Annotated in this window: 125 protein-coding genes, 1 tRNA gene and 2 pseudogenes (1 of these 128 running past the window's edge); 64 read left to right on the top strand and 64 right to left on the bottom strand. The window is 69.4% G+C overall.

Features of this window, described 5'->3' with window-relative positions; all coding sequences use genetic code 11:
• The first annotated feature begins 3 nt into the window (after positions 1-3).
• Positions 4-651 carry a TetR/AcrR family transcriptional regulator gene (locus ASC61_RS01095; protein WP_082530371.1) on the top strand — a complete coding sequence of 216 codons (648 nt, stop codon included), beginning with the start codon at positions 4-6 and terminating at the stop codon, positions 649-651.
• On the opposite strand, the gene prmC is transcribed toward ASC61_RS01095, so the two are convergent.
• The 8 genes from prmC to ASC61_RS01135 all read right to left on the bottom strand — a co-directional run bounded on the left by prmC (position 641) and on the right by ASC61_RS01135 (position 8,915).
• A complete protein-coding gene (prmC, locus tag ASC61_RS01100) occupies positions 641-1,486 on the bottom strand; it encodes a peptide chain release factor N(5)-glutamine methyltransferase (RefSeq protein WP_056208143.1) in 846 nt (281 codons plus the stop codon). The genes ASC61_RS01095 and prmC overlap by 11 nt on opposite strands.
• Positions 1,483-2,562: a peptide chain release factor 1 gene (gene prfA, locus ASC61_RS01105; protein WP_056208146.1), complete on the bottom strand. Its 1,080-nt coding sequence runs from the start codon at positions 2,560-2,562 to the stop codon at positions 1,483-1,485. Before prfA ends, prmC begins: the two co-directional genes overlap by 4 nt.
• A 90-nt stretch (positions 2,563-2,652) precedes the next feature.
• Positions 2,653-2,874: a 50S ribosomal protein L31 gene (gene rpmE, locus ASC61_RS01110; protein ID WP_056208148.1), complete on the bottom strand. Its 222-nt coding sequence runs from the start codon at positions 2,872-2,874 to the stop codon at positions 2,653-2,655.
• 109 nt (positions 2,875-2,983) lie between these two features.
• Entirely contained in the window at positions 2,984-3,469 is a 486-nt protein-coding gene (locus ASC61_RS01115) for a glutathione peroxidase (protein ID WP_056208151.1), read from the bottom strand.
• Between the two features lie 95 nt (positions 3,470-3,564).
• Positions 3,565-5,460, bottom strand: a complete 1,896-nt coding sequence (gene rho, locus ASC61_RS01120) for a transcription termination factor Rho (RefSeq protein ID WP_056208153.1) — start codon at positions 5,458-5,460, stop codon at positions 3,565-3,567.
• 202 nt (positions 5,461-5,662) lie between these two features.
• Entirely contained in the window at positions 5,663-6,541 is an 879-nt protein-coding gene (thrB, locus tag ASC61_RS01125; protein WP_056208155.1) for a homoserine kinase, read from the bottom strand.
• A complete protein-coding gene (gene thrC / locus ASC61_RS01130) occupies positions 6,538-7,596 on the bottom strand; it encodes a threonine synthase (protein WP_056208158.1) in 1,059 nt (352 codons plus the stop codon). Before thrC ends, thrB begins: the two co-directional genes overlap by 4 nt.
• The gene (locus tag ASC61_RS01135; RefSeq protein WP_056208161.1) at positions 7,596-8,915 is read right to left on the bottom strand and encodes a homoserine dehydrogenase; all 1,320 of its coding nucleotides are present in this window, start codon (positions 8,913-8,915) and stop codon (positions 7,596-7,598) included. Before ASC61_RS01135 ends, thrC begins: the two co-directional genes overlap by 1 nt.
• A gap of 158 nt (positions 8,916-9,073) precedes the next feature.
• On the opposite strand from ASC61_RS01135, the gene ASC61_RS01140 reads away from it, so the two are divergent.
• Entirely contained in the window at positions 9,074-9,637 is a 564-nt protein-coding gene (locus tag ASC61_RS01140) for an MmpS family transport accessory protein (protein WP_056208164.1), read from the top strand.
• Here the strand turns inward: ASC61_RS01140 and ASC61_RS01145 are convergent.
• On the bottom strand, positions 9,618-10,985 hold the full coding sequence (locus ASC61_RS01145) for an MFS transporter (RefSeq protein WP_056208167.1): 1,368 nt from the start codon (positions 10,983-10,985) through the stop codon (positions 9,618-9,620). The genes ASC61_RS01140 and ASC61_RS01145 overlap by 20 nt on opposite strands.
• Before the next feature lie 213 nt (positions 10,986-11,198).
• Here ASC61_RS01145 and soxR point away from each other — a divergent pair, with 213 nt between their 5' ends.
• Positions 11,199-11,648 carry a redox-sensitive transcriptional activator SoxR gene (soxR, locus tag ASC61_RS01150; protein ID WP_056215118.1) on the top strand — a complete coding sequence of 150 codons (450 nt, stop codon included), beginning with the start codon at positions 11,199-11,201 and terminating at the stop codon, positions 11,646-11,648.
• Here the strand turns inward: soxR and ASC61_RS01155 are convergent.
• The 4 genes from ASC61_RS01155 to ASC61_RS01170 form a co-directional block, all read right to left on the bottom strand.
• The gene (locus ASC61_RS01155) at positions 11,645-12,277 is read right to left on the bottom strand and encodes a DUF1345 domain-containing protein (RefSeq protein WP_056208170.1); all 633 of its coding nucleotides are present in this window, start codon (positions 12,275-12,277) and stop codon (positions 11,645-11,647) included. The two genes, soxR and ASC61_RS01155, sit on opposite strands and share 4 nt — an antisense overlap.
• Positions 12,278-12,282: 5 nt before the next feature.
• A complete protein-coding gene (gene lysA / locus ASC61_RS01160; RefSeq protein WP_442854206.1) occupies positions 12,283-13,680 on the bottom strand; it encodes a diaminopimelate decarboxylase in 1,398 nt (465 codons plus the stop codon).
• Complete coding sequence (gene argS, locus ASC61_RS01165) at positions 13,677-15,341, bottom strand: arginine--tRNA ligase (protein ID WP_056208176.1); 1,665 nt, start codon at positions 15,339-15,341, stop codon at positions 13,677-13,679. The genes lysA and argS overlap by 4 nt, the downstream gene beginning before the upstream one ends.
• Before the next feature lie 268 nt (positions 15,342-15,609).
• A complete protein-coding gene (locus ASC61_RS01170; RefSeq protein WP_082530373.1) occupies positions 15,610-16,002 on the bottom strand; it encodes a response regulator in 393 nt (130 codons plus the stop codon).
• Between the two features lie 53 nt (positions 16,003-16,055).
• Between ASC61_RS01170 and ASC61_RS01175 the strand changes: the two genes are divergently transcribed.
• A tRNA-Arg gene (locus tag ASC61_RS01175) sits at positions 16,056-16,130 on the top strand.
• Between the two features lie 177 nt (positions 16,131-16,307).
• On the opposite strand, the gene ASC61_RS01180 is transcribed toward ASC61_RS01175, so the two are convergent.
• Entirely contained in the window at positions 16,308-17,264 is a 957-nt protein-coding gene (locus tag ASC61_RS01180; RefSeq protein ID WP_056208181.1) for a helix-turn-helix transcriptional regulator, read from the bottom strand.
• A 62-nt stretch (positions 17,265-17,326) separates the two neighbouring features.
• On the opposite strand from ASC61_RS01180, the gene ASC61_RS01185 reads away from it, so the two are divergent.
• The gene (locus tag ASC61_RS01185) at positions 17,327-18,475 is read left to right on the top strand and encodes an epoxide hydrolase family protein (RefSeq protein WP_056208185.1); all 1,149 of its coding nucleotides are present in this window, start codon (positions 17,327-17,329) and stop codon (positions 18,473-18,475) included.
• A gap of 48 nt (positions 18,476-18,523) precedes the next feature.
• Here ASC61_RS01185 and ASC61_RS20180 read toward each other — a convergent pair whose 3' ends face one another.
• From ASC61_RS20180 to ASC61_RS01195, 3 genes are read right to left on the bottom strand one after another with little or no spacing between them, the layout of a single operon-like run.
• Positions 18,524-18,733: a hypothetical protein gene (locus ASC61_RS20180; protein ID WP_235503444.1), complete on the bottom strand. Its 210-nt coding sequence runs from the start codon at positions 18,731-18,733 to the stop codon at positions 18,524-18,526.
• A gap of 45 nt (positions 18,734-18,778) precedes the next feature.
• On the bottom strand, positions 18,779-18,901 hold the full coding sequence (locus ASC61_RS20345) for a hypothetical protein (RefSeq protein ID WP_268750597.1): 123 nt from the start codon (positions 18,899-18,901) through the stop codon (positions 18,779-18,781).
• Positions 18,902-18,935: 34 nt separating this feature from the next.
• The gene (locus tag ASC61_RS01195; protein ID WP_162243625.1) at positions 18,936-20,387 is read right to left on the bottom strand and encodes an MDR family MFS transporter; all 1,452 of its coding nucleotides are present in this window, start codon (positions 20,385-20,387) and stop codon (positions 18,936-18,938) included.
• An 82-nt stretch (positions 20,388-20,469) separates the two neighbouring features.
• Here ASC61_RS01195 and ASC61_RS01200 point away from each other — a divergent pair, with 82 nt between their 5' ends.
• The 3 genes from ASC61_RS01200 to ASC61_RS01210 all read left to right on the top strand — a co-directional run bounded on the left by ASC61_RS01200 (position 20,470) and on the right by ASC61_RS01210 (position 23,241).
• Positions 20,470-21,099 carry a TetR/AcrR family transcriptional regulator gene (locus ASC61_RS01200; protein ID WP_056208191.1) on the top strand — a complete coding sequence of 210 codons (630 nt, stop codon included), beginning with the start codon at positions 20,470-20,472 and terminating at the stop codon, positions 21,097-21,099.
• A gap of 78 nt (positions 21,100-21,177) precedes the next feature.
• Complete coding sequence (locus ASC61_RS01205) at positions 21,178-22,314, top strand: N(5)-(carboxyethyl)ornithine synthase (protein ID WP_056208193.1); 1,137 nt, start codon at positions 21,178-21,180, stop codon at positions 22,312-22,314.
• Positions 22,315-22,332: 18 nt separating this feature from the next.
• Entirely contained in the window at positions 22,333-23,241 is a 909-nt protein-coding gene (locus ASC61_RS01210; protein ID WP_056215120.1) for an SDR family NAD(P)-dependent oxidoreductase, read from the top strand.
• A gap of 4 nt (positions 23,242-23,245) precedes the next feature.
• Here ASC61_RS01210 and ASC61_RS01215 read toward each other — a convergent pair whose 3' ends face one another.
• The 3 genes from ASC61_RS01215 to ASC61_RS01225 form a co-directional block, all read right to left on the bottom strand.
• Positions 23,246-23,785 carry a dihydrofolate reductase family protein gene (locus ASC61_RS01215; protein WP_056208196.1) on the bottom strand — a complete coding sequence of 180 codons (540 nt, stop codon included), beginning with the start codon at positions 23,783-23,785 and terminating at the stop codon, positions 23,246-23,248.
• A 98-nt stretch (positions 23,786-23,883) separates the two neighbouring features.
• Positions 23,884-24,390 (bottom strand): hypothetical protein, encoded by a 507-nt coding sequence (locus ASC61_RS01220; protein ID WP_056208199.1) that lies wholly within the window; start codon positions 24,388-24,390, stop codon positions 23,884-23,886.
• A complete protein-coding gene (locus ASC61_RS01225; protein WP_056208202.1) occupies positions 24,387-24,944 on the bottom strand; it encodes an RNA polymerase sigma factor in 558 nt (185 codons plus the stop codon). The genes ASC61_RS01220 and ASC61_RS01225 overlap by 4 nt, the downstream gene beginning before the upstream one ends.
• A gap of 169 nt (positions 24,945-25,113) precedes the next feature.
• On the opposite strand from ASC61_RS01225, the gene ASC61_RS01230 reads away from it, so the two are divergent.
• Positions 25,114-25,557 carry an OsmC family peroxiredoxin gene (locus tag ASC61_RS01230; RefSeq protein WP_056208204.1) on the top strand — a complete coding sequence of 148 codons (444 nt, stop codon included), beginning with the start codon at positions 25,114-25,116 and terminating at the stop codon, positions 25,555-25,557.
• A gap of 10 nt (positions 25,558-25,567) precedes the next feature.
• Here ASC61_RS01230 and ASC61_RS01235 read toward each other — a convergent pair whose 3' ends face one another.
• Complete coding sequence (locus tag ASC61_RS01235; protein WP_056208207.1) at positions 25,568-26,167, bottom strand: hypothetical protein; 600 nt, start codon at positions 26,165-26,167, stop codon at positions 25,568-25,570.
• A gap of 112 nt (positions 26,168-26,279) precedes the next feature.
• Between ASC61_RS01235 and ASC61_RS01240 the strand changes: the two genes are divergently transcribed.
• The 4 genes from ASC61_RS01240 to ASC61_RS01250 all read left to right on the top strand — a co-directional run bounded on the left by ASC61_RS01240 (position 26,280) and on the right by ASC61_RS01250 (position 32,268).
• A complete protein-coding gene (locus ASC61_RS01240; RefSeq protein WP_056208210.1) occupies positions 26,280-27,326 on the top strand; it encodes a winged helix DNA-binding domain-containing protein in 1,047 nt (348 codons plus the stop codon).
• Positions 27,327-27,566: 240 nt separating this feature from the next.
• Entirely contained in the window at positions 27,567-31,322 is a 3,756-nt protein-coding gene (locus ASC61_RS01245) for a multifunctional oxoglutarate decarboxylase/oxoglutarate dehydrogenase thiamine pyrophosphate-binding subunit/dihydrolipoyllysine-residue succinyltransferase subunit (protein WP_235503445.1), read from the top strand.
• A 3-nt stretch (positions 31,323-31,325) separates the two neighbouring features.
• On the top strand, positions 31,326-31,502 hold the full coding sequence (locus tag ASC61_RS20000; RefSeq protein ID WP_200935367.1) for a DUF6104 family protein: 177 nt from the start codon (positions 31,326-31,328) through the stop codon (positions 31,500-31,502).
• Positions 31,503-31,533: 31 nt separating this feature from the next.
• Positions 31,534-32,268 (top strand): AAA family ATPase, encoded by a 735-nt coding sequence (locus ASC61_RS01250; RefSeq protein WP_056208221.1) that lies wholly within the window; start codon positions 31,534-31,536, stop codon positions 32,266-32,268.
• Positions 32,269-32,340: 72 nt separating this feature from the next.
• Here the strand turns inward: ASC61_RS01250 and ASC61_RS01255 are convergent, their stop codons facing one another.
• From ASC61_RS01255 to ASC61_RS01265, 3 genes are all read right to left on the bottom strand, one after another.
• Positions 32,341-33,309, bottom strand: coding sequence for a zinc-binding dehydrogenase (locus tag ASC61_RS01255; RefSeq protein ID WP_056208224.1), 969 nt, complete (start codon positions 33,307-33,309; stop codon positions 32,341-32,343).
• 21 nt (positions 33,310-33,330) lie between these two features.
• Positions 33,331-34,530 carry an NAD(P)-dependent malic enzyme gene (locus tag ASC61_RS01260; RefSeq protein ID WP_056208226.1) on the bottom strand — a complete coding sequence of 400 codons (1,200 nt, stop codon included), beginning with the start codon at positions 34,528-34,530 and terminating at the stop codon, positions 33,331-33,333.
• A gap of 128 nt (positions 34,531-34,658) precedes the next feature.
• Positions 34,659-35,054: a hypothetical protein gene (locus ASC61_RS01265; protein WP_056208229.1), complete on the bottom strand. Its 396-nt coding sequence runs from the start codon at positions 35,052-35,054 to the stop codon at positions 34,659-34,661.
• A gap of 156 nt (positions 35,055-35,210) precedes the next feature.
• Here ASC61_RS01265 and ASC61_RS19230 point away from each other — a divergent pair, with 156 nt between their 5' ends.
• Positions 35,211-35,462 carry a WhiB family transcriptional regulator gene (locus ASC61_RS19230; protein WP_082530375.1) on the top strand — a complete coding sequence of 84 codons (252 nt, stop codon included), beginning with the start codon at positions 35,211-35,213 and terminating at the stop codon, positions 35,460-35,462.
• 61 nt (positions 35,463-35,523) lie between these two features.
• Here ASC61_RS19230 and ASC61_RS01275 read toward each other — a convergent pair whose 3' ends face one another.
• Positions 35,524-36,978 carry a sensor histidine kinase gene (locus tag ASC61_RS01275; protein ID WP_157439335.1) on the bottom strand — a complete coding sequence of 485 codons (1,455 nt, stop codon included), beginning with the start codon at positions 36,976-36,978 and terminating at the stop codon, positions 35,524-35,526.
• A 39-nt stretch (positions 36,979-37,017) separates the two neighbouring features.
• Between ASC61_RS01275 and ASC61_RS01280 the strand changes: the two genes are divergently transcribed.
• Genes ASC61_RS01280 through ASC61_RS20430 form a run of 5 tightly spaced genes read left to right on the top strand, consistent with a single transcriptional unit; the run spans position 37,018 to position 40,647 of the window.
• Positions 37,018-37,935 (top strand): DUF2785 domain-containing protein, encoded by a 918-nt coding sequence (locus tag ASC61_RS01280; protein ID WP_235503446.1) that lies wholly within the window; start codon positions 37,018-37,020, stop codon positions 37,933-37,935.
• Positions 37,936-37,956: 21 nt separating this feature from the next.
• Positions 37,957-39,627 carry an acetolactate synthase gene (locus tag ASC61_RS01285; RefSeq protein WP_056208239.1) on the top strand — a complete coding sequence of 557 codons (1,671 nt, stop codon included), beginning with the start codon at positions 37,957-37,959 and terminating at the stop codon, positions 39,625-39,627.
• A 1-nt stretch (position 39,628) separates the two neighbouring features.
• On the top strand, positions 39,629-40,129 hold the full coding sequence (locus tag ASC61_RS01290; RefSeq protein ID WP_200935368.1) for a GNAT family N-acetyltransferase: 501 nt from the start codon (positions 39,629-39,631) through the stop codon (positions 40,127-40,129).
• A gap of 45 nt (positions 40,130-40,174) precedes the next feature.
• Positions 40,175-40,546, top strand: coding sequence for a thioesterase family protein (locus ASC61_RS01295; protein WP_056208244.1), 372 nt, complete (start codon positions 40,175-40,177; stop codon positions 40,544-40,546).
• Between the two features lie 26 nt (positions 40,547-40,572).
• Positions 40,573-40,647, top strand: a complete 75-nt coding sequence (locus ASC61_RS20430) for a 50S ribosomal protein bL37 (RefSeq protein WP_369797015.1) — start codon at positions 40,573-40,575, stop codon at positions 40,645-40,647.
• A 51-nt stretch (positions 40,648-40,698) separates the two neighbouring features.
• On the opposite strand, the gene rsrA is transcribed toward ASC61_RS20430, so the two are convergent.
• From rsrA to ASC61_RS01315, 4 genes are all read right to left on the bottom strand, one after another.
• Positions 40,699-40,974, bottom strand: coding sequence for a mycothiol system anti-sigma-R factor (rsrA, locus tag ASC61_RS01300; RefSeq protein WP_056208247.1), 276 nt, complete (start codon positions 40,972-40,974; stop codon positions 40,699-40,701).
• Positions 40,971-41,600, bottom strand: coding sequence for a sigma-70 family RNA polymerase sigma factor (locus tag ASC61_RS01305; RefSeq protein ID WP_056208249.1), 630 nt, complete (start codon positions 41,598-41,600; stop codon positions 40,971-40,973). The genes rsrA and ASC61_RS01305 overlap by 4 nt, the downstream gene beginning before the upstream one ends.
• Positions 41,601-41,722: 122 nt before the next feature.
• Positions 41,723-42,454, bottom strand: a complete 732-nt coding sequence (locus tag ASC61_RS01310) for an SOS response-associated peptidase (protein ID WP_056208253.1) — start codon at positions 42,452-42,454, stop codon at positions 41,723-41,725.
• Between the two features lie 35 nt (positions 42,455-42,489).
• Positions 42,490-43,143: a hypothetical protein gene (locus tag ASC61_RS01315; protein WP_056208254.1), complete on the bottom strand. Its 654-nt coding sequence runs from the start codon at positions 43,141-43,143 to the stop codon at positions 42,490-42,492.
• A gap of 123 nt (positions 43,144-43,266) precedes the next feature.
• Here ASC61_RS01315 and ASC61_RS01320 point away from each other — a divergent pair, with 123 nt between their 5' ends.
• The 10 genes from ASC61_RS01320 to ASC61_RS01365 all read left to right on the top strand — a co-directional run bounded on the left by ASC61_RS01320 (position 43,267) and on the right by ASC61_RS01365 (position 50,972).
• Positions 43,267-44,832 (top strand): sigma-70 family RNA polymerase sigma factor, encoded by a 1,566-nt coding sequence (locus ASC61_RS01320; RefSeq protein ID WP_056208257.1) that lies wholly within the window; start codon positions 43,267-43,269, stop codon positions 44,830-44,832.
• Positions 44,833-44,872: 40 nt separating this feature from the next.
• Complete coding sequence (locus ASC61_RS01325) at positions 44,873-45,358, top strand: DoxX family protein (protein ID WP_056208261.1); 486 nt, start codon at positions 44,873-44,875, stop codon at positions 45,356-45,358.
• A gap of 19 nt (positions 45,359-45,377) precedes the next feature.
• Complete coding sequence (gene aroA / locus ASC61_RS01330) at positions 45,378-46,655, top strand: 3-phosphoshikimate 1-carboxyvinyltransferase (RefSeq protein ID WP_056208264.1); 1,278 nt, start codon at positions 45,378-45,380, stop codon at positions 46,653-46,655.
• A 10-nt stretch (positions 46,656-46,665) separates the two neighbouring features.
• A complete protein-coding gene (gene rsgA, locus ASC61_RS01335; RefSeq protein ID WP_056208267.1) occupies positions 46,666-47,652 on the top strand; it encodes a ribosome small subunit-dependent GTPase A in 987 nt (328 codons plus the stop codon).
• Positions 47,653-47,701: 49 nt separating this feature from the next.
• A complete protein-coding gene (locus tag ASC61_RS01340) occupies positions 47,702-48,613 on the top strand; it encodes an inositol monophosphatase family protein (protein ID WP_056208269.1) in 912 nt (303 codons plus the stop codon).
• A gap of 76 nt (positions 48,614-48,689) precedes the next feature.
• Positions 48,690-49,121, top strand: a complete 432-nt coding sequence (locus ASC61_RS01345; RefSeq protein WP_056208271.1) for a CBS domain-containing protein — start codon at positions 48,690-48,692, stop codon at positions 49,119-49,121.
• A gap of 155 nt (positions 49,122-49,276) precedes the next feature.
• A complete protein-coding gene (locus ASC61_RS01350; protein WP_056208275.1) occupies positions 49,277-49,891 on the top strand; it encodes a PadR family transcriptional regulator in 615 nt (204 codons plus the stop codon).
• The gene (arfB, locus tag ASC61_RS01355; RefSeq protein WP_056208277.1) at positions 49,881-50,291 is read left to right on the top strand and encodes an alternative ribosome rescue aminoacyl-tRNA hydrolase ArfB; all 411 of its coding nucleotides are present in this window, start codon (positions 49,881-49,883) and stop codon (positions 50,289-50,291) included. The genes ASC61_RS01350 and arfB overlap by 11 nt, the downstream gene beginning before the upstream one ends.
• A gap of 59 nt (positions 50,292-50,350) precedes the next feature.
• Positions 50,351-50,473 (top strand): type B 50S ribosomal protein L36, encoded by a 123-nt coding sequence (gene ykgO, locus ASC61_RS01360; protein ID WP_056208280.1) that lies wholly within the window; start codon positions 50,351-50,353, stop codon positions 50,471-50,473.
• Positions 50,474-50,552: 79 nt separating this feature from the next.
• A complete protein-coding gene (locus tag ASC61_RS01365; RefSeq protein WP_056208283.1) occupies positions 50,553-50,972 on the top strand; it encodes a hypothetical protein in 420 nt (139 codons plus the stop codon).
• A gap of 2 nt (positions 50,973-50,974) precedes the next feature.
• Here ASC61_RS01365 and ASC61_RS01370 read toward each other — a convergent pair whose 3' ends face one another.
• Positions 50,975-51,301 (bottom strand): hypothetical protein, encoded by a 327-nt coding sequence (locus ASC61_RS01370; protein ID WP_056208284.1) that lies wholly within the window; start codon positions 51,299-51,301, stop codon positions 50,975-50,977.
• 94 nt (positions 51,302-51,395) lie between these two features.
• On the opposite strand from ASC61_RS01370, the gene ASC61_RS01375 reads away from it, so the two are divergent.
• Entirely contained in the window at positions 51,396-51,590 is a 195-nt protein-coding gene (locus ASC61_RS01375; protein WP_056208287.1) for a hypothetical protein, read from the top strand.
• Here the strand turns inward: ASC61_RS01375 and ASC61_RS01380 are convergent.
• Both ASC61_RS01380 and ASC61_RS01385 read right to left on the bottom strand, forming a co-directional pair.
• Complete coding sequence (locus ASC61_RS01380; RefSeq protein WP_056208289.1) at positions 51,587-51,925, bottom strand: UBP-type zinc finger domain-containing protein; 339 nt, start codon at positions 51,923-51,925, stop codon at positions 51,587-51,589. The genes ASC61_RS01375 and ASC61_RS01380 overlap by 4 nt on opposite strands.
• 19 nt (positions 51,926-51,944) lie before the next feature.
• Positions 51,945-52,886, bottom strand: coding sequence for an endonuclease/exonuclease/phosphatase family protein (locus ASC61_RS01385; protein ID WP_056208291.1), 942 nt, complete (start codon positions 52,884-52,886; stop codon positions 51,945-51,947).
• 52 nt (positions 52,887-52,938) lie between these two features.
• On the opposite strand from ASC61_RS01385, the gene ASC61_RS01390 reads away from it, so the two are divergent.
• Together ASC61_RS01390 and ASC61_RS01395 are read left to right on the top strand one after the other, a co-directional pair.
• Positions 52,939-53,628 carry a pyrimidine reductase family protein gene (locus tag ASC61_RS01390; RefSeq protein WP_056208300.1) on the top strand — a complete coding sequence of 230 codons (690 nt, stop codon included), beginning with the start codon at positions 52,939-52,941 and terminating at the stop codon, positions 53,626-53,628.
• Positions 53,629-53,658: 30 nt separating this feature from the next.
• Positions 53,659-54,165, top strand: coding sequence for a DoxX family protein (locus ASC61_RS01395; protein WP_056208310.1), 507 nt, complete (start codon positions 53,659-53,661; stop codon positions 54,163-54,165).
• On the opposite strand, the gene ASC61_RS01400 is transcribed toward ASC61_RS01395, so the two are convergent.
• The 3 genes from ASC61_RS01400 to ASC61_RS01410 are packed head-to-tail and all read right to left on the bottom strand — an operon-like array spanning position 54,166 to position 57,301.
• Positions 54,166-55,842, bottom strand: a complete 1,677-nt coding sequence (locus ASC61_RS01400) for an FAD-dependent oxidoreductase (protein ID WP_056208314.1) — start codon at positions 55,840-55,842, stop codon at positions 54,166-54,168.
• Positions 55,843-55,884: 42 nt separating this feature from the next.
• Entirely contained in the window at positions 55,885-56,865 is a 981-nt protein-coding gene (locus ASC61_RS01405; RefSeq protein WP_056208317.1) for a zinc-binding alcohol dehydrogenase family protein, read from the bottom strand.
• Positions 56,858-57,301 (bottom strand): MarR family winged helix-turn-helix transcriptional regulator, encoded by a 444-nt coding sequence (locus ASC61_RS01410; RefSeq protein WP_056208319.1) that lies wholly within the window; start codon positions 57,299-57,301, stop codon positions 56,858-56,860. Before ASC61_RS01410 ends, ASC61_RS01405 begins: the two co-directional genes overlap by 8 nt.
• 295 nt (positions 57,302-57,596) lie before the next feature.
• Here ASC61_RS01410 and ASC61_RS01415 point away from each other — a divergent pair, with 295 nt between their 5' ends.
• The gene (locus ASC61_RS01415) at positions 57,597-57,974 is read left to right on the top strand and encodes a hypothetical protein (protein WP_056208322.1); all 378 of its coding nucleotides are present in this window, start codon (positions 57,597-57,599) and stop codon (positions 57,972-57,974) included.
• A gap of 7 nt (positions 57,975-57,981) precedes the next feature.
• On the opposite strand, the gene ASC61_RS01420 is transcribed toward ASC61_RS01415, so the two are convergent.
• Together ASC61_RS01420 and ASC61_RS01425 are read right to left on the bottom strand one after the other, a co-directional pair.
• Complete coding sequence (locus ASC61_RS01420) at positions 57,982-58,278, bottom strand: hypothetical protein (protein ID WP_157439336.1); 297 nt, start codon at positions 58,276-58,278, stop codon at positions 57,982-57,984.
• Positions 58,275-58,715, bottom strand: coding sequence for a VOC family protein (locus ASC61_RS01425; RefSeq protein WP_056208328.1), 441 nt, complete (start codon positions 58,713-58,715; stop codon positions 58,275-58,277). Before ASC61_RS01425 ends, ASC61_RS01420 begins: the two co-directional genes overlap by 4 nt.
• Positions 58,716-58,841: 126 nt before the next feature.
• Here ASC61_RS01425 and ASC61_RS01430 point away from each other — a divergent pair, with 126 nt between their 5' ends.
• Entirely contained in the window at positions 58,842-59,402 is a 561-nt protein-coding gene (locus tag ASC61_RS01430; RefSeq protein WP_056208331.1) for a CGNR zinc finger domain-containing protein, read from the top strand.
• On the opposite strand, the gene ASC61_RS01435 is transcribed toward ASC61_RS01430, so the two are convergent.
• From ASC61_RS01435 to ASC61_RS01445, 3 genes are all read right to left on the bottom strand, one after another.
• Complete coding sequence (locus ASC61_RS01435) at positions 59,399-60,169, bottom strand: phosphatase PAP2 family protein (RefSeq protein ID WP_056208333.1); 771 nt, start codon at positions 60,167-60,169, stop codon at positions 59,399-59,401. The genes ASC61_RS01430 and ASC61_RS01435 overlap by 4 nt on opposite strands.
• 64 nt (positions 60,170-60,233) lie before the next feature.
• Positions 60,234-60,602, bottom strand: a complete 369-nt coding sequence (locus ASC61_RS01440; RefSeq protein ID WP_056208335.1) for a hypothetical protein — start codon at positions 60,600-60,602, stop codon at positions 60,234-60,236.
• Positions 60,599-60,970, bottom strand: coding sequence for a nuclear transport factor 2 family protein (locus tag ASC61_RS01445; protein ID WP_056208338.1), 372 nt, complete (start codon positions 60,968-60,970; stop codon positions 60,599-60,601). The genes ASC61_RS01440 and ASC61_RS01445 overlap by 4 nt, the downstream gene beginning before the upstream one ends.
• 76 nt (positions 60,971-61,046) lie before the next feature.
• On the opposite strand from ASC61_RS01445, the gene ASC61_RS01450 reads away from it, so the two are divergent.
• A complete protein-coding gene (locus tag ASC61_RS01450) occupies positions 61,047-62,072 on the top strand; it encodes an alcohol dehydrogenase catalytic domain-containing protein (RefSeq protein WP_235503447.1) in 1,026 nt (341 codons plus the stop codon).
• Here the strand turns inward: ASC61_RS01450 and ASC61_RS01455 are convergent.
• On the bottom strand, positions 62,069-62,827 hold the full coding sequence (locus ASC61_RS01455) for an SDR family NAD(P)-dependent oxidoreductase (protein ID WP_056215129.1): 759 nt from the start codon (positions 62,825-62,827) through the stop codon (positions 62,069-62,071). The genes ASC61_RS01450 and ASC61_RS01455 overlap by 4 nt on opposite strands.
• 19 nt (positions 62,828-62,846) lie before the next feature.
• On the bottom strand, positions 62,847-63,887 hold the full coding sequence (locus ASC61_RS01460) for an NADP-dependent oxidoreductase (RefSeq protein WP_056208342.1): 1,041 nt from the start codon (positions 63,885-63,887) through the stop codon (positions 62,847-62,849).
• A gap of 177 nt (positions 63,888-64,064) precedes the next feature.
• On the opposite strand from ASC61_RS01460, the gene ASC61_RS01465 reads away from it, so the two are divergent.
• The 15 genes and pseudogenes from ASC61_RS01465 to ASC61_RS01530 all read left to right on the top strand — a co-directional run bounded on the left by ASC61_RS01465 (position 64,065) and on the right by ASC61_RS01530 (position 76,616).
• Positions 64,065-64,712 (top strand): TetR/AcrR family transcriptional regulator, encoded by a 648-nt coding sequence (locus ASC61_RS01465; protein WP_056208345.1) that lies wholly within the window; start codon positions 64,065-64,067, stop codon positions 64,710-64,712.
• Positions 64,713-64,806: 94 nt separating this feature from the next.
• Complete coding sequence (locus ASC61_RS01470; protein WP_056208348.1) at positions 64,807-65,895, top strand: acyl-CoA dehydrogenase family protein; 1,089 nt, start codon at positions 64,807-64,809, stop codon at positions 65,893-65,895.
• A gap of 258 nt (positions 65,896-66,153) precedes the next feature.
• Positions 66,154-66,699 carry an enoyl-CoA hydratase/isomerase family protein gene (locus ASC61_RS01475; protein ID WP_268750620.1) on the top strand — a complete coding sequence of 182 codons (546 nt, stop codon included), beginning with the start codon at positions 66,154-66,156 and terminating at the stop codon, positions 66,697-66,699.
• A 41-nt stretch (positions 66,700-66,740) separates the two neighbouring features.
• Positions 66,741-67,100, top strand: coding sequence for a Zn-ribbon domain-containing OB-fold protein (locus ASC61_RS01480; RefSeq protein ID WP_056208353.1), 360 nt, complete (start codon positions 66,741-66,743; stop codon positions 67,098-67,100).
• Positions 67,097-68,245, top strand: coding sequence for a thiolase family protein (locus ASC61_RS01485; RefSeq protein WP_056208355.1), 1,149 nt, complete (start codon positions 67,097-67,099; stop codon positions 68,243-68,245). The genes ASC61_RS01480 and ASC61_RS01485 overlap by 4 nt, the downstream gene beginning before the upstream one ends.
• A pseudogene (locus tag ASC61_RS20185) lies at positions 68,242-68,505 on the top strand (hypothetical protein); the annotation flags it as partial. The gene ASC61_RS01485 and the pseudogene ASC61_RS20185, both read left to right, overlap by 4 nt.
• 2 nt (positions 68,506-68,507) lie before the next feature.
• Positions 68,508-69,426, top strand: a pseudogene (locus tag ASC61_RS01490) (acyl-CoA dehydrogenase family protein); the annotation flags it as partial.
• Complete coding sequence (locus tag ASC61_RS01495) at positions 69,423-70,376, top strand: phosphotransferase family protein (RefSeq protein WP_056208358.1); 954 nt, start codon at positions 69,423-69,425, stop codon at positions 70,374-70,376. The pseudogene ASC61_RS01490 and the gene ASC61_RS01495, both read left to right, overlap by 4 nt.
• 27 nt (positions 70,377-70,403) lie before the next feature.
• Positions 70,404-71,612: an acyl-CoA dehydrogenase family protein gene (locus ASC61_RS01500; RefSeq protein WP_056208361.1), complete on the top strand. Its 1,209-nt coding sequence runs from the start codon at positions 70,404-70,406 to the stop codon at positions 71,610-71,612.
• Positions 71,609-72,364 carry an SDR family NAD(P)-dependent oxidoreductase gene (locus ASC61_RS01505; RefSeq protein ID WP_056208364.1) on the top strand — a complete coding sequence of 252 codons (756 nt, stop codon included), beginning with the start codon at positions 71,609-71,611 and terminating at the stop codon, positions 72,362-72,364. The genes ASC61_RS01500 and ASC61_RS01505 overlap by 4 nt, the downstream gene beginning before the upstream one ends.
• A 12-nt stretch (positions 72,365-72,376) precedes the next feature.
• Positions 72,377-73,144, top strand: coding sequence for an SDR family NAD(P)-dependent oxidoreductase (locus ASC61_RS01510; RefSeq protein WP_082530380.1), 768 nt, complete (start codon positions 72,377-72,379; stop codon positions 73,142-73,144).
• Between the two features lie 67 nt (positions 73,145-73,211).
• Positions 73,212-74,708, top strand: a complete 1,497-nt coding sequence (locus ASC61_RS01515) for a class I adenylate-forming enzyme family protein (protein ID WP_056208367.1) — start codon at positions 73,212-73,214, stop codon at positions 74,706-74,708.
• Between the two features lie 23 nt (positions 74,709-74,731).
• Positions 74,732-75,055 carry an EthD family reductase gene (locus ASC61_RS01520; protein WP_056208370.1) on the top strand — a complete coding sequence of 108 codons (324 nt, stop codon included), beginning with the start codon at positions 74,732-74,734 and terminating at the stop codon, positions 75,053-75,055.
• Entirely contained in the window at positions 75,052-76,086 is a 1,035-nt protein-coding gene (locus ASC61_RS01525) for an MBL fold metallo-hydrolase (RefSeq protein WP_235503448.1), read from the top strand. Before ASC61_RS01520 ends, ASC61_RS01525 begins: the two co-directional genes overlap by 4 nt.
• 62 nt (positions 76,087-76,148) lie before the next feature.
• Positions 76,149-76,616 carry a GNAT family N-acetyltransferase gene (locus ASC61_RS01530; protein WP_200935495.1) on the top strand — a complete coding sequence of 156 codons (468 nt, stop codon included), beginning with the start codon at positions 76,149-76,151 and terminating at the stop codon, positions 76,614-76,616.
• Between the two features lie 127 nt (positions 76,617-76,743).
• Here ASC61_RS01530 and ASC61_RS01535 read toward each other — a convergent pair whose 3' ends face one another.
• The 10 genes from ASC61_RS01535 to ASC61_RS01580 all read right to left on the bottom strand — a co-directional run bounded on the left by ASC61_RS01535 (position 76,744) and on the right by ASC61_RS01580 (position 88,179).
• The gene (locus ASC61_RS01535) at positions 76,744-77,991 is read right to left on the bottom strand and encodes a CorA family divalent cation transporter (RefSeq protein ID WP_162243626.1); all 1,248 of its coding nucleotides are present in this window, start codon (positions 77,989-77,991) and stop codon (positions 76,744-76,746) included.
• 582 nt (positions 77,992-78,573) lie between these two features.
• Positions 78,574-79,407 carry an alpha/beta fold hydrolase gene (locus ASC61_RS01540; RefSeq protein WP_056208378.1) on the bottom strand — a complete coding sequence of 278 codons (834 nt, stop codon included), beginning with the start codon at positions 79,405-79,407 and terminating at the stop codon, positions 78,574-78,576.
• 27 nt (positions 79,408-79,434) lie between these two features.
• Positions 79,435-79,857, bottom strand: a complete 423-nt coding sequence (locus ASC61_RS01545) for a DoxX family protein (protein ID WP_056208380.1) — start codon at positions 79,855-79,857, stop codon at positions 79,435-79,437.
• 92 nt (positions 79,858-79,949) lie between these two features.
• Complete coding sequence (locus ASC61_RS01550) at positions 79,950-80,522, bottom strand: PadR family transcriptional regulator (protein WP_056208383.1); 573 nt, start codon at positions 80,520-80,522, stop codon at positions 79,950-79,952.
• Positions 80,523-80,752: 230 nt separating this feature from the next.
• A complete protein-coding gene (locus ASC61_RS01555) occupies positions 80,753-81,382 on the bottom strand; it encodes a class I SAM-dependent methyltransferase (protein ID WP_082530382.1) in 630 nt (209 codons plus the stop codon).
• 431 nt (positions 81,383-81,813) lie between these two features.
• Positions 81,814-82,578 (bottom strand): SDR family NAD(P)-dependent oxidoreductase, encoded by a 765-nt coding sequence (locus ASC61_RS01560; RefSeq protein ID WP_157439337.1) that lies wholly within the window; start codon positions 82,576-82,578, stop codon positions 81,814-81,816.
• An 88-nt stretch (positions 82,579-82,666) separates the two neighbouring features.
• Complete coding sequence (locus tag ASC61_RS01565; protein ID WP_056208389.1) at positions 82,667-83,806, bottom strand: sugar ABC transporter substrate-binding protein; 1,140 nt, start codon at positions 83,804-83,806, stop codon at positions 82,667-82,669.
• 68 nt (positions 83,807-83,874) lie between these two features.
• Positions 83,875-84,945, bottom strand: a complete 1,071-nt coding sequence (locus tag ASC61_RS01570; protein WP_056208392.1) for an ABC transporter permease — start codon at positions 84,943-84,945, stop codon at positions 83,875-83,877.
• Positions 84,942-86,498, bottom strand: a complete 1,557-nt coding sequence (locus ASC61_RS01575; protein ID WP_056208395.1) for a sugar ABC transporter ATP-binding protein — start codon at positions 86,496-86,498, stop codon at positions 84,942-84,944. Before ASC61_RS01575 ends, ASC61_RS01570 begins: the two co-directional genes overlap by 4 nt.
• Before the next feature lie 121 nt (positions 86,499-86,619).
• On the bottom strand, positions 86,620-88,179 hold the full coding sequence (locus ASC61_RS01580) for a GMC family oxidoreductase (protein ID WP_056208398.1): 1,560 nt from the start codon (positions 88,177-88,179) through the stop codon (positions 86,620-86,622).
• Positions 88,180-88,321: 142 nt separating this feature from the next.
• On the opposite strand from ASC61_RS01580, the gene ASC61_RS01585 reads away from it, so the two are divergent.
• Positions 88,322-89,881, top strand: coding sequence for an aldehyde dehydrogenase (locus tag ASC61_RS01585; RefSeq protein WP_056208400.1), 1,560 nt, complete (start codon positions 88,322-88,324; stop codon positions 89,879-89,881).
• Positions 89,882-89,887: 6 nt separating this feature from the next.
• Here the strand turns inward: ASC61_RS01585 and ASC61_RS01590 are convergent, their stop codons facing one another.
• Positions 89,888-90,571 (bottom strand): winged helix-turn-helix transcriptional regulator, encoded by a 684-nt coding sequence (locus tag ASC61_RS01590; protein WP_056208405.1) that lies wholly within the window; start codon positions 90,569-90,571, stop codon positions 89,888-89,890.
• A gap of 96 nt (positions 90,572-90,667) precedes the next feature.
• Here ASC61_RS01590 and ASC61_RS01595 point away from each other — a divergent pair, with 96 nt between their 5' ends.
• The 5 genes from ASC61_RS01595 to ASC61_RS01615 are packed head-to-tail and all read left to right on the top strand — an operon-like array spanning position 90,668 to position 93,955.
• Positions 90,668-91,495, top strand: coding sequence for an SDR family NAD(P)-dependent oxidoreductase (locus ASC61_RS01595; protein ID WP_056208408.1), 828 nt, complete (start codon positions 90,668-90,670; stop codon positions 91,493-91,495).
• A complete protein-coding gene (locus ASC61_RS19235) occupies positions 91,495-91,899 on the top strand; it encodes a DUF4345 domain-containing protein (RefSeq protein WP_082530385.1) in 405 nt (134 codons plus the stop codon). The genes ASC61_RS01595 and ASC61_RS19235 overlap by 1 nt, the downstream gene beginning before the upstream one ends.
• Positions 91,900-91,909: 10 nt before the next feature.
• Positions 91,910-92,617 (top strand): histidine phosphatase family protein, encoded by a 708-nt coding sequence (locus tag ASC61_RS01605; protein WP_056208410.1) that lies wholly within the window; start codon positions 91,910-91,912, stop codon positions 92,615-92,617.
• A 10-nt stretch (positions 92,618-92,627) separates the two neighbouring features.
• The gene (locus tag ASC61_RS01610; RefSeq protein WP_056208412.1) at positions 92,628-93,188 is read left to right on the top strand and encodes a DUF3090 domain-containing protein; all 561 of its coding nucleotides are present in this window, start codon (positions 92,628-92,630) and stop codon (positions 93,186-93,188) included.
• Positions 93,185-93,955 (top strand): SCO1664 family protein, encoded by a 771-nt coding sequence (locus tag ASC61_RS01615; RefSeq protein ID WP_200935369.1) that lies wholly within the window; start codon positions 93,185-93,187, stop codon positions 93,953-93,955. The genes ASC61_RS01610 and ASC61_RS01615 overlap by 4 nt, the downstream gene beginning before the upstream one ends.
• Before the next feature lie 44 nt (positions 93,956-93,999).
• On the opposite strand, the gene ASC61_RS01620 is transcribed toward ASC61_RS01615, so the two are convergent.
• Positions 94,000-94,605 carry a glyoxalase gene (locus tag ASC61_RS01620; RefSeq protein ID WP_056208415.1) on the bottom strand — a complete coding sequence of 202 codons (606 nt, stop codon included), beginning with the start codon at positions 94,603-94,605 and terminating at the stop codon, positions 94,000-94,002.
• Between the two features lie 158 nt (positions 94,606-94,763).
• Between ASC61_RS01620 and ASC61_RS01625 the strand changes: the two genes are divergently transcribed.
• Positions 94,764-95,687: an ABC transporter ATP-binding protein gene (locus ASC61_RS01625; protein ID WP_056208418.1), complete on the top strand. Its 924-nt coding sequence runs from the start codon at positions 94,764-94,766 to the stop codon at positions 95,685-95,687.
• Positions 95,684-96,499, top strand: a complete 816-nt coding sequence (locus tag ASC61_RS01630; RefSeq protein ID WP_056208421.1) for an ABC transporter permease — start codon at positions 95,684-95,686, stop codon at positions 96,497-96,499. Before ASC61_RS01625 ends, ASC61_RS01630 begins: the two co-directional genes overlap by 4 nt.
• Positions 96,500-96,555: 56 nt before the next feature.
• On the opposite strand, the gene ASC61_RS01635 is transcribed toward ASC61_RS01630, so the two are convergent.
• Genes ASC61_RS01635 through ASC61_RS01650 form a run of 4 tightly spaced genes read right to left on the bottom strand, consistent with a single transcriptional unit; the run spans position 96,556 to position 100,832 of the window.
• Positions 96,556-97,668, bottom strand: a complete 1,113-nt coding sequence (locus ASC61_RS01635) for an SMP-30/gluconolactonase/LRE family protein (RefSeq protein ID WP_056208424.1) — start codon at positions 97,666-97,668, stop codon at positions 96,556-96,558.
• A complete protein-coding gene (locus ASC61_RS01640; RefSeq protein ID WP_082530386.1) occupies positions 97,669-99,174 on the bottom strand; it encodes a flavin monoamine oxidase family protein in 1,506 nt (501 codons plus the stop codon).
• A gap of 36 nt (positions 99,175-99,210) precedes the next feature.
• A complete protein-coding gene (locus tag ASC61_RS01645) occupies positions 99,211-100,152 on the bottom strand; it encodes a carbohydrate kinase family protein (RefSeq protein ID WP_235503449.1) in 942 nt (313 codons plus the stop codon).
• On the bottom strand, positions 100,149-100,832 hold the full coding sequence (locus tag ASC61_RS01650) for a class II aldolase/adducin family protein (protein WP_056208426.1): 684 nt from the start codon (positions 100,830-100,832) through the stop codon (positions 100,149-100,151). Before ASC61_RS01650 ends, ASC61_RS01645 begins: the two co-directional genes overlap by 4 nt.
• A 57-nt stretch (positions 100,833-100,889) precedes the next feature.
• On the opposite strand from ASC61_RS01650, the gene ASC61_RS01655 reads away from it, so the two are divergent.
• Positions 100,890-101,540: a TetR/AcrR family transcriptional regulator gene (locus tag ASC61_RS01655; RefSeq protein WP_200935370.1), complete on the top strand. Its 651-nt coding sequence runs from the start codon at positions 100,890-100,892 to the stop codon at positions 101,538-101,540.
• On the opposite strand, the gene ASC61_RS01660 is transcribed toward ASC61_RS01655, so the two are convergent.
• The 3 genes from ASC61_RS01660 to ASC61_RS01670 form a co-directional block, all read right to left on the bottom strand.
• Complete coding sequence (locus ASC61_RS01660; RefSeq protein WP_056208432.1) at positions 101,527-102,006, bottom strand: heme-degrading domain-containing protein; 480 nt, start codon at positions 102,004-102,006, stop codon at positions 101,527-101,529. The two genes, ASC61_RS01655 and ASC61_RS01660, sit on opposite strands and share 14 nt — an antisense overlap.
• The gene (locus tag ASC61_RS01665) at positions 102,003-103,034 is read right to left on the bottom strand and encodes a Gfo/Idh/MocA family protein (protein WP_056208434.1); all 1,032 of its coding nucleotides are present in this window, start codon (positions 103,032-103,034) and stop codon (positions 102,003-102,005) included. Before ASC61_RS01665 ends, ASC61_RS01660 begins: the two co-directional genes overlap by 4 nt.
• 88 nt (positions 103,035-103,122) lie before the next feature.
• On the bottom strand, positions 103,123-103,464 hold the full coding sequence (locus tag ASC61_RS01670) for a DUF2200 domain-containing protein (protein ID WP_056208437.1): 342 nt from the start codon (positions 103,462-103,464) through the stop codon (positions 103,123-103,125).
• Positions 103,465-103,565: 101 nt separating this feature from the next.
• Between ASC61_RS01670 and ASC61_RS01675 the strand changes: the two genes are divergently transcribed.
• Positions 103,566-104,069 carry a pyridoxamine 5'-phosphate oxidase family protein gene (locus ASC61_RS01675; protein WP_056208440.1) on the top strand — a complete coding sequence of 168 codons (504 nt, stop codon included), beginning with the start codon at positions 103,566-103,568 and terminating at the stop codon, positions 104,067-104,069.
• 1 nt (position 104,070) lies between these two features.
• Positions 104,071-104,565: a nitroreductase family deazaflavin-dependent oxidoreductase gene (locus ASC61_RS01680; RefSeq protein ID WP_056208442.1), complete on the top strand. Its 495-nt coding sequence runs from the start codon at positions 104,071-104,073 to the stop codon at positions 104,563-104,565.
• On the opposite strand, the gene ASC61_RS01685 is transcribed toward ASC61_RS01680, so the two are convergent.
• On the bottom strand, positions 104,562-105,128 hold the full coding sequence (locus tag ASC61_RS01685; protein WP_056208444.1) for a hypothetical protein: 567 nt from the start codon (positions 105,126-105,128) through the stop codon (positions 104,562-104,564). The two genes, ASC61_RS01680 and ASC61_RS01685, sit on opposite strands and share 4 nt — an antisense overlap.
• 60 nt (positions 105,129-105,188) lie before the next feature.
• Here ASC61_RS01685 and ASC61_RS01690 point away from each other — a divergent pair, with 60 nt between their 5' ends.
• Complete coding sequence (locus ASC61_RS01690; protein ID WP_056215154.1) at positions 105,189-105,947, top strand: endonuclease/exonuclease/phosphatase family protein; 759 nt, start codon at positions 105,189-105,191, stop codon at positions 105,945-105,947.
• 52 nt (positions 105,948-105,999) lie between these two features.
• Positions 106,000-106,383: a VOC family protein gene (locus tag ASC61_RS01695; protein WP_056215158.1), complete on the top strand. Its 384-nt coding sequence runs from the start codon at positions 106,000-106,002 to the stop codon at positions 106,381-106,383.
• A 3-nt stretch (positions 106,384-106,386) separates the two neighbouring features.
• Here ASC61_RS01695 and ASC61_RS01700 read toward each other — a convergent pair whose 3' ends face one another.
• Positions 106,387-106,728: a DUF1801 domain-containing protein gene (locus ASC61_RS01700; protein WP_056208446.1), complete on the bottom strand. Its 342-nt coding sequence runs from the start codon at positions 106,726-106,728 to the stop codon at positions 106,387-106,389.
• Between the two features lie 32 nt (positions 106,729-106,760).
• Entirely contained in the window at positions 106,761-107,021 is a 261-nt protein-coding gene (locus ASC61_RS01705) for a hypothetical protein (protein WP_056208449.1), read from the bottom strand.
• Between the two features lie 193 nt (positions 107,022-107,214).
• Between ASC61_RS01705 and ASC61_RS01710 the strand changes: the two genes are divergently transcribed.
• On the top strand, positions 107,215-107,463 hold the start of the coding sequence (locus tag ASC61_RS01710) for a hypothetical protein (protein WP_056208452.1). 267 nt of this gene lie beyond the right edge of the window; only the first 249 of its 516 coding nucleotides appear in the window; it begins with the start codon at positions 107,215-107,217; its stop codon lies off the right edge, out of view.

Consider the following 107,463-nt stretch of genomic DNA (forward strand, 5'->3'; position numbering starts at 1 on the left):
CGCATGGCTACACCCACGGCGACGCCGGCCGCCGGGAGCCGGGCCGCGCATCTGGGTCCCGAGCGACGCCGTCCCCTGGTGCTCGACGCGGCCCTGGCGGTCTGGATGGAGCACGGCTACCGGCGCACCACGATGGCGCTCATCGCGAGCGAGGCCGGGGTCAGCAAGCCGGTCCTCTACGCCTGCTACGGCGACAAGCACCAGGTCCTGCTGGCCTTGCTCGATCGTGAGGAGCAGCGACTCATCGACGCAGCCCAACGCGCGCTGCCCGAGACGCTCGACATCGACAACATCGAGCAGGTCGTCCAGTCGGCCTACGAGGCGTTCTTCACCGCAGCGGTCGACTATCCCGCGTCGTGGCGAGTTGTCTTCGAGGCGCAGCAGCTGGTCAACGACGAGATCGCCGCCCGCATCCGGCGCGGCCGGACCCTGATCGGCGAGCAGCTCGCGGCGCTCGTCTCGCACTACTTCGCGTCGGTGTCGGCACCGCTCAGCGCCCGTGAGGCACGGTTGATCGCCGAGAACATGCTGGCGCTGGGCGAGAGCAACGCCGCGCTCCTGCTGCGGGAGGACGGCGAGTCCTGGACGATCGACGAGCTGTCGGCGTCGGTCGCGCGGTTCGTGCTGCGGGCGTGGCCCGTCAGCGCTTGATCGCGGTCACGTAGCGCGGACGACGCGCCAGGTCGAGATTGTCCCGCACGCCGTCCCAGCGTGACCGGAACACCTCAGGAGCGGACTCGCCCTGCACGTCCGCGTGCTCGGCACCGACCACACCGCCGGGCTTGAGCAGTCGCCAGGCGACCTGCTCGACGACCCGCATCGCATCGAGTCCGTCGTCACCCGACCACAAGGCCAGGGCGGGGTCGTGGTCGCGGGCCTCGGGCGCCACGCTCTCCCACGCGTCGAGCGGGATGTAGGGCGGGTTGGCGACGACGACGTCGACCGTGCCGTCGAGGTCGGCGAACGCATCGGCCATGTCGCCGAGCCGCAGGTCGACGCCCGTGCCGGCGAGGTTGCGCTGCGCCCACTCGTACGCCTTCTCGTCGAGCTCCACCGCGTGCACGGACGCGCCGGGCACCTCGTGGACGACCGACAGTGCGATCGCGCCGGCGCCGGCGCACAGCTCGACGACGACGGGTGAGGGCAGGGTCTTGGCGTGGTCGATGGCCCAGCCGGCGAGCACCTCGGTCTCGGGCCGCGGCACGAACACGCCGGGTCCGACCTCGATGTCGACGTAGCGGAATCCGGTCGACCCGGTCAGGTGCTGCAACGGGAAACGGCGAGCACGGGCGTCGACGAGCTCGCGGAATGTCTCCTGCTGCAGGGGGTTGGGCTTGGCCCGGGTGATCAGTGACGAGCGCGGGACCCCCGTGACGTGGCTCAGCAGCGTCTCGGCGTCATGACGCGGCGAGCTGACGCCGGCGGCCTCGAGCGTGTCGGTCGCCTCGGTCAGCAGACGCTCCGCGAGCGTGCGTACGCCAGTCATTCGCCGTGCTCGACGGCGGCGAGGCGGTCGGCGAGCTCGGCGTCGACGAGCGACTTGATGACGTCGTCGAGGGCCCCGTCCATGACCTGGTCGAGGTTGTAGGCCTTGAAGCCCGTGCGGTGGTCGGAGATGCGGTTCTCCGGGAAGTTGTAGGTGCGGATGCGCTCCGAACGGTCGACCGTCCGGATCTGCGACTTGCGAGCGTCCGACGCCTCGGCGTCGGCGGCCGCCTGCGCAGCCTCGAGCAGCCGGGCGCGCAGGATGCGCATCGCCTGCTCCTTGTTCTGCAGCTGGCTCTTCTCGTTCTGACAGCTGGCCACGATGCCGGTCGGCAGGTGCGTGATGCGTACGGCCGAGTCGGTCGTGTTGACGCTCTGGCCGCCGGGACCCGACGAGCGGTAGACGTCGATGCGCAGGTCGCTGTCGTGGATCTCGATGTCGATGTCCTCGGCCTCGGCCAGCACCAGGACACCGGCCGCCGAGGTGTGGATGCGGCCCTGCGACTCGGTCACCGGGACGCGCTGGACGCGGTGGACGCCGCCCTCGAACTTCAGCAGCGCGTGCGGCGCCTCGCCGGGCTCGGGCGTGCCCTTGGCCTTGACCGCCATCGTGACCGACTTGTAGCCGCCCAGCGCCGACTCGGTCGCGTCGATGATCTCGGTCTTCCAACCGCGGTGCTCGGCGTAGCGCGTGTACATGCGGAGCAGGTCGCCGGCGAACAGCGCCGACTCCTCGCCACCCTCGCCACCCTTGATCTCCATGATGACGTCCTTGGAGTCCGCCGGGTCGCGGGGAACGAGGAGGCGCTGGAGCCGTTCGCTCAGCTCATGAAGCCGCGGCTCGAGCGTCTCGATCTCCGCGGCGAACGAGTCGTCCTCGGCAGCGAGCTCACGCGCCGCCTCGAGGTCGTCGGTGACCTGCTGGTAGTCGCGGTACGTCTTGACGATCGCGGTCAGCTCGGCGTAGCGCTGACCCAGCTTCTTGGCCAGGCCCTGGTCGGAGTGCACCGCGGGGTCGGACATGCGGACCTCGAGCTCGGCGTGCTCGGCGACGAGCGTGTCGACGGCTTCGAACACGATGACTCCTCAGGCTCGGTGCGGACGGGTGCGGACACGACAACGGCACCGACCCGCACGGCATGCGTACGGGTCGGTGCCGGAGTGGAGCTACTTGCTCTCGGTCGTCTTCTTGGCGTAGCGCTTCTCGAAGCGGGCGACGCGGCCGCCGGTGTCGAGGATCTTCTGCTTGCCGGTGTAGAACGGGTGGCACGCGGCGCACACGTCGGCGCGCAGGACGCCGTCGGTCGCGGTGCTACGGGTGGTGAACGAGTTGCCACAGGTGCAGGTGACCTGGGTCTCGACGTACTCGGGGTGGATGCCTTGCTTCATGATGTCCTCTCGGCGGTCGCTGGGTCGTATCGCGGGTTGCGATCCGTGAACCAGAACCAAGGATTGATTCTGCCAGTTGGCAGTACGTATAAGGAAATCGAGGGCGGAACTATTCCTTCGGGAGCAGCTTCTCGATGTCGCCCTTGATCTTCTCCGGCGTCGTGGTCGACCCGTAGCGCTTGACGACGTTGCCCTCGGTGTCGATCAGGAACTTGGTGAAGTTCCACTTGATCTTGCTCGGGCCGAGGCCGCCCTTCTCCTGCTTGAGCCACTGGTAGAGCGGGTGGGCGTTGTCGCCATTGACCTCGATCTCGGAGAACAGCGGGAACGTCACGCCGAAGTTCTTCTCGCAGAACGTCGCGGTCTCCTCGTCGGAGTCGGGGTTCTGGTGCCCGAACTGGTCGCACGGGAAGCCGAGCACGACCAGGCCTTGGTCGACGTACTCCTGGTAGACGGCTTCGAGGCCCTTGAACTGCGGGGTGAACCCGCACTGCGTCGCGGTGTTGACCACGAGCAGGACCTTCCCCTTGTAGTCGGCCAGCAGCCGCTCGGTGCCGTCGATCGCCGTCGCGGAGAAGTCATATGCAGTCGTCATGACGCCAACCCTAGTTGCGCACGACAACGACGGCAGGACGAGCCCAGGAACGCCGACGGGCCCGAGATCTCCCCCGGGCCCGTCGAACGTACGGACTACTTGCCGTTGCTGGTCCCGTCCTGCGGCAGCGTCGTGTTGATCTGCATCAGGAACTCGACGTTGCTCGTGGTCTTCTTGAGCTTGTCCAGGATGAGCTCGAGGCCCTGCTGGCCCTCGAGGCCCGAGAGCACGCGGCGCAGCTTCCACACGACGGCCAGCTCGTCCTTGCCCATGAGCAGCTCCTCACGGCGCGTGCTCGAGGCGTCGACGTCGACCGCCGGGAAGATGCGCTTGTCGGCGAAGTCACGACGCAGGCGGAGCTCCCAGTTGCCGGTGCCCTTGAACTCCTCGAAGATGACCTCGTCCATGCGCGAACCGGTCTCGACGAGCGCCGTGGCGAGGATCGTCAGCGAGCCGCCGTCCTCGATGTTGCGCGCGGCGCCGAAGAACTTCTTGGGCGGGTAGAGCGCGGACGAGTCGACACCACCGGACATGATGCGACCGCTGGTGGGCGCCGCCAGGTTGTAGGCCCGACCGAGGCGGGTGATGCCGTCGAGCAGCAGCACGACGTCGTGACCCAGCTCGACGAGGCGCTTGGCGCGCTCGATCGCGAGCTCGGCGACCGTCGTGTGGTCGGTGGCGGGACGGTCGAACGTCGAGGCGATGACCTCACCCTTGACGGTGCGCTGGAAGTCGGTGACCTCCTCCGGACGCTCGTCGACGAGGACGATCATCAGGTGGCACTCGGGGTTGTTCTCGGTGATCGCGTTGGCGACCTGCTGCATGATCATGGTCTTGCCGGCCTTGGGCGGCGACACGATCAGGCCGCGCTGGCCCTTGCCGATCGGGGCGACGAGGTCGACCACGCGACCCGTGAGCCCGCCGGCCTCGCCCTCGAGGCGCAGGCGCTCCGACGGGTAGAGCGGGGTCAGCTTGGCGAACTCGACGCGCTTGAGGCTCTCGTCGAGAGTCATGCCGTTGACCGACTCGATCTTGACCATCGGGTTGAACTTCTCCTTGCGCTCGCCCTCGCGGGGCTGGCGCACCTGGCCGATGACGGCGTCGCCGCGGCGAAGCCCCCACTTGCGGACCATGGAGAGGGAGACGTAGACGTCGTTCTCGCTGGGCAGGTAGCCCGTGGTGCGGACGAACGCGTAGTTGTCGAGGATGTCGAGGATGCCGGCAGCCGGCACGAGGACGTCGTCCTCGGTGTAGGTCGTGTCGACCTCGGAACCACGACCGCCCGCGTTGCGGTTGCGGCCGCGACGGTTGCGACGGCGTCCCATGCCACCGTCCTCGTCGTCCTCGAACTGACCCTGGTTGCGGTTGTTGCCGCCCTGGGCCTGGCCCTGGTTCTGGCCCTGTCCCTGGTTGCGGTTGTTGCCGCCGCCATCGTTGCGGTTCTGGTTGCGGTTGTTGCCGCCGCCGTCGTTGTCGCGGTTCTGGTTCTGGTTGCGGTTCTGGTTGCGGTTGCGGTTGCCGCCCTGGCGACCCGACTCGTCGTCGGAGGTGTCGTCGTTGCGGGACTCGCTCCTGGACTCCTGCTGGTCCGAACCGCTGTCGTTCTTGTCGGCCTTGTCGTTCTTGTCGGCCTTGGGCTCGTTGCGGGGCTTGCGGGTGTCGCTCGTGGACTCGGCCGGCGCCTCGGCGGCGGGCTGCTCAGTCCTGGCAGCCGCAGCGGCGTCGCCCTTGCTGGTGTCGACCTTGCTGGGCGCGGCCGCGGCGACCGCGGCCTTGGTCGAGGTGCCGGCGTCTCCGCGGGCGATCTTGATGGCGTCGATGAGAGCGCCCTTGCGCATCTTGTCGGCGCCGGTGATGCCGAGCTCGCCGGCGATCTCCTGGAGCTCGGCGAGCACCTTTCCGCCCAGGCCACCGCTGGTCTTGCGCGGGGCCGGCGCCGCGGCATCGGCCGCAGGCGTGGAGGATTCAGGTGTGATGGTGGTTTCAGTCACGTAGGTTCCTTTGGATGAGGCCACAAGGCCTGATGCCCGGACAGATCCGGTTCGCATGAAAGGCTTGCCCGTATCCGACGGGCGACTTGAATGGCACTGCTACTTGTCACTGTCGGGGAGTTTCGCACTCGACTCCGACTCACCCACTGTAACACCAGGGGGTCATCCCGCATTCCGCTCGGGTTCATGTCACAGGGACTTCTCAGAGCGTGCGCGCACCCTCGGTGTCGACGTCCAGCTCGAGCACGGACCAGCCTTCGGGGACCCGGTCGGCGACACCTCTGGCGAACGACAGGACCGTCGGACCGGCGCCGGAGATGATCGTCGGAATGCCCTCCACCCGCAGCTGCCTGAGCAGCTTGTAGGACTCCGGCATCGCGTCGGCGCGGTACGTCTGGTGGATCCGGTCCTCGGTGGCCCAGATCAGGCGCTCGGGCGCGACGGTGAGGGCGGCGACGAGCAGCGCGGCGCGGCCGGCGTTGACGGCTGCGTCACGGTGCGGCACGGTCTCGGGCAGCAACCCGCGGGCCTTCTCGGTCGACACCGCCACGGAGGGCACGAACGCCGTCACCTGCACGGCGGTGTCGAGGCGCTGCACCTCAGCCGCTGCACCGTCGACCCAGGCGATCGTCAGGCCTCCGAACATCGCCGCGGCGACATTGTCGGGGTGACCTTCGAGGTCGACCGCCAGCTGGAACGCCGCCCGGTCGTCAAGACGTGACGCACTGCCCTCGACCAGCGCGCGGGCCAGTGCGATGCCGCCGACGATCGCCGCGGCCGACGAGCCCAGGCCTCGCCCGTGCGGGATCGCGTTGGCGCACGCGAGCCGCAGCCCCGGCGGGCGCTCGCCCAGGAGGTCGAACGTCGCCGTCATCGCGGTGACCACGAGGTGATCGCTGGTCCTCGGGACGTCCCGCTCCCCCTCGCCGCTGACCTCGATCTCGAGGCCGGGCTCGTCGAGGACCTCGGCGGTGATCTCGTCGTACAGCGTCAGGGCCAGGCCCAGTGCGTCGAAGCCCGGACCGAGGTTGGCGCTGGAGGCCGGCGTGCGTACGGTGACCGGGCCGTCGACGAACGTCATACGAGGCCGGCGACCTCGGCCGCCGCGTGCACGTCGACGTCGATGACCGAGTCGACGATCGAGTCGACGCCCGACAGGGCCGTCTCGGTGTCCTTGAGGCCGTGGCCCGTCACGGTGATCGCGATCGTCGAGCCGGGCGCGACCGCTGCGGCCGACTTGAGCAGTCCGGCGACGCCGGCGGCCGACGCGGGCTCCACGAAGACACCGTCACGCGATGCGAGCTCGCGCTGCGCGCTCAGGATCTCCTGGTCGGTGACCGCCTCGATGCGGCCCTGGGAGTCGTCACGAGCGGCGACGGCGAGCTGCCACGACGCGGGGTTGCCGACGCGGATCGCCGTGGCGAGGGTCTCGGGGTGCTCGACCGGGTGGCCCAGCACGATGGGTGCGGAACCCTCTGCCTGGAACCCCCACATCGCCGGGGTCCTGGTGGCGATGCCGGCGTCGGCGTACTCCTGGTAGCCCAGCCAGTAGGCCGAGATGTTGCCGGCGTTGCCGACCGGCAGGATGTGCAGGTCAGGGGCATCGCCGAGCGCGTCGACGATCTCGAACGACGCGGTCTTCTGGCCCTGGAGGCGTACGGGGTTGACCGAGTTGACGAGGGCGACCGGATATTGCTCGGCGAGGTCACGGGCGACCTGCAGGCACTGGTCGAACCCGCCGCGCAGCTGGATCACGGAGGCACCGTGCATGACGGCCTGCGCCATCTTGCCGGCGGCGATCTTGCCGTGCGGGACCAGGACGATCGGGGTCAGCCCGGCACGCGCGGCATACGCCGTCATCGACGCCGAGGTGTTGCCGGTCGACGCGCAGACGACGGCCTTGGCGCCTTCGCCGGCAGCGACCGAGATCGCTGCGGTCATGCCGCGGTCCTTGAACGATCCCGTCGGGTTGTCGCCCTCGACCTTGAGCCACACGTCGCCGCGGACGATGCCCGACAGCCACGCCGAGTGCACGAGCGGGGTGCCGCCCTCGCCGAGGGTGATGACCGGGGTCTCGGGGGTGACCGGGAGCCACTCGCGATACTCCTCGATCACGCCACGCCACAGGTGAGCCATCAGGATCCTCCCTCGACGCGCATCACGGATGTCACGTCACGAACCATGTCGAGCCCGCGGAGCGAGGCGACGGTCGCCGACAGGGCCGCGTCGTCGGCCTCGTGCGTCACGATGACGAGCTGGGCGTCGTCGCCGCTGCCCTCCTGGCGGACCGTGCGGATCGAGACGTCGAACTCCGCGAACGCATTGGCGACCGACGCAAGCACGCCCGCACGGTCGTCGACGTCGATCGACACGTGGTAACGGGTGCGCGCCAGGCCGATGTCGAGCACCTCGAGCTGAGCATGCGTCGACTCGCCGGGACCGAAGACATTGCTGCGGCGGTTGCGGGCGACCGACACGACGTCGCCGAGCACGGCGCTCGCAGTCGGCGCGCCACCGGCGCCCGGGCCGTAGAACATGAGCTGGCCGGCCGCCTCGCTCTCGACGAACACCGCGTTGTAGGCGCCGTGGACGCTGGCGAGTGGGTGGGAGAGCGGGATCATCGCGGGGTGCACGCGCGCCGAGACAGCCGGACCGTCGGGCGTCTCGCGCTGCTCGCAGATTGCGAGGAGCTTGACGACGCAGCCCATCTCGGCGGCCGAGCGTACGTCTGCGGCCGTGACGTCACTGATGCCCTCGCGGTGGACGTCGCCGATCGTCACCCGCGTGTGGAACGCCAGTCCGGCGAGGATCGCGGCCTTGGACGCAGCGTCGAAGCCCTCGATGTCGGCGGTGGGGTCGGCCTCGGCATAGCCGAGCCGCTGGGCCTCGTCGAGCGCCTCGGAGAACCCCTGACCGGTCGTGGTCATGGCGTCGAGGATGAAGTTGGTCGTGCCGTTGACGATGCCGAGCACACGCTGCACCCGGTCGCCGGCGAGGGACTCGCGCAGCGGCCGGACGATGGGGATCGCGCCGGCGACGGCGGCCTCGAAGTAGAGGTCGCGCTCGGCCTTGTGGGCCGCCTCGAACAGGGTCGCACCGTCCTCGGCGAGCAGCGCCTTGTTGGCGGTGACGACCGAGGCGCCGTTGTCGAGGGCCGACAAGATGAGCTCGCGGGCGGGCTCGATGCCGCCGATGACCTCGATCACGACGTCGATGTCGCCGCGGGCGACGAGCCCGGCCGCATCCGTGGTGAACAGCTCGGCCGGCACGTCGAGGTCGCGCTCACGGCCGAGACGGCGCACGGCGATGCCGGCCAGCTCGAGCGGGGCGCCCACGCGCTGGGCGAGCTCTTCGGAGTCGCTCGTGAGCAACCGGGCGACTTCCGTGCCGACGACTCCGCAGCCCAACAGGGCGACGCGGAGCGGGCGACCGGGGGACCACGAGGATGCGCTCACCGGTCAAGGGTATCGGCGACCGGGCCCCGGGCACGACGCGGTGCGTCGAATGAGCAGCGCGCGAGGGATGCGTCACCATAGCCCAGGAGGGCCGTCGATCGTTGACACCATGAAGCCCCGCGGCATCGTCGTGGGCCCAAGAGAAGAGTCAGGTTTTCATGAAGCGCAGGAGCCGATCAGCCCTCAAGCAGCGCGCCGCCATCGCCATCGGCGTCGTGGCCAGCTTGATCGCCGCAGTCTCCGTGGTGATGCTTCTCAAGGGGGGCGGCACCAGTGACGACCCCTCGGCCACACGCAGCGACGAGGCATCGAGCCTCAACGGCACCGGCGTGACCGACTCGATCGAGCCCGAACCCTCGTCCGGCACGCCCAAGTCGACCGGCGCCCCCGGAGGCAAGGGCTTCGCCTCCAACGCGATCGACGACCCCTTCGGGGGCGAGGCCAGCGACCGTCGCATCTATCGGGTCGTCATCACGATCAGCTCGACGGGCCCCGCCTACATCGGCTACCGCTACCGCGACCACCGGGCCATGCAGACTCGGGTCATCGACAACAGCTTCACGGTCTCGCGATCGGTACGGGGCCCGCTCCCGGTCGCGCAGGCTGTTGCCCAGGTGCTGGAACGCGGCTCGTCGGCCACCTGCCGGATATCGGTCGACGGGGTGGTCGTGAGCGAACGCACCGCAACAGGTCGCTACAAGGTCACGGTCTGCGCCGGCTGACCCCCGGGTCCACCACTCGCAGGCTCGCCGCGACACCCAGCGCTCCGGTGGCTCCGGCCAGCGCGAACACCAGCACGTAGCCGGTCACGTCGTCGACGCCGAGCATGACGGCGAACACGACGCTGCCCACTGCGAGCACGAGCGACTGCACCACGGCGTCGCTGGTCTGCATCGCCGCACTGTTGGCACCCTGCTCCCCCGCACCCGAGTGATCCAGGAGCAGGACGCCCAGCGTCGAGGCCGCCAGACCCATGCCTAGACCGCCGACGCTCCAGGTCGCCGCGATCACCAGCACCGGCACGGTGTCGGTGAGGGTCAGGAAGCCCGCGCCCGTGCCGGTCAGCACGCAGACGGCGCCGAGCCGCACGCGCAGGGTCTTGGACGACAGCGCCGGCACGTTGGCGGCGATCCACGATCCGCTGAACCAGAGGACGGCCGCGCTCGTCAGCAGCAGCCCCGCCTGGGACACCTCGAGGCCGCGGTGCTCGACGAGAGACAGTGGGACGTACGTCTCCGCCCCGAAGAACGCCGCGCTGAGCAGGCTGCGGGTCACGATGACGCTCGGCAGGCCGCGGCGGCCGCGCCACGTGCCGGCCGGCAGGAGCCGCGGTGCGTACGCGCCGATGAGGGCCAGCGCGACGGCCAGCAGGACCGGCCACCACGCGACGGCACGCTGCCCCGCCAGGCTGACCGCAAGGATGCCGCCAGCGGTCCATGCGGCCCACCCGAGGCGGCGGCGGTCGGCCGTGACCTCGGGGTCGCCGTCGAGGCGGCTCAGCGCCTGCCAGATCAGCAGAAGGGAGCCGACCGCGACCAGAGGCACGCTCAGGAACACCCAACGCCAGCCGACGTGGTCGGCGATGAACCCCGCGATGACCGGCCCGACGAGAGCCGGCAGCACCCAGGCGCTGGTCATGACGGTCCACACGCGCGCCCGCATGTGATCCGGGAACACCTTGCCGATGACGACGTAGAGCCCCACCCCGACGAACCCCATGCCGAGTCCCTGCACCGAACGGCCGACGAGGAAGACCGCCATCGTCGGTGCCAGCCCGGCCAGCAGGAGGCCTGCGGAGAAGATCCCGACGCCGGCCCGCAGCGCGAGGCCGGGGCCCCGGCGATCCATCAGGGGTCCGGCGATCGTCATCGAGACCACGGCGACGGCCGACGGCGCGGCGAACGACAGCGCGTACAGGCCGAGGCCGTCGAGCTCGTCCGCGACGACGGGCATGACCGTGGCGACGGCGAGCGACTCGAACGCCACGAGGAAGGCCAACGAGAAGATGCCCGCGACGACGCGACCGTACGGTCCGAGCCAGAGCCGGTCGGTGTGCTCGAGTGTCGTCATCGGAGCGCGTCCGGGACCAGGACGACCGTGCCGTACGTCTGCCGGCTCTCGAGCGCCCGGTGTGCGCCTGGCTGTCCCTCCGCTGGCTCGAGCTCGACCTGCCTGATCGCGTGCATGCTGCTCCTTCGTCGCTGGTGAAGGACAGTCCACAACCTCAACTCGACTTGAGGTCAACTCGTACGCACGAGGTAAACCCGAAGTATGGTTGAGGTCATGACGATCTCGAAGCACCAGCCGCTGAGCCCCGGCGAGGTCGCCGCGCGCGCCGGCGTGGCCGTGTCGGCGCTGCACTTCTACGAGCGCGAGGGGCTCATCGAGAGCGAGCGGACCGCTGGCAACCAGCGTCGCTATCACCGCGACGTGCTGCGCAGGATCTCGTTCATCCGCGTCTCGCAAGGGCTGGGTATCAGTCTCGCCCGGATCCGCGAGGCGCTCGACTCGTTGCCCGACGACAAGGTGCCGACCAAGGCCGACTGGGCCCGGCTGTCGCAGGGCTGGCGGGCCGACCTCGACTCCCGCATCGACCAGCTGCAACGCCTGCGGGACAACCTCGACGGCTGCATCGGCTGCGGCTGCCTGTCGCTCAAGAGCTGCTCGCTCTACAACCCCGAGGACTGGCTCGCCACGACCGGCCCGGGTCCGAGGCGCCTGCTACGGCGCTAGCTGGAGAGATTGACGGCGAGGTTGATCGTGGTCGCGACCACGACCGTGCCGAAGACGTACGACAGCAGGGCGTGCTTGAGCGCCGTGGCGCGGAACGCGCTCGTCAGCAGGTTGGTGTCGGAGATCTGGAACGTCATGCCGAGCGAGAACGCGACATAGGCGAAGTCGACGTAGCGCGGCGACTCGTCGTCGTTGTTGAAGTCGATGCCGCCGGGCTCGTCGGAGTAGTACTGGTTGGTGTAGCGCAGCGTGAACAGCGTGTGGATCAGGAGCCAGGACAGCGCGACGCTGCCGAGCGCCACGGCGGCGAGGACACCGCCGCGGGTCTCGGAGGCCGATCGGGCCTCGACCAGGAGCATCGCGACGGCGGCCAGACTGGCGAGGCTCGCGACCAGGATCAGGAGCTCGGCGACCCGGCGGACAGGGTCCTCGCGCAGGGCGTGGCTCGCGGTCTCCTCCGGTCCCATGCGGGCGATGACGAGCCAGACCCAGCTGACGTAGACCAGCGATGCGGCGGCCCAACCCAGCACGACCGACAGCGTGCCGCCGCCGCTCGCGGCGACGAGGGCTCCGACCGCGACGCCCGCCACGAGCATCGCGACGAAGCGCGCTGCGTAGCGGTGGGTCATGACCGTCAGCCGATGTCGAGGGCGAGCAGGTCGTCCTCGGTCTCGCGGCGCAGGATGACACGCGCCTCACCATCGCGTACGGCGATGACCGCGGCGCGGGGTACGTGGTTGTAGTTGCTGGCCAGCGACCGGCAGTAGGCGCCCGTGCCCGGCACGGCGAGCAGGTCACCGGCTTCGACGTCGCCGGGCAGGAACTCGTCCTTGACCACGATGTCGCCGGACTCGCAGTGCTTGCCGACGACCCGGCTCAACAGCGCCGGCGCGTCCGAGGTGCGCGAGGCCAACGTGCACGAGTAGTCGGCGCCGTAGAGCGCGGGCCGGATGTTGTCGCTCATGCCGCCGTCGACCGAGATGTAGCGCCGGGACGTCCCACCGTCGAGTGCCACCGACTTGGTCGTGCCGACCTCGTAGAGCGTGAACGTCGAGGGGCCGGCGATCGCTCGTCCGGGCTCTATCGACAAGTGGGGGACGTCGATGCCCATCGCGGCGCACTCGTCGTCGACGATCTTGAGCATCCCGCGGGCCAGGTCGTCGGGCGTCGACGGGTCGTCCTGGGTCGTGTAGGCGATGCCGAAGCCGCCACCGAGGTCGAACTCCGGCAGCGCGACACCGAGCTCCTTCTCGATGTCGGCGTGCAGGCGCAGGACCCGGCGAGCCGCGACCTCGAACCCGTCGGTGACGAAGATCTGCGAGCCGATGTGGGAGTGCAGACCCCGCAGCTCGAGTCCCGGCTCGGCGAGCACCCGGCGCACGGCGTCGAGCGCATCGCCGCCGGTGATCGAGAAGCCGAACTTCTGGTCCTCGTGCGACGTCGAGATGTACTCGTGGGTGTGCGCCTCGACGCCTGCGGTCACCCGGATCATGACGGGAGCGGTGACGCCGAGCTCGGCCGTGAGGTCGCGCAGCCGCGCGATCTCCTCGATCGAGTCGATGATGATGCGGCCGACGCCGACCTCGAGCGCACGACGCAGCTCCGCGACGGACTTGTTGTTGCCGTGCAGGCCGATGCGCTCGGGCGGGAACTCCGCCTTGAGGGCCACGGCCAGCTCACCGCCGGTGCACACGTCGAGGTTGAGCCCCTCCTCGGCGATCCAGCGGGCGGTGGCGACGCACAGGAACGCCTTGCCGGCGTAGTAGACGTCGGCGCTAGGGAACGCCTCCCTGAACGCGCGGGCCCGGCGGCGGAAGTCGTCCTCGTCGACGACGTACGTCGGCGTGCCGAACTCGGCCGCCAGGTCGGTGACCGACTCCCCCGCGACGGTCAGCACACCGTCGACCTTGGAGACCGAGGACGCCCACAGGTGCGGGACGAGCTCGTTGGGGTCCTCGGGCGTACGCAGCCATGCCGGTCCGCGATCGCCGGACTGGCCGTGGAGGGCACCGGCCTCGTGGCTCCTCATCACATACGCTCCGGGGCGCTGACGCCGAGCAGGCCGAGGCCGTTGGCGATGACCTGCCGCGTCGCCGCGACGAGCATGAGGCGCGCCCGGTGCAGGTCGCTCGGCTCCTCGTCGCCCTTGGGCAGCACGTGCGCGACGTCGTAGAACTTGTGGAACGCCGCAGCGGTGTCCTCGAGATAGCGCGCGACCCGGTGCGGCTCGCGCAGCTCGGCGGCGCGGGCGACGATGCGCGGGTAGTCGGCGAGTGCCCGAAGCAGGGCACCCTCCTGCTCGACCGCGAGCAGCGACGGGTCGAACGTGGACTCGTCGATCACGACGCCGAGGTCGACGGCGTTGCGAATGATCGACGACAAGCGCGCGTGGGCGTACTGGACGTAGTAGACCGGGTTGTCGCTGTCCTGCTTGGCCCACAGGTCCAGATCGAGGTCGATCGTGGAGTCGGTCGAGTAGCGCGCCAGGGCGTAGCGGGCCGCATCGATGCCGATCGACTCGACGAGGTCCTCCAGGCTGATGACGGTGCCGGCCCGCTTGCTCATGCGGAGCGGCTCACCGTCGCGCACGAGGTTGACCAGCTGGCCGATCAGCAGCTCGAGGTTGACGCCCGGGGTGTCGCCGAACGCCGCACACATCGCGAGCATCCGTGAGACGTAGCCGTGGTGGTCCGCGCCGAGCATGATGAGGCAGCGGTCGAAGCCGCGCTCGCGCTTGTTGAGGTAGTAGGCGAGGTCGCCGGAGATGTAGGCCGGCTGGCCGTCCGACTTGATGACGACGCGGTCCTTGTCGTCGCCGAAGTCGGACGTACGGAGCCAGGTCGCGTCGTCCTGCTCGTACATCATGCCGAGCTCGCGGAGCCGCGCGATGGCCCGCTCGACGGCACCCGACTCGTGCAGGTCGTTCTCGTGGAAGTAGACGTCGAAGTCGACGCCGAACTCGTGCAGGCTCTTCTTGATCTCGGCGAACATCAGGTCGACGCCCTCGGCGCGGAACGTCTCGAGCGCCTCGGCGTCGGGCAGCGTCAGCGCGTCGGGGTGCCTGGCGAGCACGTCGGCCGCGATGTCGGCGATGTACTGGCCGCCGTAGCCGTCCTCGGGCGCCTCCTCGCCGCGGGCGCTGGCCAGCAACGAGCGGGAGTAGCGGTCGATCTGCATCCCGTGGTCGTTGAAGTAGTACTCGCGGGTGACGTCGGCGCCGATCGCCGTCAGGATGCGGCCCAGCGAGTCGCCGACCGCGGCCCACCGCACACCGCCGATGTGGATCGGTCCGGTCGGGTTGGCGCTGACGAACTCGAGGTTGACCTTCTGTCCGGCGTAGAGGTCGCTCGTACCGTACGCCGTGCCGGCCGCGACGATCTGCGGCGCCAGGGCACCCTGGGCGCCGGCCTCGACGCGGATGTTGAGGAAGCCGGGACCGGCGATCTCGGCGCTCGCGATGCCGTCAGTCGCGCCGAGCTGGTCCGCGAGAAGCTGGGCGAACTCGCGCGGGTTCATGCCGGCCTTCTTGCCGAGCTGGAGCGCGATGTTGGTGGCGTAGTCTCCGTGCTCCTTGACCTTGGGCCGCTCGACGAGCACGTGCGCCGGCACCCCGTCGGGCAGCGTGATCGTGCCCGCCTCGCTGAGGGAGGTGAGGGCATCGACGATGGCCGCAGAAAGCTGCTCGGGAGTCACCCGCCAAGACTATCGGCCGGGGGCAGAGGGCCATAAACGTGGACGACCCGCAGGGCTGCGCTCGCCTCCGGAGAGTAGGAGCACGGTCGAGTGGACAACTCGACGCCCTGCGGGTCGGGTGGCTGCGGGAATTCGCTGCCACTAGCTGAGCCTTGCGGCTAGCGGACAGCCACCTCACAAGTCCAAGAGCTATTCATATCCTCGAACCACCTCCAATCCGTGTACGACAACCGTACGTCTCGGGATGGCACCACTCAAGGACCGTGGCTCAGTCGTTGCCACGATTCTTCGCACGCTCGATGGCGTCCTGCACGGTTGCGATGAGCGAGTCGGGATCGAACGGCTTGGTGACGTAGGCGTCGACGCCCGCCTGTGTGGCCCGCTGGATGTCGGCGGGATGGCCCTGGGTCGTGACCATGACGATGGCGATGTGCCGCGTCCTGGGGTCGGCCCGGATCGCCGACACCGTCGCGATGCCGTCGAGCCGGGGCATCATGACGTCCACGGTGATGCCGTCGGGGAGCACCTCGGCCGTACGCAGGAACTCGAGGCAATCCGCGCCGTCGACCGCCTCATCGACCTCGAATCCGGCGAGCTCCATGTTGGTCCGGATGAGGAATCTGATCGAGGCGGTGTCGTCCACGACAAGCACTCTGGGCACCGTCAACACGGTACTGCCTGTGGGGTAGGCTCACACCGCAGTTGGCCGTATTGGCCCCCGTAGCTCAGGGGATAGAGCGCCGCCCTCCGGAGGCGGAAGCGGAGGTTCGAATCCTCCCGGGGGCGCCAGGCAAAACAGAGCGCCGCACTCAGCCGCACGGCGGAAGCGGAGGTTCGAATCCTCCCGGGGGCGCAGAGCAAAACAGAGCGCCGCACTCAGCCGAACGGCGGAAGCGGAGGTTCGAATCCTCCCGGGGGCGCAGAGCATTCCGGCAGTAGAACAGAGCGCCGCGCCTGGCATAGCCATCAGCCCACCGCATCGCCGTAGCGGCGGCTGAGCACGCGCAGACGCTCGACCAGCTCCGCCGGGCCGTCGACGCGGATGTCCATGTCGAGCAGGCCGACGTACACCGCCATGGTCCCGAAGCTGTCAGCCCCGGTGATCAGGATGCACGTCTCGTCGTCGAGCGGCTCGACGATGCCGACCGCAGGGTTGATCTTCGCCGTGACCTCGGAGGCCGGAGCCAGCACCGTGATGCGCGCGTGCACGGCCCAGCCCTCGTAGGCCACGGCCCGCATGACGTACGCGCTGACGTCGTCGTCGGGCAGGGGCTGCGGAGGGAACCGCCGGCCGGTCCGCATGCGCAGCACCATGCGGTCGAGGCGGAACACACCCCACGAGTCGGCGTCCGGGTCGCGGCCGAGGAGGTACCACCGCCGCTCCCAGCTGACGAGCTGATAGGGCTCGACGAGCCGGGGCTCACCGTCGTAGTCGAACCGCAGCCACTCGGTGTCGCGGATCGCCGCCGCCACCGCCGTCAGCACCTCGGGGTCGAACCGCGGGTCAGCGTCCGGGATGCCCGCGTCGTCGGCGACCTGGGTCGTGACCTGCGACAGCGTCGCGACCTGTCGCCGCAGGCGCGAAGGGAGGACCTGCTCGAGCTTGGCAAGTGCGATCGCGCTGCTCTCGGCCACCCGCTCGACCGCGCTCGTCGACGCGGCGCGCAGGCCGAGCACGACCGCGATGGCCTCGTCGTCCTCGAGCAGCAGCGGCGGCAACGCGGCACCGGCGCCCAGCCGGTAGCTGCCGTGCACACCCCGCTCGGCGTTGACGGGATAGCCGAGGTTGCGCAGCCGGTCGATGTCGTTGCGGATCGTGCGGGTCGTGACCTCGAGCCGTTCGGCCAGCTCGGTGCCGGACCACTGGGGCCTGGACTGCAGGAGGGACAGGAGCGCGAGGAGCCTCGCTGACGTGTCGATCATGGCTGAAAACTTATCCCAGAACTAGGAATAAAACGTTCCTATATCGATTCTACGGTGGATTCATGACCACACAGCGAAGCACCTCATCCGACATCCGCCCCTTCGTCATCGACATCCCGCAGGCCGATCTCGACGACCTCGACAGCCGCCTCGCCCGGACCCGCTACCCCGCGGCCGCACCTGGCGACGACTGGACGTACGGCGTGCCCAACCACTACCTCGAGGAGATGGTGGCGCAGTGGCGCGGCGAGTTCGACTGGCGCGAGCAGGAGGCGCGGATGAACGCGTTCCCGCACTACCTGACCGACATCGACGGCCAGACGATCCACTTCATCCACGTGCCGTCGGCGGAGGCCGGCGCGACTCCCCTCCTGCTGCTGCACACCTACCCCGGCTCGTTCGTCGACTTCCTCGACATGATCGGCCCGCTCACCGACCCGGTCGCGCACGGCGGCAAGCCCGAGGACGCCTTCTCCGTCGTCGTGCCGTCGATGCCGGGCTTCGCGTTCAGCACGCCCGTCACGGACCACGGCTGGACCATGGCCCGGGTCGCTCGTACGTACGACACCCTCATGCGCAAGCTGGGCTACGACTCGTACGGCGCGCACGGCAGCGACGGTGGCGCCATGGTCGCCCGCGAGCTCGGCCTGCTGCAGCCCGAAGGCTTCCTGGGGCTGCACGTCCTGCAGCTGTTCTCCTTCCCCTCGGGCGATCCGGCGGAGTTCGAGAAGCTGGAGCCCAAGGACTACGCCGCCCTCGAGCACATGAAGTGGTTCCAGTCCGTCGGCGGCTACAACGCGATCAACGCGTCGCGCCCGCAGACGGTCGCGGTCGGGATCTCGGACTCCCCCGTCGGCCAGCTGGCCTGGAACGAGCTGTTCATGTCGTTCGGCAACGGCACGAGCCTGGTCACCCGCGAGCAGATCCTGACCGAGGTGTCGCTCGAGTGGTTCACCAACACCTCGGCGACAGTCGGGCGCTACCACTACTCGGAGGCGCACGCCGGCGTCGAGCCTGCGGTCAACCACGCACGGACGGGCGTCGCAGTGTTCGCCGACGACTTCAAGTCGATCCGGACGTTCGCGGATCGCGACAACAGCAACATCGTGCACTGGACCGAGCACGAGACCGGTGGTCACTACGCCTCGCTGGAGCGTCCCGACGCGGTGACCGCCGACCTGCGCGAGTTCTTCGGCAACCAGGAGGGCTGAGGACGGGCGCACGAGAGCGCCACGGCCGCCCGGCCGTGGCGCTCTCGATCACCCTCCGTACGGACGGGTGATGATCTCCAGGTTGTGCCCGTTGGGATCGGCCCAGTAGACGCCGCGCCCGCCGTCGTTGTGGTTGATCTCGTCCGGCCGGCCGTGGAACGGGTCCGCCCAGTAGGACAGTTCACGCTCCTGGATCCGTCCGAGGACCTCGTCGAACTCGTCGTCACTGACGAGGAACGCGTAGTGCTGCGGGTGCACCGGACCCTGCGCGTCGATGAAGTCGAGAGAGACGTCGTTGCCGGTCTACAGCACGAGGAACGGCCCGTACGCCTGGGGCTGCGGCAGTCCGAGGATCTCGGCGAAGAACGTGGCCGCCTCGCGCTTGTCCGTGGCTTCGACGATCGTGTGATTCAGCTGAGCTGTCATGACGTTGCTCCTCCTGTGTCGATGGTGGTGTGGGTCAGCGACCGTCGCCAGAGGCAGGCCGAGGGCTGCGCGGCAGGAAGACTGCCGGGACGATCGCCAGCGCGGCCGGGGCGAGCGGCCACCAGAACGTGCTGCCGAACGCATCCGCCGTCGCCTCGACGAGGTCCGCGCCGCCCGACCGCGCCCGGCTGAGCTGGTGCTGCAGCACCGCGGCGAAGATCGCCGTGCCGATCGCCCCGCCGATCCGCTGCGTCACGTTGAGCGTGGCGGTCGCGCCCGGCATGGCTGCCCGGTCGAGCTTCGCGTACGCCGTCGCCATGACCGGAGCCATGACGCACCCCGTGCCGATGCCGATCACCAGCAGGGCTGCCGACATCACGACATAGCTCGTGCCGGCCGTCGAGGCGGTGTAGCCCGCCAGCCCGGCGACCATGAGCGGCAGTCCCGTCAGCACTGCAAGGCGCGCCTTGCCACGGTCGGCGAGACGGCCCGTGACGGCCATCGCCAGGGCCGCACCGACACCCTGTGGCACCAGCAGCAGCCCCGTCGTGCTGGCCGACTCCCCTCGCACCACCTGGTAGTAGAGCGGCAGCAGGAGCATCGAGCCGATCAGCACGGCGCCGAGCAGCACCTGGATCGTCACGGCGAGCGTGAACGTGCGGTTGGCGAACAGCCTTAGGTCGAGCAACGGCTTGTCGACCCGGAGCGCATGCCGTACGAACGTCGCGATCAACGCGGCGCCGGCCACGACAGCGACCCAGGCCCTGACCTCGTCGAGCCCGCCGCGCTCCGCGAGCACCGACAACCCGTACACGAAGGCCACGACGCCGGGCGTGAGGACCGACAGGCCGACCACGTCGAGTCGCTCGGCTCGCAGGCTGGGCTTCCGCTCGATGACCCGCGTCGACAGCCAGAACGCCACGAGACCCAGCGGAATGTTGAGGACGAACATCCACCGCCACGACACGTTGGAGACGACCAGGCCGCCGACCACGGGACCCAGCACGGGTCCGAGCATCATCGGGATGCCCACGATGCTCATGGCCCGGCCCATCCGCTGCGGGCCGGCGGCCTGCGCGACCAGCGTCATGCCGACCGGCATGACCATGCCACCACCCAGCCCTTGAAGGACCCGGAAGGCGATGAGGCTCTCGATCGACCATGCCGTCGCGCACAGTGCGGACGCGCCGATGAACAACGCGAGCGAGAACAGCCAGACCTGCTTGCCGCCGAACCTCGCGGCCGCCCATCCGGTCAGCGGGATGACGGCCGCGAGCGCCAGCATGTAGCCGGTCATGACCCACTGGATCGTGGCCAGGGGCGAGCCGAAGTCGCGGCCCAGCGTGTCGATCGCGACGCTGACGATCGTCGAGTCGAGCACGGTCATCACGGCGCCCAGCACGACGACGGCGGCGACCGCCACCACGTGTTGTTCGAGCGGTCCCGACTCGGAAGCATCTGTCGGCATCCCTGCGGTGGTGGTCATGGTCTTCTCCTGTCCTCGATCCATATATTTAGAGTCACCCTAAGTTTAGACTCACCCCAATGTCAACTGGTATGCTCGCGACATGACGACCGAGACGGGCCTGCGGGAACGCAAGAAGCAACAGACCAGGCAGCGCATCCAGGACTGTGCGATCGAGCTCTTCGCCAGAAGCGGATTCGACAAGGTTCCGGTCGCGGCGATCGCCCGCGCGGCGGACGTCTCCGAGGCCACGGTGTTCAACTACTTCCCGGCCAAGGAGGACCTCGTCTACGAGGGCATGGAGGCGTTCGAGAACGCCCTGATCGCCGCCGTGCGTGACCGCCCAGACGGCACCTCGGTCGTGAGTGCGTTCCGCCACTTCGTGCTCCAGCCGAGAGGCGCGCTCGCCGACAGCGAACCAGCGGGCATCGAGCGGATCGCGACCGTGGCGCGGCTCACCGCGGGCAGCCCGGCGTTGCAGGGCCGGGAGCGGCAGACGTTCGACCGGTTCACCCAGGCTCTCGCCGAGCTCGTCGCGGCCGAGCGAGGCGTACGCCCGGACGACCCCGAGGCCTGGGTCGCGGCCAATGCGCTGATGGGCGTCAACCGCGCCATGAAGACGTCGGTGCACCGCCAGGCTCTGGCTGGACAGAGCGGCCGGCGAATCGCCAAGGACGTCCTCGCGCTCGGCCGTCGCGCCCTCGACCTGCTCGAAGACGGACTTGGCACCTGACGGGTGTAGCCTCGCCGGGCGCGACCCCGCTCCTCACCGAGCAGCGGCACCTGTGGACCACCCACCGACGGAGTCGGCATGGAACAGCTTGACCTGGGCGTCATCGCCCACACTGCCAAGGAGAACGAGCGGCGGCTGCCGATCCACCCCCGGCACCTCGAGCGCCTGGCGGACGCCCAGCGCCCACACGTCTTCCTCGAGGAGGGCTACGGCGCGAACTTCAGCTGGTCCGACGACGAGCTGCGGCCGTACGTCGGCGGCATCCTGAGCCGCGCCGAGCTGATCGAGCGGTGCGACGTCATCCTGCTCACCAAGCCCCAGCCGTCAGACCTGCTGCAGATGCGTGAGGGCCAGACCCTGTGGGGCTGGCCGCACTGCGTGCAGGACCGCGCGCTGACGCAGGCCGCGATCGACCGCAAGCTGACCCTCATCGCGTGGGAGGCCATGAACCACTGGAGCGGTGACGGCAACTTCCTGCTGCACGTGTTCCACAAGAACAACGAGCTCGCCGGCTACTGCTCGGTGCTCCACGCCATGGAGATCGGCGGCCTGACCGGCAACTACGGGCGCCGCCTGAGCGCTGCGGTCATCGGTTTCGGCGCGACGGCCCGCGGTGCGGTGACCGCGCTGAGCGCGCACGGCATCCACGACGTCAACATCTTCACGCAGCGCGGCGTCGCGGCGGTCAGCGCACCGATCCACTCAGCGCACATCGTCCACTTCGACCCTGCAGCATCGCCCGCCGAGAGCCGGGCGTTCGTCGACGAGGGCTGGGTGCCGATGCCCGCCCTGCTCGCCGAGCACGACGTGATCGTCAACTGCGTCCTGCAGAGCCCCACCTCCCCCATGACGTTCCTGACCAACGACGACCTGCCGACCCTCCCGTCGGGGACGCTCGTCGTCGACGTGTCCTGCGACGAGGGCATGGGCTTCGAGTGGGCCAGGCCGACGTCGTTCGACGAGCCGACGTTCACCGTAGGCAACGGCGTGACCTACTACGCGGTCGACCACAGCCCGTCCTACCTCTGGAACTCCGCGACGTGGGAGATCAGCCAGGCGCTGCTGCCGTACGTGTCGAAGGTCCTGGCGGGGCCGGACTCGTGGGACGCCGACGAGACCCTGCGACGCGCGATCGAGATCCGCGACGGGGTCATCCAGAACCCCGACATCCTGGCGTTCCAGCACCGCTCCCCCGAGTACCCGCATCCCGCCTGATCCCGCATGCTGGAGGGCATGGACCGCATCACGACGCCCTTCGACTTCAGCTCGACCGCGGCCGAGGTCGTCGACGGCATCGACCTGACCGGGAGACGCGCCGTCGTGACGGGCGGCGCCTCCGGCATCGGCGTCGAGACCGCGCGAGCCCTGGCTGCCACCGGTGCTGAGGTGACGATCGCCGTGCGGGACCTCCAGGCCGGCGAGCAGGTCGCCACCGACATCCGTGCCTCGACGGGCCGCCCCGTCGACGTACGACGCCTCGAGCTCACCGACCTCGACAGCGTCGACGCGTTCGTCGCCGCCTGGGACGGCCCGCTCGACATCCTGGTCAACAACGCGGGGATCATGGCCACCCCGGAGACGTACACGGAGCAGGGGTGGGAGCTGCAGTTCGCGACCAACCACCTCGGCCACTTCAGGCTCACGCTCGGCCTGCACGACGCGCTCGCCGCCAGCGGTCGTGCCCGCGTCGTCTCGGTCAGCTCGAGCGCGCACTTCCGCTCGCCGGTGATCTTCGACGACCTGTTCTTCCGCTTCATGCCGTACGACCCGTGGGCGGCGTACGGGCAGTCCAAGACCGCCAACGTGCTGTTCGCTGTCGAGGCCACGCGTCGCTGGGCGGCCGAGGGCATCACCGCCAACGCACTGATGCCAGGCTCCATCGCGACCAACCTGCAGCGACACAGCGGCGGCGGCGCGCCCAACCCGCTCGCGAAGACACCCGAGCAGGGCGCCGCGACGTCGGTCCTGCTCGCGACCAGCCCCCTGCTCGAGGGTGTCGGCGGCCGCTACTTCGTCGACAACCAGGAGGCCGTCATCGTCGACCGGCCGACGAACGACATGACCGGCGTCGCGCCCTACGCGCTGGACGCGGCCAACGCCGAGCGGCTCTGGGACGTGTCCCTGGAGCTGCTCGGCGTGTGAGCCGTCATTCCGCGGCGGGACCGTAGACCAGGTGCAGGACACCCGTCCCGAACGTCGCGGACGACCGGAGCTCGAGTGGCACCTTGGCACCGTCGGCGAACAGCTTCTTGCCGCTACCGACCACGACGGGGTGCACCAGCAGGTGCAGCTCGTCGACGAGACGCTGCTCCAGCATCCAGCGCACGAGCGTCGCGCTGCCGGTCGTGCCGAGCCGCGTCTCCTGCTTGAGCGCCGTCAGCTCGGCGACCACGTCGCCGCTGATGATCGACGAGTTCTCCCACGTGGCCTCGGTCAGCGAGTCCGACACGACGTACTTGCGCGCGCCGTTCATCTGCGCCGTGAACGGGTCCTGCGGGTCGGCGGCCGGCCAGTAGGCCGCCATCTCCTCGTACGTCTGCCGGCCGAACAGCGTGGCGTCGGCGCTGCCCATGAGGGCGCCGACCGCCGCGCCCATCTCGTCGTCGAAGTAGTCGAAGTGCCACGTCTCCGGCGCCTCGATGACGCCGTCGAGCGAGATGAAGAGGCTTGCGGTGATGGATCCCATGATCGTCTCCCGGGTTGTCGCGGGCGCCGTCTCTCGGCGCCTTCACCCCTACGTCGAACGGACGCACGGCGATTCGACAACCCGGGACGAACTTTTTTTCAGCCCGCTGCTGGACCGTTGGTGTGCTCGCCCAGCAGGTCCGGCCCGATGATGTCCATCTCGACTGCCTTCTCGCCGGCGTAGCAGGTCCAGTGCAGACCCGCCGAGTCCTGGCCGATGCAGCCGCCGGCGATGTTGTCGTCGGCGTCGTTGAACGTCTCCTTGGCGCCCTTGTAGTCGGGGAGGATCTCCTTGCTGGGCGCCTTCGCGAGGGTGCAGTCGAACTCGACGTCGCTCGTCTTGGTGCACGTCGGATCGGTGTCGATGAAGATCACGCTGCTGCCCGGCATGCCTCGCTCGACCGTGTCGGGCGACAGCAGGGTGACGGCAGCGGCAGCACCGGCGCCGACGACGATGACGCCGGCGGTGGCGAACGCGGCGATCGTCGTCCGTGAACGCTGCTTGCGGCGGCGGCGCACGACGATCGATCCCGCGATCTGGGCGGTGACGGCCTGCTCGAGGTCGTCACCGATGCGGGTGAGGTCGGACTGGGTGGTGGGGTTCATGACGATTCCTTGGGGTTCGAGACGGTCTGGAGGGAGGTCCGCATGCGGGCGAGACCACGGGACACGCGGATGCGGGCCGCGGTCGGCGTGCAGTCGAGCTCTTCGGCGACCTCGTCGTACGGTCGGTCGGAGAGGACGCGCAGCTCGACGGCGACGCGTTGGGACTCGGGCAGCGTCGCCAGGGCACGCTCGAGGTCGGCGTCCATGCCGTCGACCCACGAGGTGTCGGGCGTCGCCGTCGAGCGGCCGTGCGTGACGCGCAGGGCCTGGCTGGCCTCGCTGATCAGACGGCGCTCCCGCGCGGAGCGGGACAGGACGTTGCGGGCGACGCCGAACAGCCAGGGTCCGGCCGAGCCGCCCTTCTGGTCGACGAACCGGTGCCGTGACGTCCACACCTGGGCGAACGTCTCCGCCGTGAGGTCGAGGGCGGCCTCACGGTCGGACGTACGACGGAGCAGGAACGCGTGGATCGGCTCGGCATAGCGGTCGTAGAGCTGGCGGAACGCCTGCGGGTCGTGGCCCGACGCCGCGATCAGCTCGGCGTCGGACTTCACGTGAACACTTCGATCATGGATGGTGAGACCTCCGGTCGACTGGAACATGACATCACGTACATGCCGCGGCGGGCCCGAAATGTTTCACCGTCCCGGACTCTCGTGATCTTTCGGCGTTCAACCGGCCGCAGTAGCGTCAACAGGACATCCACGACGGAAGAGGTTCACGATGCCCACACGCACCGCACGCACGGCCTGGGACGGCACCCTGCAGGAAGGTTCGGGTCAGGTCGAGCTGACCAGCTCGGGACTCGGCACGTTCCAGGTCTCGTTCCCGCAGCGGGCCTCCGACGACGGCGGCGGCGTCACCAACCCGGAGGAGCTCATCGGCGCGGCGCACTCGGCCTGCTACGCCATGTCGCTCGCCGGGCAGCTCGGCGCGCGCGACGCGACTCCGCTCTCGATGGAGATCCGTGCCGACGTGACCCTGGGGCCCGACCCCGAAGGCGGCTTCAAGCTCACCGGCATCACGCTGACGGTCCGCGGTGAGGCCGAGGGCATCGACGAGGCCGGCTTCCTCGAGGCCGCCCAGGCCGCGAAGGTCGGCTGTCCCGTCAGCAAGGCGCTTGCCGGCGTCGAGATCACGCTCGACGCCGCGATGGAGACCGCTTAGGGCGTACGGGCTACGACTTGGGAGCGTCGAGGACCTTGGAGGTCGAGGTCTTCTCCTCGCCACCATCGCGATCGGTGATCTCAAGTCGTGCCCGCAGCGGCTTCTCGGGGTTGTCGAGGCACTTGAGTGGCACCGTCATCGACAGCTGCGGTCCGCGGATGCGCATCACTGACGCGCAGGCGTACTGCTCGTCCTTGCCGTCCTTGGCCAGATAGAGCTGCGGGAACACGAATGCGCCACGCGCGTCCTGGAACGTCGTGACGCGCCACAGGACCTTGCCGTTGTCCTGGCCCAGGACGAGGCTCACCGAGTCGATCTTCTTGAGGTCGATGTCGGGGATCTCTGCGCCGATGGCGAACACGGTCGCGCCCCGGGCGACGGTCGCGGTCTTGACGGCGATCTCGTCGGGGGCGTCGCCAGAGCCCTTGAGCTTGTCCTGGGGTGCCTTGGTGCCGGCGGCCGGGGTGGTCTTGGTGGCCTTGGGCTCCGTCGGGGTGTCGTCGCCACCGCCACGGACCAACAGGACGCCGAGGATGATGACGATCACGATGCCGGCTGCCGCTGCCGGCACCACGAGCCGGTTGCGTCCAGAGAGGTTCCCAGTGCTCATCGTTCTCCACCTTCGTCGCTGATCATCGTCGTTGCGTCAGAGCGAGCCTAGAGCACGGCCGCGTGACCGATCGACCCGGCGAAACGTCTGTCTCGTACGCGATGCTGGTCCTGTGAAGCCCACCGTCCCCGGCCGTCTCCACGCCCAAGGCCTGGTCCCCCCGCGATTCGACACCGCAGCCGACGCCGTACGCCACCTCGGTTGCGTCCAGTCCCAGCTGCACGACATGGCGTTGTGGGCCGTCGCCCGTCGCACGACGGGGCTGACGCTCGCCGACGCCCAGACCGCGTTCGATCGGGGCGATTTCCTGCGCACCCACGTCCTGCGCCCCACGTGGCACTACGTGGACCCGGCCGACATCCACTGGCTCCTGGCCCTGACCGCGCCCCGCGTCCGCCAGGTCATGAACTCGAGCTGGTCCGCGCTCGGGCTCGGTCCCGAGCTCATCCAACGCGGCTCCGAGGTCATCGTCGCGGCCCTCGCCGACGGCGCGCCGCACACCCGGGCCGAGCTCGCCGACGCGCTCGAGGACGCCGGGCTGCAGGCCAAGGGCACGTTCCTCGTGCACCAGCTCATGAACGCCGAGATCAGCCTGCTGTGCGCGAACGGCCCGATGCAGGGCAAGCAGCACACCTACGTCGCGCTGCCGCCGGTCGCGGTCGACCTCACGTACGACGAGCTGCTGGCTCAGGGGGCGCGTCGCTACGCACGCGGGCACGGCGCGTTCCGGGACAAGGACCTCGCCTGGTGGACGAGCCTGACCCTGACCGACAGCCGGCGCGCGATCGAGCTGGCGGGGCTGCGGCCGCTCGACATCGACGGTGAGGCCTACTGGACGCTCGACGACGCGGTCGACGCCGACGTGCCACGAGTCATGCTGCTGTCCAACTTCGACGAGTACATCTCCTACGCCCGTGACCCCGAGGACTACGCCGGCTTCGTCGGCACGGTCGACGACGTCATGCGCGGCGCCGGGTTGCTGATGCTGGATGGCCGGTTGTCGGGCCGGTGGACCCGCACCGTCACCGCCAAGACGGTGCGGATCGTCGTCGACCAGGCGCCCCGGATCACCGCCGTCGCACGGCGAGCGCTCGACGCCGAGGCCGCGGCATTCGGCCGCTTCCTGGGCCGCGAGCCCGAGCTCGTGATCGCGGGCTGATCCATCACGTGGTCCGGCTCCACGTGATGTCTGCCACGTCGCCGCGTCCTGCCGTCAAGTTCGCGGGAATTCCGGGGCGAACCTGCCTGCAGCCGGATGGAGCGTCGCGTTACCCTGTTAACGGTAGTTTTCGCACGCGCGCCAGCACACAATTCGGAAGAGGCGATCGAGGCTGTGGCCGAGTCCTCACAAGACCATTCAACTCCTGATTTCGGCACCAACCAGTGGCTCGTCGAAGAGATGTACGAGCGATTCCGCCAGGACCCCGCTTCGGTCGACGCCACGTGGGTGACGTTCTTCCAGACCGGCGACGGCGCGGCACTGGCGGGCGGCTCCGGCAACGGCAGCTCGCCCAACGGCACCGCGAGTGCCACGGCGACGCAGGCCCCGGCCGCTGCCAAGCCCGCGGAGCCGCAGACCGAGACCACCGCCCCGAGTCCCGCGCCGACCTCGCCCAGCGCGGCGAAGCCTCCGGCGCCCAAGACCGAGCCCGTTGCCGTCACCCCGGCGCAGAGCCAGGTCGCCGCACCGGCGCACGTCGACCCGCCGGCCCCCGTCCCCCCGGTGACCGACGCCCCGACGTCCCGCGCGACCACGGTCGTCACCCCCAACGGCAAGGCCGCTGACGCGCCCAAGGCCGGACCCGGCGAGGTCGAGAACGTCGTCCTGCGTGGCGCCGCCGCCCGCACCGTCGCCAACATGGACGCGAGCCTCGCCGTCCCGACCGCCACAAGCGTTCGCTCCGTGCCGGTCAAGCTGCTGTTCGACAACCGCATCGTGATCAACAACCACCTCGCCCGTGCGCGAGGCGGCAAGGTGTCGTTCACCCACCTCATCGGCTGGGCGATCGTCAAGGCACTCAAGGCGATGCCCGAGATGAACACGGGCTTCGAGGTCGTCAACGGCAAGCCCAACCAGCTCAAGCCCGAGCACATCAACTTCGGCCTGGCGATCGACCTCAAGAAGCCCGACGGCTCGCGCACGCTGCTCGTCCCCTCGATCAAGGCTGCCGAGACGATGGGCTTCGCCGAGTTCTGGGCGGCGTACGAGTCGATGGTCCGCAAGGCGCGCGACGGCAAGCTCGAGGTCACCGACTTCCAGGGCACGACCGTCAGCCTGACCAACCCCGGCGGCATCGGCACCAACCACTCGATCCCCCGCCTCATGCAGGGTCAGGGCGTCATCATCGGCGTCGGCTCGATGGAGTACCCCCCGGAGTTCCAGGGCGCCAGCGAGCACACGCTCGCGCAGATGGCGATCTCCAAGATGATGACGCTGACGTCGACCTACGACCACCGCGTCATCCAGGGTGCGCAGTCAGGCGAGTTCCTCAAGAAGATCCACGCGCTGCTGCTCGGCGAGGAGGACTTCTACGACGAGATCTTCCGCGCGCTCAAGATCCCCTACGAGCCCATCCGCTGGGCGCAGGACATCGCGGTCAGCCACGACGACGAGGTGCACAAGCAGGCCCGCGTCCTCGAGCTGATCCACGCGTTCCGCGTGCGCGGCCACCTGATGGCCGACACCAACCCGCTCGACAACCGCCCGCGCAGCCACGCCGACCTCGACACCGCGTCGCACGGCCTGACGTTGTGGGACCTCGACCGCGAGTTCGCCACGGGATCGTTCAAGACCGACAAGCGGTTCATGAAGCTGCGCGAGATCCTCGGCATCCTGCGTGACTCCTACGCCCGCACGATCGGCCTGGAGTACATGCACATCCAGGACCCCGACGAGCGCGCGTGGTTCCAGGAGCGCATCGAGCGCCCGCACACCAAGCCGCCCCGCGAGGAGCAGCTGCGCATCCTGCAGAAGCTCAACCAGGCCGAGGCCTTCGAGACGTTCCTGCAGACCAAGTTCGTCGGCCAGAAGCGCTTCAGCCTCGAGGGCGGCGAGACCACGATCCCCGTGCTCGACGAGATCTGCGAGGCGGCTGCGGCCGACAGCCTCGACGAGGTCTGCATCGGCATGGCGCACCGCGGCCGGCTCAACGTGCTCGTCAACATCGCCGGCAAGCACGCCGGCTCGGTGTTCCGCGAGTTCGAGGGCAACATCGACCCGCGCACGGTGCAGGGCTCCGGCGACGTCAAGTACCACCTCGGCGTCGAGGGTGAGTTCACGTCCGGCACCGGTGACAAGATCAAGGTCTCGGTCGCGGCCAACCCGTCGCACCTCGAGGTCGTCGACCCCGTCCTGGAGGGCATCGCCCGCGCCAAGCAGGACCGCCTCAACCGCGGCGCCGACTACCCCGTCCTGCCCGTCCTCGTGCACGGCGACGCCGCGTTCGCCGGCCAGGGCGTCGTGGCCGAGACGCTCAACCTCTCGCAGCTGCGGGGCTACCGCACCGGCGGCACGATCCACCTGATCGTCAACAACCAGGTCGGCTTCACGACGGCGCCCTCGTCGTCGCGCTCCTCGACCTACTGCACGGATGTCGCCCGGATGATCCAGGCGCCGGTGTTCCACGTCAACGGCGACGACCCCGAGGCCTGCATCCGGGTGGCGCACCTTGCCTACGAGTACCGCCGGACGTTCCACAAGGACATCGTCATCGACCTGGTCTGCTACCGCCGCCGCGGCCACAACGAGGGCGACGACCCGAGCTTCACCCAGCCGCTGATGTACGACACGATCAACGCCAAGAAGTCGGTGCGCAAGCTCTACACCGAGGCGCTGGTCGGCCGTGGCGACATCACGTTGGAAGAGGCCGAGGCCGCGCTCAGCGACTACCAGGCCCAGCTCGAGCGCAACTTCGCCGAGGTCAAGGAGACCACGACCGATCCCGGCTACATGCGCACCCCGGACTACCCGGACAAGCCCGAGCACGCCGGTGAGCTGCTCACGGCGATCACGCCCGAGACCATGAAGGCCATCGCGGACGCCTACACCAACGTCCCCGAGGGCTTCACCGTCCACCCCAAGGTGCTGCCTCAGCTGCAGCGCCGCGCACAGTCGATCAGCGCAGGCCCGATCGACTGGGGCACCGGCGAGATCCTCGCGCTGGGGTCGTTGCTGCTCGACGGCCGGCCCGTACGCCTTGCCGGCCAGGACTCGCGACGTGGCACGTTCTCCTCGCGGTTCGCGACGATCATCGATCGTACGAACGCCAACGAGTGGACGCCGCTGGCCAACATCGGCGACGACCAGGCCACGTTCTACATCTACGACTCGCTGCTGAGCGAGTACGCCGCCCTCGGCTTCGAGTACGGCTACTCGGTCGCAAGGCCCGAGGCGCTCACGATCTGGGAGGCGCAGTTCGGCGACTTCGTCAACGGCGCCCAGTCCGTGATCGACGAGTACATCTCGGCCGGCGAGAGCAAGTGGGGCCAGAAGTCCGGCGTGGTGCTGCTGCTGCCGCACGGCCACGAGGGCCAGGGACCCGACCACACGTCGGCCCGCATCGAGCGGTTCCTCGAGCTGTGTGCCAATGACGCCATGACGCTGGCCCAGCCGTCGACGCCCGCGTCCTACTTCCACCTGTTGCGCCGGCAGAACCTCGAGAGCCAGCACCGTCCGTTGATCGTCTTCACGCCGAAGTCGATGCTGCGCAGCAAGGCCGCGGCGTCGCAGCCCGACGACTTCACGTCGGGCAAGTTCCGCCCGGTCATCGGTGACGACTCGGTCGAGGCGTCCAAGGTCGAGCGCGTGCTGGTCTGCTCGGGCAAGATCGCCTGGGACCTGTTCGCCGAGCGCGAGAAGCGCGAGTCGGGCCAGTCCCGCACCGCGATCGTCCGCCTCGAGCAGCTCTACCCGCGTCCCACCTCGGAGCTCAACGCCGCGGTCGGCCAGTTCATCAACGCCCGCGAGGTGCGCTGGGTGCAGGACGAGCCGGCCAACCAGGGTCCGTGGCCGCACGTCGCGCTGCACTACAGCGGCGAGTTCGACGGTCTCCCGCTGCTGCGGGTGTCGCGTCCGGAGTCGTCGGCGCCGTCGGTCGGTTCGCACAACCGGCACGTCGAGGAGCAGGCGACGCTGATGCAGCAGGCCTTCAGCTGATCGATGTACTTCACGGATCGCGGGATCGAGGAGCTCCAGAGCCGGCGAGGTGACGAGGAGGTCACCTTCGCCTGGCTCGCCGAGCGGCTCGTCGAGTTCGTCGACCTCAACCCCGAGTTCGAGGTGCCGGTCGAGAGACTGGCGACCTGGCTGGCCCGCCTCGACGACGATGATGAGTAGGAACGTCCGACCGCTCTGACACAGTACGACCGTGGACTTCGACCAGCCTCCCGTCGTACGCGTCTCCGGTGACGACGAGGCCGGGCTGCCGGCCCATGAGTGGCCGGTGACGATTCCCGCCGTCGCGCAGCTGCTCCGCGACGGTCTTGACCTCACGCCCGGCGTCACGTTCCTCGTCGGCGAGAACGGCTCCGGCAAGTCGACGCTCGTCGAGGCGATCGCCGTCGCCTACGGCCTCTCGCCGGAGGGCGGCAGCTCGCAGGGCGTGCACTCGACCCGGCCGAGTGAGTCCGGCCTCGACAAGGCGTTGCTGCTTCAACGCGGCATCGGCACCGGCCGCTGGGGCTTCTTCCTCAGGGCCGAGACGATGCACGGCTGGTACACGTTCCTCGAGAACAACCCTTCGTCCTACCGCGCCGACCCGAAGTTCCACGCGATGAGTCACGGGGAGTCCTTCATCGAGCTGCTCAACGTCCGGTTCGACTCCCCGGGCTTCTACTGCCTCGACGAGCCCGAGGCGGCGCTGTCGTTCCGCTCGACACTGACCCTGATCCGCGTCCTCCACGACATCGCCGAGGCCGGCGGCCAGGTCCTGTGCGCGACGCACTCCCCGGTGCTGGCGTCGATGCCCGGCGCCCGCATCCTCGAGGTCGGCGACTGGGGCCTACGCGAAGCGGCCTGGGAGGAGCTCGAGCTCGTCAGGCACTGGAAGGCGTACCTCGACGCCCCGATGCGCTACCTCCGCCACACCCTCGCAGACGACTGAAGCACCGAGATATGGATTCATCTGCACCACCGCGGAGCTCCACGTGGTGCAGCTCGATCCAAATCTCGGGGTCTAGAGCGTCAGGACGATCTTGCCGAAGACGCTGCCGTCGATGACCGAGGCGAGGCCGTCGGCGGCGTCGGCCATGGGAATCTCCCGGTCGATCAGCGGTCGGGTGCCGGTGACGTCCATGAACTGTGCCAACCGGTGCAGCTCGTCACGCGTGCCCATCGTGGAGCCGTGGACGCGCATCTGCTGGAAGAAGATCCGGGTCAGCTCGGCGTGCGACGGGGCATCGCCCGACGTCGCGCCCGCGATGACGATCGTGCCGCCCGGCCTCATCGACTTGACCGAGTGCGACCACGTCGCGGCACCGACCGTCTCGATGACGGCGTCGACCTTGCTGGGCAGCCGGGCGCCGGACTCGAAGACCTCGTGCGCACCGATCTCGAGCGCCTTGTCGCGTTTGTCCTCGTCGCGGCTGGTCGCGTAGACGCGGAAGCCGGCGGCGCGCGCCAGCGTGATGGCCGCGGTCGCGACGCCGCCGCCCGCGCCCTGCACGAGCACGGTGTCGCCCTGCTGCAGGTCGGACTGGGTGAACAGCATCCGGTAGGCCGTCAGCCACGCGGTCGGCAGGCACGCCGCCTCCGCGAACGACAGGCCGGCAGGCTTCGCGACGACGTTGCGCGTGGGCACCGCGACCTTCTCCGCGAACGTGCCCTGGTGCCGCTCCGACAGCAGCGACCGCTTGGGGTCGAGCGTCTCGTCGCCGCGCCACGACGGATCGCTGATCACGGCGTGCACCAGCACCTCGTTGCCGTCCTCGTCGTAGCCGGCCGCGTCGCAGCCGAGGATCATCGGCAGCGACTCCTCGCGCAGGCCCACACCGCGCAGGCTCCACACGTCATGGTGATTGATCGAGGCGGCCTTGACCGTCACGGTCGTCCAGCCGTCTGGCACCTCCGGGTCGGGGCGCTCGCCCACGACGAGTCCGCTCAGCGGGTCCTTGGGGTCGATCGTGCCTGCGTAGACGGCGAACATGCGGCTCCTGGTCTGAGGTGGTCAGTACGGGCGGCGAGCCAGGCCTTCACGGCGCGCGGTGTCCGTGACGGCTCGCGCCACGGCAGAGGCTACCCGCGGATCGAACGGAGACGGGATGACGTACGTCTCACTGAGGTCGTCGCCCACGAGGTCCGCGATCGCGTTGGCTGCCGCCAGCTTCATGCCCTCGGAGATCCGCGTCGCGCGGACGTCGAGGGCGCCGCGGAAGATCCCGGGGAACACCAGCACGTTGTTGATCTGGTTGGGGAAGTCCGAGCGGCCCGTCGCCACGATCCGCGCGTACTTGTGCGCGATGTCGGGGTGAACCTCGGGGTTGGGGTTGGCCATCGCGAACACGATCGAGTCGGGCGCCATCGAGGCGACGGCGGCTTCGGGGATCGTGCCGCCCGAGACGCCGATGAACACGTCGGCGCCGTCGAGCGCGTCGTCGATCGTGCCGGGCCTGGCCCACGGGGCGGTCGCCTCGGCGATGCCGGACTTGACCACGTCGAGGCCCTCACGGCCCGGATGGATGACCCCCGAGCGGTCGACGACCGCGATCTTGCGAACGCCCGCGGTCTGGAGGATCTTCATGATCGCGACACCGGCCGCACCGGCGCCGGAGATGACGACCTTGACGTCGTCGAGCTCGCGATCGGTCACGCGTACGGCGTTGATCAGCGCGGCCAGCGTCACGACCGCGGTGCCGTGCTGGTCGTCGTGGAAGACCGGGATCTCGAGCCGTTCGATCAGCTGGCGCTCGATCTCGAAGCAGCGCGGGCTCGAGATGTCCTCGAGGTTGATGCCGCCGAACGTCGGCGCGAGCCGGACGATCGTCTCGACGATCTCGTCGACGTCGGTCGTGTCGAGGGCCACCGGGATCGCGTCGACGCCGCCGAACTGCTTGAACAGCACCGCCTTGCCCTCCATGACGGGCATCGAGGCGGCCGGGCCGATGTCACCGAGCCCCAGCACTGCGGTGCCGTCGGTGATCACCGCGACGGTGTTGGAGACCCAGGTGTAGTCGTGGGCCAGGGCCGGATCGGCAGCGATCGCCTCGCAGACCTTGGCGACGCCGGGCGTGTAGGACATCGCGAGGTCCTGGGCGTTGCGCAGCGGCACCGTGGCCGCGATCGCCATCTTGCCGCCGCGGTGCAGCGCGAAGATCGGGTCGTCGGGGTCAGGCGCGTCAGTGTGCAAGTCGATGTCAGTGGCAACCATGGTGGGAATCCCTCGGGACGTTCCGTACGTTCTCATCGGGACCGATCAGGTCGCCGGCGCGGCAAGTGAGCCGCGGGGTGACGCCCGCAGGAGCGGTGTCACACGGGTTGTGCCCGGCTGTCAGTCTCTCATACGGGCTGGTCACCGCCGAGCGCCCGGGTCACCGGCGGGGCGAGCAGACACGCCAGCGTGACCACGGCCGCAGCGCCCACCAGGACCGGGATCCAGCCCGGGATGTCGGCGAGGTTGAACGCGATGATGAGCTGGATGATCTGCGTGACGACGAGCGGGCTGCGCGCCCAGAGCTCCCCCAACGTGACCCGCCAGGCCGCCCATGCCTGGAACCCGCCATAGATCGCGAGGATCGCCGAGACGCCGAGTCCGGTGCCGATGCTGTCGCCGTCGAGATCGGTGATCCCGAGGACGGCCAGGACGACGCAGGTCACGGCTTCTGCCAGCACGAAGGTCGCGGCCAGGATGAGGAGGTTTCGGGCCGTTCCGGCCGGCCGTGCGTGAGCGCTCACGACATCAGGGTAGGGAGCGTGTGACCGATCCGACAATTCGCGCAGGGCGTGGCCCTTGTAATGAGGTTGAAATGTTGAAAACATGGAGGTCAAGCCTTGGTATCAGGTCAAACAGGCCTGCCCAAGGAGCAAAACCGAACGGGAAGGAGTGTCCACATGGATTGGCGTCACAAGTCCGCATGCCTCGATGAGGACCCTGAGCTCTTCTTCCCCATCGGCAACACGGGTCCCGCCATCTTGCAGATCGAAGAGGCCAAGGTCGTATGCCGCCGCTGTGATGTCCGCGAGCAGTGCCTGCAATGGGCACTCGAGTCCGGACAGGACCACGGTGTGTGGGGAGGCTTGAGCGAAGACGAACGTCGTACGCTGAAGCGCCGCAATGCTCGGGCACGTATTCGTACTGCCTGACGTACGCACGTATCGGTGAACCCCGTGGCCTCGGCCGCGGGGTTCTTTGCATCCCGCACGTCTAGACGTTGAGCGAGATCGCGACGGTCGTGCCGCCACCGAATCGCGGCTCGAACGCCAGCGAGCCGTGGAGCTCACCCTCGACGAGCGTCGTGACGATCGACAGCCCCAGGCTGCCGGCCGGGTCGAAGTCCGCCGGGAGCCCTCGCCCGTCGTCGCTGACCCTCAGGCGTACGCGGTCGCGGATGCGGTTGACCGCCAGCGTCAGCGTGCCGCCCTCCTCGCCGAATGCATGGGCGGACGCGTTCTGGATCAGCTCGGTCAGCACCATGGCGAGCGGGGTCGCCACGGCGCCCGGCAGCAGACCGAACGAGCCGATCCGGTCGGCGGTGATCCGTCCCGGTCCCGAGGTCTCCTCCGCGACGTCGAGGACGGTGCGCAACAACCGGTCGGCGACCTCGTCGAACGCGACGTTGTCGTCGAACGACTGGCTCAAGGTCTCGTGGACGAGGGCGATCGAGCCGACCCGGCGGACCGCGTCGTCGAGCGCCGCCCGGGCCTCGGGGATCTCCGTCCGGCGGCCCTGCAGGCGAAGCAGGGCGGCGACGGTCTGGAGGTTGTTCTTGACCCGGTGATGGATCTCGCGGATCGTCGCCTCCTTGGAGACGAGCTCGCGCTCTCGCAGCCTCAGCTCGGTGACGTCGCGCAGCAGGATCAGCGATCCGCTTCGGTGGCCGTCCGAGCGCAGCGGGATGACGCGCAGCAGCAGCGACGCCGAGGCGTTCTCGATCTCGGCCTCGGTGCTGGCGTCGCCGCCGAGGATGCCCCGGGCCCCGCGGTCGGTCGGCCGCCGATCGACGAGGCCCGACGTGACGTGCCCGAGCTGGGTGCCGACAAGGTCGCCGACGAGCCCGAGCCGCCGGTACGCCGACATCGCGTTGGGGCTGGCGTAGCGGACCGTCCCTGCGGCGTTGGTGCGGACGAACCCGTCGCCGACCCGCAGCGAGTCCGCGACCTCGGAACGGCTGCCGGGCAGCGGGAACTCGCCACGGCGGATCATCTCGGCGAGCTCGCCGGCCGCCTCGAAGTACGCCGCCTCGAGCGTGCTGGCCGTGCGGATGCCGGACTCGGCGCTGCGCCGGGAGATGACCGCGAGCGTACGACCCTCGTGCGTCACGGGGATCAGCTCGACGCGGATGCGCCGGCCGTCGGGCAGCTCCACGATCCGCTCGGCGACGATCTCGCCGGTGCGCAGGGCCTCCTCGAGCTCGTCGATCCGGCCGGACGGCATGAATGTGCCGGCGACGTCCTCGAACAGCGTCGTGGGGCCCGTGGTGGGCCGGATCTGCGCGCCGGCCCAGAGGCCCTTGGCCTCCGCGTCGGGCACCCACAGCACGAGATCGGCGAACGACAGGTCGGCGATGATCTGCCAGTCGGTCACCAGGGCGTGCAGCCACGCGACGTCGTCGGAGCTCAGCGACGTCTGGAAGCGCGTGATGTCGTCCAGCGAGGGCACGCCGTCAGCCTAGAGCCTGGGACGTGGCACGATGTGTGAGTGTCTGAGGCGTACTGGCAAACCGTGATGCAGAACGGGATGGACGTACCCGCCGACCGCAGCCTCGATGAGTGCACCGTCGAGCTGGTCGAGATGCTGGGCCACTCCAATCCCCGCTGGCGAGAGGACCTCGCCTATCCGCTGCTCACGACCTGGATCACGCGCGGCGTCTACGACGAGCTCCTGTCCGGGCTGGGCGACGGCATCGCGCCCGGGCTGCGCTACGGACTCGGCCACGACGGCGACGTCTCGGTCCTGCGCCGGTCCTACAGCGCCCTGATGCTGGCCGAGATCATCGGCCGCGACAACAACGAGCACCTCATGTCAGCCGCCTCGGTGCTCGACTGGGGCGACCGGGCGACGGCCTGGTACGTCCGCGAGCAGGACCACCGGGGCTGGGTCCCGGAGCAGGGGTGGGCCAACTCGATCGCGCACGGCGCCGACCTCCTCGCCGCCCTCGCCCGGTCACGGCACTTCGGCCGGCTCGAGCTCACGGTGCTGCTCGACGTCATCGCCGACCGCGTGCTCACACCGACGGCCTACATCTGGCGGCACGGTGAGGACGACCGCCTGGCGTACGCCGTGATGACGCTGCTGCACCGCAACGAGCTCGACCCCAGCATCGTCGAGCCGTGGCTCGCCCGGCTCGGAGCAGGCATCAAGCCGCCCCGCACGCGCGGCCACCTCGAGGCGGAGTGGCCGTCGCCCAGCGTCCGCAACACCTCGTCGTTCCTGCGTGCGCTGCACCTGCAGCTCGCGCTCGGGGTGCAGGGTCGCGACGACCTGCGCGCCGATGCCGAGCTGTTCGCGGAGCAGCCCGCGCACCGCGCCGACCTCCTGCTGGCCGTGCTCGACCAGATTCGCGCCGAGAGCCCGTGGCTCTACCGCCCGACGACCAGGGCCCGACCGCTCGCCTGACGCTCCAGTAACCTGCGTCACATGAGTATTGAGCCCCGAGAAGGTCACGGCGGAGTCCACGCCGTCGACGTGGCCCGCGCCCATGGCGTCGAGACGATGTTCACGCTGTCCGGAGCCCACGTGTTCCCGATGTACGACGCCGCGGTCAAGGCTGAGCCGGCGATGCCGATCATCGATGTACGCCACGAGCCCACGGCCGTGTTCGCCGCCGAGGCGATCGGCAAGCTGACCCGCACGCCCGGGCTCGCCGTGCTGACTGCCGGGCCGGGCGTGACCAACGGAGTCAGCCCGATCGCCCAGGCCAGCTTCTCCGGCTCGCCGCTCGTGGTCGTCGGCGGCCGCGCGCCCAACAACCGTTGGGGCTCCGGCAGCCTGCAGGAGCTCGACCAGCCGCCGATCATCGAGTCGATCTCCAAGTCCGCGGTGACGGCCACCAAGGTCGACGACATCGCCCCGGCGATGGACGAGGCGTTCACCCTCGCCGGGTCCTCCCACCGCGGACCCACGTTCGTCGACGTGCCGATGGACGAGTTCTTCAACAGCACGACGGTCACGACGCCGTCGGCCGGCAACACCACCGCGCCGATCGAGCCCGACCCGGACGCGTTGGGACAGATCGCCGAGCTGATCCGACAGTCCGCGCGTCCGGTGCTGATCCTCGGCACCGACGTGTGGGCCGACCGGGCCGAGGTCGCAGCGCTCCACTTCGTCGAGGAGACCGGCATCCCGGTGATCGCCAACGGCATGGGTCGCGGCATCGTGCCCGGTGGACACCCGCAGCTCGTCACCAAGGCACGCTCGACCTCGTTCAACCAGGCCGACCTCGTGATCGTCGTCGGCACGCCGCTGGACTTCCGGCTCGGCTACGGCATCTTCGGCGGCAAGGAGGGCGCGACCCCGGCCCGTACCGTGCACATCGCCGACTCCCCCGGACAGCTCACGACGCATGCCGAGCTCGCCGCCTCGGCCAGCGGCGACCTGACGCTGGTGTTCACCGGACTGCTCGACTCGCTGACCGCGGCGTCGCAGCACGGCCGGCGACCCGACTGGTCGTCGTGGATCGGCAGCCTGCAGGCCGAGGTCGCCGCGGCCACGCAGCGCGACAACGAGCTGCTCACGGCTGAGGCCGACCCGATCCATCCAGCTCGCATCTACGGCGAGCTGCTCCCGCGCCTCGCCGACGACGCGGTCGTGATCGGCGACGGCGGCGACTTCGTGTCGTTCGCCGGCAAGTTCGTCGAGCCCAAACGTCCCGGCGGCTGGCTCGACCCCGGACCGTACGGCTGCCTCGGCGCCGGCATGGGCGCCGCGATGGCGGCCCGCATCGCGCGACCGTCGAGCCAGGTCGTCCTGCTCTACGGCGACGGCGCGGCCGGCATGTCGCTGATGGACGTCGACAGCCTCGTCCGCCACAACCTCCCGGTCGTCATGGTCGTCGGCAACAACTCGGCGTGGGGCCTGGAGAAGGGTCCGATGCAGTGGCTCTACGGCTATGACGTCGCGGCCGACCTCGCGCCGCAGACCCGCTACGACCAGGTCGTCACGGCGCTGGGCGGTGGCGGCGAGATGGTCACCGACCCCAAGGAGATCGGTCCAGCCCTCGACCGGGCGTTCGCCTCCGGCATCCCCTACCTCGTCAACGTCATGACCGACGTCAACGCCGCCTATCCGCGCGCCACCACCGGCATCTGAGGTGCTGATCAGGCCAGCGCAGGAGCATGAGTACGAGGCGGTCGGCGCCCTGACCGTCGCGGGCTACGACGCCGACGGCTACCTCATCCGTCCCAACGGGACGTTCGACGAGGAGTACGCCGGATGGCTTGCCGACGCCGCCTCACGGGCACGCAACAGCACCCTCTTGGTGGCCGTCGAGGGCGACGACCTGGTCGGCACGGTGACGTGGTGCCCGTACGGCTCCGCGGACGCGCAGCTCGCCAAGGAGCCGCACCAGGGCGAGTTCCGTACGCTCTCGATCGCGCCTGAGGCGCGGGGCCGCGGCATCGGCCGTGCGCTCGTGGAGGACTGCCTCGACCGCGCGAGGGCTGCCGGGCTCACGGAGGTGCTGCTGTTCTCGCTCGAGGAGATGGCACCGGCGCACCGGCTCTACACGCGGCTGGGCTTCGGCCGACGGCCCGAGCTCGACTGGTCTCCCGAACCGGGCGTGGCCCTCTGGGCGTTCTCGCTGACGCTCTGAGCCACGCCGATCCCTGTGCCGCCTGGTCGTCGTAGTCTTCAGGCCATGGACACCGCTTCGGTCACGCACCCGGTCACAGAGGCCGACACCGCCCGCGCACTCGGCAGCGGGGATCTCGAGGTCCTCGGCACGCCGCGCGTGCTGGCGTGGTGCGAGGAGGCGACGTGTGCGGCGCTCGAGCTCGAGCCGGCGCAGACGAGCGTCGGCACCCGCGTCGACCTCGAGCACCTGGCCGCGAGCCCGGTCGGCGCCGAGGTCACCGCGACCGCGACGGTCATCCACACCGACGGCCGGCTCGTACGCTTCCAGGTCGCGGCACACGACGCCGGCGGCACGCTGCTGGCCACCGGTGAGATCCGCCGGGTCATCGTCGACCGGGAGCGATTTCTGACCCGGATCGCGCCTGTGGGAGACTGAGACCTCGTCTTCCGAGGAGGAACATCATGGGCAAGACCGGCCGCAAGCGTCGTGCGCGTCGCAAGAAGGGCGCCAACCACGGCAAGCGCCCCAACGCGTGAGACAAGAAATCCCCGTCCATCGGACGGGGATTTCTTCGTTTCGGCGATCGGCTAGGTCGACCGCTGCTCGGTGATCTCGATGTGCACCTTGCGGATCGAGAACAGCACCTTCTCGCGCAGCGGCTCGGGTGCCACCTCGGAGCACGACCGCGACACGAGCGACTTCACGACCCGTTCGAGGTCGTACTCGCTCAGGCAGTCGCTGCACCCGTCGATGTGCGACTGGATCTCGGCGCAGCTCGCGGTGTCGATCTCCTGGTCGATGAACAGGTAGAGGTTCTCGAGTGCCTTCTCGCAGTCCGGTCCCTCACAAGGGTCCTTGCTCATGCCTTGTCACCCACTCCCGTGACAGCCATGCCGCGATCGCGGGCGTAGTCGGCGAGCATCTCGCGCAACATGCGGCGGCCGCGGTGCAACCGTGACATCACGGTGCCGATCGGCGTGTCCATGATCTCGGCGATCTCCTTGTAGGGGAAACCTTCGACGTCGGCGAGGTAGACCGCGTAGCGGAAGTCCTCGGGCAGCGCCTGGAGCGCATCCTTGACGTCGCTGTCCGGCAGGTGCTCCAGCGCTTCCATCTCGGCCGACTTCAAGCCGCTCGACCCGTGCGACTCGGCGCGCGCGATCTGCCAGTCCTCGATCTCGTCCGTGATCTGCTGCGGCTGGCGCTGCTTCTTGCGGTAGGAGTTGATGTAGGTGTTGGTCAGGATGCGGTAGAGCCAGGCCTTGAGGTTGGTGCCGGGCTTGAACTGGTGGAACGCGCTGAACGCCTTGGCATAGGTCTCCTGGACGAGGTCCTCGGCGTCGTGCGGGCTGCGCGTCATGCGCAGCGCGGCCGAGTAGAGCTGGTCCAGGAATGGCAGGGCGTCGGCCTCGAAGCGCGCCTGCTGCTGCTCCGAGGTCTCGGTGTCGCGCTGGTCGGCGCTTTCAGGGGTTTCGCCGGTGACGGTCATCGCCTCCCAGCCTACTCCGGGCACTACTGGCTTGCTGAGGGGCGTGATCGACCTCTCAAGCCCGTGATCTGCATATGTCAGCATCGAACCTCCTGCGGTGTTCAACCGTCCGGAGGCACGCGCTATTCCGGTGGCAGCGGCTTGATCAGGTCGGGGCCGTTGTTGGCGACGTTGTTGACCTCGGTCGACACCGGGAACGCGTCGAGCCGGCCCGGAGCGGCCGGGATCAACAGCTCGAGGAGCTGCTCCGGCGGCTTGGGCGCAGGGTCGAGCCAGGCGTCGAACGCGTCGGGCTCGAGGAACAGCGGCATGCGGTCGTGGATGTGCCCCATGTCGTCCTCGGCGCTCGTCGTGAGGATCGTGTAGCTCGTGACCCACTCGTCGGTCGCGGGATCCTTCCAGAACTCGTAGAGGCCGGCCATCGCCAGCACCGAGTGGTCCTTGGGCGTGATGTAGAACGGCTGCTTCTTGGGCTTGCGCTCACCCTCGCGGGCCTCGCCGGCGTACCACTCGTAGTAGCCGTCGGCCGGCACGAGGCCGCGCCGCCGGGAAAACGCCTTCTTGAACGCGGGCTTCTCGGCCGCGGTCTCCGAGCGCGCGTTGATCATGCGATTGCCGATCGACGGGTCCTTGGCCCAGCTCGGGATCAACCCCCAGCGCGCCGTCATGAGCTCCCGCTGTGGCGGTGCGTCGGCTGCCAGCTCCTCGGGGCGCCGCCCGATGATCAGCGGCGCGAGCTTGGTCGGCGCCATGTTGTAGTCGGCCTCGAGCTCGACGAACGAGTTGGCGAGGTCGACCTCGAACGCCTGGTTGAGCGATGCCGAGGTCTGGGTCGTTGCATAGCGCCCGCACATACCTCCAGCCTAGGCGCAACCACCGACAGCGGGAGCTACTCCGACAGGCCGGCGAGGACCCTGGCGACGCCCTCGATCGACGGCGGGAGCTCCTCGACCCAGAGCCGCGGCTCGGCGTCATCCCCCAGCGCGCGCTCCAGCAGGATCCGCAGCATGCTCAGCGTCAGCACGTCGGTGCGACCGCGACCGACCAGCGCGGCGAAGCGACGCGGCGACACCCGAGCCACCGTCTCGTCGCCCGTGAACACCGCTCGCATGGCCTCGGCGACATCGAGCGCACGGAGTGACTGCTCGAGCTCGTGGCCCGCACCGGCGCGGGGCAGCTCGACGACCACGAGGGTCGTCCTGTGGGTGACGTGGTGCCCGTCGCGCTCGGCGCCGCGATAGACCTCGGCGAGACGTGACCTCACGTACGCCGTGGTGGCGAGCGACGTCAAGGGGTCCTCGCACGAGACGTCCGCACGCAGCAGCAGTGCTTCGTCGGCCCAGGCCAGGACGGCCGCCCGGGTTGCCTCGAACGATGGCGGCTGTCCGGCGAAGGCCCGCTCCACGTGGTCCATGACCTCGTGGAGCGGGACGCCGAGCCGCGCTGCACTCGCTCCCACCACGAGTGCAACGTCGGCGACATCCGGGCGGCCGTCGCGTACCGCATCGGCGAGGAGCGCATCATGCAGTCCCGAGCTGAACATGAGGCACCCCTTTCGCCGTTCGGACATCCATGAGACGTACGAGGGCCCCCACCATGACGCGGTTCGGACGAGCAATTCGTGACCGCTCCACCGCTGCGTCGTTGTGCACGTGGGAGGGACACCGTGTCGGACATCAGCACCACCAGGGTCGAAGCGAGCGACGCCCGGCTCATCGCCGCCGTGCGCGACGGCGACACCGAGGCGTACGGCGAGCTCTTCGGCCGCCATCGCGACGCGGCGACGCGGCTCGCGTCGCAGCTGGTGCCCGGGCCCGACGCCGACGACCTCGTCGCCGAGTCGTTCACCCGGGTGTTGGCACTCCTGCAGGCCGGCAAGGGACCCGACGAGTTCTTCCGCGCCTATCTGCTCACCGCGATCCGCCGCCTCCACGTGGACCGCGGCCGCCGCCAGAAACGCGTGCGTACGACCGACAACGACGCCGACCTCGATCGGGCCGTCGCGTTCGTGGACCCGGCGGAGATGCGGTTCGAGCAGGGTGCCGCCGCTGCGGCTTTCACTGCCCTGCCCGAGCGCTGGCAGCTCGTGCTGTGGCACCTCGACGTCGAGGGTCAGAAGCCGGCCGACATCGCCCCGCTGCTCGGCATGAGCCCCAACAGCGTCTCAGCGCTCGCCTACCGCGCGCGGGAGGGACTGCGTCAGGCCTACCTGCAGAGCCATCTCGCCCCGAGCCTGCACGCGAGCTGCCGCACGACCACCGGCATGCTCGGCTCGTACGTCCGAAGGGGCCTCTCCGCGCGCGACGCGGCCCGCGTCGAGGCACACCTCGACGAGTGCAGCCGCTGCACCGGCCTCTACCTCGAGCTCGCCGAGATCAACTCCAACCTCTCGGGCATCCTCGCGCCGGCGCTCCTCGGCACCGTGGCCGCCGGATATGTCACGGCAGGTGCCGCGGCGACCGGCGTCGGCGCGGCCGTGGAAGCCGCGCTGGCCCCGGTCAAGGCGGCGGGCAACGCCGTCGCGGGCGCGGGCACGCAGGGCGTCGTCGCGGCGGCTGCCGTGGTCGCCGTCGCAGCAGCCGGGACGGTCGCGGTGACGACCGGCTTCGGCGGGGACCCGGAGAAGCCGCCCGCTGCCTCGGCGCCCGTGGCCAGCACCGCCGCGCCGAAGCCCTCCGCGACACCCTCGCCGGACAAGTCCCCGGTCGCCAGGCCGAAGCCGACCCCAACTGCGGTCACCACGACTCCCGTCCCCAGCACGACGCCGGCTGCCGTGGCGCCGGCCGATCCCGATCCGCCCGCCGACGTGCGCAAGCCCGAGCCCACTCCGTCGGTCGAGCCGATCGTCCCGACGGACTACGCGGTCGCCTCCGTACGTGTCTCCAACACCCTGCTGCCGCTGCTGCAGCGGCGGATCACGGTGGGCATCAGCGCCAGCAACAGCGGTCGTGCCGCCGCCGAGACCGTCGCGATCACCTTCGCGTTCCGGCGGTCGGTCCACTTCGGCGGCGTCGTCAGTCCCGGGTGGGACTGCGGTGCGGCCGTGCCCAACCAGCGTCTGCAGACCCTCACGTGCAGCGCCACGCTGGCGGCGGGTCAAGGCGCGACGTTCGCGGCTCGGTCGCGGGACCTCATCCATTCCGGAGGCACGATCACCGTCGCCGCGCCCGGAGACCCCGTCCCCGGCAACAACGCGGCGACGTTCCGGCCCGGGCTCTGGCCGCTGAGCTGACCCGGCTTGCCTGTGCCGGGGGTTCCGGTATGAATGAGGCATGACCCTCCTGCGTACCGTTGCCCGCCCAATGCTCGCCTCGATGTTCATCTACGGCGGAGCGACCGCGCTCAAGGCTCCCGGACCGCGCGCGGCCAAGGCGCAGCCGACGGCGGACCTCATCAAGAAGTTCGCGCCCGAGCTTCCCGTCGACGGCGCCAACCTCGTACGCGCCAACGCGGCCGCGCAGCTGCTCGGCGGGCTCGCGCTGGCGACCGGCCGGTTCCCCCGGCTCGCCGCCCTCGGCCTCGCCGCGACGATGCCGGCCACGACGGTCGTCGGTCACCCCTATTGGAACGAGACCGACCCCGGTGCCCGCGCCAACCAGCGCATCCACTTCCTCAAGAACGTGTCGATGGCCGGTGGCCTGCTGATGGCGACGCTCGACCCCGACCCGCACAAGAAGTTCATCGGCCGGCGTGCCAAGGACAAGGTCAACCAGGCCGCAGCCTCTGTGCACGACCAGCTCGACCACCTGCGCGGCTGACGCCGATAGGCTGGGGGCGATGACTGCCCCGCTGCCCTGGCTCGCGCCCTACCGCGACACGCCCTTCGACGGCGAGGTGCTGGTCCCCGGCTCCAAGTCGCTGACCAACCGCGTGCTGATCCTTGCGGCGCTGGCTGACGGGCCGTCCGTGCTGACCCGGCCGCTCGGGTCGCGCGACACGACCTTGATGCTGGGCGCCCTCACGACCCTCGGCGCGACGATCGAGCGCGACGGCATGACCTGGACCATCACACCCTCCGCGTGGGACCGCACGGAACCGTCCGACATCGACTGCGGCCTCGCCGGCACCGTCATGCGGTTCGTGCCGGTCATCGCCGCGCTCGGCTCCGCCCCCGTGACGTTCGACGGCGACGAGCACGCCCGCGTACGCCCGATGGCCACGACGATCGCGACCCTGCGTGACCTCGGCGTCCAGGTCGACGACGAGGGGCGAGGCGCCCTGCCGTTCACGGTGCACGGCACCGGCGGCGTCACCGGCGGCGCGCTCGAGATCGACGCCTCGTCGTCGAGCCAGTTCGTCTCGGCGCTGCTGCTCGCCGGCGCCCGGTTCGACAAGGGCCTCGAGCTGCGGCACACCGGAGCGGCCTTGCCGTCGATGCCGCACATCGACATGACGGTCGCCGAGCTGCGCCGCCGCGGCGTACGCGTCGACACCGACGAGCCGAACCGCTGGCACGTCCACCCGGGCCCGATCAGCGCGCTCGACGTCGAGATCGAGCCCGACCTGTCCAATGCCGGCGTCTTCATCGGCGCCGCCCTTGTCACCGGCGGCCGGGTGCGCATCCGCAACTGGCCCACCGACACCGACCAGGCCGGCGATGCCTGGCGGACGATCGTCCCGGCGTTCGGAGGCACCGTCGAGCAGGACGGCGACGACCTCGTCTTCACGGCCGGTCCCGCCCTCAACGGCGTCGAGCTCGACCTGCACGACGTCGGCGAGCTGACGCCGGTCATCGCGGCCATCGCCGCCCTCGCCGAACGACCGTCGACCCTCGTCGGCGTCGCGCACCTGCGGGGGCACGAGACCGACCGGCTCAAGGCACTCGTGACCGAGATCAACCGGCTCGGGGGCGATGCCGAGGAGCTCGACGACGGGCTGCTCATCCGGCCCCGTCCGCTGCACGGCGAGACGTTCCGGACGTACGACGACCACCGCATGGCGCACGCCGGCGTCGTGCTCGGCCTGCGCACGCCGGACCTGTTCGTCGAGAACGTCGTGACGACGATCAAGACGTACCCCAACTTCGCCCCGGTCTGGGAACGCCTGATGACATGAGTGCCGTGACATGAGGGAGCAGGACGAGCACGCGCAGTTCGAGCGGCCGCGCCGGCACACCAAGCCGCGCACCAAGATCCGCCCCAACTACGACGACGCCGACACCGCCCGGGTCGTGACGATTGACCGCGGCCGCTACACCGTCACGCTCGACGACGACGGTCGCACGGTGACCGCGATGAAGTCCCGCAACCTCGGCCGCAAGGGCGTCGTCGTCGGCGACCAGGTCCGCGTCGTGGGTGACGTCAGCGGCGCAGACGGCTCGCTCGCCCGCATCGTGGAGGTCACGCCTCGCCGCACGGTCCTGCGCCGAACCGCGGACGACGACGACCCGATCGAGCGCATCATCGTCGCCAACGCCGACCAGCTCGTGATCGTCGCCGCCCTCGCCGACCCTCCGCCCAGAGCGGGCCTGATCGACCGCTGCCTCGTCGCGGCGTTCGACGCGGGCATGGAACCGCTCGTGTGCCTCACCAAGTCCGACCTGGGCTCCCCCGACGAGATCGTCGCGATGTTCGAGCCGCTGGGCGTACGTGTCGTGGTCACCCGTCGCGACGGCGACCTCGACGGCATCCGCGAGGCGCTGCGCGACCGGGTCAGCGTGCTCGTCGGGCACAGCGGGGTCGGCAAGTCGACGCTCGTCAACGCGCTGGTGCCGCATGCCAACCGCTCGGTCAGCTATGTCAACGCGGTGACCGGGCGCGGCCGCCACACCTCGACCTCGGCGATCAGCCTCGAGCTGCCGTTCGGCGGCTGGATCATCGACACCCCCGGCATCCGCTCCTTCGGCCTCGCCCATGTCGAGGTCGACGACCTCATCAAGGCGTTCCCCGACCTCCAGGACGTCACACGCGACTGTCCCCGGGGCTGCCTGCACTCGGCGACCGAGCCCGAGTGCGCGCTCGACCTCGCGGTGGGCGACGGCACGTTGGCACCCGAGCGCGTCGAGTCATTCCGCCGCATCCTCGCGAGCATGAACCAGAAGGACGACTACTGAGCGAGTGCCGCAGGGGGTTTTGCGGTGTGAAAGCCGTACTCTGAGGGCCATGGCTCACTCGTACAACGACGATCTGCGCCTCGCTCACGTGCTCGCCGACAACGCCGACAACCTCTCGATGGACCGCTTCGGCGCGATCGATCTGCAGGTCGACACCAAGCCGGACATGACGTACGTGACCGAGTCCGACGAGGCCGTCGAAGCCGCGATCCGGCGCACCTTGAAATCCGCCCGCACCCGCGACATCGTCCTCGGCGAGGAGAACGGCGAGGTCGAGGGCACGTCCGGACCCGGTGGCCGCCGCTGGATCATCGACCCGATCGACGGCACCTCCAACTTCGTTCGCGGCGTGCCGGTCTGGGCGACGCTGATCGCGCTCGAGGAGGAGGGCGAGATCGTCGCCGGCTGCGTCTCGGCGCCCGCCCTCGGCCGGCGTTGGTGGGCCAGCAAGGGCACCGGCGCCTACACCGGCAAGTCGCTCATGGCCTCGCGAGAGATCCGGGTGTCACAGGTCTCCGACCTCGACAGCGCGTCGCTCTCGTACGCCTCGCTGGGCGGCTGGGACGCGATCGGCAAGGGCGACGCGTTCGCGGCCCTGCTCCGGCGCTGCTGGCGCACCAGGGCGTACGGCGACTTCTGGTCCTACATGCTGCTCGCCGAGGGTGCGGTCGACATCGCCGCCGAGCCGGAGCTCAAGGTGTGGGACATGGCCGCTCTCGACATCGTCGTCCGTGAGGCCGGTGGCACGTTCACGAGCCTCGCGGGCCAGCGCGGACCGTGGGGCGACAACGCGCTGGCGACCAACGGCCGGCTCCACGACGCCGCCATGGCCTACCTCGGGCACTTCCCTGACCAGGGGCCGCCCGACGAGTCGTGGACCGACGAGCCCGAGCCGGAGCCGGAGCCCGACAACGTACGCAGCTTCGACTTCACGCGCGAGCACGTCGAGGACGCGCCCTGACGGTGGCGACAGAATCTCGCCCTCAGGAGCGAACCGGGGCTACGCTGCGAGGAACGACCTGAGGAGTGTGTCCCGTATGCGCGTGAGCGATGTCCTGGCTTCCAAGGGAAGCGATGCTGTCTACACCATCACCCCCGACTCCACGGTCCAGCAGCTGCTGGACGTGCTCGCCGAGCTCAATGTCGGCGCGCTGATCGTGAGTGACGACGGCAAGGCCATGCTCGGGATCGTGTCCGAGCGTGACATCGTGCGCAAGCTCCGTACGGTCGAGAACCCGCGCAACATGCCGGTCTCCGAGATCATGACGACCGACGTCCAGCTGTGCGGGCCCGACGACTCGTTCGGCGACCTGATGTCGGTCATGACCGAGCACCGCGTCCGCCACATCCCGGTCATCGCCGACGACGTGATCGTCGGCGTCGTCAGCATCGGCGACGCGGTCAAGTACCGCATGGAGCAGCTGGAGTTCGAGCGCGACCAGCTCAACAACTACGTCGCCGGCGGCTGATCCTCGCCGCAGCGCATGCCCGGTCTCCCTCGGAGGCCGGGCATTTTCGCGTTCGCGGGGACCCGTGCTTGCATTCGATCCGTTAGCGATATATCGTTTAGATATCGACAACCGATCGGTGGTCGATCGAAAGCAAGAGAAAGTGGGACACCCCCATGCGAAGCAATGACTTCTCAGAACAGCGCCGCCCGGCAGATCGCCGCCGCGGCAGGAACCACCCCGAGCGCGACTTCGGTCGTGACTTCGGACCCGGCTTCGGCCGTGAGTTCGGCTTCGGCCCCGGCTTCGGCGGCCCCGGCCGTCCTCGTGGCCGCCGACGTGGCGGACGGGGCGGCGACGTCCGCGCCGCTGCCCTTCTGCTCCTCAGCGAGCAGCCGCAGCACGGCTACCAGCTGATCCAGGAGATCGGCGAACGGTCGAACGGCAGCTGGACCCCCAGCCCCGGCTCGATCTATCCCGTGCTCCAGCAGCTCGAGGACGAAGGGCTCATCACGTTCGAACGCGTCGAGGGTCGCAAGACCGCGACGCTGACCGACGAGGGCACCGCGTACGTCGAGGAGAACCGTGAGCAGCTCGGCACGCCGTGGGAGGACGCCAAGGGCGATCCCGCCCACGACCTGCGCGACTTCGCGCACGGCCTCAAGGGATTCATCAACGCCTGGAAGCAGGTCGCGCAGGCCGGCACGCCCGAGCAGCGCGAGAAGGCCCAGGCCGTGGTCGACGACGCCCGGAAGGCCATGTACCGCATACTTGCGGACGATGAGTCATAACGGACGCCTGTCCCTGCCCGAGAGCGAGATGACCTGGCGGTTCTCTCGCTCGTCGGGCGCCGGCGGCCAGCACGTCAACACGACCGACACCCGCGTCGAGCTGATCTGGTCACTGACCGACACCACCGCGCTCTCCCCCGCCCAGAAGGAGCTCGCCGCTCAGCGGCTGAGCAACCGGTTGGTCGGCGGGACGATCACGGTGGTGTCGTCGCAGTACCGCTCGCAGCACCGCAACCGCGAGGCCGCGCGCGTACGCCTGGAGGACCTCGTGTCCCAAGCCGTCGTGCCGCCCAAGCCGCGCCGGGCCACCCGTCCGAGCCGCGCCTCCAAGGAGCGCCGGCTCGACGCCAAGAAGCGCCGGAGCTCCATCAAGCAGGGCCGTTCGGGATCGTGGGAATAGCCGCTACCTGACAATCGTTGTCATGTGTGCGTGATGCTCACGCCACGAAAGGATCAGACATGAAGGTCCGCAACTCGCTCAGGTCCCTCAAGGACCAGTCCGGCTCGCAGGTCGTCCGCCGCCGCGGCCGCACGTTCGTCATCAACAAGAACAACCCGCGCCTCAAGGCCCGCCAGGGCTAGGCACCAACCGGACGGCGCCCTCCTCGGAGGGCGCCGTTTCTGCATGTGCAGACTGCCCGTGAGGCCTACGCTGACCGGCATGACTGCTCGCGGCATCCGGATCATGCTCGTCGTCGCGATCGTGATCGACGTGGCGTACTGGACGATCTGGTTCACCCACCGCTCGTGGATCGCGAGCGACACCTCCCAGGCATACGTCGAGTTCGAGAACGCTTTCCCGTTGGCGGACGCGTGGCTCGGGCTGACGTGCGTCCTCGCGCTCGTGGCGCTGGGCCGCCGGTCCCCCACCGCTCTCCTCTGGCTCATCGCCGCCGGCTCTGCGGGCATGTACCTGTTCGGCATGGATGTGCTCTACGACCTCGAGAACGGCATCTACTCCGAGGGCGCCGGCGGCGTCGTCGAAGCCGCCATCAACCTCATCACGCTGGCGTTCTCGGTCATTGCCCTGCGCTGGGCGTGGACCCGCCGCGCCCCCTTGCTCGCCGGGGCGGACGTCTGAGCTCAGCCCGCAATGACGACGCGGGAGATCAGGTCACCGTCCAAGGAGAACGTCATCGACCCGCCACCGTTGTAGCCATCGCCGGTGACCTGGATCGACACGACGTACGCCCCGTCGCGCTGCTCGAACCCGAGCACCTCGAGGTGGCTCGAGACGCCCATGTTGTCGGTCTCGTTCCACCCGGCGATCGCGTCCTTGCCGGCATAGACGTGGCCCCAGTCGTCGAGCGCGGCGTCATCCGCGAACGCGGCAAGGAACCGCGCACGGTCGTCGGCGTTGGTCGCCTCGAAGAAGTCGGCGATCGCCGACGGCAGGCCTTCAGTGGTCATGGGTGCTCCGTTCGTACGTCAGCAGGTTCATCGTGCCAGCGATTGACCAGACCTGTCGCGGGTACGCCCTGACCACGCGTCCCGAGGAGGAAGCATGAGCGTTGCCCCACCCGAACCCGCCCAGGAGCCGACCGGACCCGGCGAGGACGAGCCCGACAAGCCGTCGCAGCCCGATCTGCCGGACCCGGCGTTCCCCGAGGTGCTGCCCGGTGGCGATCCGGGACCCGGCGGCGTACCGGATGACGCACCCGACACCGCGCCGGAGACGAAGCCCAGTCCCACCGACTAGTTGAGCTGCGAGCGCCAGTCGACCGGGACGGCACCAGCCGGTCCCGGCACCGGCTGGTCGACCGGGTGGTGATGCGGCGGCGCGAGCTCCGGGCCGTCGAGCGCCTCGTCGGTCCGGAAGTCCCAGAACCAGTCCTCGCCCGGCTCGTACGACTGGATGACAGGGTGCCCGGTCTCCTGGAAGTGCTTCGTGCCGTGCTGCATCGGCGAGGTGTCGCAGCAGCCGATGTGGCCGCACGCGGCACAACGGCGCAAGTGCACCCACCATCCGCCAGCTACGAGGCAGTCGGCACACCCGTCGCCCGAAGGCGGCTGCGAGACGTTCACGGCTTCCATGTCCCCAGCCTATGACGACTCAGTCGACGTGGAACTCGGCCCACAGCGGAAAGTGGTCTGAGATGCGCCACGACAGCGCGTTCTTGGTCGACCCGGCGAACACGTGCGGGACGAAGTCGACCGAGCCGGCACTGGCATAGCTCAATCCGGTGAGGACGTCGGCGAGCACGGGGCTGTCGGTGTCCCAGAACCAGGCGATCTGGTCGTAGAAGTGCCTGGACTTGTCGTCGTCGAAGATCGTCCGCGGCACCGCGCTGAGGTCGCCGGGCGTGAACAGACCCGTCGAGATGAACGCCTGGTAGAGCGGGTCGTCGAGCCGGTCGATGTTGAAGTCGCCGAGCACGAAGAGGTTCTGGTTCCAGTCGTCCGTACGATCGGCCCACGCCCGCATCCACTGCGCGAATGCCGACAGCTCGGGCACACGGGCCGCGGCGTTCCTGCCCCAGATGATGTGCACCGTCGTGAGGATGAACTCGACGCCCCGGGTCGTGAAGCTCGCGGCGTACGGCGATCGGGCGAATTGCGTCGCCGGCTTGTCGACCGCGTCGGGCAGCACGATCTCACCGACCAGGCCCGAGGGCTGTACGCGTTCGGAGTCGTAGAGGAACGTCAGCCGCTCGCCGTTGCCGGCGTCGCCCTCCGTCACGTCCGACGTGATGAATCGCCACGACGGTCCCAGCCGCTCCATCAGGAACCGCAGCGCCGTCGTGTCGCGCCGCACCTCCTGCACCGCGAAGACGTCGAAGTGCGACACGATCTCGGCGATCAGCGCGACGGACCGCCAGTCGCGCTTGGGCGAGTCCTTGGGGCCGGCGTTCCACTTCTCCGTCAGGTCGCCGAGCGCTCGGAGGTTCCAGCTGCCGATGAGCAGGTTGGCACCGGTCCTGGCCGGCACGGTCGCGCGTACGGCCTTGCGCAGGCCGGCGATCTCCTTGGTGATGGCGGCAGGCACCGGGCTCATGACTCATGACAGCACACGCGACGAGCGGTCGTGGGGCGTTTAGGGTTCAGGCATGACCCTCGACGCCGACGAGCTCGAACGCCTCTACGCCTATCCACCCGTCGACCGGCCGTGGATCCGTACGAATTTCGTGACGACGCTCGACGGCGCCGCGACGGGCCAGGACGGCACGTCAGGCACGCTCGGCGGGGAGGCCGACACGCGGGTGTTCGCGCTGCTCCGCTCGCTCGCGGACGTCATCGTGGTGGGCGCCGGCACGGCGCGCGACGAGGCCTACGCCGACTTCGACGTCGACACCGAGCTGCGTGCACGACTCGGCCTGTCGCCCGTCCCCACGATGGTGCTGGTGAGCCGGAGCCTCGGCATCCCGCCGGCGCTCGTACGTCCTGGCATCGCCGTCGTGACGACGGCCGACGCAGATCCCGGCGCCGTGGTTGCGCTGCGCGGGACCGTCGAGGTCATCCAGGCCGGGGCCGGCGAGATCGACTGGACCGCGGTCCTCACCGAGTTCGCCTCCAGGGGCTGGAACCGAGTGCTGTGCGAGGGTGGTCCCAGCCTGCACGGTGAGCTGGTCCAGCTCGACCTCGTCGACGAGCTGTGCCTGACGATCGCGCCGATCCTCGCGGCCGGCGACGCACCACGGATCGCGCACGGCCACCACCTCGTGCACCACGCCATGACGCTCGGGCACGCGATCGAGGCCGATGGCGGCCTGCTGACCCGGTGGGTCCGCCACCCGTAGGCTGTCCGTCGCACGTACCCAAGGAGTCTGATGAACGAGCTCGACACCGCATCCCTGATCCTCAGGCTCGCCCTCGGCGTCACCTTGATCGCGCACGGCTGGAACCACGGCTTCGGCCCCGGAGGTCTCAAGGGCACGGCGAGCTGGTTCGAGAGCATCGGCCTGCGGCCGGCCACGGTGCACGCCGCCGTCAGCTCCTACCTCGAGCTCGCCGCGGGCGCCGCCCTGCTGGTCGGGTTTCTCGTGCCGTTCGCCGCTGCCGCGGGAGTCGGCATCATGACCGTGGCGTTCGTGACGGTGCACCGGCGCAACGGGTTCTTCATCTTCCGCGAGGGCGAGGGCTACGAGTACGTCATGACGATCGCGTTCGCGCTGACGGCTCTGGCCGTGCTCGGCGGCGGCCAGGCCTCGCTCGACCACGCGCTGGACCTCGACCTCGACGGCGTCGCGATCGGCCTCGGCGCTGCGGCAGCTGGCATCCTCGGCGCTGCGGGAATGCTGGTCACGAGCTGGCGCCCGTCCCGTACGCCCGACTGATCAGCTGACCGGCGCGGTCGGCGCGAGGTGCGCGTGCACCTGCGAGACCGACGCCGCACCCTCGCCACTTGCGGAGGCGACGCGCTTCATCGATCCCGACCTGACGTCGCCGGCGGCGAAGATGCCAGGCGCCGTCGTCTCCAGCGGTGCCGGCGGCCGGCCGCTGACCCAACGGTCCATCGGGATCTCGCGACCGGTGAGGACGAAGCCGCGCTCGTCCTGCACGACCTCGGGCGGCAGCCAGCTGCAGCCCGGATCGGCGCCCAGCAGCAGGAACAGTCCGTCGGCGGGCATCCGGTCGATCACACCGTCCGACGTCTCGAGGCAGATCCACTCCAACCGGCCCTCACCACCGCCGTCGACGACATGGGCGCCGGTGCGGAGCGAGATCCGCTTGTGCGTCGCGATCTCGTTGATGAGGTAGGCCGACATGGTCTCCTCGAGGCTCTGCCGGCGCACGACGATCGTGACGCTGTTGGCGAACCGGGCGAGGTGCAGCGCGGCCTGGCCGGCTGAGTTGCCGCCGCCGACGATGTAGACGTCGCGGCCCTGCATGTCGCGGGCAACGCTCGTCGCGGCGCCGTAGTGCACGCCGCGGCCCTCGAGCTCCTCGAGCGAGGGCACGCCGAGCCGCCGGTACGTCACGCCGCACGCCACGAGCACCGTACGGGCGCGCAACGTGCCGCCGTCGAAGTCGACCTCGTGGATGTCGCCGACGCGCAGGCCGGTGACCGCGCGCCCGGTGTAGAGCCGCGCGCCGAAACGAGTCGCCTGGACCCGCGCCCGCAGGGCCAGGCGCATGCCGGAGACACCGCGCGGGAACCCGAGGTAGTTGCGGATCATCGAGCTCGTGCCGGCCTGGCCGCCGATCGCGTCCGACTCCAGCACGACGGTGCTGAGCCCCTCGGACGCGCCATAGACGGCCGCCGCCAGCCCGGCCGGGCCGCCGCCGACGATCAGCAGGTCGGCGACGAAGTCGTCGCCGAGCTCGGTCGGCGTGCCGTAGAACGCGGCGGCCACCGAACGTTCCGTCGCACCGTTCACGAGTCCCCGGCTGAACGTCTCGACGATCGGCAGCTCGGCCTCGCCGTCGACCGAGGCGATCAGCTGGCGGCCCTCATCGCTGTCCGGATGCAAGCGTTCGTACGCGATGCCCATGCGGTCGAGGAAGTCGCGGATCGCCGGCACCGCGGTCTGTGTGCCGTCGTCGACGATGCGGACGCCCGCGACCACCGGCGCCGTGGACGACCAGCTCCAGTCCGAGAGGTACTCCGAGATCGCGGTGTGGAACTCCTCGTCTCGCGCACCCTGCGGGATGATCAGGTAGGTGTCGAGGCGGCCCTGCCCCAGCGCGGGCCTGAGCTCGTCCAACGACTCGGCGAAGCCCGACACCGGCACGAGGGCGACCCGCCGGCTGGCCGGGGACGCCACGCGAAGCTTGTCGAGCATCGGCAGCGCACCGCCCTCCAGCGAGTGGTCGACCGCGATCAACGCCATCTGCCGCCCCTCGGCCATCAGGTAGTGCTTGAGCTCGTACGCCTCGGCGCCGCCCTGCACGACGTGGAGGTCGTAGTCGCGGGCGTAGCGGCTGGCGAACTCGTCGGCCAGGATCGCGTGATGCTCGGCCGAGGCGGCGACCACGAGGATCACCGGGTTGCCGGGTGTGGACTCCGTCATGGGCGTGAAACTACCCGACCCGCCGAACTCGTGGGGTCGCGGTCAGACCGTCACGACGAGCTTGCCGCTGCCGTGGCCGTCCTCGAGGGCTCGGTGCGCCTCGACGATCTCCTCGAAGGCGTACGCCCGGTCGAGCGGGACCGGGACGTCGCCCGTGGCCGCGGCGTCGAGGTAGTCCTGCAGCACCGTCGCGGGCAGGTCGCCGGCCTCGCCCGAATACGCCGTCAGGCGTACGCCCTGAGGCAGGTAGCCGATCGGGTAGAAGTCGCGGACGAGCCACTCGTTCGACAGCATCCCGGTGAAGCACACGACGCCGTGCACGCGGACGCTGCGAAGCGTGTCGGGCAGGGTGGGAGTGCCGACGAGCTCCAGAGCGGTGTCGACCCCTGACGGTGCGATCGCGCGCACCTGCGCCGCCACGTCGCCGTCGTCGATGATCACGTGATCGACGCCGATGCCGGTCAGCGACGCTGCACGGGCGGGGTCACGCGTCGTCGAGAAGACCGTCATCCCGCGCTGCTTGGCCAGGATCGCCGTCGCCATCCCGATCGACGAGGTGCCGCCACGGATCAGCATGCTCTGCCCCGGCTGCGCGTCGAGCCCGACGGTCAGTGAGCCGTAGGAGGTCTGGAGCATCTCGGGCAGTGCGCCCAGCGTGGCCCAGTCGAGCTCGCTGGTGAACGGGATCACCTGATCGACAGGGACGCACGTGTATTCCGCATAGCCGCCGTCGAACTGGCGACCCATGCCACCCATCATCGTCACGACCTGCTGACCAGGCTCGAGCTCGCCGCCGGGGCAGGCAGCGACGACGCCTGTGGCCTCGATGCCGAGGACGCGGGGGAAGGTGACGCCGTCGGCCAGGCCCAGGCGGGTGTGCAGCTCGGACCGGTTGAGTCCGAAGGCCTTGACCTCGATCAGCACCCATCCGGGCTCGGGAGTCGGCACCGGCAGGTCGCGGATCTTGAGGGCCTCGGGCGGGCCGGGCGCGTCGAGCACGACAGCGCGCATCGTGTCAGACATCGCTGCCGACCTTCGCGGTGACGGCTCGCAGGGTCGCGAGGGTCGACGCCAGCTGGTCGAGCTCGGCCGCCGGGATCACCGAGCCCAGTCGCACCTCGAGCTCGTCCTCGTACGTCACGGTGGCCTGGTCCAGCAGACGCCGGCCGGCCGGAGTGAGCTCGATGATCGAGGACCTGCGGTCGATCGGGTTGGCAGTGCGGCGCACGCGGCCGGTCGCCTCGAGCCGGTCGACGAGCTTGCTGGTGCCGCCCACCGAGATGACCATCTCCTCGGCGATGTCGAAGACTCGGCACCCCCCGCGACGGGCGATGACCTGCAGCGGCTCGAAATGGCTCAGCTGCAGGTCATGGTCGGCCCGGAGCCTCGCATCGACTGCGTTCCACAGCCCGATCTGATAGCGGACGAGGTCAGTGAAGACCGTGTCGAGATCTGTCATGACCTCGCACCAACATTCCACGTAAGTATATTCCTTGGAATCATGTTTGCTACGCTAGCACATACATTCCATGGAATCCATCGTGCGGAGGCACCCCATGAACCGACGTAGTCTCGCTCTCCTCGCCTTCGGCGCGGCGCACCTCGACGTGTGCACCGCCCTGGCCCACCAGGAGTCTCAGATTCCAGACGATTCGGCTCAGGAAGAGGTCGACCGATAGGCTGTCTCCTGCGTCGCCGATGCCGCCTACGCACCCTTCCCGCCAGACCCCTGTATCCCCGCGAGGAGCACTCCCATGCGGACGAGCAAGACCCACAAGGTCGCCATGGCCGCCGTCGTCACCACGATCGCGACCGCGACGGTGCTGACGTTCACGCGCAGCGACACCGCCGCCGCCGATCGCATCGCGTCGGTCCCGCAGGCCGGCAACGATGCCCCGGTCGTCGCCCACGAGCCGGCGGCCACGACCAGACCCAAGGCGAAGCCCAAGGCCAAGCCGAGTCCTGACGCTGCGAAGCCGACAGCGGACCCCACCACCCAGGCGCCCAAGCCAGTCGCGAAGCCCACACCGACGAAGACCACCACGACTCCGCCGCCGACGACACAGCCGACGCCGACGCCGTCGCCGACACCTCGCAAGAAGGGTCTGCTCGAGATCCTGTTGGGCCTCTAGCCCGCCTTCAGCCGACGAGCGAGGGCGTCATGTGCGCCGCGTACCAGCGGGGCCAGTCGGAGTCCTTCGTGCCCGTCGACCGCTCGTGCTCGGCGTGCGCGGCCGCGGCGCGCTCCAAGGCAACTTTGAGGGCGTCCGCACCGATGCCGTGACCGGCCAGCGTGCCGGCCATGTGCGCGGCGTACCAGCTGGGCCATTCCTCGTCGTACACGCCACCGAGCTCCTCAGCCTCGTGCACGCCGTGCGCCGCCGCCGCTCGTTCGAGCGCGTCCAGGACGATCGCCTCGGTCACCATGCTGCTCATCGCCCCGGCGCGCGGGTCTTGACCTCTTGCACGACCCACTCGTTGCCGTCGGGATCGCTGAACGACGCGAACGAGCCGTAGTCAGCCCGCTCGGGATGCGGCCCCGGCACGCGGCTCTCGGTCCCAGCGTGGTGGAAGACCCCACCCCCGTCGTGGAAGATCTCGGCGTCGACGCCCCGGCCGGCGAGCTCGTCACGCGCGGCTTCGATGTCGGACACGATCAGGTGCAGTCCGCGTACGGATCCCGGCTCCGCCGTGGTGAGGCGGTCACCGAAGATGACCGACGCCTCGGACCCCGGCGGGGTGAACTGGACGACTCGCAAGCCGTCCTCAGCGGAGAAGTCGGCGTCCTCACGCCAACCCAGCGATGCGTAGAACTCCTTGGCGCGGTCCACGTCCGAGACGGGCACCACCACCACTTCGAGCTTCACGTCCATGATTCCTGCTCCTTGACTCTGGCGGATTCCGTCCGTCACCGGTCCAACTGGTTACGACCTTGCCACGGCAATCGTCACCGGTCAAGACGGTTTGGTGTTCCTTGCGTCACCTGTCAGACTGGTGACATGGACCATGCCTTCCCGTGCGGCAACCTCTCCCTCGACTTCGTCGGATCGCTCCGTGCCCGCCGCGACGAGTCACCCATCGAGATGCTGACCTCCCCCGCCCGGCTGGACTCGTGGTTCGCCGAGTCCGGCCTCGTCGACGCGTCCACGAAGTCGCGGCCCGCCGACGTCACGGCAGCGATCGCGCTGCGCGAGGCGATCTATGACCTCGTGAGCGCACGCATGGCCGGCAAGGCGTACGCCACGGCGGCACTTGCAGTCGTCAACGAGGCCGCGCGCAAGCCGTCAGTGGTGCCGCAGTTGACCCGCGAGGGTCGTCGCACCGAGGCCACCCCGGCCCAGGCGTTGTCGACCGTCGCGCGCGAGGCCGTCGCGATCCTCGGCGGCCCGGAGGCGGCGCTGCTCAAGGAGTGCTCCCGCCCGGGGTGCACCCAGACGTACCTCGACACCTCGCGCGGCGGCCGCCGCGAGTGGTGTGCCATGGAGACCTGCGGCAACAAGATGAAGGCGGCCGCCTATCGCGCCCGCAAGCGCGACGAGCGACTCGCCACGGCGCACTAGGCGCGTACGACCGCGGGGCGCGGCGGCCGGAGCACGAGCATCGCGATCGCGAGCAGCCCCACCCCCACCACACCGTCGAGCCAGTAGTGGTTGCCGGTCACCACGACCACCAGCAGGATCATCACGGCATACAGCGGCGCGAGCCAGCGCCACGGGGTGCGCAGGCACAGCACGACCGTGAACGCGATCAGCGCGGCCCAGGCGACGTGCATCGAAGGCATCGCGGCGAGCTGGTTGGTGAATCCCGTGCCCGGCTTTCCGGCGTACGTGCTCTGACCGAACTCGAGCCCGGTGTCGACCATGCCGAAGCCCGGTTCGAGCCGCGGAGGCGACAGTGGATAGAGGATGTGGCCCACGAGCGCCAGGCCCGTGGTCAGGATCAGCACGTTGCGGAACCAGCGATAGACCTCGCGGCGCCGGACGTAGAGCAGGGCGAGGGTGCAGAACATCGCCGGGAAGTGGACGTAACGATAGATCCCGTTGATCACGCGGATCGCGGCGTCGGAGTGCAGCACCCAGCCCTGCAGCCTCGCCTCGCTGGGCCACCTGAGGGTGCGCTCGAACGACCACACGTCATCGGCATGCGCCCGCGCGACGTGCTCCGACCCCTCGAACAGGTGCCGGCACAACAGGTAGAGCAGCCACAACCCCACGACCAGCACGACCTGGCCCGCTGCGGCGAGTGCGCCGTGCGCTCGGCCGGACGAGTGCGGGGCGGCCTGCACGGTCAGTCCCGGATCACCGGACGTCGGACCCAGCCACTTCACGCGTCCCGTCCTCTCACCCCGCAGTCAGCGCCAGCCTAGCCAGCCGTGGGGACGGGACTGCGCGTCAGGCGAACTCGATCTCCGGCGTACGCGCGATCAGCAGCCGGCGGACCTTGTTGACGGTGGGATCGAGCTCGGCGGACACGTTGAACGCGGCTTCGAACACCCCGTCGCGCGTCGTCTTGCCCAGCGCGATCTCGACGTCGTCGACGCGCGCCGTGTGCGTCAGGTGGTGCACCAGCACGCTGACCTCACGCTGCTCGAGGTAGGCCACGAGGCCCGCGCGATCGCCGAGGAACTCCGAGGCCTGTCCGGCCCCGGTCGAGAACTGGATCGACATCTCGAAGTCGTCGGTGATGAGGTCGAGGACGCGCTCGGGCCGGTCGGAGTCCATGAACGTGAACCAGTCGTCGAGGAACGGCGTGCTGCTCATGCGCCCTCCCCGGACGGCACGACGACGAGCTCGAGGTCGAACGTGACCTGATAGGTGCGGATCGCGCCGTCCGCGATGCGGGCGACCGCGGCGAACCGCCCCGTCACGGCGTCGTTGTCGGTGACCACGCCGTAGACGAACTCGGTGTCACCGTCGACGGCGGTGCGCAACAGGTGGTGCCGGCGCTGCACCGGCGGACGCGACTCGAGGTAGTCCAGCATGTCCTGCCGACTGGTCCCCCGCAGTGCACCGTTGGGCAGCACGATGGCGTACTCGACCTCCTCGTGGAGCAGGGAGACCGCGTCGCGGATGCCGATGTCGTCGAGGGTCGCGTAGTAGCGCGCCAGCTGGAGGTCGTTCGAAGCCACAACATGAACCTAGTTCAGTTTCTGGCCGATGTCGAGTACGTTCGACAGCGACCTCGAGACAGTTCGGAGACCCGCGATGCCCATCCCCTCGTCGATGCGAGCCGTCCAGCTGACCGCGTGGCAGAGCGAGCCGGAGCTCCGCGAGGTCCCGGTCCCGCGCCCCGGGCCCGGCGAGCTCCTGCTGCGCGTCGACGCCGCCGGTCTGTGCCACTCGGACCTCCACGTCATGTCCTGCCCGCCCGGCACCCTCCCGTACGACCTGCCGATGACGCTGGGCCACGAGATCGCCGGGACCGTCGTCGAGGTCGGTGACGGCGTCGACGGGTCATGGCTCGACCGGCTCGCCGTCGTGCACGGGGTCTGGTCGTGCGGCACGTGCCACAGCTGCCGGCGCGGCCACGAGAACCACTGCCTGCACCTCGACGGCCGCGTCGGCTTCGGTCTGGGCCGGCCGGGCGGGCTCGCCGAGTACGTCCTGGTGCCCGCCGCCCGCCAGCTCGTGGCCGCCGACGGCATGGTCGCGACCGAGCTCGCGCCGCTCGCCGACGCCGCGCTCACGGCGTACCACGCGATCCGGCTGCACCGCGAGGCCATCGAGGGCGGCACCGTCGTGGTGATCGGCGCCGGCGGGCTGGGTCACCTCGCGGTGCAGATCCTCAAGCAGACGACGGACGCGCACATCGTCGTCGTCGACACCCGTCCCGCCGCGCTCGAGGCAGCACGGGAGCACGGCGCCCACACCACCGGGACCACCGTCGCCGAGGCGGTCGACGCGCCCGTCGACGTCGTCCTCGACTTCGTCGGCGCCGACAGCACGCTCGCCGCCGGTGCCGAGGTGCTCGCGCCCGGCGGCCGGCTCGTCATGGTCGGCGGAGGAGGCGGCTCGATGACGGTCGCGAAGGGTCGCGACCTGCCGCTCGGCTGGCACGTCAACGCCCCGTTCTGGGGCCCGCGCCAGGACCTCGAGGCCGTCGTCGAGCTCGCCCGCGGCGGGCAGATCGTGGCTGACATCGAGGTCGTGCGGTTCAGCGACACCCTCGACGCGTACCGGCGGCTGCGTGAGGGCGACGTGCGCGGCCGCATCGTCGTCGTCCCGGACTAAGCCGCGGTCCACCCACCGTCGGCGTAGACCTCGGACCCGGTCATGAACGTCGAGTCGTCACTCACCAGGAACGCCACGACGGCGGCGATCTCGTCACCGCGGCCGAGCCGGCCCATGGGCGTACCGGCGAGCATCGCGGCATGCCGCTCCGACCCCTCGTGCCGCGCCAGCAGCTGCTCGGTGCCGATGAAGCCCGGGTGCAGGGAGTTGACGCGTACGCCCGAGGTCGCCCAGTGCAGCGCCGCGTTCTTGGTCAGCGTCCGCACGGCGCCCTTGGCCGCGTGATAGGCGGCGCTGTTGCCGAAGCCGCCTACGGTGCCGAGGATCGACGACACGTTGACGATCGAGCCGGCATCAGCGGCAGCCATCACCGGGCCGAAGTGCTTCATGCCGAGCCAGACGCCATTGACCCCGATGGCCATGACCTGGTCCCAGTGCTCGACCTCCTCGTCCTCGACCGTCGCGATGCTGCCGATCGCCGCGTTGTTGACGAGGGCGTCGAGCCGGCCGTACTCCCGCTCCACGAACGCCGCGGCCGCCCGCCACTGCTCCTCGACCGAGACGTCGAGCGCCAGGGCGGTGTGCCGACCGGGCGTGTCGGCGAGGCTCTGCGCCAGCGCCTCGCAGGCCGAGACATCGAGGTCGGTCAGCACGAGATGGCCACCCTCGTCGGCGATGCGCCGCGCCACCGCCGCGCCGAGCCCACCCGTCGCGCCGGTCAGCAGCACGACCTTGCCGTCGATCCTGGAGCTCATCGTGGTCATGGTCAGCCCTTCAACGTGCGTCGGTGATGTGGACAAGGGTCTTGCCGGTCGTGCGGCCGGCGATCATCTCGGTCAGCGCTCTCGGGGCACTCGCGAGTCCGTCGAAGACGGTCTCGCGCTGCTGCAGCCGGCCGTCGGCGAGCGCCGCCCCGAGCTCGGCCTGCATCTGGTCGAGCAGGTCGAGGTTGCTGCTGCCGCGGAACCCGCGAATCGTCAGGTCCTTGGCGACGGCGAGGAACAGGTTGCGCGGACCGGTCGGCTCCGACTCGTACTCCGACACCGATCCGCAGATCGCGATCCGCCCGTCACGGTTCATCGCGTCCAGCGCGGCCTCGAGATGATCGCCGCCGACGCAGTCGAAGTAGACGTCGATGCCCTCCGGTGCGGCCTCCGCGAGGCCCTGGAGCACCGCCGTCGTGCGATAGCTGAACGCCGCGTCGACACCGAGATCGTCGAGCAGCCAGCGGACCTTCTCGTCCGAGCCCGCGCTGGCTACGACGCGGTTGCCGTGCAGCTTCGCGATCTGGACGGCGAGGCTGCCGACGGCGCCCGCGGCGGCGGAGACCCACACCGTCTCCCCGCCCTTGAGCGCACCGACGACCGACAGCCCGGCGTACGCCGTGAGGCCCATGCCGCCGAGCACCCCGAGATACGACTGCGGCTCGGCAATCGACGTGTCGAGCGCCCGCAAGGTGCCGAGGCCGCTGAGCTGCACCGCGGCAGCATCGACGACGGCGTAGTCGCGCCAGCCCCGTGCGTGCCAGACCGTGTCGCCGGGTGCGAATCCCTCGGCGCGTGACTCCACGACCTCGCCGATCGTCATGATCCCGTCCATCGCCGCGTGCAGCGGGAACGCCACGAAGTAGCCCTCCGGCGCCGCCTCGCGGAGCCTCAGCCGCAGCCCGGGATCGACCGAGGTCCACGTGTTGCGCACGAGCACCTGACCGGGACCGACCGGCTCGACGCGCACCTCGACGACCTCGAAGTGCCGCTCCTCGACCGGTCCGCGCGGATAGGAGGCGACCTGGAGCTGCCGTCCGGTCAGGGCCATCGCACGACTCGGCAGCGGAAGGGTGAATTGTCGGTCATACTGAACTAATATCAGTTCTGGACACGTCTTCACAAAGGTCGCTCTGAATTGCCACACGCTTTCACCCGTGGCACTGTACGGAATGAGCCGAGTTCAGGTCATGGTCGGTGACGACCACGAGAGTTGGGAATCGCATCGATGAGCACAGTCGACAACGCACCGCGCACCGAGAGCCCGCGCTCCAAGCGCGCGGTGATCATCGCCACCGCGATCGACCGCTTCGGCGAGGAGGGCTTCGAGCACACCAAGTGGGCGACGATCGCCGATGACGTCGGCATCGGCCAGACCGCGCTCTACCACTACTTCGAGTCCAAGGTGCACTGCCTGCTCACGATCATGCGGCTCGAGCTCAGCAACTCCGTCGAGCGGTTCCGGGCCGCCACCGAGTCTGCCCCTGACTCCGCAGCGGCCCTGACCGCGGCGGTCGCCAGTGCGTACGAGGCCTCGCCCCGCGACGCGCTGCAGCGCCGCATCCTGCAGAACCACATGGACCTGCTCGCCACCAAGCGGCCGTCCAAGAAGGAGGAGGAAGAGCGGCTCCTCTGCCGCTCCCTCGTCCAGGAGATCGAGCACAACTGGACCGGCCTGGTCCAGAAGGGCATCGACGACGGCGCGTTCCGGGTCGATGACGCCCTGCTGACGGCCCGCATGCTGCTCGCGCTCGTCGTCGGTGTGTGGCGCTGGTACCGCCCCGGCGGCGAGATGACGCTCGAGCAGATCACCGAGGTCATGGCCGAGGCCGCGGCGCGGCTCGTCGACTCCGCCGAGGTCCCGGCCCGCACCTGAGCCGCCCTCCCCGGGAGTGGCTCTGGCACGTACGTCCTCGGTGATCTAAACTGAATTCGTCTCAGTTTGCTTCAGCGACGTTCCCGAGGTCCTCATGTCACCCACGTCCACTGCTGTCCCCCGTACGTTCGACGCGGCGCCCAGCTCCGACCCGTCCATCCTCATGCCGGTCGCCGAGCACGACGACCTGCGCGAGATCGTGCGTGCCGTGGTCGCGAAGTCCGACGACACCTGGGTCCGGCTGATGTCGGAGCTCGAGGTCGGCTCGCTCGCCGTGCCCGAGGCCTTGGGCGGTGCGGGCTTCGGCTTGCGCGAGGTCGGCGTGGTGCTCGAGGAGACCGGTGGCGCCCTGCTCCCCGACCCGGTCCTCGCCTCAGCGGTCGTGGCGGTGCAGGCGCTGATCGCCGCGGACGAGCCAGGTGTCCTCCTCGATGCCGTCTCGTCGGGGCGCGAGGTCGCCACCGTCGCCTGGGCGAGTCCCCACGACGTACGGGCGACGCTGTCCGGCGAGTGGGTGCTCACGGGATCCGCCGACCGCGTCCTGCACGCCGACGCCGCCGAGCACCTCGTCGTGCCGGCCGCCACCGACGGCGGAACGGCGCTGTTCGTCGTCGACCTGCGACAGGAGTCCACCACCTTGCGCGCGCGACAGGTCCTCGACGACACCCGGCCGCTCGCCGACGTCACCATCGCCAACGCCCCCGCCCGGCTCCTGGTCGGCCCCGAGCGATTCGCCGACGCGTGGCGCACCGTGCAGACCGCGGCAGCGATCGGCGTCGCGGCCGAGCACACCGGCATGGCGGCGCACCTCCTCGAGTCGACGACGGCATACCTGCTCGAACGTCAGCAGTTCGGCCGGGCGATCGCGTCGTTCCAGGCGATCAAGCACCGGCTCGCCGACCTGCTCGTCGACCTCGAGCGGGCTCGTTCGGCGTCGCGCTATGCCGCCGCGATCTTCGACGTCGACCCCGCCGAAGCCGTCCTCCCTGCCCGCATCGCGGCCGCGGTCTGCCAGGACGTCGTGATCCGCGCCGCCCACGAGTCGGTCCAGCTGCACGGTGGCATCGGCTTCACCTGGGAGCACACCGCACACCGGTACGTACGCCGCGCCCTCGGCGACGAGGGACTGTTCGGCAGCTCCCGCGCGCACCGCGCCGCCATCGCCGACCTCGTCGGCCTCTGATCCCAGCACCACCTGTTGACCGGTGACCCATCGTCACCCATACTGAAATGAATCCAGTTCATTTTGAAAGGACATGCCGTGATTGACACCGACCACATCGTGCTCGAGAAGGATGGCGAGGTCGCACGCGTGTGGCTCAACCGTCCGCACAAGAAGAACGCCGTCACCCTCGAGCTGCTCCACCGGCTCGACGAGATCATCGTGGAGGNCTTCGACCTGGACGAGCTGCTGGCCAACTACGTCGGCACGACCACCGCGATGGAGGTCGCCGTCATCTCGGCGAAGGTCTGCGACCGCCTCTACTCGATGAACACGCCGTCCGTCGCGGTGCTCGAGGGCTACGTCACCGCGGGTGGCTTCGAGCTGATGATCTCGTGCGACTTCGCGATCGCGAGCGACGACGCCCTGATCGGCGACTTCCACATCCGCCGCGCACTGTTCGGTGGCGCCGGGCCGATCTACCGCCTCCCCCGCATGATCGGCATCCGCAAGACCAAGGAGCTGATGCTGACCGGCAAGCTGCTGACCGGCCAGGAAGCGGTCGACTTCGACCTCATCAACGCCTCGGCCCCGGCCGACGAGCTCGACAAGACCGTCGCCGACTTCACCGCCAACCTGACGGACAAGAGCCCGTTCATGATGCGCCTGACCAAGATGACGATCGATCGCGGCCTCGACGCCGACATCCAGTCGCTCATGGTCATGGAGCACCTCGCCGTCGGCAACGCGCTGCAGTCCGAGGACGCCAAGGAAGGCGTCCAGGCATTCCTCGAGAAGCGCGAGCCCAAGTGGGTCGGCCGCTGACCTGACCCGCCGACGACCCCGCCGTACGACAAGGAGATGACGTGAGCACGACCGAACCAGCGCCCCGCCTGCACGGCAGCCGGTGCGACAGCTGTGGCAACGTCGCCTTCCCTGTCGCCGACGGGTGTCAGCGGTGTGGCCAGCAGGTCATGCAGCCCATCGAGCTGTCGGAGCACGGCACGGTGTGGGGCTTCACGGTGCAGCGGTTCGCACCGAAGTCCCCGCCGTACGTGCCGCCGGCGGACGGCTTCGCGCCGTTCGCCGTCGGCTACGTCGAGCTGGCCGAGGGCGTCAAGGTCGAGGCGGTGCTCGACTGCGCCGACTTCGCCGAGCTCGAGGGCCAGGCGCCCGTACGCCTGACCGCGGCCGCGCCGGTCCCCCGGTTCGAGGTCGTCGCATGACCGGCGTCTCGATCGTCGGGGCCGGGCTCTCGGCGTTCGGCCGACAGCCCGGAGTCAGCGGGCGCGAGATGGCGGTGCAGGCGATCCGCAGCGCGCTCGTCGACGCAGGGCTGGAGTGGTCCGACGTGCAGATCGCGTTCGGCGGCAGCGACGGATCCGGCCTCGCCGACACCCTGGTCGCCGAGCTGGGCCTGACCGGCATCCCGTTCACCAACGTCAAGAACGGCTGCGCGACCGGCGGCAGCGCCCTGGTGTCCGCGGTCAACGCGATCCGCTCCGGCTCCGCCGAGATCGCGCTCGCCGTCGGGTTCGACAAGCACGGCCGCGGCGCGTTCGCCCCGTTGCCCGAGGAGTGGGGTCTCCCGGTGGGCTACGGCGAAGCCGGGCTGATGGTGACGACGCAGTTCTTCGGCATCAAGATCGCCCGCTACATGCGCGAGCACGGCATCACCGCCCCGACACTCGCGAAGGTCGCCGAGAAGGCGTACGCCAACGGCACCCTCAACCCCAACGCCTGGCGGCGCACGCCGATGTCGGCGGACGAGATCGCCTCGGCGGACATGGTCAACGACCCGCTGACGCGCTTCATGTTCTGCTCCCCCGGCGAGGGCGGCGCGGCGATCATCGTCGCCAGCGAGGCCGTGGCGACGCGGCTCGGCGGCCGACCCGTGTCGCTGCTGTCGGCTGTCACACGTACGAGAGGGTTCGGCACCTTCGAGGTCTTCGCGCCCGCGATCCAGGGCGCCGGAGCACCCACCAGCGTCAGCACCGTCGCGGCCGCTGCGGCGTTCGACGCCGCCGGCGTACGTCCTGACGAGATCGACGTGCTGCAGCTGCAGGACACCGAGAGCGGCGCCGAGATCATGCACATGGCCGAGTGCGGGTTCTGCGAGCACGGCGAGCAGGAGCAGCTGCTCGAGAAGGGCGCGACGCTGATCGACGGCAGTATGCCGGTCAACACCGACGGCGGCTGCATCGCGAACGGCGAGCCGATCGGCGCGTCCGGGCTGCGGCAGGTGCACGAGATCGTCACCCAGCTGCGCGGCGAGGCCGGCGACCGTCAGGTGCCCGGCACCCCACGCCTGGGCTTCACCCACGTCTACGGCGCACCGGGCATCAGTGCCTGCACCGTCCTGGCGGTGTGACCGCAGTGCCAACACCCGACACCGCAACCTTCATCACCGAGGCCCGCGCCTGGCTCGCCCAGCAGGCACCCCCACGCCAGGAGACCGCCTGGGGCGACGGCGACGACACCGTCGCGGTCTTCGAGAACTGGACCGCCGCCGAGGAGCGAGCCGAGACCGACCGGATCCGGCGCTACGAGCAGGCCAAGTTCGACGCCGGCTGGGGCGCCGCCCTGACGTGGCCCGCCGAGTACGGCGGCCGCGGCCTGCCGCTCGCCCACNNGGCGGCGTTCGACGTGCCGCGGCGCACCGAGATGTTCTCCGTGACGCAGCAGCTCGTGGCGCCGACGATCGCCCAGTGGGGCACCGACGAGCAGAAGGCGACCTACGTACGCGCGATGCTGCGCACCGACCTCATCGCGTGCCAGCTGTTCTCCGAGACCGAGGCCGGCTCGGACCTCGCCGCCGTACGCACGAGGGCCGTGCAGCGCGACGGCTCGTGGGTCCTCGACGGACACAAGGTGTGGACGTCCGGGGCGCGGATCGCCGACCTGGGCATCGCCGTGTGCCGTACGGACAACACCGTCACCAAGCACGCCGGTCTGACGGTTTTCCTCGTGCCGATGGACTCCCCCGGCGTCGAGGTGCGACCCATCCGGCAGATGACCGGGGGCAGCAGCTTCAACGAGGTCTATCTCGACGGCGTCGTCCTCGACGACTCCATGCGGCTCGGCCCGGTCGGCGCTGGGTGGAAGGTCGCCCTGACGGTGCTCGCCGCCGAACGCCTCGACTCCGGCAACCTCGGCCTCGACAACGCCGATCGCGCCGTCGAGCTCGCCCGGCACCGCGGCCCCCTGTCGGAGATCGAGCGTGACGCCGTCGCCGACCTGATCACCCGCAGCTACGTCCAGCGGCTCACCGGGATGCGCGTCGCCGCCGCGGTCGTCGCCGGCGAGGCACCCGGTCCCGAGGCGTCGGTCGGCAAGCTGCTCGCCACCGACACCATGGCGCGTACGTCCGAGGTCGCCCGCATGCTGCTCGGCGGCGATCTGACGGTCGACTCCGGCGAGTGGGGCACCTGGGCGTGGACCGAGCACGTCCTCGGCGCCCCGGGCTACCGCATCGCGGGCGGCACCGACGAGATCCAGCACAACATCCTCGCCGAGCGTGTGCTCGGCCTGCCGCGGGAGCCGCGCCCATGACGTTCGAAGAGACCCTCGGCGCGCGCGTCGCCGCCGCACTCAAACGGGTCGACCCCGGCCTCGAGGTGCAGCCGCTCGAGCCGCTGCTCGGCGGCCACTCCGGGCTGACCTATCGCGTCCCCACGTCGAACGGCCCGGTCGTCGTCAAGGCGGTGCCCGAGGGCCAGCGTCCCGTCGGGCGGCACGACATGGTGCGCCAGGCGCGCATCATGCAGGCACTCGCCCCCACGGACGTACCGGTGCCGGAGATCCTCGTGGTCGACGAGACCGAGACGGCATGGTTCGCCATGGAGTTCGTCACCGGCGAGTCGCTCGAGCCGGTGCTCGACAATCCCGAGGTCGAGCCCGGACTCGCGGCAGCGCGGATGCGACGGGCCGCCGAGATCCTCCCGGCGCTGCACGACGTACCCCTCGACAAGATCCCGGTCGACGGGCCCGCGCTCAGTCCCGCAGACGAGCTGCAGCGCTGGTCGCGGACGATGGCCGCCGTGCCACCCGAGCTCGTACCCGGTGCCGCCGACCTCGAGGCCAGGCTCGCTGCGTCCGTGCCTGACGCCGTCGCGCCGACACTGGTGCACGGTGACTACCGGCTCGGCAACATCATCTCGACCGGCCTCGACCCGGCCGCGGTCATCGACTGGGAGATCTGGAGCACCGGCGACCCCCGCGTCGAGCTCGGCTGGCTCCTGGTGTTCGCCGACGGCAGCAACTTCCCCGGCGTCGGCCGCGAGGTGCCCGGACTGCCGAGCGAGGACGAGCTGGTCGGGCTGTACGGCCGGCCGCTCCCCGACCTCGCGTGGTTCAACGCGCTGGGGCGCTTCAAGATGGCCGCGATCATGGGCCACAACCTGCGCCGCCACCGCGAGGGCCGCCACGTCGATCCCGACCAGGAACGCCTCCCCGACACGATCATCACGCTCATCCGCACCGGCCGCGACCGGCTCGGCTGAGCGCCCGGACACCAGAGAGGGTTCCTCGTGGACTTCGACTACTCACCCCGCACCACGGCGCTGCTCGAGCGGCTCGGCACGTTCATGACCGAGCACGTCTATCCCGCCGAGGCGGTCTACGACGCGCAGGTCGAGGCCAGCGCCAACCCGCACGAGCAGCCGCAGGTCATGCGCGACCTGCAGGCGATCGCCCGCGAGCAGGGCCTGTGGAACCTCTTCATGACCCACTACGACCTCGGCGCCGGGCTGACCAACCTCGAGTACGCGCCGCTCGCCGAGCTCGTCGGCCGGTCGATCATCGGCAACGAGGCGATCAACTGCTCGGCGCCGGACACCGGCAACATGGAGATCCTCGCGATGTACGGCACGGACGCGCAGAAGGACGAGTGGCTCAAGCCGCTGCTGGAGTGCCAGATCCGCTCCGCGTTCGCGATGACCGAGCCCGACGTCGCGAGCTCCGACGCCACCAACATCACCTCGACGATCCGCCGCGACGGCAACGACTACGTGCTCAACGGCCGCAAGTGGTACGCCTCGGGCGTCCTCGACCCTGATTGCAAGCTCGTGATCTTCATGGGCAAGTCCGACGTCGACGCGCCCTCGTACCGGCAGCAGAGCATGGTGCTCGTGCCGCTCGACACCCCCGGCATCGAGATCCTGCGTGACCTGCCGATGTTCGGCTACCGCGACCGGCTCGGCCACGGTGAGGTGCAGTTCACCGACGTACGCGTGCCGGTCACCACCATCCTCGGCGAGGAGGGTGGCGGCTTCGCCATCGCGCAGGGCCGGCTCGGGCCCGGGCGCATGCACTACGCGATGCGGGCCATCGGGTTCGCCGAGCGCGCCCTCCAGCTCATGTGCCAGCGGGCGGTGAGCCGTGAGGCGTTCGGCGGTCCGCTTGCCGACCGCGGCGTCGTACGTGAGTGGATCGCGCGCAGCCGCATGGAGATCGACCAGATCCGCCTGCTGACCCTCAAGGCGTCGTGGCTCATGGACACCGCCGGCAACGCCGCCGCACGGTCGGAGGTCGCCGCGATCAAGGTCGCCGCGATGGAGACCGCGCACACCGTCGTCAACCGCGCCGTGCAGACGTACGGGGCGGCCGGGGTCAGCGACGACACGGTCCTCGCGCGGCTCTTCGCGATCACCCGCGCGCTGCAGATCGCCGACGGCCCGACCGAGGTGCACCTGCGGACGATCGCCCGCCTCGAGCTCAAGAACCAGGCGACCGCATGACCGGCGAGCTCGACGGCAAGGTTGCCCTCGTCACCGGCGCGACCCGAGGGCTCGGCCGGGCGATCGCCCGAGGCCTCGCACTCGAGGGCGCCACCGTCGTCGTGTCGAGCCGCAAGGCCGAGGCGTGCGAGCAGACCGCCGCGGCGCTCGCCGAGGAGACCGGCAGCATCGTGACGCCGCTCCCCCTGCACGTCGGCCAGTGGGACGCGATCGAGCCCGCCGTCGACGCGATCATCGCGCAGCACGGACGCCTCGACATCGTCGTCAACAACGCCGGCATCGCCCCGCTCAAGCCGTCGCTGCTCGAAGTGCCGGAGGGCCTGTTCGACAAGACGATCGAGGTCAACCTCAAGGGCCCGTTCCGGCTCATGGCCGTCGCCGGCGCCCGCATGGCCGCTGCCGGTGGGGGGTCGATCGTCAACATCTCGAGCATCGGCGCCGTCCGGCCTAGCCCCGCTGAGGCGATGTACTCCGCCTCCAAGATCGGCCTCAACGCGCTGACCATGGCGTACGCCCAGGAGTACGCACCGACGGTGCGGGTCAACTGCGTCATGCCCGGTGCGTTCGAGACCGACATGGCCGCCGACTGGGACGACGAGTTCATCAGCCTGGTCGTCGACGGGCTGCCCGCCGGCCGCCTGGGCCAGCCCGACGAGATCGTCGGCATGGTCGTCCATCTCGCGGGTCCGCGATCCGGCTACACGACGGGGTCGGTGATCGCCGTCGACGGCGGTCGTACGGCCGTCTACTGAGAGGAGCACCTCGTGACCACGTCCCCCCTCTCGCTGTTCGACCTCTCGGGGCGCACCGCCATCGTGACGGGCGCCTCGTCGGGCCTGGGCCTCGGCTTCGCCCGTACGCTCGCGGGCGCCGGCGCGACCGTCTATGCCGCCGCCCGCCGCCTCGACCGGCTCGAGATCCTCGCCAAGGAGCACGACGGCATCGTCCCGGTACGATGCGACATCACCGACGCCGCGGACCGCCAGCTCCTCGTCGACCGGGTCGTGGCCGACCACGGCAGGGTCGACGTGCTGGTCAACAACGCCGGGCGGGCCGGACCGCCGGAGGCCGAGACCGAGTCCCCCGCCGACTTCGCCGCCCTGCTCGACCTCAACCTGTCGGCCGGGTTCCACCTCGCCGTAGCCGTGGCGCAGACCGTCAAGGACGGCGGTCAGGCGTCCATCATCAACGTCTCGTCGGTCGTCGGGATGGTGTCGACCGCGCCGATCGGCGGCGCCGGCTATGCCGCGTCGAAGTCCGGCGTCATCGGGCTCAGTCGTGAGCTCGCCGGCCAGTGGGGACGCCGCGGCATACGCGTCAACACCGTCGTCCCGGGCTGGTTCGACACCGAGATGACCGACGGCCTGTTCACCAACGACGCGTCGGCCGGCTGGGTGCGGCGCAACACGATGCTCGGCCGCGGCGGCCACGAGGGCGAGGTCGACGGCGCCCTGCTGTTCTTGAGCTCCGACGCCTCCTCGTACGTCACCGGCCAGACCCTCGTCGTCGACGGAGGGTGGACGGCGCGATGACTGCAAGCGCACGATTCAGTCCTGATCACGCCGAGGTCCCCGGCCCCGGCACGGAAGAGGTAGGTCCATGCAGAAGCTGGTAGCGGAGTTCTCAGCACGCGCCACCGCGACGCCCGACGCGGTCGCCGCCATCGACGCGTCCGGTCCGCACACGACGGCCGAGGTGCTGCGCCAGGCCGAGGAGCTCGCAGGCGTGCTGGAGACGATCGTTGACGGGGCCCCCACGGTGCTCGTGCAGGCCGACAACACCTGGCGCACGCTCGCTGCGGCGCTCGCCGTCGGCATGCGTGGCGGTCTGATCGCCGTCGTCAGCCGGCACGCGACACCGGGTGAGTTCGCGATCGCGTGCAGCGACCTCGTGCCCGACGTCGTGATCGCCTCCGAGCCTGTCGTCATCGGCTGGGACGTGCCCGCCGACCACTTCTCCGCCCGCGACACCGCGCTCGACGGTTGGACCGTCGCGGCCCGGCAAGGGGCCACCGCCGGCGTCGAGCGCTGGCGCGGCGGCGTCGTCGTCGCCATGACCTCCGGCTCGACCGGCCGGCCCAAGTGCGTCGTGCAGTCCGAGGACGCGCTGCGCTACGCCGGCCAGTGCACGATCGACGCCGTCGGCCTCCAGCCTGGCGACCCGGTCGGCGCTCTCGTACCGCTCTCGTCGGTCGCCGCGTTCTGCTTCGGCATGTACCTCCCGGCGATGCTCGGCTCCCCCATGGTCACGCTTGACGGCTGGGACCCCTCGGCGGCGCTGCGCGTCCTGGCCGAGCACGACGTGCGGTGGACCATGCTCGTACCGACGATGGCGTTGCAGCTGTCGATCCAGCCCGGCGCCGAAGGCAGTCTCTCGTCGTTGACCGCCATGACGGTTGGCGGCGGCCCCATGGACTCCGGAGCGCTGGGACGCGCCGAACGTACGCTCGGCACGAAGTTCCTGCGCGTCTTCGGCATGTCGGAGTGCCTCGGCCACACCACTCCCCTGCCGGGCGAGAGCGAGGACGTACGCCTCGGGCGCGACGGCCGGCCCTTCCCCGGCACCACCGTCCGCGTCGTCGGCGAGGACGGCGTGCCACGCGGCGCCGGTGAGGTCGGTCAGCTGCAGGTGCAGGGCCCGTCGTTCTTCGTCGGCTATGCCCGCAACGGCGCGCCCGAGCCGCCTGCGGTGACGGCCGACGGGTTCTTCCCGACCGGCGACCTGGCCCGGATCAACCCCGACGGCACGCTCAACATCGTCGGGCGCGAGAAGCAGATCATCATCCGCGGCGGCCGCAACATCGACATCAACGAGGTCGAGGCCGCGATCGCGCAGATGCCCGACGTTGCCCAGGTGTGCGTCGTACCCGTGCCCGACGAGCTGCTCGGTGAGCGCGCCGCCGCGCTCATCGTGACGACCGGCACCGAGCTCGACCTCGACGCCGTCACCGCGCACCTCGACGCCGCCGGCTTCGCCAAGTTCAAGTGGCCCGAGTTCGTCCATCGCGTCGCCGCACTGCCGCAGAACCGCGTCGGCAAGCTGTCGCGCGACGACGCCGTACGCCTCGCCACCGACCTGAGCCGTACGCCCGGCTGACCCACCCCAGACCAAGGAGATCCATGTACAACCTCATAGTCCTCGCCGCCCGCCCACGCGACTGGACCCACGAGCAGTTCATCAATTGGTGGCGCGACGACCACGCCGACCCCACGTACAAGCTGCCCGGCCTGCGGCGCTGGCACCACACCGAGATCCTCGAGGCGATGGGCGAGAAGTCGGAGGGCTGGGACGGTCTGTCGGTCCTCAGCTTCGACTCCAAGGAGGACATGGACGCCGCGCTCGCCAGCCAGGAGTGGGCCGACGCCGTCGCCGACGTCGGCGACATGCGCGGCCGCCGGATCGCCATCATGGGCGAGGAGAAGGTCATGGTGGCCGACGAGTGACCACGACCTCGGGCGTACCGACCTCGGCCTGGACCGATCCCGGCTGCTTCGAGGTCGCGCCCGGCGTGCACCGCATACCCCTGTCGATGCCCAACGACGGGCTGCGGGCGATCAACGTCTATGCCATCGAGACCGCCCGCGGGCTCGCCCTGATCGACGGCGGCTGGCGCATCCCGTCGGCCCTGCGCGAGCTCACCGTCGCGCTCGCCGGCATCCGGCACTCCCCCGCCGACATCCACGACGTCTACGTCACGCACATCCACCGCGACCACTACACGTTCGCGGTCGAGCTGCGCCGGCTGTTCGGGGCACGCGTTCACCTCGGCCGGCACGAGCAGCCCGGCCTGCACGAGGTCATGGCCATACGCACGAACGTGCCCGTGGGCTCGATCCGCGAGCTCGAACGAGCCGGCGCCCCCGCCCTCGCCTCGGACATGATCGACGTGACCGCGGCCGAGCCGTTCGACCATGACGGCTGGGAGCTGCCCGACTCCTGGCTCGATGCCGGGACGCTCGACCTCGGCCGCCGCGAGCTCGAGGTCGTACCCACACCCGGGCACACCAAGGGCCACCTCGTCTTCCACGACCACGCCAACGAGCTGCTGTTCACCGGCGACCACGTGCTGCCGACGATCACCCCGTCAATCGGCTTCGAGCTCGGTGCCCGCGAGCTGCCGCTGCGGCACTACCTCACGTCGCTCCGCATGCTGCTGACCCGCCCGGATGCCCGGCTCATGCCGGCGCACGGCTATCCCGCCGACAGCGTCCACGACCGCGTCGGTGAGCTGCTCGCCCATCACGCGGAGCGTTTCGACCAGGCGGAACGCGTCGTCCGTACGATCGGCAGCGGGACCGCCGCCGAAGTCGCCGACCGCCTGCTCTGGACCCGTCGCGGTCGCCGATTCACCGAGCTCGACCCGTTCAACCAGATGATGGCGGTCTGCGAGACCCTCGCCCACCTCGACGTCATGGTCGAAGACGGCCGCCTTGCCGCAACCGCGACACCTGTGGCGGTGTTCAGCGCCCGCTGATCATGTGCGGCAGGCTAGATGGCGACTGTTGCAGCCGACAAAGCATGGGAGCCACCGCGGGGATGATCTCGCTTCGCGAAGTTGTGGACAGTGACCTGCCCACGTTCTGGGAACATCTGACGGATCCGGCCGCTCAGTACGTCGCAGCGGTCACCCGGGGCTACCACTACGACAGAACGCTCTTCGACAGGTACTGGGCCAGGGTCCGTTCCGATCCAGAAGTCGTCATGCGCACGGTCGTCGCCGACGGAGTGCCGGTCGGTCATGCTGCGGTCTATGGGCCGCCGGACGAGCGCGAGGTCACCTATTGGATCGGCCGAACCCATTGGGGTCGTGGCTTTGCGACCGCCGCTCTCGCGGAGCTCCTCGACCTCGTCAGCACCCGCCCTTTGCACGCCCACGCAGCGGCCGACAATGCCGGCTCGATCCGTGTGCTCGAGAAGTGCGGCTTCGTCATCACCGGGCACGGAAGGGGCATGGGCCGAGCGCGTGGCGGCGAGATCGACGAAGTATCCCTCATCCTCGCGTAGCACCGCGAATCGCGGCGAGCGGTTGAGACGTGGCAAGCAACATGGATTCAGGTAGAGGCTGGCGCGACGGAATGACGCGGCTCGGATGCGTGTCAGGACTGCGGGTGCCGTACGAGACGCGTGCCGATCACGGGCCGCGATAACCGAGAAACGCGCGCATATCCGCCAATTCGGCTTCCGCCTCCCGATCCATCGCCCGGTCTACTCGTCTAGACATGATGAGGAATCCGACGACCCCCAGAGTTAGCACGGCCAGAGCGGCGACCATGATCTCGAACGCTGCAACGCTGCCAGAGCGTCCGGGCAACCAAGTATTCGCTCCAAAGAATCCGACGATCAGGGTTGGAACAAGGAACACTGCGGCCAGAATCTCAATCTGATGCTGACCTCGTTCCTGCCTCCTTCGCGCCCCCTCCTCGGTCTCACTGTGCAACATGTTGAAGGAGGAACGCAGCGTGGCGGCAAGCTCCTGACCCCGCTCTAGGGCGCGATCGATTCGTGTATCGACGCTCGAGCACAGGGCGTGGTCGGTGGCACCAAGCAGCCACGCTTTACTGATGTCCTTCTGAACGCCTGGTGGGTTCAGTGGGGCGAGCCACTTGCGGAACAGTGCTGTTGAACCCCAAAGCTCGGCCAGCGGCCGACGCTCGGTGCGCCGACCAACGTAGAGCCCGATTTCCCACTGCTCAAGCCACTCGTGGAGCTTCCGGAGGGTTGGCGCGTAGGTGAGAGCCAATTCCTCCATCACCAGGATGCCAAGGTCAGCAGCCGTGTGCCCGACCGCCCCGAGATCAGCGGCCCAGCGGCTCTCTACTGCCCGAATGAGAGCGTCGCGACCTTCGCTCGGTTCTTCCCGCTCCAAATGAATGCCGCGGTAGATCGATCGGGGATGCCAACAACTGATGAGCCACCCGTCGCCGGCGATCATCTCCACCGGTTGCAGAGCGATCCGCCCTGGAGGCTCGAAGTCATCTCGCTCCTCGGCAGGACTGATGCTCCTCGCTTCAACCGAGAACGCGGAGACTTTACGTATTTTTCCCGCCGCGTAGTCGATTGTGCCGGGCAGCGAATCAGGTGTCAGGAGGTCTTCGAGCATCTCGCGATCCAGACCGGGGCACGACGACGAGAGCTTGGCCAGGCATTCATCCAATGCCGTCGAGGAAGACTCGAAGTCGATCCACAGCGCTGTCCCAGAAGGGCGTTCTCCATCGAGGGTCCCCGAAGTATGTGGCTGCCCCGCCACCCAAGAGGTCACTCGCCAAGGCGACGATTCGGTTCCAGCCCCGGGTACGTCGTCGACAACAGTCGATCGGCCCGGTAGTCGGCTGACTTCTGTCTTCTGTCGATCTCTGTCGATCTGTTCGTCGTCCTGCATCGCGTCTACCTCAATGAGCTTCGCCGGGCATTGCATTTTGATGATGCCCCAGTGCCGGGACCACTGGTGTCAATTCACGAACACAGTTCGCGCGGTTGTCTTTGGACGGCATTCAAGACTCGCTCGATAGCCCATCCGCGGCGGAATGACGCGTGTCAAAACGACGCCTTTTGGGGCGAATGAGCGGGGCGACCGGGCCTCAATTCAAGGATGCCCGCGCCCTCACGATGAGTCGGCGACCAACGAACAGCCACGCGACTAGTGCAATCGGGATCAACCGGGGCTCCAGATGGTTGCCCTTACGGCTGCCGATGAGGATTGAAGGCTCATCCAGAATCCCTGGCCAAAGGGCCACCTGCGCGACGACAAGGGCCACAGCGCCCCACCATGCGAGCCGGAGCATCGATAGAAGTCGCCGATCGCTCACACGATTCATGACGGTCATCCTAGAACCGGAGCGAGAGTTCGCGGCGGAATGACGCATTCGCGAGCTTTGTTGCGTTGCATTGCGGTGTCGCTGGCGCGACGAAGATTTGCGTGCGCGGTGCCTGATCGGTCTTCCCGCAACACCGCGCGGGCCCCTCAGTGTTCGCTGCTGAAGAACCGTAGCAACAGCGGGCCGACGATCTGTGGGTCGACGACGTGATCCGGCCCCTCGAGGGTCTCCCGTTGAGCGTGGGGTAGGAGGTCTGCAAGCTCGTCGGCTGCGCGGTCGAAGAAGTCCGAGGGCAGGCCCGCCATGTAGGGGACCGTGATCGGCCCTCCGGTGGTGACCAGGACCGGTTGGGTGACCGTTGCCAGTCGATCGGCCGGCAACCGGTAGTGGTTGAGGAAGAGGCTGTCGTGGACCAGCGTGGGCGCGAGGGCGACCGAATCGGCCCAATGCGCCGTCTGCTTGCCTGCCGCTTTCCTGGCCGCGATGTTGTCGTCGGAGGCGCCGGTCATGCGCATGAACAGTTCGAGAACCTCCTCGTCTCGCCCGGCGTCGAAGGCGCGTCGGGTGTCCGCGACGTACTCCTCGAATCGCGGGCGTATGTCGTCCCCGACCACGTAGGGCACCTCCCACACGGCGATCGTGTCGATGGCTGACCCTGCCGCGGCGGCTTCCAGCGCCAGAGCGCCACCAGAGGACGCCCCGAACAGGTGTGCCGAGCCGCCCGCCTCCGCGATCAACGCATCCAGGTCCTCGATCTCCCTCTCCACGGCGTAGGGCTCGGTGAAGCCGCTCGCGCCGCGTCCCCGACGGGCATAGTTGTAAACCGTGAAGTGCTCGGCGAGAGCAGGTATCAAGGGAGCGTTCTCGGCTCCGTCGTCCTGTGCGCCGCCTACCAGGACGACAGCCGGACCGCTTCCCTTCCGGTCGTAGGCGATGGTGGTGCCATCGTTTGATGTCACGCGAAAGGCCATCTCGGTCATCTCACATCTCCGTTCGAGAGGTTTGTCTCAGCGCCTGAGCAGCGTGCCGACGACGGCCTCGGTACGCGACCACCGCACCCCTGCGATCACGGCCGCCACGACGAGAAGGGCGAGCGGCAGCCAAGGCCTCTGCTCGAGCACGAACTGATCAGTGATGACAGCACCGGTCAGCAATGCCGCCAACCCGAGACTGGCCAGGCCCGCCAGAGCCGGGATCAGAAGTCCAACCCCTCCCGCGACCTCCAGCACTCCGACCAGGTACCGGAGCCACTGGCCAGCCCCGATGTCGGCGAACATGTCCACCATGACCGGGTCGCCGGCGAGCTTCGAGATTCCGCCGCCGGCGATGATCGCCGCCAGCACGCCTTGCAGAATCCAGACCCCGATGCTGCTCGCCCGCCCGGGCGTGTGCGCAACGGTTTCCGAGTCTTTCTTGAGGATGGTGCTCATTCGGCTCTCCTTGCCGTGTCCGGGCGCGATCAACTAGTCAAGTTTGATTACTCGGCCAAAGTAGACGAGGAGGAAGGTCTAGTCAAGGTTGATTAGGGGACCGTTCGCCACGAACCCGGATCATCGGCCATGGTGTAGGCGCCCTCAGCCAGTCGTTCGCTCAGGCTCTTCGCCCACTCCAGTTCGGTGCGTGCGTGTCCCGCCCACAGTTCGGCCTGATCGCGGACGTGTTCGGGAATGTCGGGGTTCGGGTGCTCCCGCCACTCGGTCTGGACTACGAGCTCCGCTTCCAGGCGCGCGACCCGCTCGTTGACGTGCGCGATGGCATCTGTCCTGGTCAGCATGGGCAACATGGCGATCGACGCGTTGAGCATGGCCGGGTCGTGGGTGCGCCGCAGACCGTCGCGGACCAGATCGATGATCTCGTCACGCCCCCGAGCTGTCACGCGATACAGAACGCGCTCCGGCCCGGAGTTGCCCGGCTCGGCGTGTTCGGTGAGGAGGCCATCAGCCGCCGCCTTCTTCAGCGCGTGATAAATCGAGCCGGGCTTGATCTTGGCCCAACTCTCCACACCCCAGCTCTGCAGCTCGGACCGCACCTGGTAGCCATGCGCGCCGCCGGAAAGGTGCACGACACCGAGTACCAGGAGCTTCGTCGCCGACATGCGCCCACCTCCGCTCAATCTGCTCGGACTCGCTCCACTGCGTGCCCTCCAGCGTGGTGTCAACTCCACCCACACTAGGGTGCCCTCCTGGTCCGGGGTGGTGTCAGCACTGACCTACAAACGGTGCCGGCGGAAACCTCCAAAGCCATGGCGTTCTGTCTCCCGGACGTGCCCGACTACTCGCGGCGGAATGATGCTGGGTCGATCGCACGTCGATCTTGCCCTCGGGTTCAGACTGTGGCCAGCATGACCCGACCTTCGGGCGCGTCGGCCGAACCTTTGACGATCTGTTTGACGGAGCCGAAGCCGGCTGTGGTTGCTAGCTTTGTCACTTCGTCATCCGTGTCGTAGAGCTGGTGGCCTGCTGGAGGAAAGCGTCGCTGAGCCATTGCCGGCATGTTCTGCTTGAGCTGATAGCCGATCGCGAGAAGCCCCCGTGGTCCAAGAAGACTTCGAATCTGTGCCATCTCGGCGACAGGATCCCGCCAGAAGTAGAGCACGTGATTGGCCATCACGATGTCAGCGGGCGCACCGGCGCGCAGCGCTGACACGCCTCCCTCAAGTAGCGTCAGGCGACCGGCAGAAACTGCCAACCGATTGCGCTTCCTGGATTGCGCCAGCATGACCGATGAGACATCGATGCCCCATACCTGTGCTTCGGGGAACTGTGCGAGCAGCGCTTCCAAACCCACGCCGGGACCAGGACCGAGCTCAGCGACTCGTTCCACCCCACTGTCATGATGTGCCGACGCCTGTTGCGCCACCCACCTACTGAGCTCGGCGTTGCCCTTGGCCATACCGCGTCCGACAACCGCACCGAGAAAGCCAGAAGGATGACCGAACTGCTGCGCAAGACCCATCAGCGCATTATGGGGGGTCTCATGACGAGCGACAAGGTGCCTCTGGCAATCGACCAGATGGGGCGATCTGCTGAAACGCGGGGGAATGACGCACCTGCCGAAGCAACGACGGACCGGCTATTTGCGAGATGACTGCCGGGTCATCATCAGTCTGCTGAAGAGATATCCACCTGCGCAGAGCAGACCGAGCCCGAGATACCCCCACTGGCGTGCAGATGCTCCGGCGACAACCAGAAAAGCGGCGAGACTCACACCGACGATGTTGAACCGCTTGCCCCAGACGGCGAATTTCGCCGGTCGGATCACCGCCGTCCTCGCTTTTCGGCACTAGACCAAGTTCTCACAAGGTGATTCGATCGGCACGCGATCCAGCGAGCGACAGGGCGTGCGCACGCGGCGGAATGGGACACCATCCCAGGTTGGGCGAGCTGCTAACTAATCGGGGTCGTCCGGCCAGCTGCGGTGCCGCCGTCGATGACGAGCTCGGTGCCCGTCACGTACGCGCTGTCGTCGGAGGCGAGGAACAGCGCTGCCCTGGCGACCTCCTCCGCGGTCCCTCGCCGGGCGAGCGGGATGCTGGCGACGTACGCGGACCAGTCGGTGTCGTCGAAGTCGGGCCGGTCCGTGATCGGTGTCGCGATGCTTCCGGGACAGATCGTGTTGACCCGAATGCCGCGATCGGCGACCTCGAGCGCCGCCACGCGGGCCATCAGGGTCACCGCCGCCTTCGACGCGCCGTAGGCGCCGAGCCCAGCCGTCGCCTCGAGACCGCGCAGCGATCCGATCGTGACGATCGAGGCTCCGGGACCGGTCATCGATCGCGCAGCCGCCCGGACGCCGAGGAATGTACCGATGACATTGAGGTCCAGCAGCCGGCGCAGCTCGTCGACGGACGTCTCGGCCAGCGGCGAACGCAACGCCGCTCCCGCCGACGTCACCAACGTGGTCCACGTCCCCAGCTCGTCGACGACCGAGGCCCAGCCGTCCTCAGACGTCACGTCGAGGTGGCGATACGTCGCCCGCTCGCCCAGCCGAGAGGCCAACTCCGAGCCCGCCGCATCGGCGACGTCGGTCAGCATGACCGTCGCGCCCTCGGCGACAAACAGGTCAGCCACAGCCGCACCGATCCCGCTCGCCGCACCGGTGATCAGCACCGACCGGCCGGCCATGCGCTCGTACGAGGGCAGCTGACTCATGGATTCTCCTGTCGAACGGATGGAAAGCAGCCGGCACCGGCGCCCTGGAGGGGAGACGCCGGTGCCGGGTGCTGATTTCAGCCGAGGCTTACGAGACGCCCCAGACCTTGTCCCACTGCGCCTGGTAGTCCTCGACAACCGGGAACGGCTTGGACGTGTCCGACGGGACGGTGCTCTTCGTGATCAGCCAGTACGGCGGGCCCGCGTCGTTGACCGGCACGCCGGCCCAGTGACGGGCGAGCGCGTCGAGCATCAGGTAGTCGTACGAGAACAGGTCCGCCGGCACGAGGGCGTCGATCGAGCCCGCCTTCATGTCGGTGAAGTTCTGCGTGCCACCACCCTGCCCGACGATCTTGACCTTGTCGCCGAGGCCTGCGGCCTTGAGCGCCGCGGGCAGGCCCGTGCCGAGAGCGTCTGCCACCGAGAGCGCGATGTAGTTGACCTTGGGGTGGCTGCGCAGGTAGGAGATGATCCGGTCCGGCGCGTCCTTGCCCAGCGACGTCAGCGGGATGTCGAGGTTGTCGACCGAGCAGCTCGAGCAGTACTTCTTCATGCCGGCGTCGAACGTGTCGCCGACCTGCTTGAGGATCTGGAACGCCGAGATGTTGACGTACAGCGCGTTCGCCTTGCCCTTGCTGTCCGTGACGACCTGGGCGGCGAGGTAGTCGCCGATCGGACCGTTCTGCTTGTCGGTCGCGGTGTTGTAGAGCAGGCCGTCTCCGGCGGTGGCGAGCGAGCAGCAGGTCACGAACTGCACGCCGGCCTTCTTGGCGTCGGCGATCTGCTTGGAGTACGCGTCGCGGTCCGCCGCGTTGAGGATGACGGCGTCGGCACCGTTGCGGATCGCCGCGTCGATGGCGCCCTGCACCTTCTCGGCCGAGCCGTCGGTGGCGACCTGGTCGACCGTCCAGCCGAGCGACTTGGCGCCGGCCGCGAGGATCGGGCCCTGCAGCGCACAGGCCTCGACGCCACAGCTGACGAACGTGAGCTTCTTGCCCTTGGGGATCGGCTTGCCGACCGGGTCGGTGACCGGGATCGTGGTCGGTCGCTCGGACGCCTTGGCCACGGTGGCCTCAGCCGCCTTCAGACCCGCCGAGTCGACCTTGGAGGACGAGCCGGACGAATCGCTTGAGCCGCACGCGGACGCTGTGACGAGGACCGCTGCCAGCACGATCGCCAGCGCACCGCCCTTGGCACGGCCGCGGAAGCTGCCAGGTTGCTTGGACATTTTTCTCACTTTCTGTGTGGACATAACGCCCCGAGAGTTGGGTGGACCGGCCAGGGCCGGGTCTGGGATCAGGCCGGCTGGGGCTCGGCCTCGTCGACCGCGGGTGCACGCGCGGTCAAGGTCGTACGCCGCTGCAGTCCGGTGACCATCAGCGCGGCGATCAGGACGATGCCGACGAACAGCGCGCCCGACCACTGCGGCGCGTTCGCCAGGCCGAGGCCCGTGGTGCCGGTGCCGAGCAGCAGGACCGCGATGATCGTGCCGCCGGCGTTGAAGCGACCGTTCTTGAGCTGCGTCGCGCCGAGGAAGACCGCGGCGAAGCCGGGCAGCAGGTACGGCGTGCCGGCCGTCGGCGAGCCGCCACCGAGGATCGACGCCAGCACGATGCCGGTGGCACCGGACAGCACGCCCGAGGTCACGAGCGTCATGAACTGCAGCCGCGCGACGCTGACGCCGGCGAGCCGGGCCGCGTCGGGGTTGAACCCCGTGGCATACAGGCGGCGACCCGTGGCGGTGTGCTCGAGGAGATACCAGATGCCCACCGCGACGAGAGCGAAGTAGAGCACCGGCAGCGTGATGCCGCCGACGGTCGTCTGCCCGATCTTGGAGAACCCGCCCGACAGCTTCGCGTCGCTGATGGGGGTGTCGTTCGTGACGAGGGTGATGAGCGCCTGGATCAACGAGCCGGTGGCGAGCGTAGCGATGAACGAGTCGATCTTCATCACGACGACGACGGTGGCGTTGATGAGGCCGACCGCGAGACCGATCAGCACACCGAGCGCCAAGGCGACGCCCAGAGGGATGCCATCGACGACGAAGTGCGCAACCGCGACGCCGCACAGCGTCATGTTGAGCGCGAACGACAGGTCGAACACGCGGGCCGCGAGCGGGATCGTGACGGCGAGCGCGGCGAGACCCGTGATCGCGTTCGAGTTGAGGATCTGCTTGGCCGTCGTGATGTTCGGGAATGTGTCGGGCGCCCAGAACGAGAACACGATGACGATCGCGATCCAGACGTAGATCGCGCCGACCTTGTCGAAGGCCAGCATGTTGACCCATCGCGAGGTGCCGCCGGACCTGGGCTCTGCCTTGGTCGCGTTCGGTGCTGCCACTGTCTTCTCCTCGACCTTGATGCTCACTGTCCTGCTCCTTCGATCGCTCGGATGAGCTCGTTCTTGGTGAGCCCGTCCGTGGCGAGCTCTTCTGCGACGACCCCGTGCCGGAGCACGAGGATGCGGGTGGAGAGCGCCAGCAGGTCGCCCTCGTCCGACGACGCCACGATGACCGTCAGGCCGGCCGCGGCGAGGTCGGCGATGATGCGATAGATCGCCACCCGGGTGCCGATGTCGACCCCCGCGGTCGGCTCGCACAGCACGAGCACGTCGGGACTGATGGCGAGGCAGCGGGCCAGCACGACCTTCTGCTGGTTGCCGCCGCTCAGGGTGGAGATGGGTGCCGAGGGCCCGGCGGTGACGACGCCAAGCCGTGCGCTCCACTGCTCGACCAGCTGGCGTTCCTGGCCACCGGAGAGGTGGCCGGTACGCCCGAGGCCGCGCAGCGACGACAACGAGAGGTTCTCGCCGACCGAGAACTCGGCGATGACGCCTTCGGTCTGCCGGTCGGACGGCACGAGGGGGATGCCGAGCTGACCGGCAGACCGTACGTCGTGCCACTCCTCGGAGCGCTGCGGCAGCCGGAGCTCGCCGCTGGCGAGCGGGCCGCCCTGGCCCGCAAGGACGTACGGGAGCTCGAGGGTGCCGGCGCCGGCGAGACCGGCGATGCCGAGGATCTCGCCGGCACGGGCCTCGAGCGTGACGCCGCGCAACCACTTGCCGTGGACGTCGCGTGCCTCGAGCGTGACCGACGTGTCGGTGCGGGCGACGACGTCGGCACGGAAGTCCGGGTCGACGTCGTTGCCGACCATCAACGTGGCGAGCTTGCGGCTGTCGAGCCCGTCGATGTCGTACGTGCCGACGCGACGACCGCCACGCAGCACCGTGACCCGGTCGGCGAGGGCGAAGATCTCGTCCATGCGGTGCGAGACGTAGAGGACGCTGGTGCCGCGCTTGCGGACCTGAGCCACGACGTCGAACAGGCGCTGGACCTCGTCGTGCGGCAGCACCGCGGTCGGCTCGTCGAGCACGAGCACGCCGTCGCCGTCCCAGCCCTGCAACGCCGCCGCGATGGCGACGACCGTACGCTCGACCGGCGTCGCAGCGGCGAGCGGCCGGTGGATGTCGAGGTCGACGTCGAACGCGGCGAGGATGCGGCGGGTCTCGGCCTCCTGCTGGCGCCAGAGCACCCGCCCGCCGAAGCCGCGGGCGAAGCCGCCGCGCAGGGCCAGGTTGTCCTGGGCGCTCAGCTCGAGGATCAGGCCGAGGTCCTGGTGCACGAAGCGCAGCCCGTGCGGGACGGTCTTGCCGATCTCGAACTCCGCACCGTCCATCTCCGCGGTGGCACCGGCATCGGCGGAGTGATAGGCGGCGAGGAGCTTGATCAGCGTCGACTTGCCCGAGCCGTTCTGACCCATCAGCGCATGGATCTCGCCACGGGCGATCTCGATGCTGACATCGTCCAGCGCGCGGGTCCCGGGGAACGTCTTCGAGAGGCCTTCGACCCGCAGCACCGTGCCGGTCTGGGCAGGCGCCAGGGAAGTCCCGCCTGCGCCGACGACATTCTCCGAAACGCTCATGCGCTGACTCCTCTCGCTGTGACTCCGGTCACGTGAACTGACTTCAGTTAGGGACTGTACAGATGCGTCTCACCCTTGGCAAGGGGTCCTGCGCGATGCGGTTCTCAGCCGCCCTGCGGGCTCATTGCCGCATCAGGGCGGCGCACCGCTCGGCGATCATCATGGTCGTGAAGTTGGTCGGCACCGACGGGATGACGGGCATGATCGAGGCGTCGACGACCCGCAGGTTCTGCGTCCCGTGGACGGTTCCGTCCTGGCCGACGACGGCCCACGGCAGGCCGGGATCGCCCATGCTGCAGGTGCTGACCATGTGGACGTACGTGTTCTTGGCCTCGAGCACGGCGCGGCTGATGTCGCCGCGGTCGACGACGTCCGGACCGGGCCACAGCTCCGCCCCGACGTACTTCTCCAGGCTCGGCGACGCGACGATCTCACGGACGTGCGCGACGCCAGCGACGAGCCGCTTGAGGTCGTCGGGGTGGTGCATCAGGTTGAGCAGGATCCGCGGCTTCTCGAGCGGGTCGCGCGACCGGATCGAGACGCTGCCCATCGACAACGGGCGTACGAGACCCACCGCGACGATCATGAGTCCCGGCTGGAGCGTGAACGGGATCGCGTGCAGGTCGGGCTCGAGGTCCGACTCGGGTCCGCCCGAGCTGAAGACCAGCATCGTCTGCAGCGGTGGCAGCAGCTCGCCGATCGCGTCGGCATCCGCCTCGTACGTCATGTAGACCAGCGGGTGGTCGCCGAGCTTCTGGCCGACGCCGTCGAGCTCCGAGACGACCTCGATGCCGAGATCGTCGAGCAGAGGCTTCGGCCCGACGCCGGATCGCATGAGGATCGCCGGGCTGCCGATGCTGCCGGCGGACAGGACGACCTCGTCGGCGAGGAGCTCCTCGCCCGAGACCAGCACGATCCCGGTCGCGCGGGTGCCGTCGAACAGCACGCGGTCGACCTGCACGTCGTCCAGGATCGTCAGGTTGGGCCGGTCGCGCGCCGCCTTGAGGTAGGTCACGGCTGAGCTCTGGCGCACGCCGTCGCGCTGGTTGAGCGGCACAGGTCCGGCGCCGCGCTGGGAGTCGCCGTTGAGGTCGGCGGTCACCGGGTGCCCCTGCTCAGCACACGCGTCGACGAACGCCTGCATGAACGGGCGCAGGCCGTTGTCGGCGGTCCAGCGGTGCACCGGCACGTAGCCCTCGCTGCCGTGCCGCTCTCCCCCGATCGGGTCGTTCTCGATCTTCTGCAGATAGGGCAGGACCTCGTCCCACGTCCAGTCCGTCGCCCCGAGCCCGACCCAGCGATCCATGTCGAGCTTGGTCGGCTGCAGCGCGTTGGTGGCGTTGACCGACGACCCGCCGCCGGTGACCTTGCCGGCGAACACCGGCAGCACGCCCTGCTCGACGATCGCGAAGTCCGGCGTGTTCGACGACTCCGGGATGTGGTCGTCGGAGACGTAGCCCCAGTCGTGGCTCGTGAAGCCGAACAGCCAGGCGTTGCGTACGTTGTCGGCCGCCGGCTCGTCGATGTCCTCGTAGTCCGGGCCGGCCTCGACGAGCACGACGTCGGTCTCGGGATCCTCGGAGAGGCGGGACGCCATGACGCAGCCGGCGGAGCCACCGCCGACCACGATGACGCGTCGACGCGAGGGTGCCTGTTGGGCGGAGCTGGGGGTGGTGGTCATGTCGGATCCTCGGTGATCGTGCGGGTTCTGTTCCATGAATCTAACTCAGTTCAGGAAGTACGGCAATGGGTCTTGTGGCGTGCAACACATGGAGATACCGTGCTCTAAACCGAATTCACCTCATCTTGGTTAGGCCGTTTCCATGGACATGCGCGATCACGACTCCTTCTTCATCGACGGCGACTGGCGCCGGGCCCAGGGCACCGACGTCCTCGACGTCGTCTCCCCTCGCTCCGAGGAGCGGATCGGCCGGGTCCCCGCCGCAGCGCGCGCCGACATCGACGCCGCCGTCGACGCCGCCCGCCGGGCGTTCGACTCCGGTCCGTGGTCGCGTATGACGCCCGCCGAGCGCGCGACGTATCTCGAGGCGCTCGCGAGCGGGCTCGAGTCGCGGACCAAGGAGCTGTCCGAGCTCATCACCGAGGAATCCGGCTGCACCCTGTTCCTGTCGCAGGTCTACCAGGCCGTCGCGCCGGTCATGAGCTTCAACTACAACGCCGAGCTCGGTCGCTCGCTGCAGATGGCGGAGGTACGCGTGAGCGACCTCTCCCCCCTGGCCGGCAAGTCCGAGGGCGGCAGCATCATCCCCATGGCCGGCAAGAGCCTCGTGCTCCGTGAGGCTGTCGGCGTCGTCGCCTCGTTCCCGGCCTACAACTTCGCACTCGCCGCGATCGGCCAGAAGGTCGCCCCCGCCCTGATCGCCGGCTGCACCGTGGTCATCAAGGTGACCGAGCCCAACCCGCTCGCCAGCTACGTCATCGGCGAGGTGTGCCGCGAGATCGGCCTGCCCGCCGGCGTCGTCAACATCGTCGCGGCCCGTGCGGACGAGTCGGCGTACCTCGTCGCCCACCCCGGCGTCGACATGGTGAGCTTCACCGGCTCGGCGGCGGTCGGCAGCAAGATCGCCGCGATGTGCGGTGAGCTGATCAAGCCGTGCGTGCTGGAGCTGGGCGGCAAGTCCGCCGCGATCGTCCTCGAGGACGCCAAGCTCGAGGACGTCCTGCCGATCCTCGTCGGCTCCAGCGTCGGCGTGAACGCCGGACAGAACTGCGCCGCCCAGACCCGCCTCGTCGTGCCGGCGTCGCAGTACGGCGCGTACGCCGACGCGCTCGCCGACGCGTTCTCGTCGCTCAAGGTCGGTGACCCCATGGAGCTCGACACCGTCGTCAGCCCGCTCATCACCGCCGCGCACCGCGATCGCGTCGAGACGTACGTCGCCGGTGCGATCGCCGAGGGCGCGACGGTCAAGGTCGGCGGCCGCCGGCCCGCACACCTCGACCGCGGCTGGTACTACGAGCCGACGCTGCTCACCGACGCCACGAACCAGATGACCGCGTCGCGCGAGGAGATCTTCGGCCCCGTCGTGTCGCTCATCGCGCACCAGGGCGAAGACGATGCCGTCTCGATCGCCAACGACAGCGAGTACGGCCTCGCCGGCTCGGTCTTCACCGCCGACACCGCGCACGGCTTCGACGTCGCACGCCGCGTGCGCGCCGGGACGTACTCGGTCAACACCATGGCGGCCGACCTCGGCTCGCCGTTCGGTGGCTTCAAGCACTCCGGCATCGGCCGCGAGCACGGTGTGACGGCGGTGCAGGAGTACCTGACGTCGCGGACGATCTCGATCGACCCGAGCCAGGAGCTCCCGGCTTCGGTCGTGGCCGGCGTCCCGGCGGGCACCGGACCGGGCACGATCGCCTGACCCGCTCTAGGCGAGCGGCGTGAGCAACGGGGCGCCGGGCACGTAGACCAGCACGTCGAACAGCTCGACCAGCGCACGGCGGTCGCCGGTGGTCGTCACGCGCCCGTCCTTGATCGCCTGCGACGGCGTCAGGACGCGCCGAGCGACGTCGTAGAACGACTCCAGGTCGCTCATGACGGTGACCACCGGATCGATCGGCGCAGGCCCTGACTGCGCGATGAACCGTCCGTCGCGCAGTCGCAGGTGGAACACCTCGTCGCCGACGTGGAACTCGTACGCGTCGCGGCGCGCCGGATCGAGCAGCTTCTGCTGCGTGCCAGCGAGGGCCATCCCGACGAGGTCCGCGCGCGCCGTCTGCGGGTCGATGCGCTCGTCGACTGGCAGGTCGAGCCCCCACAGTCCGAGCGCGACCATGGGTCCGCGCAGCCGTTCGCCCCGCTCGGTCAGCTCGTAGACCTGGACCGAGGCCGGCGCCGGGAGCGTCGTGCGGCGCACGACGTCGACCTCCTCGAGACCCTTGAGCCGGTCGGAGAGCCGGTTGCTGCCCACGCCGGTCAGTGCGTCGCGGAGGTTCTTGAACCGCTTGGGCCCGAGCAGCAGCTCGCGGACGATCAGCATGCTCCAGCGCTCGCCGAGGACGTCGAGGGAGCGGGCGATCGAGCACATCTGCCCGTATGTCTTGGTCACCATCGTCCGATCATATCTCATTGACATACGTTTTGCTTCCTGTCACTATACAAAATGTAATCGCATTCGGCGGTCGCACATGAGTTGAGGAGCAAGGCGATGCCATCCGTACTGGTCACCGGCGCTGGACGAGGAATCGGGCTGGCGATCACCCAGCACATGAGCGAATGCGGTTGGGACGTCTACGCCACCGCGCGTTCCGACGCCGACCTCGAACGACTCGATCGCCTCGACCGGGTGCACGCAGTCCCGCTCGAGATCACCGATCGCGCGTCGGTCGCCGGCCTGGCCGCGCACCTCCCGGTCACCCTCAACGGCGTCGTCAACAGCGCCGGGATCATCGTGAACGGCCCGGTCGAGTCGTTGTCTCTCGACGACCTGTCGCGGCAGCTCGACGTCAACGTCACCGCCCAGATCGGCGTGACGCAGGCCGTGCTGCCGCGCATCCGTGCCTCCCGCGGGCGGATCGTCTTCATGTCGTCGGTCAGCGGCCTGATCACCCTGCCGGGCAGCGGTGCCTACAGCGCGTCCAAGTACGCCCTGGAGTCGCTCGCCGACGCGCTGCGCATCGAGCTGCGGCCATGGCACATCCCGGTCTCTCTCGTCGAGCCTGGACCGACGCGCACCGACATGTGGGGCGACGCCCTCGTCGACCACGACCGCATGGCCGCCAAGCTGTCGGAGCACCACCGCGAGCTGTACGCCTCGCAGCTCGCCGGCAACCGCAAGCTCATCCCGCTGTTCCAGAAGGTCGCGGGAGACCCCAAGAAGGTCGTCAACGCCGTCGATCGCGCGCTGACGTCGAGGCGCCCGAAGCGCCGCTACATGACGGACAACCTGAGCCGCGTGCAGAAGCGATTCCTCGCCATGTCGCCGACCGCGGTCAACGACGCCGTGTTCGCATCACTGAGCACGGCCAAGGTCTGATGAGCCACATCGACGCAAGCCGGCGCCGGTTGCAGTGGGCCGTCGCCGTCATGGGGGCGGTCCCCACGGTGAGCGCGGTCGGCGAGATCACCCGCGGCGCCCAAGGCGTACCGGGTGGTTCGCCTGAGGTGACGCCCACAGTGGACAGCTCATTGCGCTACGCCAACGTGTTCAAGCTCGCCTGGGGCGTGACCGTCTGGTCGCAGCTGCACCGGGTCGAGCGGTCGCCAGCTCTGACCGGGTCGCTCGCGACGCTGTTCGTCGGCGGTCTCGCGCGGCTCAGGTCGTGGCGGCAGAGCGGGCGACCGCACCCGGTCTCGATCGTCGCAGTCGCCCTCGAGCTGGTCGCTCCCCCGGCCCTGCTCGCCTGGCAGCGGCGCGTCGCCTCACGCTCGACCCCCTAGGCTCGGTGGCATGGCCACAGTCATCCTGGTGCGGCACGGGCGTACGACCGCGAACGCCAGCGGCGTGCTGGCCGGCCGCACCGCCGGCGTCGAGCTCGACACGGTCGGCGTCGACCAGTCCGTACGCACTGGTGAGCGCCTGAGCACGTTGCCGCTGGTCGCGGTCGTCTCCAGCCCGTTGGAGCGGTGCCGGCAGACGGCGGACGCGATCGTGAAGGCTCAGGCGGGCTCCCCCACCGAGTCGGTCGACGACGCGATCACCGAGTGCGACTACGGCGAGTGGCAGGGCCGGCCGCTGGCGGAGCTGGCCAAGGAAGACCTCTGGTCGGTCGTGCAGACCCAGCCCTCGGCCGCGGTGTTCCCCGGCGGCGAGTCGCTCGGAGCGATGCAGTCGCGCGCCGTCGCCGCGATCCGCCGGCACGACGCGGCGATCGAGTCCGAGTACGGCCCGGGTGCGGTCTGGGCAGCGGTGAGCCACGGCGACATCATCAAGTCGATCCTGGCCGACGCGCTGGGCATGCACCTCGACCTGTTCCAGCGACTCAACGTCAACCCGGCGTCAGTGTCGGTCGTACGCTTCGGCACCGCCCGTCCTGACGTGGTGACGGTCAACTCCGACAGCGGCGACCTCGCGTGGCTCGCCGCGAAGCCGGCCCCGGACGATGCCGCAGTCGGTGGCGGAGCAGGCCCTGAGGACTCACCTCGGGCTCGCTCCTAACATTGGCTACATGCCACCCATCGTCCACGGATTCGACTGGCCCGATCGGTTCGTGATCGGGACCGTCGGCCAACCCGGGTCGCGTACGTTCTACATGCAGGCCCGCACGGGATCCCGGATGGTCAGCGTCTCGCTCGAGAAGGACCAGTCCGCGGCCCTCGCCGAACGCATCGAGGAGGTCCTCGACGAGCTCATGGAGACGGACGGCAACCCCTACAGCGTGCCGGCGCTGACGCCCGAGGGCCTCGTCGACAACGAGCCGCTGGAGCAGCCGGTCGAGGAGCAGTTCAGGGCCGGCGTCATGAGCCTCGGCTGGGACCCCACGACGGCGCAGATCGTCATCGAGGCATTCCCGATCATCGAGGTCGACGTCGACGAGCTCGAGGACGTCGAGGTCATCGAGGTCGAGCCCGAGGAAGCGTTCCTCGTACGCATTCCGGTCGGCACGGCGCGCGCGTTCGCCAAGCGGACCCGGGAGGTCGTCGGCGCCGGCCGGCCGATCTGCCCGTTGTGCCGCCTGCCCATGGACTCCGACGACCACATCTGCGAGCTGCCCGACGGGTTCCGGTGACGATCGCCGCCGAGCTCGTCGAGGGCGACCTCGAGCTGTCGAGCCGGATCCTGTCGGCGTCGAACGCCACGTTCCTCGCGCACATCGGCGAGGTCAGCGTCGTCTACAAGCCCATCTCTGGCGAGCGGCCGCTGTGGGACTTCCCCGACGGCAACCTCGCTCACCGCGAGGTCGCGGCGTACGCGGTCTCCGAGGCGTTCGGCTGGAACATCGCGCCGCCGACCTGGCTTCGCGACGGCCCGCTCGGCCCCGGGATGGTGCAGCTGTGGCAGGACACCGACCCGGCCCAAGAGGCCGTCACACTCGTCGCGACCAACGGCATGCCCGACGAGGGCTGGTGCCACGTGTTCGACGGGCTCGACGAGCGCGACCGGCCGGTGTCGCTGATCCACGAGGACTCCGCCGCGCTGCGTCGCATGGCGGTGTTCGACATCGTCGTCAACAACGCCGACCGCAAGGGTGGCCACGTCCTCGAGATGGCCGGCGGCCACCGGCACGGCGTCGACCACGGCCTCACGTTCCACACCGACCACAAGCTGCGCACGGTGCTGTGGGGCTGGCTGGGCCAGGACCTCACGGCAGAGGAGCTCGACGGCGTCACGCGCGTACGCTCAGCGCTGACCGGCGAGCTCGGCGAGACGCTCGCCGAGCTCCTCACCGACACCGAGGTCGCGGTGCTCGCCGGCCGCTGCGACGCCCTGCTCCGCCGGCGCCAGTTCCCCGCGCCCCGCGGCGACATGCCCGCGATCCCCTGGCCCCCGTTCTGACGCGAGCTCCTCGATCAGGGCACGCGATCGTGCCGGGTGGCACATCAGCGAGCCGCTTCCCAGGTGAACCCGTCCGGGTCGGTGAACGATCCGGCGTCGCCGCCGATCGCGAACCGGTGCGATCCTGAGCCGGCAGCCGGCACGCCGGCGTCCTTGGCCAGGGCAGCGCGCCCGTAGAGCGCGAGCTTGATGGGGGCGGTCTCGAGCTCGACGTACTTGCTGCCATAGCTCTTGCCGACGCTCAGGCCCTTGTCGACGTAGAACTGCTTGGTCGCCTTGACGTCGTCGACGCCGAGCAGGAGCACGACGTCGTCGATGTCCCGCGTGGCCGGGCCGGTGTCCTTCTTGGACGACGACGCGATCTTCCAGATCGTGCCGTCAGGCGCCTGGACGACGCCGCCGTAGCCCCAGAACGACTTGGCGGCGGGCTTCAGCACCGTGGCGCCAGCCGCGACGGCGGCATCCACCAGGGCGTTGCAGTTCGCGGGCTGGGACACCAGCAGGGACATCGTGAATCCCCGGAACCCGTCGGTCGGCGCGTCCGAGGCGCGGAGGCGCACCCTGGAGCCGAGCCCGAAGGCGGCGTCGTAGAACGTGGCGGCGGCCGTGGGATCGGCCACCTCGAGCGTGATGTTGTCGATGGTTGTCATGCGTTTCACGCTAGGTGCGTCCGTACGCCGGGCGCTTCTCGATTCCTGATCGTCTGCGACTCAGGGCGACCCTCAGGGTGAGCTCAGGGGTGGGTGGGGGCTGCGGCTCGCGGTTTCCCCGATGTGCCGGAGGTCCTCTCGCGGCGACAGTTGTCCCCATGATCACAGTCGATTCGCTCACCAAGACGTACGGCGGCTTCACGGCCGTCGACGATGTCACGTTCACCGCCCGGCCCGGCCGGGTCACCGGCTTCCTCGGCCCCAACGGCGCCGGCAAGTCCACCACGATGCGCGTCATGGTCGGGCTCACGCCCGCCACGTCCGGCGGCGTCACGGTCTGCGGCCGCCAGTTCCGCGACCTGCCCAACCCGGGCCTCGAGGTCGGCGTCCTCCTCGATGCGTCGGCCCAGCACGCCGGCCGTACGGGCCGCGAGATCCTCACCGTCGCACAGCGCACGATGGGGCTGCCCAAGTCGCGCGTCGACGAGATGATCGACCTGGTCAGCCTCACGTCGAGCGAGGCCGACCGCCGGGTCCGCGACTACTCCCTCGGCATGCGCCAGCGCCTCGGCATCGCCACCGCGCTGCTCGGGCAGCCCGAGGTCCTGATCCTCGACGAGCCGGCCAACGGTCTCGACCCGGCCGGCATCCGCTGGATGCGCGACCTGCTGCGCGGCTACGCCAACCAGGGCGCGACCGTCCTGCTGTCGTCCCACCTGCTGCACGAGATCGAGGTGATCGCCGACGACCTCGTCGTGATCGGCAACGGCCGCATCGTGGCCCAGGGCGCCAAGTCCGACCTGCTCGCCACCGCGGGCACCCTCGTACGTACGCCCGACGTCACGGCACTCGCGCACGCGTTGACCGTCAGCGGCGTGGCGTTCACCAAGAGCGCCGCGACCGGCGGCGACGACGTCCTCCGAGTCGAGGCCGACACCGACGTCGTCGGCCGCGTCGCACTCGAGGCACGCGTCCTGCTGCTCGAGCTGCGCCCCGCCGAGGGCGCCGGCCTCGAGGAGATGTTCCTCGAGCTCACCTCAGACACCCAGCGCGAGACCGTCATCGAAGGAGCAGCAGCATGAGCACGATCACCGCCGACACCCCCGGCACCGCAACCGTCACCCGGGTCGAACGGCGTGAGCCGGCACCGATCCCGTTCACCCGACTGCTCTCCGTCGAGCTCCGCAAGAGCTTCGACACGCGAGCCGGGTTCTGGCTGATGGCCAGCATCGGCATCGCCTCCCTGCTGGCCACCGGCGCCGTCCTGCTGTGGGCCCCGGACTCCGAGCTCACCTATTCCACGTTCGCCACCGCGATCGGCTTCCCGATGGCGATCATCCTGCCGATGGTCGCGGTGCTGTCGGTGACCAGCGAGTGGAGCCAGCGCAGCGGGCTCACGTCGTTCACGCTCGTACCGAACCGCAGCAAGGTCATCGCCGCCAAGGCCGGCGTCACGGTCGGCATCAGCGTCGTGTCGATGCTGCTCGCCATGGCGATCGGCGTGGTCGGCACCCTTGTCGGCTCGGCCATCCTCGGCATCAGCCCGGTGTGGGACGCCGGGTTCGTCGACCTGGCGAACATCGTCCTCGCCCAGGTCCTGGGGATGCTCGTCGGCTTCATGCTCGGTGTCGTGATCCGCAGCTCGTCCGCGGCGATCGTCGCCTACTTCGTCTACTCGTTCGCGCTGACCGCGATCACCGAGGTCCTGGCCGCGACCCAGGACTGGTTCGCCAACCTGCAGCCGTGGGTCGACTTCAACTACGCCCAAGGCGCCCTGTTCAACGGGTCGCTGAACGGCGAGCAGTGGGCCAACCTCGCCGTCACCGGTGTCGTATGGCTGGTCGCGCCCCTGACGTTCGGCCTGTGGTCGTTGATGCGGTCCGAGGTCAAGTAGCCCACGACGAGAAGAGCCCCTGACCAGCCAGGTCAGGGGTTCTTCGTCGTACGCCCTCAGGACCCGGCGCCGGCCGGGATGTAGATCTTCACGCCCGGTTCGCCCACGTTGACGTCGAGGACCGCATGGTGCGACTTCGCGCCGAGCGGTGCCTGGTTGGCGACCAGGATGCGGTTGCCGACAAATGTCGCGTTGGACGGGCCGTCGAACGGCATCGCCGATCCGTTGTCGCCGAGCAGCGGGAGCTTGGGGAACCGCTCGATCTCCTTGCCCTGGGCGTCGAGCACGACAAGCTGCTGCATGAGGCCGGCGTTGCCGACGTAGATGCGCCCGGACTTGGCGAAGCTGAACCCGTCCGGCAGCTCGGCGAGGCGACTCGTCCAGACCTTCGTGAGCGTCCCCGGCCGACCCGTGCTGGTGATCGGCAGCTTGTAGAGCTTGCCGGCCCCGACACTCAGCTCACCCAGCCCGAGCGACGTCTGCTGCATGACGTACAGGGCGTTGCGCTGTGGGGACAGGGCGATGCCGGCCGTGCCGAACTCCACGCCGTCGAGCCGTCTGTCGGTGAACCACGGCTTGGGCGTCCCGCCGCCCGGCGGCACGCGCCAGATGACCGCCTGCGCGAAGTCCGTGACGTACAGCTCGCCCTTGGGTCCCCACACCGAGTAGTTGGGGATGCCCGCGTGGTCGACCAGGTTGGGGCTGCACGCGACGCCTGCCGCAGCCCCGGAGCACAGCGGCAGGTCCGGGAGCGTGGCGTACGTCGTGAACTTCCCGGTGCCGAGGTCGAGGCGCAGGATGCGGGAGGTCGACTTCTCCAGGAGGATCAGGCGGCCCTTCGCATCGCTGATCGACACCTGCACCCCGTGGGCTGCGGCGAGGTCCTGCCCCGGCACGGTCCAGGTGCGCAGCAGCGTGCCGCCGGCTGACCACTCGAACACCTTCGAGCGCAGCGTGTCGCCGAGCAGGTTGGAGTAGGTCCCGGCGTAGACCCGGCCGTTCGGATGGGCGTAGACGTTGGCCGGGAAGCCCGGGCTGCCGACCGTGGCGAAGACCCGGGTGTCCCAGCGGGGCCGTGGGGTCTCCGCCGAGACCTGTGGTGCCGCGATCGTCAGGGCCGTCAACGCAGCCGTGACTGCGATCAGGAGGCGGTGTCTGAGCGCCGACATCTAGAGCAGCTCCAGGACTTCGTGCGAGGCGCGTTCGCCGGCGCGTACTGCTCCGTCCATGAAGCCGGCCCAGTACGTCGACGTCTCCGTGCCGGCCCAGTGCACCCGCTTGAACGGCGTACGGATCGTGTCGCCGTATGCCGTCAGTGCACCCGGCACCTGCACGGCCACGGGGCCGCCGGTCGTCCACTGCTCGTGCGTCCAGTCGTGCTCGGTGTACTCGATCGGGTTGAGCGCCTCGGGACCCAGCAGCTTGGCGAAGCCCTCGAGCACCGCCTTGCGCCGCTCGGCCAGCGACTGGTTGCCGTGCGTGTTCCAGTTGGAGCCGCCGACGAACGCCAGCAGCACACCGACCGACGCATCGGCCGGGCTGTTGTCGAAGCAGACGCGGACGGCACCGCTGTCGGACAGCCCGAAGCCGGACAGGCCCTTGTCGCGCCAGAACGGCTTGGCGTAGACCGCGTCGCACTTCATCAGCGCCCCCATCGGCATCCGCTGGAGGAGCTGCCGGCGGCGCGGCGGGAGCTGCGGTGACCACTCGATGCCCAGGACCAGCGGCGGCGGGCACGCGACGATGACTCGCTTGGCGCGCACCGTGCCCCGGTCGCTGGTGACGGTGACATGGTCGGCGCTCTGCTTGATCTTGCGCACCGGGGCGTTGAGCGCGACGGCGTTGCCGAGCTTGGCGGCGAGCCGCAACGGGACGATCTGGCTGCCGAGCACGAAGCGGGAGTCCTGCGCGCCGTTCGCGGTGTCCGACGAGCGCTCGAACGTGCCGACGTTGGTCTCGTTGCCCGCGCCGGCGATGTACCAGAGGAAGAACAGCATCGACACGTCGAGGCCGTCTGACCCGAACGTCGGCTGCAGATAGCTGAGGAACAGGGTGCGGACCTGCGGCAGCAGCGAGTTCTGTCGCAGCCAGGTGTCGACCGAGATGCTGTCGAGGTTGTGCGCGTCCTTGCGGGTCCACGGCGCGTCGATCGGGGTCTCCGAGGCCATCTTGTCGATGCGCGCCTGCAGGATCGCGGCGTCGGCCAGGACCAGCGGGTCCGGCGGCACCGTGCCGGTGAACTTCTGCGGCGGCTGGCCGTTGGCGGAGTAGACGTTCTTGCCGGCGACGTACTCCTTGAACGTCGCCGCGCCGAGCTCCTTGGCCAGTCCGAGGATGTGGTCCTGCGTCGGGCCGACGAACGCGCCACCGGCCTCGATCACGGAGCCGCCCGACAGCGTGTGGTTGAGGATGCGGCCGCCGACGCGGTTGCGCGCCTCGAGCACCAGCACCGACTTGCCGGCGGCGCGCACCTTGCGGGCCGCGACCAGGCCTGACAGGCCGCCGCCGACCACCACGACGTCGACGGACGTGGGCAGCGTGCCCGTGGTCGTCGCCGCCTCCGCCGACGACCCGAGCTTGATGCCCGACGCGGCGAGCACCCCGCCGATCGTCAGGCCACGGAGCACCGTGCGCCGGCTGGGCGCGCCGCTTGCAGTAGTGATGTCGTCAGTCATGCGGTGGACCTGTCTGCTCGGGAGTGAAAGGGGAGGTCAGCTGGTGGCGAGCTCGCCGTGCGTGAGCTCGAGCGCTGCGGCGAGGTCGAACGTGCCGTGGTCGCTGCCGAGCCCGCCGGCGACGAGGCCGGCCGTGGCGCAGCCGAGAGTCGCCGCCTCGGCGGGCGTAGACCCGAGGGACAGCGCGCGGAGGAAGCCTGCGGAGAACGCGTCACCGCAACCCGTGGTGTCGACGACCTCGACGGCGAATGCCGGGACCCGGGTCTCTGAGGACGCGTCGACGACGAGGGCGCCGTCGGCCCCGGCCGTCACCGCGACGCAGCCCGCGCCCAGCTCGACCAGCTTGCGGCAGCCGTCGCCGAGGTCGGTGGTCTCGGTGAACCCGAGCACCTGCTCGTCGTTGGGCAGCACGTAGTCGAGGTGTGGCAGCGCGGGCGCGATCCAGTCGAGCATGCCCGGCTCACCGGGAGCCAGGAAGTCCGCCGAGGTGACGACCCCGTGCTCCTGGGCGAACGCCAGGATCTTGGCCGCCGCTTCGCCGCCCATGAACTCGGGGCCGCCGAGGTGCAGGTGCGTCGCGGCCGCGATCTCGTCCCACGGCGCGTCGTCAGGGCCGTACGTGCCGTTGGCCCCGATCACGTGGAACGCCGGGCGTGACCCGTCGGGGCGGATCGGCAGGACGCTGGACGAGGTCTGCTCACCCTCACGGCGTACGAGCAACGAGGTGTCGACGCCGTCGCGCTGCAGCAACGTCAGCAGCAGGTCGCCGATGGGGTCGGTGCCGATGGCACCGGCGCTGCGGACCGTGGCGCCGAGCTTGGCCAGCGTGAGTGCCGTGCCGCCGGCCGATCCCGCCGCCGTCATCTTGATCTGCTCGACGAGCTGGCCTCCCTGCCCCTCGGGGATCTCCTCGACGGGGCGGACGAGCACGTCGAGGACGTGCACGCCCATCGCGATCACGGTCATGTCGTTGGTCATGCGGTGTCCTCATGGTTGTCGTTGGCGGGTCGACTGCTGCCGTATCCGCGTTGCACGGCGACCTCGATCACGGCGGCCTGCGCCTCGGCGTCGAGAGCTCGTGGAGTGCCGATCGCGGCGGCCCGCCAATAGACGGTGCACGCCCACTCGAGCAGCTGCGCCAGCTCGACCGCCTTGTCGAGATCGCCGCCGTACGTGACGGCGCCGTGGTTGGCCATCAACGCGGCGGTACGCCCTTGGAGTGCGGCGTGCACGTTGGCCGCGAGCTCGGGCGTGCCGAACGTCGCATAAGGGGCGACGCGGACCTCGCCGCCAAGCAGCAGCATCTGGTAGTGGACGCAGGGCAGCACGTCGACGACGCACCCGACAGCCGTGGCCATCGGGGCGTGCGTGTGGACCACGGAGCCGGCGGCGAAGTCTCGGTAGACCCCGAGGTGGAGCTCGAGCTCCGACGTCGGCGCCAGCTCGCCGAGCACGACTCGCCCGGTCAGGTCGACGACCGAGACCTGCTCGGCCGTCATCGTCTCGAAGGCCGCCCCGGTCGCGGTGATCGCGACGAGGTCGTCGACCCGCGCGCTGACGTTGCCCGCGGTGCCGATCACGAGTCCGTCCGCGGCCAGCCGGCGGCACGCGGCGGCGATCGCGCCGCGCTGCTCGTCCAGCTCCGGGGTGCTGTGCATCCGTGTAAGATACATGAAGATGAATTCACGTTCACTACTTTGCGTTCGGAGATGTCGATGAGTGCTCCCGTGGCCGACCTGGGCTGGCAGTCGCGTCTGCGCAACGCCCCGCAGCAGCCGCGCAGCCAAGCCAAGATCGAGCTGGCCGTCGACGCCGCCGACCGGCTCCTGGCACGCGGCGGCGCGAATGCCGTGACGACGACGCGGGTCGCAGCCGAGGCCGGCATCGCGGTCGGCACGATCTATCGCTACTTCCCCGACAAGGAAGCACTGTTCGACGCCCTGGCAGCCCGCTGCCTCGCGAGGTTCGAGTCGCTGATGGACCGCCTCGTCGAGCAGTCACGCACCGAGAAGTGGGCCGACCCGGTCGGCGTGCTCTTCGACGTCCACACCGACCTCTACCGGACCGACGCCGGGCTCCGGGCGATCTGGTTCGGCGGACTGCTGTCGGAGAACCTGCGCGAGGCGGATCGTGCGCACAAGCGCGTCATGGCCCAAGGGCTGCGCCACATCCTGATCTCGCAGGACATCGCCGGCGACGCCCCCGAGCTGGCCACGGTGTGCCACGCGGCGATGCTGGCCTCCGACGCGATCACGCAGGAAGCGTTCCGCAACAGCGACTCCGGCGACACGGCGCTGATGGCCGAGGCCAAGACGATGCTGCGCAGCTACGTCGCCAGCATCAACGAGCGATTCACTCCGGCCTGAGCTCGCCCAGCACGGCTTCGATGGTCTCGACCACGAGCCGGTGGTCCTCGAGCTGAGGCAGCCCGGAGACCGCGATGCTGCCGACGCATCCCGTGCCGCGTACGAGCGCAGGGAATGCTCCCCCATGCGCTGCATAGACCTGGGTGTCGAGCCGCGAGTCCTCGTCGAACGAACCGCCGTTGACCCGGAACTCCTCGCCCACACGCAGCGACGAGCGGCCATAGCGGTCGACGACAGCGCTCTTGCGGGCGAGCCAGCCGTCATTGTCGGCCGACGCTCCGGGCAGGGCGGCGTGGAAGAGCTCCTGGCCGTTGCGCCGGATCGAGATCGCGATCGGCCGGCCGGCAGCGAGGCCGGCTTCGCGCAGGGCGACGCCGAGCTGCCAGGCGACCTGCTCGTCGAACCGGTCGAAGACCAGTCGCGACTCCTGCGCCTCGAGCTCGTCGAGCAGCTCGCGGCCGGTCACGCGCCCGCTCCCGGACGTACGGTCGTGCCGCTCCGGGCACTGAGGCGGGCGGCCCCCAGCACGTCGGCCGTCGCCACGGCGTCGGCGGCCTCGACGGGCGGCGGGCCCTCACCGCGTACGGCCCTGGCGAACGCCGGGTAGTAGGTGTCCCATGCGCCACGCTCGAGCGTGATCGGCGTGGAGCCGTCGGCGGTGAAGACCCGGTCGAGGTCCGAAGGTGCCTCGGCGCCCCAGGCATCGCTCGTCGCCGGGCTCGCGCCGACGACGAGGTCGGCCTCCTGCGTGTCGCCCGTCGTGATGACGACCGACGCCGACGAGCCTGTGACCCGCAGGCGCGGACCGGAGGCGTACTGGGTCCAACTGCCCCACAGGTGCGACACGGCGCCGTTGGCGTGGCGCAGCGCGACGAAGACGTCGTCGTCGAGGCCGTTGTCACGGGTCCGCGACTCGGCGTAGACCGACTCCACGGGGCCGAGCAGGACGAGCGCCTGGTCGACGAGGTGGGCGCCGAAGTCGAGCAGCGTGCCACCGCCCGACACACCCGGCCCGTTCTCCGGGGCGTACCGCTCGAACCTCGACTCGAACCTGAGCACCTCGCCGAGCGTCCCGTCGTCGACCAGCGCCCGGACGGTGAGGAAGTCGGAGTCCCACCGGCGGTTCTGGTACGGGCTCAGCGTGACGCCACGCTCGGCGGCGAGCTCGACCGAGCGGCGCGCAGCCGACGGGTCCAGCGCGAAGGGCTTGTCGCAGACCACGGACAGGCCGAGCGCGATCGCCTCGTCCGTGAGGTCGGAGTGCGTACCGGCAGGCGTCGAGATGCTGACCGCCTCGGCACCCGACGCGGCGAGGTCCGCAAGGGTGTCGAACACCGCGAGTCCCGGATGATCCTCGGCCACGAGGGCGCGGCGTTCGGCTGACGCCGTGACGACGCCGACGAACTCGCAGCCCGCCGCCGACGCGATCAGCGGGGCGTGGAAGTAGCGCCCACCGAATCCGTAGCCGACCAGACCGATCTTGACCGGGTCCATGCGATCACCGCTCCTTGCCTCGACGCCATGTCAGGACAAGTGAAGCAGCACGCCGTCCGGCCAGGCGAACCAGTCGCGACAGCGCAGGTCAGGAGCGCAAGATCTTGTCCATCGATTTGCCCTTGGCCAGCTCGTCCACGAGCTTGTCGAGGTAGCGAATCTTCTGCATCAACGGGTCGTCGATCTGCTCGACGCGGACCCCGCACACGACGCCGGTGATCAGCGACGCGTCCGGGTTGAGCCGGGCGTCCGCGAAGAAGTCCTCGAATGTCGTACCGGCGTCGAGGTGGCTCGCCAGCTGGGCCTCGTCGAAGCCCGTCAGCCACGCAATCACCTGGTCGAGCTCGGCCTTCGTACGCCCCTTCTTCTCGACCTTCGCCACGTAGAGCGGGTAGACCGACGCGAAGCTGACCGTGAAGATGCGGCTCATGGCTGGAGGCTACTTCACCGTCGTGGCTCGCCGGGCTCATGGCATGATGCCGGTCAGGCACGACGCCTGACCGGCAGTCATGGCCGGGGAAACGGAGTCCCATGGGCATCAACCAGCGCTCCCAGGTCGAGATGACGGCCGAGGAGATCGCCGACTTCATCCCGTCGCGACGTACGGCGACCCTGGTCACCCTCGGGCGTACCGGTCACCCCCACGCCGTCGCGATGTGGTTCGCCGTCATCGACGGGGTGATCTGGTTCGAGACCAAGGCCAAGGCGCAGAAGGCCGTCAACATCCGGCGTGACCCACGGGCGACTGTGCTCGTCGAGGACGGCCTCACATACGACACGCTGCGGGGCGTCTCGCTCGAAGGGCGCTGCACGATCGTCGACGATCCCGACGCGCTCTGGGCGGTCGGCGTCGACGTGTGGGAGCGCTACAACGGGCCCTACACCGAGGAGATGAAGCCGCTCGTCGAGCTCATGCTGCACAAGCGGGTCGCGGTGCGCTTCGACCCTGAGCGCACCCGGTCGTGGGACCACCGCAAGCTCGGCCTCGACCCCATCCCGCTGGGCGGCACGACGGCACCGGGGACGGAGCACTGAGATGGGCCGCTTCTCGATGCCGGACGAGCGCCCTGACGGCCTCGACTCCCCCGCGACGGCCAAGCTGATCAAGTACGGCTCCAAGGCGCAGGTGCTGGCGTTCAGGCTGACGAACGGCTGGCTGGGGTCGAAATGGCGGGTCGGCTCGGGGTTCCGCAAGCCCGTGAGCATCCTGCTGCTCGAGCACGTGGGCCGGAAGTCCGGCAAGCAGTTCACCGCACCGCTGCTCTACCTCGAGAACGGGCCCGACCTCGTCATCGTCGCGTCGCAGGGCGGGCTGCCGAAGAATCCCCAGTGGTACGCCAACCTGCTCGCGCACCCGGAGACGCAGGTCAGGCTGCCGAGGCAGAAGGCGCGCCCGGTGCGGGCCCGCGTCGCGTCCGCCGAGGAGCGGGCCGAGCTGTGGCCACGCCTGCTCGACCTCTACGCCGACTTCGCGAAGTACGACGAGTGGACCGAGCGCGAGATCCCCGTCGTCGTGCTGGAACCGCGCTAGCCGAGAGGCTCGATGACGCCCAGGCGCTCCAGCAGGAACAGGAAGGCTGCCGCAAACGGGTTGTCCGCCGTGACCGCACGGACCTCGTCCCAGTCGACCTGCTCGCGCACGGCCCGAGCCACCGGCAGCTGACGCCCGAAGTCGCACGCGTGCTCCTCCAAGGCATTGAGCTTCTGGCCGATCAGCTCGGTCGCCGAGAGGACCGGCATCGCCACCGACTCGACCTCGATCTCCTCGACCTCGGCGAGAGCCTCCCGCGTCACCGGCACACCGTTGGTCTGGAAGAGCACGTCGACCATGCAGGTGTCGACGTAGACCTTGAACAACCAGTCCTCCGGCGGGTCCACGACATCGAGCCCGCGCTCGGCCAGCATCGCGGCAGCCTTGGGTGCGTCGTCCTCGGCGACGACGAAGTCGACGTCGTGGTCGGGCTCCGGGCCGCCGCGCGCCCACACGGCATAGCCGCCGGCCAGAGCGAAGGGGATGCCGCTCTCCTTCAGGCTGACCGCGACCACCTTCAGCGCTTCTCGCAGGTCCGGGCCCGGGTCGTTGTCGTCTGTCACGCCGGGGGTGTACCCGTCTGGCGACGTGTCATGTCCCTCTCGTCGGGTACGTCCCCCACGATGCGACTGGCCACCTTCAACATCCTCAACGGGCGTACGGCGTCGGACGATCAGGTCGAGCTCGGGACCTTCCGGGATGCCGTGGCATCGCTTGACGCCGATGTCCTCGCGCTGCAGGAGGTCGACCGCAACCAGCCGCGGTCCGGCCACACCGACCTCACTGCCGCTGCAGCCGATGCCATGGGCGCCGTCGACCATCGCTTCGTCGCCGCGCTGAACGGCAGCCCCGGTGCCACCTGGATCGCTGCGACCGGACGTGAGCAGCCCGACTCCGCGGCGTACGGGATCGCCCTGCTGAGCCGCTACCCCGTCGCCGCGTGGGAGGTCATCCGGCTCCCCACGCTGCACACCCGCGTGCCCATGTGGTTCCGCGGCAGCCGGCTGCCGACGTTCGTGCGGGACGAGCCGCGGGTCGCGGTCGCCGCCGTGATCGAGGCGCCCGACGGTCCACTGACGGTGGCGAACACCCACCTGTCGTTCGTGCCATGGTGGGGTGGCCGGCAGCTGCGGGCCCTCGTCAAGTCGCTCGACCGCTTCGGGCACAACCTGGTGCTGATGGGCGACCTCAACATGTCGCTCGACCGCGCGGCTGCCATCACCGGTATGCGGGGCTTGGTCGCCGCCCCGACCTTCCCGGCCGACTCGCCGCGCGAGCAGCTCGACCACATCCTGGCTCGTGATGACTGGGCGACGGTGTCAGGCGAGGCACGCCGCCTGCCGATCTCGGACCACCGCGCCCTGGTCGTCGACGTGACCTGACATCGTTACGCTCATCCCGCCTCCGCAAGGAGGTCAGACGATGGGAGCGACCATGCCCGTACTCGGAATCGGCGGAATCCTCTTCCGCGCCCAGGACCCGGAGGCACTTGGTGCCTGGTATCGCGAGCACCTCGGCGTCGGCGCCGGCCTCGCGGCACCCGACACCGGCGAGCCCGAGGAATGGATGTGGAAGGCGCAAGGAGGACCGCTCGCGTTCGCCCCCTTCGATGCGGACACCGACTACTGGGGCGCGAACAAGCAGGTCATGCTCAACTTCCGGGTCAGCGATCTCGATGAGCTGCTCCAGACCTTGAGGACCGCCGGCGTCGACGTGACGACACGGCCCGACTGGGACTCCCCCGAGACCGGGCGCTTCGCCCGGGTCCACGATCCTGAGGGCAACCCGATCGAGCTTTGGCAACCGCCCGAAGCCTGACGCTCAGCCCTCGTTGAGGGACACGGCGCGGCGTACGAGCTCGATGAACGCGTCGCCGTCGAGTTCGTCGGACTCGTGGATGTCGATCGCCCGGCGGGTCCCGGCATCGAGGCTCGCGTTGAACAACCCGGCAGGGTCCTCCAACGACGCGCCTTTGGCGAAGGTGACCTTGACCTTGTCCTTGTAGGTCTCGACGGTGCAGATCAGGCCCGACCGCGAGAACGTCGGCACGCCGTCAGGGTTCGAGGCCTTGCGCCACTTGGCCTCCTCGTCGACGCCAGGAGCCGCCTCGTTGATGAAGCCCCGGATCGAGTCGACGGTCTCGCTGCGCCAGTCATTCGCCATGACGGTGACTGTAGCGAAGGACCCGTCAGGAATCAGCCGCCGAGCTGCTGGACCGACTCGGTCAACGCGTCGGCCTGGGCCTGCAGGTGCTCCTCATCCGCTTGGTCGCCGAGACGCCCCTCGAGCTCGGTCCGGGAGATCACCTCGAACGCACCGCGGTAGTCCTCGCTGTCCCTCTGGGCCGGCTCGATCACCTCGACCTGGCCCCCGACGAGTCCGAGGAACGCCTCGGCGTCGCCCGCCGCCAGGAGCGTACGGAGATGATCGGCAGTGATGGTCTGTGGTTCCGTCATGCACAGGGTGTGCCCGCTGGTGCCGGGCGCAATCGTTCATACCAGGAGGGCTCCGACGCCGGAGGTGCGCCGGTGTGCCACCTCGGTTCCACGCGTACGCCCCCTCCGTACGGGTCAGCGCACCGGTCAGAACGGGCTATGTTCGCCCTCGTGGCAAGGAATTACCGTCGAGTCATCCATCTCGAGGAGAGACATGACGAAACATCGCTGGGCTCCGGCCGCCGCACTGGCCGCGGTCACCCTCTCGCTGAGCGCCACCGCAGCCACGGCTGATGTCGCGCCACAACCCACCGCCGCCTTCGCGGGCCACCTCGTTGCCGGCCCCGGCGCGACGACCGTCAAGATCAGCTACAGCTGCACCACGAGTGCCGACGCACCGATCTCGCACCTGTACGTGGGCGTCAAGCAGGGCCCTCACGTCAACACCGAGGAGGGGTCGACC

The sequence above is a fragment of the Aeromicrobium sp. Root344 genome (genome assembly GCF_001425755.1).
GTDB lineage: Bacteria > Actinomycetota > Actinomycetes > Propionibacteriales > Nocardioidaceae > Aeromicrobium.

Excerpts from the sequence above, each read along its gene's own strand:
- ASC61_RS01095 (WP_082530371.1), top strand. The coding sequence starts at position 4 with ATGGCTACACCCACGGCGACGCCGGCCGCCGGGAGCCGGGCCGCGCAT.
- prmC (WP_056208143.1), bottom strand. The coding sequence starts at position 1,486 with ATGACTGGCGTACGCACGCTCGCGGAGCGTCTGCTGACCGAGGCGACC.
- rpmE (WP_056208148.1), bottom strand. The coding sequence starts at position 2,874 with ATGAAGCAAGGCATCCACCCCGAGTACGTCGAGACCCAGGTCACCTGC.
- ASC61_RS01115 (WP_056208151.1), bottom strand. The coding sequence starts at position 3,469 with ATGACGACTGCATATGACTTCTCCGCGACGGCGATCGACGGCACCGAG.
- thrB (WP_056208155.1), bottom strand. The coding sequence starts at position 6,541 with ATGACGTTCGTCGACGGCCCGGTCACCGTACGCACGCCGGCCTCCAGC.
- thrC (WP_056208158.1), bottom strand. The coding sequence starts at position 7,596 with ATGGCTCACCTGTGGCGTGGCGTGATCGAGGAGTATCGCGAGTGGCTC.
- ASC61_RS01140 (WP_056208164.1), top strand. The coding sequence starts at position 9,074 with ATGAAGCGCAGGAGCCGATCAGCCCTCAAGCAGCGCGCCGCCATCGCC.
- ASC61_RS01145 (WP_056208167.1), bottom strand. The coding sequence starts at position 10,985 with ATGACGACACTCGAGCACACCGACCGGCTCTGGCTCGGACCGTACGGT.
- soxR (WP_056215118.1), top strand. The coding sequence starts at position 11,199 with ATGACGATCTCGAAGCACCAGCCGCTGAGCCCCGGCGAGGTCGCCGCG.
- ASC61_RS01155 (WP_056208170.1), bottom strand. The coding sequence starts at position 12,277 with ATGACCCACCGCTACGCAGCGCGCTTCGTCGCGATGCTCGTGGCGGGC.
- ASC61_RS01180 (WP_056208181.1), bottom strand. The coding sequence starts at position 17,264 with ATGATCGACACGTCAGCGAGGCTCCTCGCGCTCCTGTCCCTCCTGCAG.
- ASC61_RS01185 (WP_056208185.1), top strand. The coding sequence starts at position 17,327 with ATGACCACACAGCGAAGCACCTCATCCGACATCCGCCCCTTCGTCATC.
- ASC61_RS20345 (WP_268750597.1), bottom strand. The coding sequence starts at position 18,901 with ATGACAGCTCAGCTGAATCACACGATCGTCGAAGCCACGGACAAGCGC.
- ASC61_RS01195 (WP_162243625.1), bottom strand. The coding sequence starts at position 20,387 with ATGACCACCACCGCAGGGATGCCGACAGATGCTTCCGAGTCGGGACCG.
- ASC61_RS01200 (WP_056208191.1), top strand. The coding sequence starts at position 20,470 with ATGACGACCGAGACGGGCCTGCGGGAACGCAAGAAGCAACAGACCAGG.
- ASC61_RS01205 (WP_056208193.1), top strand. The coding sequence starts at position 21,178 with ATGGAACAGCTTGACCTGGGCGTCATCGCCCACACTGCCAAGGAGAAC.
- ASC61_RS01210 (WP_056215120.1), top strand. The coding sequence starts at position 22,333 with ATGGACCGCATCACGACGCCCTTCGACTTCAGCTCGACCGCGGCCGAG.
- ASC61_RS01215 (WP_056208196.1), bottom strand. The coding sequence starts at position 23,785 with ATGGGATCCATCACCGCAAGCCTCTTCATCTCGCTCGACGGCGTCATC.
- ASC61_RS01220 (WP_056208199.1), bottom strand. The coding sequence starts at position 24,390 with ATGAACCCCACCACCCAGTCCGACCTCACCCGCATCGGTGACGACCTC.
- ASC61_RS01230 (WP_056208204.1), top strand. The coding sequence starts at position 25,114 with ATGCCCACACGCACCGCACGCACGGCCTGGGACGGCACCCTGCAGGAA.
- ASC61_RS01235 (WP_056208207.1), bottom strand. The coding sequence starts at position 26,167 with ATGAGCACTGGGAACCTCTCTGGACGCAACCGGCTCGTGGTGCCGGCA.
- ASC61_RS01245 (WP_235503445.1), top strand. The coding sequence starts at position 27,567 with ATGTACGAGCGATTCCGCCAGGACCCCGCTTCGGTCGACGCCACGTGG.
- ASC61_RS20000 (WP_200935367.1), top strand. The coding sequence starts at position 31,326 with ATGTACTTCACGGATCGCGGGATCGAGGAGCTCCAGAGCCGGCGAGGT.
- ASC61_RS01255 (WP_056208224.1), bottom strand. The coding sequence starts at position 33,309 with ATGTTCGCCGTCTACGCAGGCACGATCGACCCCAAGGACCCGCTGAGC.
- ASC61_RS01260 (WP_056208226.1), bottom strand. The coding sequence starts at position 34,530 with ATGGTTGCCACTGACATCGACTTGCACACTGACGCGCCTGACCCCGAC.
- ASC61_RS19230 (WP_082530375.1), top strand. The coding sequence starts at position 35,211 with ATGGATTGGCGTCACAAGTCCGCATGCCTCGATGAGGACCCTGAGCTC.
- ASC61_RS01285 (WP_056208239.1), top strand. The coding sequence starts at position 37,957 with ATGAGTATTGAGCCCCGAGAAGGTCACGGCGGAGTCCACGCCGTCGAC.
- ASC61_RS01295 (WP_056208244.1), top strand. The coding sequence starts at position 40,175 with ATGGACACCGCTTCGGTCACGCACCCGGTCACAGAGGCCGACACCGCC.
- rsrA (WP_056208247.1), bottom strand. The coding sequence starts at position 40,974 with ATGAGCAAGGACCCTTGTGAGGGACCGGACTGCGAGAAGGCACTCGAG.
- ASC61_RS01305 (WP_056208249.1), bottom strand. The coding sequence starts at position 41,600 with ATGACCGTCACCGGCGAAACCCCTGAAAGCGCCGACCAGCGCGACACC.
- ASC61_RS01310 (WP_056208253.1), bottom strand. The coding sequence starts at position 42,454 with ATGTGCGGGCGCTATGCAACGACCCAGACCTCGGCATCGCTCAACCAG.
- ASC61_RS01315 (WP_056208254.1), bottom strand. The coding sequence starts at position 43,143 with ATGTTCAGCTCGGGACTGCATGATGCGCTCCTCGCCGATGCGGTACGC.
- ASC61_RS01325 (WP_056208261.1), top strand. The coding sequence starts at position 44,873 with ATGACCCTCCTGCGTACCGTTGCCCGCCCAATGCTCGCCTCGATGTTC.
- aroA (WP_056208264.1), top strand. The coding sequence starts at position 45,378 with ATGACTGCCCCGCTGCCCTGGCTCGCGCCCTACCGCGACACGCCCTTC.
- rsgA (WP_056208267.1), top strand. The coding sequence starts at position 46,666 with ATGAGGGAGCAGGACGAGCACGCGCAGTTCGAGCGGCCGCGCCGGCAC.
- ASC61_RS01340 (WP_056208269.1), top strand. The coding sequence starts at position 47,702 with ATGGCTCACTCGTACAACGACGATCTGCGCCTCGCTCACGTGCTCGCC.
- ASC61_RS01345 (WP_056208271.1), top strand. The coding sequence starts at position 48,690 with ATGCGCGTGAGCGATGTCCTGGCTTCCAAGGGAAGCGATGCTGTCTAC.
- ASC61_RS01350 (WP_056208275.1), top strand. The coding sequence starts at position 49,277 with ATGCGAAGCAATGACTTCTCAGAACAGCGCCGCCCGGCAGATCGCCGC.
- arfB (WP_056208277.1), top strand. The coding sequence starts at position 49,881 with ATGAGTCATAACGGACGCCTGTCCCTGCCCGAGAGCGAGATGACCTGG.
- ykgO (WP_056208280.1), top strand. The coding sequence starts at position 50,351 with ATGAAGGTCCGCAACTCGCTCAGGTCCCTCAAGGACCAGTCCGGCTCG.
- ASC61_RS01365 (WP_056208283.1), top strand. The coding sequence starts at position 50,553 with ATGACTGCTCGCGGCATCCGGATCATGCTCGTCGTCGCGATCGTGATC.
- ASC61_RS01370 (WP_056208284.1), bottom strand. The coding sequence starts at position 51,301 with ATGACCACTGAAGGCCTGCCGTCGGCGATCGCCGACTTCTTCGAGGCG.
- ASC61_RS01375 (WP_056208287.1), top strand. The coding sequence starts at position 51,396 with ATGAGCGTTGCCCCACCCGAACCCGCCCAGGAGCCGACCGGACCCGGC.
- ASC61_RS01380 (WP_056208289.1), bottom strand. The coding sequence starts at position 51,925 with ATGGAAGCCGTGAACGTCTCGCAGCCGCCTTCGGGCGACGGGTGTGCC.
- ASC61_RS01385 (WP_056208291.1), bottom strand. The coding sequence starts at position 52,886 with ATGAGCCCGGTGCCTGCCGCCATCACCAAGGAGATCGCCGGCCTGCGC.
- ASC61_RS01390 (WP_056208300.1), top strand. The coding sequence starts at position 52,939 with ATGACCCTCGACGCCGACGAGCTCGAACGCCTCTACGCCTATCCACCC.
- ASC61_RS01395 (WP_056208310.1), top strand. The coding sequence starts at position 53,659 with ATGAACGAGCTCGACACCGCATCCCTGATCCTCAGGCTCGCCCTCGGC.
- ASC61_RS01400 (WP_056208314.1), bottom strand. The coding sequence starts at position 55,842 with ATGACGGAGTCCACACCCGGCAACCCGGTGATCCTCGTGGTCGCCGCC.
- ASC61_RS01405 (WP_056208317.1), bottom strand. The coding sequence starts at position 56,865 with ATGTCTGACACGATGCGCGCTGTCGTGCTCGACGCGCCCGGCCCGCCC.
- ASC61_RS01410 (WP_056208319.1), bottom strand. The coding sequence starts at position 57,301 with ATGACAGATCTCGACACGGTCTTCACTGACCTCGTCCGCTATCAGATC.
- ASC61_RS01415 (WP_056208322.1), top strand. The coding sequence starts at position 57,597 with ATGCGGACGAGCAAGACCCACAAGGTCGCCATGGCCGCCGTCGTCACC.
- ASC61_RS01420 (WP_157439336.1), bottom strand. The coding sequence starts at position 58,278 with ATGAGCAGCATGGTGACCGAGGCGATCGTCCTGGACGCGCTCGAACGA.
- ASC61_RS01425 (WP_056208328.1), bottom strand. The coding sequence starts at position 58,715 with ATGGACGTGAAGCTCGAAGTGGTGGTGGTGCCCGTCTCGGACGTGGAC.
- ASC61_RS01430 (WP_056208331.1), top strand. The coding sequence starts at position 58,842 with ATGGACCATGCCTTCCCGTGCGGCAACCTCTCCCTCGACTTCGTCGGA.
- ASC61_RS01440 (WP_056208335.1), bottom strand. The coding sequence starts at position 60,602 with ATGAGCAGCACGCCGTTCCTCGACGACTGGTTCACGTTCATGGACTCC.
- ASC61_RS01450 (WP_235503447.1), top strand. The coding sequence starts at position 61,047 with ATGCCCATCCCCTCGTCGATGCGAGCCGTCCAGCTGACCGCGTGGCAG.
- ASC61_RS01455 (WP_056215129.1), bottom strand. The coding sequence starts at position 62,827 with ATGAGCTCCAGGATCGACGGCAAGGTCGTGCTGCTGACCGGCGCGACG.
- ASC61_RS01460 (WP_056208342.1), bottom strand. The coding sequence starts at position 63,887 with ATGGCCCTGACCGGACGGCAGCTCCAGGTCGCCTCCTATCCGCGCGGA.
- ASC61_RS01465 (WP_056208345.1), top strand. The coding sequence starts at position 64,065 with ATGAGCACAGTCGACAACGCACCGCGCACCGAGAGCCCGCGCTCCAAG.
- ASC61_RS01470 (WP_056208348.1), top strand. The coding sequence starts at position 64,807 with ATGTCACCCACGTCCACTGCTGTCCCCCGTACGTTCGACGCGGCGCCC.
- ASC61_RS01475 (WP_268750620.1), top strand. The coding sequence starts at position 66,154 with ATGGAGGTCGCCGTCATCTCGGCGAAGGTCTGCGACCGCCTCTACTCG.
- ASC61_RS01485 (WP_056208355.1), top strand. The coding sequence starts at position 67,097 with ATGACCGGCGTCTCGATCGTCGGGGCCGGGCTCTCGGCGTTCGGCCGA.
- ASC61_RS01495 (WP_056208358.1), top strand. The coding sequence starts at position 69,423 with ATGACGTTCGAAGAGACCCTCGGCGCGCGCGTCGCCGCCGCACTCAAA.
- ASC61_RS01505 (WP_056208364.1), top strand. The coding sequence starts at position 71,609 with ATGACCGGCGAGCTCGACGGCAAGGTTGCCCTCGTCACCGGCGCGACC.
- ASC61_RS01515 (WP_056208367.1), top strand. The coding sequence starts at position 73,212 with ATGCAGAAGCTGGTAGCGGAGTTCTCAGCACGCGCCACCGCGACGCCC.
- ASC61_RS01520 (WP_056208370.1), top strand. The coding sequence starts at position 74,732 with ATGTACAACCTCATAGTCCTCGCCGCCCGCCCACGCGACTGGACCCAC.
- ASC61_RS01530 (WP_200935495.1), top strand. The coding sequence starts at position 76,149 with ATGATCTCGCTTCGCGAAGTTGTGGACAGTGACCTGCCCACGTTCTGG.
- ASC61_RS01535 (WP_162243626.1), bottom strand. The coding sequence starts at position 77,991 with ATGCAGGACGACGAACAGATCGACAGAGATCGACAGAAGACAGAAGTC.
- ASC61_RS01540 (WP_056208378.1), bottom strand. The coding sequence starts at position 79,407 with ATGACCGAGATGGCCTTTCGCGTGACATCAAACGATGGCACCACCATC.
- ASC61_RS01545 (WP_056208380.1), bottom strand. The coding sequence starts at position 79,857 with ATGAGCACCATCCTCAAGAAAGACTCGGAAACCGTTGCGCACACGCCC.
- ASC61_RS01550 (WP_056208383.1), bottom strand. The coding sequence starts at position 80,522 with ATGTCGGCGACGAAGCTCCTGGTACTCGGTGTCGTGCACCTTTCCGGC.
- ASC61_RS01555 (WP_082530382.1), bottom strand. The coding sequence starts at position 81,382 with ATGGGTCTTGCGCAGCAGTTCGGTCATCCTTCTGGCTTTCTCGGTGCG.
- ASC61_RS01560 (WP_157439337.1), bottom strand. The coding sequence starts at position 82,578 with ATGAGTCAGCTGCCCTCGTACGAGCGCATGGCCGGCCGGTCGGTGCTG.
- ASC61_RS01565 (WP_056208389.1), bottom strand. The coding sequence starts at position 83,806 with ATGTCCAAGCAACCTGGCAGCTTCCGCGGCCGTGCCAAGGGCGGTGCG.
- ASC61_RS01575 (WP_056208395.1), bottom strand. The coding sequence starts at position 86,498 with ATGAGCGTTTCGGAGAATGTCGTCGGCGCAGGCGGGACTTCCCTGGCG.
- ASC61_RS01580 (WP_056208398.1), bottom strand. The coding sequence starts at position 88,179 with ATGACCACCACCCCCAGCTCCGCCCAACAGGCACCCTCGCGTCGACGC.
- ASC61_RS01585 (WP_056208400.1), top strand. The coding sequence starts at position 88,322 with ATGGACATGCGCGATCACGACTCCTTCTTCATCGACGGCGACTGGCGC.
- ASC61_RS01590 (WP_056208405.1), bottom strand. The coding sequence starts at position 90,571 with ATGGTGACCAAGACATACGGGCAGATGTGCTCGATCGCCCGCTCCCTC.
- ASC61_RS01595 (WP_056208408.1), top strand. The coding sequence starts at position 90,668 with ATGCCATCCGTACTGGTCACCGGCGCTGGACGAGGAATCGGGCTGGCG.
- ASC61_RS19235 (WP_082530385.1), top strand. The coding sequence starts at position 91,495 with ATGAGCCACATCGACGCAAGCCGGCGCCGGTTGCAGTGGGCCGTCGCC.
- ASC61_RS01605 (WP_056208410.1), top strand. The coding sequence starts at position 91,910 with ATGGCCACAGTCATCCTGGTGCGGCACGGGCGTACGACCGCGAACGCC.
- ASC61_RS01610 (WP_056208412.1), top strand. The coding sequence starts at position 92,628 with ATGCCACCCATCGTCCACGGATTCGACTGGCCCGATCGGTTCGTGATC.
- ASC61_RS01620 (WP_056208415.1), bottom strand. The coding sequence starts at position 94,605 with ATGACAACCATCGACAACATCACGCTCGAGGTGGCCGATCCCACGGCC.
- ASC61_RS01625 (WP_056208418.1), top strand. The coding sequence starts at position 94,764 with ATGATCACAGTCGATTCGCTCACCAAGACGTACGGCGGCTTCACGGCC.
- ASC61_RS01630 (WP_056208421.1), top strand. The coding sequence starts at position 95,684 with ATGAGCACGATCACCGCCGACACCCCCGGCACCGCAACCGTCACCCGG.
- ASC61_RS01635 (WP_056208424.1), bottom strand. The coding sequence starts at position 97,668 with ATGTCGGCGCTCAGACACCGCCTCCTGATCGCAGTCACGGCTGCGTTG.
- ASC61_RS01640 (WP_082530386.1), bottom strand. The coding sequence starts at position 99,174 with ATGACTGACGACATCACTACTGCAAGCGGCGCGCCCAGCCGGCGCACG.
- ASC61_RS01645 (WP_235503449.1), bottom strand. The coding sequence starts at position 100,152 with ATGACCAACGACATGACCGTGATCGCGATGGGCGTGCACGTCCTCGAC.
- ASC61_RS01650 (WP_056208426.1), bottom strand. The coding sequence starts at position 100,832 with ATGCACAGCACCCCGGAGCTGGACGAGCAGCGCGGCGCGATCGCCGCC.
- ASC61_RS01655 (WP_200935370.1), top strand. The coding sequence starts at position 100,890 with ATGAGTGCTCCCGTGGCCGACCTGGGCTGGCAGTCGCGTCTGCGCAAC.
- ASC61_RS01665 (WP_056208434.1), bottom strand. The coding sequence starts at position 103,034 with ATGGACCCGGTCAAGATCGGTCTGGTCGGCTACGGATTCGGTGGGCGC.
- ASC61_RS01670 (WP_056208437.1), bottom strand. The coding sequence starts at position 103,464 with ATGAGCCGCATCTTCACGGTCAGCTTCGCGTCGGTCTACCCGCTCTAC.
- ASC61_RS01675 (WP_056208440.1), top strand. The coding sequence starts at position 103,566 with ATGGGCATCAACCAGCGCTCCCAGGTCGAGATGACGGCCGAGGAGATC.
- ASC61_RS01680 (WP_056208442.1), top strand. The coding sequence starts at position 104,071 with ATGGGCCGCTTCTCGATGCCGGACGAGCGCCCTGACGGCCTCGACTCC.
- ASC61_RS01690 (WP_056215154.1), top strand. The coding sequence starts at position 105,189 with ATGCGACTGGCCACCTTCAACATCCTCAACGGGCGTACGGCGTCGGAC.
- ASC61_RS01695 (WP_056215158.1), top strand. The coding sequence starts at position 106,000 with ATGCCCGTACTCGGAATCGGCGGAATCCTCTTCCGCGCCCAGGACCCG.
- ASC61_RS01700 (WP_056208446.1), bottom strand. The coding sequence starts at position 106,728 with ATGGCGAATGACTGGCGCAGCGAGACCGTCGACTCGATCCGGGGCTTC.
- ASC61_RS01705 (WP_056208449.1), bottom strand. The coding sequence starts at position 107,021 with ATGACGGAACCACAGACCATCACTGCCGATCATCTCCGTACGCTCCTG.